The 115,343-nt window shown below is 42.7% G+C and carries 99 protein-coding genes (1 of these 99 running past the window's edge); 46 read left to right on the top strand and 53 right to left on the bottom strand.

What is annotated here, in order from left to right:
- Together kefB and kefG are read right to left on the bottom strand one after the other, a co-directional pair.
- A protein-coding gene (gene kefB, locus BCU68_RS02695; protein WP_102563267.1) for a glutathione-regulated potassium-efflux system protein KefB crosses the window boundary here: on the bottom strand, positions 1-1,541 show its 5' portion. Its footprint begins 256 nt before the window's first position; 1,541 of the gene's 1,797 nt are visible here — the first part of the coding sequence; its start codon is at positions 1,539-1,541; the stop codon falls past the left edge of the window.
- Between the two features lies 1 nt (position 1,542).
- Positions 1,543-2,100 carry a glutathione-regulated potassium-efflux system ancillary protein KefG gene (gene kefG, locus BCU68_RS02690; RefSeq protein ID WP_102563266.1) on the bottom strand — a complete coding sequence of 186 codons (558 nt, stop codon included), beginning with the start codon at positions 2,098-2,100 and terminating at the stop codon, positions 1,543-1,545.
- 209 nt (positions 2,101-2,309) lie between these two features.
- On the opposite strand from kefG, the gene BCU68_RS02685 reads away from it, so the two are divergent.
- From BCU68_RS02685 to crp, 6 genes are all read left to right on the top strand, one after another.
- A complete protein-coding gene (locus BCU68_RS02685; protein WP_102563265.1) occupies positions 2,310-4,229 on the top strand; it encodes an ABC transporter ATP-binding protein in 1,920 nt (639 codons plus the stop codon).
- A complete protein-coding gene (locus BCU68_RS02680; protein ID WP_102563264.1) occupies positions 4,229-4,717 on the top strand; it encodes a TIGR02444 family protein in 489 nt (162 codons plus the stop codon). Before BCU68_RS02685 ends, BCU68_RS02680 begins: the two co-directional genes overlap by 1 nt.
- A 35-nt stretch (positions 4,718-4,752) precedes the next feature.
- Positions 4,753-5,730 (top strand): hydrolase, encoded by a 978-nt coding sequence (locus BCU68_RS02675; protein WP_102563263.1) that lies wholly within the window; start codon positions 4,753-4,755, stop codon positions 5,728-5,730.
- A 45-nt stretch (positions 5,731-5,775) separates the two neighbouring features.
- Positions 5,776-5,988: a YheU family protein gene (locus BCU68_RS02670; RefSeq protein WP_102563262.1), complete on the top strand. Its 213-nt coding sequence runs from the start codon at positions 5,776-5,778 to the stop codon at positions 5,986-5,988.
- A gap of 90 nt (positions 5,989-6,078) precedes the next feature.
- Positions 6,079-6,948 carry a phosphoribulokinase gene (locus BCU68_RS02665; protein ID WP_102563261.1) on the top strand — a complete coding sequence of 290 codons (870 nt, stop codon included), beginning with the start codon at positions 6,079-6,081 and terminating at the stop codon, positions 6,946-6,948.
- 241 nt (positions 6,949-7,189) lie between these two features.
- Positions 7,190-7,822: a cAMP-activated global transcriptional regulator CRP gene (crp, locus tag BCU68_RS02660; RefSeq protein ID WP_017036097.1), complete on the top strand. Its 633-nt coding sequence runs from the start codon at positions 7,190-7,192 to the stop codon at positions 7,820-7,822.
- Positions 7,823-7,898: 76 nt separating this feature from the next.
- On the opposite strand, the gene BCU68_RS02655 is transcribed toward crp, so the two are convergent.
- From BCU68_RS02655 to pilM, 17 genes are all read right to left on the bottom strand, one after another.
- On the bottom strand, positions 7,899-8,696 hold the full coding sequence (locus BCU68_RS02655) for a DUF1338 domain-containing protein (protein ID WP_102563260.1): 798 nt from the start codon (positions 8,694-8,696) through the stop codon (positions 7,899-7,901).
- 36 nt (positions 8,697-8,732) lie between these two features.
- On the bottom strand, positions 8,733-10,190 hold the full coding sequence (astD, locus tag BCU68_RS02650; RefSeq protein ID WP_102563259.1) for a succinylglutamate-semialdehyde dehydrogenase: 1,458 nt from the start codon (positions 10,188-10,190) through the stop codon (positions 8,733-8,735).
- Between the two features lie 31 nt (positions 10,191-10,221).
- A complete protein-coding gene (gene astA, locus BCU68_RS02645; RefSeq protein ID WP_102563258.1) occupies positions 10,222-11,241 on the bottom strand; it encodes an arginine N-succinyltransferase in 1,020 nt (339 codons plus the stop codon).
- 88 nt (positions 11,242-11,329) lie between these two features.
- Positions 11,330-12,541 carry an aspartate aminotransferase family protein gene (locus tag BCU68_RS02640; RefSeq protein WP_102563257.1) on the bottom strand — a complete coding sequence of 404 codons (1,212 nt, stop codon included), beginning with the start codon at positions 12,539-12,541 and terminating at the stop codon, positions 11,330-11,332.
- A 410-nt stretch (positions 12,542-12,951) separates the two neighbouring features.
- A complete protein-coding gene (locus BCU68_RS02635) occupies positions 12,952-13,530 on the bottom strand; it encodes an aminodeoxychorismate/anthranilate synthase component II (RefSeq protein WP_102563256.1) in 579 nt (192 codons plus the stop codon).
- A 235-nt stretch (positions 13,531-13,765) separates the two neighbouring features.
- Positions 13,766-14,785, bottom strand: a complete 1,020-nt coding sequence (gene trpS / locus BCU68_RS02630) for a tryptophan--tRNA ligase (protein ID WP_102563255.1) — start codon at positions 14,783-14,785, stop codon at positions 13,766-13,768.
- A gap of 140 nt (positions 14,786-14,925) precedes the next feature.
- On the bottom strand, positions 14,926-15,606 hold the full coding sequence (locus tag BCU68_RS02625; RefSeq protein WP_102563254.1) for a phosphoglycolate phosphatase: 681 nt from the start codon (positions 15,604-15,606) through the stop codon (positions 14,926-14,928).
- A gap of 88 nt (positions 15,607-15,694) precedes the next feature.
- Positions 15,695-16,366, bottom strand: a complete 672-nt coding sequence (gene rpe, locus BCU68_RS02620) for a ribulose-phosphate 3-epimerase (protein WP_102563253.1) — start codon at positions 16,364-16,366, stop codon at positions 15,695-15,697.
- A 192-nt stretch (positions 16,367-16,558) separates the two neighbouring features.
- Positions 16,559-17,395 carry a Dam family site-specific DNA-(adenine-N6)-methyltransferase gene (locus tag BCU68_RS02615; protein ID WP_102563252.1) on the bottom strand — a complete coding sequence of 279 codons (837 nt, stop codon included), beginning with the start codon at positions 17,393-17,395 and terminating at the stop codon, positions 16,559-16,561.
- Between the two features lie 69 nt (positions 17,396-17,464).
- Positions 17,465-19,039 (bottom strand): AAA family ATPase, encoded by a 1,575-nt coding sequence (locus tag BCU68_RS02610; protein WP_102563251.1) that lies wholly within the window; start codon positions 19,037-19,039, stop codon positions 17,465-17,467.
- A 33-nt stretch (positions 19,040-19,072) separates the two neighbouring features.
- The gene (aroB, locus tag BCU68_RS02605; RefSeq protein WP_102563250.1) at positions 19,073-20,158 is read right to left on the bottom strand and encodes a 3-dehydroquinate synthase; all 1,086 of its coding nucleotides are present in this window, start codon (positions 20,156-20,158) and stop codon (positions 19,073-19,075) included.
- A gap of 24 nt (positions 20,159-20,182) precedes the next feature.
- Entirely contained in the window at positions 20,183-20,701 is a 519-nt protein-coding gene (aroK, locus tag BCU68_RS02600) for a shikimate kinase AroK (RefSeq protein ID WP_102563249.1), read from the bottom strand.
- A gap of 189 nt (positions 20,702-20,890) precedes the next feature.
- Positions 20,891-22,246, bottom strand: a complete 1,356-nt coding sequence (gene pilQ / locus BCU68_RS02595) for a type IV pilus secretin PilQ (RefSeq protein WP_102563248.1) — start codon at positions 22,244-22,246, stop codon at positions 20,891-20,893.
- Positions 22,247-22,277: 31 nt separating this feature from the next.
- Entirely contained in the window at positions 22,278-22,784 is a 507-nt protein-coding gene (locus tag BCU68_RS02590) for a pilus assembly protein PilP (RefSeq protein WP_102563247.1), read from the bottom strand.
- Positions 22,777-23,364 (bottom strand): type 4a pilus biogenesis protein PilO, encoded by a 588-nt coding sequence (gene pilO, locus BCU68_RS02585; protein ID WP_102563246.1) that lies wholly within the window; start codon positions 23,362-23,364, stop codon positions 22,777-22,779. Before pilO ends, BCU68_RS02590 begins: the two co-directional genes overlap by 8 nt.
- On the bottom strand, positions 23,357-24,019 hold the full coding sequence (locus BCU68_RS02580) for a PilN domain-containing protein (protein WP_102563245.1): 663 nt from the start codon (positions 24,017-24,019) through the stop codon (positions 23,357-23,359). Before BCU68_RS02580 ends, pilO begins: the two co-directional genes overlap by 8 nt.
- The gene (gene pilM / locus BCU68_RS02575; protein WP_102563244.1) at positions 24,012-24,980 is read right to left on the bottom strand and encodes a type IV pilus assembly protein PilM; all 969 of its coding nucleotides are present in this window, start codon (positions 24,978-24,980) and stop codon (positions 24,012-24,014) included. The genes BCU68_RS02580 and pilM overlap by 8 nt, the downstream gene beginning before the upstream one ends.
- Before the next feature lie 139 nt (positions 24,981-25,119).
- Here pilM and BCU68_RS02570 point away from each other — a divergent pair, with 139 nt between their 5' ends.
- Positions 25,120-27,645 carry a PBP1A family penicillin-binding protein gene (locus tag BCU68_RS02570; protein ID WP_102563243.1) on the top strand — a complete coding sequence of 842 codons (2,526 nt, stop codon included), beginning with the start codon at positions 25,120-25,122 and terminating at the stop codon, positions 27,643-27,645.
- A 143-nt stretch (positions 27,646-27,788) separates the two neighbouring features.
- On the opposite strand, the gene oxyR is transcribed toward BCU68_RS02570, so the two are convergent.
- Entirely contained in the window at positions 27,789-28,673 is an 885-nt protein-coding gene (gene oxyR, locus BCU68_RS02565) for a DNA-binding transcriptional regulator OxyR (RefSeq protein ID WP_102563242.1), read from the bottom strand.
- A gap of 189 nt (positions 28,674-28,862) precedes the next feature.
- Here oxyR and BCU68_RS02560 point away from each other — a divergent pair, with 189 nt between their 5' ends.
- The gene (locus BCU68_RS02560; protein WP_102563241.1) at positions 28,863-29,594 is read left to right on the top strand and encodes a glutathione peroxidase; all 732 of its coding nucleotides are present in this window, start codon (positions 28,863-28,865) and stop codon (positions 29,592-29,594) included.
- 514 nt (positions 29,595-30,108) lie between these two features.
- On the opposite strand, the gene argH is transcribed toward BCU68_RS02560, so the two are convergent.
- From argH to argC, 4 genes are all read right to left on the bottom strand, one after another.
- Complete coding sequence (gene argH / locus BCU68_RS02555; RefSeq protein WP_102563240.1) at positions 30,109-31,983, bottom strand: argininosuccinate lyase; 1,875 nt, start codon at positions 31,981-31,983, stop codon at positions 30,109-30,111.
- A gap of 314 nt (positions 31,984-32,297) precedes the next feature.
- A complete protein-coding gene (locus tag BCU68_RS02550; RefSeq protein ID WP_102563239.1) occupies positions 32,298-33,509 on the bottom strand; it encodes an argininosuccinate synthase in 1,212 nt (403 codons plus the stop codon).
- Positions 33,510-33,605: 96 nt separating this feature from the next.
- The gene (argB, locus tag BCU68_RS02545) at positions 33,606-34,397 is read right to left on the bottom strand and encodes an acetylglutamate kinase (protein WP_102563238.1); all 792 of its coding nucleotides are present in this window, start codon (positions 34,395-34,397) and stop codon (positions 33,606-33,608) included.
- A 9-nt stretch (positions 34,398-34,406) separates the two neighbouring features.
- Positions 34,407-35,411, bottom strand: coding sequence for an N-acetyl-gamma-glutamyl-phosphate reductase (gene argC, locus BCU68_RS02540; RefSeq protein WP_102563237.1), 1,005 nt, complete (start codon positions 35,409-35,411; stop codon positions 34,407-34,409).
- Positions 35,412-35,599: 188 nt separating this feature from the next.
- On the opposite strand from argC, the gene argE reads away from it, so the two are divergent.
- The 3 genes from argE to BCU68_RS02525 all read left to right on the top strand — a co-directional run bounded on the left by argE (position 35,600) and on the right by BCU68_RS02525 (position 40,569).
- Positions 35,600-36,736: an acetylornithine deacetylase gene (gene argE / locus BCU68_RS02535; protein ID WP_102563282.1), complete on the top strand. Its 1,137-nt coding sequence runs from the start codon at positions 35,600-35,602 to the stop codon at positions 36,734-36,736.
- Positions 36,737-37,033: 297 nt separating this feature from the next.
- On the top strand, positions 37,034-39,664 hold the full coding sequence (ppc, locus tag BCU68_RS02530) for a phosphoenolpyruvate carboxylase (protein WP_102563281.1): 2,631 nt from the start codon (positions 37,034-37,036) through the stop codon (positions 39,662-39,664).
- Between the two features lie 362 nt (positions 39,665-40,026).
- Positions 40,027-40,569 carry a PadR family transcriptional regulator gene (locus tag BCU68_RS02525; protein ID WP_102563236.1) on the top strand — a complete coding sequence of 181 codons (543 nt, stop codon included), beginning with the start codon at positions 40,027-40,029 and terminating at the stop codon, positions 40,567-40,569.
- 74 nt (positions 40,570-40,643) lie between these two features.
- Here the strand turns inward: BCU68_RS02525 and metF are convergent, their stop codons facing one another.
- From metF to BCU68_RS02510, 3 genes are all read right to left on the bottom strand, one after another.
- Positions 40,644-41,531, bottom strand: a complete 888-nt coding sequence (gene metF, locus BCU68_RS02520) for a methylenetetrahydrofolate reductase (RefSeq protein ID WP_102563235.1) — start codon at positions 41,529-41,531, stop codon at positions 40,644-40,646.
- Between the two features lie 237 nt (positions 41,532-41,768).
- Entirely contained in the window at positions 41,769-44,195 is a 2,427-nt protein-coding gene (locus tag BCU68_RS02515; protein ID WP_102563234.1) for a bifunctional aspartate kinase/homoserine dehydrogenase II, read from the bottom strand.
- On the bottom strand, positions 44,196-45,362 hold the full coding sequence (locus tag BCU68_RS02510; RefSeq protein WP_102563233.1) for an O-succinylhomoserine (thiol)-lyase: 1,167 nt from the start codon (positions 45,360-45,362) through the stop codon (positions 44,196-44,198).
- A 239-nt stretch (positions 45,363-45,601) separates the two neighbouring features.
- On the opposite strand from BCU68_RS02510, the gene metJ reads away from it, so the two are divergent.
- Positions 45,602-45,922 carry a met regulon transcriptional regulator MetJ gene (metJ, locus tag BCU68_RS02505; RefSeq protein WP_102563232.1) on the top strand — a complete coding sequence of 107 codons (321 nt, stop codon included), beginning with the start codon at positions 45,602-45,604 and terminating at the stop codon, positions 45,920-45,922.
- Between the two features lie 129 nt (positions 45,923-46,051).
- Here the strand turns inward: metJ and BCU68_RS02500 are convergent, their stop codons facing one another.
- The gene (locus BCU68_RS02500) at positions 46,052-47,350 is read right to left on the bottom strand and encodes a malic enzyme-like NAD(P)-binding protein (RefSeq protein WP_102563231.1); all 1,299 of its coding nucleotides are present in this window, start codon (positions 47,348-47,350) and stop codon (positions 46,052-46,054) included.
- Between the two features lie 186 nt (positions 47,351-47,536).
- Positions 47,537-47,752 carry a 50S ribosomal protein L31 gene (gene rpmE, locus BCU68_RS02495; RefSeq protein ID WP_102563230.1) on the bottom strand — a complete coding sequence of 72 codons (216 nt, stop codon included), beginning with the start codon at positions 47,750-47,752 and terminating at the stop codon, positions 47,537-47,539.
- Between the two features lie 296 nt (positions 47,753-48,048).
- Here rpmE and priA point away from each other — a divergent pair, with 296 nt between their 5' ends.
- The 7 genes from priA (at position 48,049) to rraA (ending at position 55,876) form a co-directional block, all read left to right on the top strand.
- Entirely contained in the window at positions 48,049-50,247 is a 2,199-nt protein-coding gene (priA, locus tag BCU68_RS02490; RefSeq protein WP_102563229.1) for a primosomal protein N', read from the top strand.
- Positions 50,248-50,458: 211 nt separating this feature from the next.
- Positions 50,459-51,466, top strand: a complete 1,008-nt coding sequence (gene cytR, locus BCU68_RS02485) for a DNA-binding transcriptional regulator CytR (RefSeq protein WP_102563228.1) — start codon at positions 50,459-50,461, stop codon at positions 51,464-51,466.
- A 55-nt stretch (positions 51,467-51,521) separates the two neighbouring features.
- Positions 51,522-52,067 carry an SPOR domain-containing protein gene (locus BCU68_RS02480; RefSeq protein WP_102563227.1) on the top strand — a complete coding sequence of 182 codons (546 nt, stop codon included), beginning with the start codon at positions 51,522-51,524 and terminating at the stop codon, positions 52,065-52,067.
- Positions 52,068-52,285: 218 nt separating this feature from the next.
- Positions 52,286-52,819, top strand: a complete 534-nt coding sequence (gene hslV, locus BCU68_RS02475) for an ATP-dependent protease subunit HslV (protein ID WP_102563226.1) — start codon at positions 52,286-52,288, stop codon at positions 52,817-52,819.
- Positions 52,820-52,902: 83 nt separating this feature from the next.
- On the top strand, positions 52,903-54,237 hold the full coding sequence (gene hslU / locus BCU68_RS02470) for an HslU--HslV peptidase ATPase subunit (protein ID WP_102563225.1): 1,335 nt from the start codon (positions 52,903-52,905) through the stop codon (positions 54,235-54,237).
- 122 nt (positions 54,238-54,359) lie between these two features.
- Positions 54,360-55,277 carry a 1,4-dihydroxy-2-naphthoate polyprenyltransferase gene (locus tag BCU68_RS02465; protein WP_102563224.1) on the top strand — a complete coding sequence of 306 codons (918 nt, stop codon included), beginning with the start codon at positions 54,360-54,362 and terminating at the stop codon, positions 55,275-55,277.
- 77 nt (positions 55,278-55,354) lie between these two features.
- On the top strand, positions 55,355-55,876 hold the full coding sequence (gene rraA / locus BCU68_RS02460) for a ribonuclease E activity regulator RraA (protein ID WP_102563223.1): 522 nt from the start codon (positions 55,355-55,357) through the stop codon (positions 55,874-55,876).
- 112 nt (positions 55,877-55,988) lie between these two features.
- Here the strand turns inward: rraA and zapB are convergent, their stop codons facing one another.
- On the bottom strand, positions 55,989-56,231 hold the full coding sequence (zapB, locus tag BCU68_RS02455; protein ID WP_102563222.1) for a cell division protein ZapB: 243 nt from the start codon (positions 56,229-56,231) through the stop codon (positions 55,989-55,991).
- 324 nt (positions 56,232-56,555) lie between these two features.
- Here zapB and glpX point away from each other — a divergent pair, with 324 nt between their 5' ends.
- From glpX to tpiA, 4 genes are all read left to right on the top strand, one after another.
- The gene (glpX, locus tag BCU68_RS02450; RefSeq protein ID WP_102563221.1) at positions 56,556-57,563 is read left to right on the top strand and encodes a class II fructose-bisphosphatase; all 1,008 of its coding nucleotides are present in this window, start codon (positions 56,556-56,558) and stop codon (positions 57,561-57,563) included.
- Between the two features lie 176 nt (positions 57,564-57,739).
- Positions 57,740-58,357, top strand: a complete 618-nt coding sequence (locus BCU68_RS02445) for a metalloregulator ArsR/SmtB family transcription factor (protein ID WP_102563220.1) — start codon at positions 57,740-57,742, stop codon at positions 58,355-58,357.
- A gap of 145 nt (positions 58,358-58,502) precedes the next feature.
- On the top strand, positions 58,503-58,838 hold the full coding sequence (locus BCU68_RS02440; RefSeq protein ID WP_102563219.1) for a DUF3135 domain-containing protein: 336 nt from the start codon (positions 58,503-58,505) through the stop codon (positions 58,836-58,838).
- A gap of 179 nt (positions 58,839-59,017) precedes the next feature.
- The gene (gene tpiA, locus BCU68_RS02435) at positions 59,018-59,788 is read left to right on the top strand and encodes a triose-phosphate isomerase (RefSeq protein ID WP_102563218.1); all 771 of its coding nucleotides are present in this window, start codon (positions 59,018-59,020) and stop codon (positions 59,786-59,788) included.
- Between the two features lie 176 nt (positions 59,789-59,964).
- Here tpiA and pfkA read toward each other — a convergent pair whose 3' ends face one another.
- From pfkA to BCU68_RS02420, 3 genes are all read right to left on the bottom strand, one after another.
- A complete protein-coding gene (gene pfkA, locus BCU68_RS02430; protein ID WP_102563217.1) occupies positions 59,965-60,927 on the bottom strand; it encodes a 6-phosphofructokinase in 963 nt (320 codons plus the stop codon).
- 278 nt (positions 60,928-61,205) lie between these two features.
- A complete protein-coding gene (gene fieF, locus BCU68_RS02425) occupies positions 61,206-62,114 on the bottom strand; it encodes a CDF family cation-efflux transporter FieF (protein WP_102563216.1) in 909 nt (302 codons plus the stop codon).
- Between the two features lie 113 nt (positions 62,115-62,227).
- A complete protein-coding gene (locus BCU68_RS02420; RefSeq protein ID WP_102563215.1) occupies positions 62,228-62,731 on the bottom strand; it encodes a CpxP family protein in 504 nt (167 codons plus the stop codon).
- 173 nt (positions 62,732-62,904) lie between these two features.
- Between BCU68_RS02420 and BCU68_RS02415 the strand changes: the two genes are divergently transcribed.
- The 3 genes from BCU68_RS02415 to trmL all read left to right on the top strand — a co-directional run bounded on the left by BCU68_RS02415 (position 62,905) and on the right by trmL (position 65,534).
- Positions 62,905-63,609 (top strand): response regulator, encoded by a 705-nt coding sequence (locus BCU68_RS02415; protein ID WP_102563214.1) that lies wholly within the window; start codon positions 62,905-62,907, stop codon positions 63,607-63,609.
- Positions 63,609-64,991 (top strand): envelope stress sensor histidine kinase CpxA, encoded by a 1,383-nt coding sequence (gene cpxA / locus BCU68_RS02410; RefSeq protein ID WP_102563213.1) that lies wholly within the window; start codon positions 63,609-63,611, stop codon positions 64,989-64,991. Before BCU68_RS02415 ends, cpxA begins: the two co-directional genes overlap by 1 nt.
- Positions 64,992-65,057: 66 nt before the next feature.
- Positions 65,058-65,534 carry a tRNA (uridine(34)/cytosine(34)/5-carboxymethylaminomethyluridine(34)-2'-O)-methyltransferase TrmL gene (trmL, locus tag BCU68_RS02405; RefSeq protein WP_102563212.1) on the top strand — a complete coding sequence of 159 codons (477 nt, stop codon included), beginning with the start codon at positions 65,058-65,060 and terminating at the stop codon, positions 65,532-65,534.
- A gap of 138 nt (positions 65,535-65,672) precedes the next feature.
- Here trmL and BCU68_RS02400 read toward each other — a convergent pair whose 3' ends face one another.
- A complete protein-coding gene (locus BCU68_RS02400; protein ID WP_102563211.1) occupies positions 65,673-66,164 on the bottom strand; it encodes an FxsA family protein in 492 nt (163 codons plus the stop codon).
- Between the two features lie 288 nt (positions 66,165-66,452).
- On the opposite strand from BCU68_RS02400, the gene aspA reads away from it, so the two are divergent.
- From aspA to BCU68_RS02370, 6 genes are all read left to right on the top strand, one after another.
- Positions 66,453-67,904, top strand: coding sequence for an aspartate ammonia-lyase (gene aspA, locus BCU68_RS02395; RefSeq protein WP_102563210.1), 1,452 nt, complete (start codon positions 66,453-66,455; stop codon positions 67,902-67,904).
- A gap of 146 nt (positions 67,905-68,050) precedes the next feature.
- Positions 68,051-69,358: an anaerobic C4-dicarboxylate transporter gene (locus tag BCU68_RS02390; RefSeq protein ID WP_102563209.1), complete on the top strand. Its 1,308-nt coding sequence runs from the start codon at positions 68,051-68,053 to the stop codon at positions 69,356-69,358.
- A 123-nt stretch (positions 69,359-69,481) separates the two neighbouring features.
- Entirely contained in the window at positions 69,482-71,290 is a 1,809-nt protein-coding gene (locus BCU68_RS02385) for a protein-disulfide reductase DsbD (protein WP_102563208.1), read from the top strand.
- A gap of 145 nt (positions 71,291-71,435) precedes the next feature.
- A complete protein-coding gene (locus tag BCU68_RS02380) occupies positions 71,436-72,071 on the top strand; it encodes a response regulator transcription factor (protein ID WP_102563207.1) in 636 nt (211 codons plus the stop codon).
- Between the two features lie 205 nt (positions 72,072-72,276).
- The gene (locus tag BCU68_RS02375; protein ID WP_102563206.1) at positions 72,277-72,543 is read left to right on the top strand and encodes a DUF4212 domain-containing protein; all 267 of its coding nucleotides are present in this window, start codon (positions 72,277-72,279) and stop codon (positions 72,541-72,543) included.
- Between the two features lie 11 nt (positions 72,544-72,554).
- The gene (locus BCU68_RS02370) at positions 72,555-74,258 is read left to right on the top strand and encodes a sodium:solute symporter family protein (RefSeq protein WP_102563205.1); all 1,704 of its coding nucleotides are present in this window, start codon (positions 72,555-72,557) and stop codon (positions 74,256-74,258) included.
- A 62-nt stretch (positions 74,259-74,320) separates the two neighbouring features.
- On the opposite strand, the gene BCU68_RS02365 is transcribed toward BCU68_RS02370, so the two are convergent.
- On the bottom strand, positions 74,321-77,761 hold the full coding sequence (locus tag BCU68_RS02365) for a NahK/ErcS family hybrid sensor histidine kinase/response regulator (protein WP_102563204.1): 3,441 nt from the start codon (positions 77,759-77,761) through the stop codon (positions 74,321-74,323).
- A 165-nt stretch (positions 77,762-77,926) separates the two neighbouring features.
- Positions 77,927-79,075: a 3-phenylpropionate MFS transporter gene (locus BCU68_RS02360; protein ID WP_102563203.1), complete on the bottom strand. Its 1,149-nt coding sequence runs from the start codon at positions 79,073-79,075 to the stop codon at positions 77,927-77,929.
- 203 nt (positions 79,076-79,278) lie between these two features.
- Between BCU68_RS02360 and BCU68_RS02355 the strand changes: the two genes are divergently transcribed.
- The 9 genes from BCU68_RS02355 to fis all read left to right on the top strand — a co-directional run bounded on the left by BCU68_RS02355 (position 79,279) and on the right by fis (position 89,271).
- Positions 79,279-81,105 (top strand): DUF294 nucleotidyltransferase-like domain-containing protein, encoded by a 1,827-nt coding sequence (locus BCU68_RS02355; protein WP_102563202.1) that lies wholly within the window; start codon positions 79,279-79,281, stop codon positions 81,103-81,105.
- A 2-nt stretch (positions 81,106-81,107) separates the two neighbouring features.
- Positions 81,108-81,764, top strand: coding sequence for a 3'-5' exonuclease (locus BCU68_RS02350; RefSeq protein ID WP_102563201.1), 657 nt, complete (start codon positions 81,108-81,110; stop codon positions 81,762-81,764).
- Positions 81,765-81,964: 200 nt separating this feature from the next.
- Positions 81,965-83,914 carry an acetate--CoA ligase gene (gene acs / locus BCU68_RS02345; RefSeq protein WP_102563200.1) on the top strand — a complete coding sequence of 650 codons (1,950 nt, stop codon included), beginning with the start codon at positions 81,965-81,967 and terminating at the stop codon, positions 83,912-83,914.
- Between the two features lie 563 nt (positions 83,915-84,477).
- Positions 84,478-84,927 (top strand): type II 3-dehydroquinate dehydratase, encoded by a 450-nt coding sequence (aroQ, locus tag BCU68_RS02340; protein ID WP_102563199.1) that lies wholly within the window; start codon positions 84,478-84,480, stop codon positions 84,925-84,927.
- 72 nt (positions 84,928-84,999) lie between these two features.
- A complete protein-coding gene (accB, locus tag BCU68_RS02335; RefSeq protein WP_102563198.1) occupies positions 85,000-85,467 on the top strand; it encodes an acetyl-CoA carboxylase biotin carboxyl carrier protein in 468 nt (155 codons plus the stop codon).
- Between the two features lie 13 nt (positions 85,468-85,480).
- A complete protein-coding gene (accC, locus tag BCU68_RS02330) occupies positions 85,481-86,824 on the top strand; it encodes an acetyl-CoA carboxylase biotin carboxylase subunit (RefSeq protein ID WP_102563197.1) in 1,344 nt (447 codons plus the stop codon).
- 131 nt (positions 86,825-86,955) lie between these two features.
- Positions 86,956-87,843, top strand: coding sequence for a 50S ribosomal protein L11 methyltransferase (gene prmA, locus BCU68_RS02325; RefSeq protein ID WP_102563196.1), 888 nt, complete (start codon positions 86,956-86,958; stop codon positions 87,841-87,843).
- A gap of 139 nt (positions 87,844-87,982) precedes the next feature.
- Positions 87,983-88,951 carry a tRNA dihydrouridine synthase DusB gene (gene dusB, locus BCU68_RS02320; protein WP_198591671.1) on the top strand — a complete coding sequence of 323 codons (969 nt, stop codon included), beginning with the start codon at positions 87,983-87,985 and terminating at the stop codon, positions 88,949-88,951.
- A gap of 23 nt (positions 88,952-88,974) precedes the next feature.
- A complete protein-coding gene (gene fis, locus BCU68_RS02315; RefSeq protein ID WP_004729744.1) occupies positions 88,975-89,271 on the top strand; it encodes a DNA-binding transcriptional regulator Fis in 297 nt (98 codons plus the stop codon).
- 84 nt (positions 89,272-89,355) lie between these two features.
- Here fis and BCU68_RS02310 read toward each other — a convergent pair whose 3' ends face one another.
- The 4 genes from BCU68_RS02310 to BCU68_RS02295 form a co-directional block, all read right to left on the bottom strand.
- Complete coding sequence (locus BCU68_RS02310) at positions 89,356-90,750, bottom strand: HAMP domain-containing sensor histidine kinase (RefSeq protein ID WP_102563194.1); 1,395 nt, start codon at positions 90,748-90,750, stop codon at positions 89,356-89,358.
- Positions 90,747-91,436, bottom strand: a complete 690-nt coding sequence (locus BCU68_RS02305; protein WP_102563193.1) for a response regulator transcription factor — start codon at positions 91,434-91,436, stop codon at positions 90,747-90,749. Before BCU68_RS02305 ends, BCU68_RS02310 begins: the two co-directional genes overlap by 4 nt.
- An 11-nt stretch (positions 91,437-91,447) precedes the next feature.
- Complete coding sequence (locus tag BCU68_RS02300) at positions 91,448-92,011, bottom strand: hypothetical protein (RefSeq protein WP_102563192.1); 564 nt, start codon at positions 92,009-92,011, stop codon at positions 91,448-91,450.
- A gap of 233 nt (positions 92,012-92,244) precedes the next feature.
- Positions 92,245-92,574 (bottom strand): DUF1840 domain-containing protein, encoded by a 330-nt coding sequence (locus BCU68_RS02295; protein ID WP_102563191.1) that lies wholly within the window; start codon positions 92,572-92,574, stop codon positions 92,245-92,247.
- Positions 92,575-93,029: 455 nt separating this feature from the next.
- Between BCU68_RS02295 and purH the strand changes: the two genes are divergently transcribed.
- Both purH and purD read left to right on the top strand, forming a co-directional pair.
- Complete coding sequence (gene purH, locus BCU68_RS02290; RefSeq protein ID WP_102563190.1) at positions 93,030-94,622, top strand: bifunctional phosphoribosylaminoimidazolecarboxamide formyltransferase/IMP cyclohydrolase; 1,593 nt, start codon at positions 93,030-93,032, stop codon at positions 94,620-94,622.
- Positions 94,623-94,708: 86 nt separating this feature from the next.
- Positions 94,709-95,995, top strand: coding sequence for a phosphoribosylamine--glycine ligase (gene purD / locus BCU68_RS02285; RefSeq protein WP_102563189.1), 1,287 nt, complete (start codon positions 94,709-94,711; stop codon positions 95,993-95,995).
- Positions 95,996-96,174: 179 nt separating this feature from the next.
- Here purD and BCU68_RS02275 read toward each other — a convergent pair whose 3' ends face one another.
- Both BCU68_RS02275 and hupA read right to left on the bottom strand, forming a co-directional pair.
- Positions 96,175-96,885, bottom strand: coding sequence for a DUF1481 domain-containing protein (locus tag BCU68_RS02275; protein ID WP_102563187.1), 711 nt, complete (start codon positions 96,883-96,885; stop codon positions 96,175-96,177).
- Between the two features lie 39 nt (positions 96,886-96,924).
- Positions 96,925-97,197 carry a nucleoid-associated protein HU-alpha gene (hupA, locus tag BCU68_RS02270; RefSeq protein WP_102563186.1) on the bottom strand — a complete coding sequence of 91 codons (273 nt, stop codon included), beginning with the start codon at positions 97,195-97,197 and terminating at the stop codon, positions 96,925-96,927.
- A 258-nt stretch (positions 97,198-97,455) separates the two neighbouring features.
- Here hupA and BCU68_RS02265 point away from each other — a divergent pair, with 258 nt between their 5' ends.
- Positions 97,456-98,526, top strand: a complete 1,071-nt coding sequence (locus BCU68_RS02265; protein ID WP_102563185.1) for a hemolysin family protein — start codon at positions 97,456-97,458, stop codon at positions 98,524-98,526.
- 92 nt (positions 98,527-98,618) lie between these two features.
- Here the strand turns inward: BCU68_RS02265 and BCU68_RS02260 are convergent, their stop codons facing one another.
- A complete protein-coding gene (locus BCU68_RS02260) occupies positions 98,619-99,209 on the bottom strand; it encodes a DUF416 family protein (RefSeq protein ID WP_102563184.1) in 591 nt (196 codons plus the stop codon).
- A gap of 71 nt (positions 99,210-99,280) precedes the next feature.
- Here BCU68_RS02260 and BCU68_RS02255 point away from each other — a divergent pair, with 71 nt between their 5' ends.
- A complete protein-coding gene (locus tag BCU68_RS02255; protein ID WP_102563183.1) occupies positions 99,281-100,207 on the top strand; it encodes a D-2-hydroxyacid dehydrogenase in 927 nt (308 codons plus the stop codon).
- A 58-nt stretch (positions 100,208-100,265) separates the two neighbouring features.
- On the opposite strand, the gene hemE is transcribed toward BCU68_RS02255, so the two are convergent.
- Together hemE and nudC are read right to left on the bottom strand one after the other, a co-directional pair.
- Positions 100,266-101,333: a uroporphyrinogen decarboxylase gene (hemE, locus tag BCU68_RS02250; RefSeq protein WP_102563182.1), complete on the bottom strand. Its 1,068-nt coding sequence runs from the start codon at positions 101,331-101,333 to the stop codon at positions 100,266-100,268.
- A gap of 283 nt (positions 101,334-101,616) precedes the next feature.
- A complete protein-coding gene (nudC, locus tag BCU68_RS02245) occupies positions 101,617-102,399 on the bottom strand; it encodes an NAD(+) diphosphatase (protein ID WP_102563181.1) in 783 nt (260 codons plus the stop codon).
- 180 nt (positions 102,400-102,579) lie between these two features.
- Between nudC and rsd the strand changes: the two genes are divergently transcribed.
- Positions 102,580-103,074, top strand: coding sequence for a sigma D regulator (rsd, locus tag BCU68_RS02240; protein WP_102563180.1), 495 nt, complete (start codon positions 102,580-102,582; stop codon positions 103,072-103,074).
- Positions 103,075-103,184: 110 nt separating this feature from the next.
- Here the strand turns inward: rsd and rpoC are convergent, their stop codons facing one another.
- The 8 genes from rpoC to secE all read right to left on the bottom strand — a co-directional run bounded on the left by rpoC (position 103,185) and on the right by secE (position 115,097).
- A complete protein-coding gene (rpoC, locus tag BCU68_RS02235) occupies positions 103,185-107,381 on the bottom strand; it encodes a DNA-directed RNA polymerase subunit beta' (RefSeq protein ID WP_102563280.1) in 4,197 nt (1,398 codons plus the stop codon).
- Positions 107,382-107,446: 65 nt separating this feature from the next.
- Positions 107,447-111,475, bottom strand: coding sequence for a DNA-directed RNA polymerase subunit beta (rpoB, locus tag BCU68_RS02230; RefSeq protein ID WP_102563179.1), 4,029 nt, complete (start codon positions 111,473-111,475; stop codon positions 107,447-107,449).
- 237 nt (positions 111,476-111,712) lie between these two features.
- The gene (gene rplL / locus BCU68_RS02225) at positions 111,713-112,078 is read right to left on the bottom strand and encodes a 50S ribosomal protein L7/L12 (RefSeq protein ID WP_102563178.1); all 366 of its coding nucleotides are present in this window, start codon (positions 112,076-112,078) and stop codon (positions 111,713-111,715) included.
- A 58-nt stretch (positions 112,079-112,136) separates the two neighbouring features.
- Complete coding sequence (gene rplJ, locus BCU68_RS02220; protein ID WP_102563177.1) at positions 112,137-112,631, bottom strand: 50S ribosomal protein L10; 495 nt, start codon at positions 112,629-112,631, stop codon at positions 112,137-112,139.
- A 272-nt stretch (positions 112,632-112,903) separates the two neighbouring features.
- The gene (gene rplA / locus BCU68_RS02215) at positions 112,904-113,608 is read right to left on the bottom strand and encodes a 50S ribosomal protein L1 (RefSeq protein WP_102563176.1); all 705 of its coding nucleotides are present in this window, start codon (positions 113,606-113,608) and stop codon (positions 112,904-112,906) included.
- 4 nt (positions 113,609-113,612) lie between these two features.
- Positions 113,613-114,041, bottom strand: a complete 429-nt coding sequence (gene rplK / locus BCU68_RS02210) for a 50S ribosomal protein L11 (RefSeq protein WP_102563175.1) — start codon at positions 114,039-114,041, stop codon at positions 113,613-113,615.
- 117 nt (positions 114,042-114,158) lie between these two features.
- Complete coding sequence (gene nusG / locus BCU68_RS02205) at positions 114,159-114,707, bottom strand: transcription termination/antitermination protein NusG (RefSeq protein WP_102563174.1); 549 nt, start codon at positions 114,705-114,707, stop codon at positions 114,159-114,161.
- A gap of 12 nt (positions 114,708-114,719) precedes the next feature.
- A complete protein-coding gene (gene secE / locus BCU68_RS02200; RefSeq protein ID WP_102563279.1) occupies positions 114,720-115,097 on the bottom strand; it encodes a preprotein translocase subunit SecE in 378 nt (125 codons plus the stop codon).
- Between the last annotated feature and the right edge of the window lie 246 nt (positions 115,098-115,343).

The following is a 115,343-nucleotide window of genomic DNA, read 5'->3' as shown; positions in this document are numbered from 1 at the left end:
GAATACTTATCAACACCATGGCTCATTAATTGATAAGCCTCTACACGACTACGAGCTCGCGCCAAAATTTTTAAACGAGGAAAGTGCTGCTTGCATAAATCAACGGTTTCCATAATTTCATCAGGGGAGTCCGTACAAAGGATAATTGCTTCGGCTTTATCAGCACCCGCTACACGCAATAAATCTAACTGAGTAGAGTCACCATAAAAAACCTTATAGCCATATTTACGTAAGATCTGTATTTGGCTGGCATCACTTTCTAGCACAGTAACGCGTATTTTATTGGCGTACATCAAGCGACCGACTATCTGACCAAAGCGACCAAAACCAGCGATAATTATTCTTGGGCTACGATCAATCACATCCGATGCCATTGCTTCACCATCTTGATTTAGAGAACGGGCAAACCACTTATCTTGCACAATCAACAATAGTGGCGTCGTCACCATAGATAAACTCACAACTACGAGTAAATAGGACGATTGCTCTAGAGTTAATAACTGCTCTGCACTTGCAGCGGTAAAAATAACAAAAGCAAACTCACCGCCCTGACTTAAAATAGCCGCCATACGACTACGTGCTTTTTCTCGAGTACCATACAAGCGAGCCAAGGTATAAAGCACGCCCCCTTTTAGCGCGACTAGACCCACCACACCAATAATGACCTCTACAGGCATGACAACAAATAAGCCTAAATTTACTGCCATACCAACAGCGATAAAAAAAAGTCCGAGCAGTAATCCCTTAAATGGCTCGATGGCGATTTCTAATTCATGCCGGTATTCACTTTCAGCAAGGAGTACCCCAGCTAAAAATGTCCCTAATGCCATCGACAAACCAAGACTTTGCATAATCACCGAAATGCCAAGAACAATGAGCAATGCAGTGACGGTAAATAGTTCTCTAACACCACTCATCACGACATAGCGAAACAGAGGTCGCAATAAGAAATGACCACCAACCAATAAGCCAGCAATCCCCCCTAATACCCCAACCGCATCGAGCCAACTTCCGCCAGTACTGCCCGCTAAAATAGGCAAGATAGCCAGCATAGGTATCACGGCAATATCTTGAAATAAGAGAATAGCAAACCCCGACTGCCCGGTTTCTGTGCCATGTAAGCCACGCTCTTCGAGTACACGCAACGCTATCGCTGTCGAAGATAATGCCAGTCCCATACCAATAACGAGACTGCTACTCCAATTGACTCCACATAAAAAAGCAATGCCGGTGATGGCGAGTGTGGTTAATATGACTTGAGCACCACCTAAACCAAGAATGGGTCCACGCATTTGCCACAGTTTTTTGGGGTTGAGTTCTAAACCGATTAAGAAAAGCAGCAACACCACCCCAAGTTCGGAGAAATGTAAGATAGCTTCAACATCACTAATTAAGCCTAACCCCCACGGACCGATAATCACACCCGCTAACAAGTAGCCTAATACTGACCCTAAACCAAAACGTTGTGCAATTGGCACAGCAATCACGGCTGCAGATAAGAAGATGACACCACTTTGTAAAAAATCACTGGTTAAAGCCATATCACACCTCCTGCTTAATGAGGGTGGGATTCTTTAACCACTGGCAATAAGCGTTGGCATGTTTATCCCTCTCACTATCATCCACATTACGTGCCCAATAAAGTACTAACGGCTCAACCCAATGCATTTTGCATAAAGCAGCGGTGAGCTCAAAAGGCTGTAAAATCTGCTCTAATGGGTACTTATTGTATCCGCTTTCACTAAAAGCATGCTCCTTACCACCGGTCGTGATGACGCTACGCCAGTATTTATCACTTAGTGCACATTGCTGACCAAAGGCAAAACCTTTATTGAGCACACGATCAAACCACTCTTTTAATAATGAAGGGCATGAGTACATATAAAGAGGGTGTTGAAAAATGATGACATCGTGGGAAAGTAATAATTGGTGCTCATAATCGACATCAATAAAAAACTCAGGATAGGCACCATACAGATCATGAATGGTCACATTAGGTAGTGACGCTGCCTTTGTGAGCATCACCTGATTAGCTATCGAACTGTGTGGCTCGGGGTGAGCATAAATCACTAAAACCTTAACTGCTGGCAAAGCGCTCATCTTATCTTCCTTGGCAAAAATCCTTGTTTGCTATATCAATAACTCATCATAAGTCCATGACTGAGCTACTCCTTATTTTCAAGGCAAAACGTTATCAATTTGTTACTACCTCTTTGTATCATAACTCAAATTGCATAATGATCGACTTTTATCTAGTTTCCGCCTACTATGCCCAGAGTTTAATCACCTCTAATTTCAATGCGATTCCTATGATTACTTTTTCCGACATTCAACTTCTTCGCGGTGGCAAACCTCTTCTAGAGCAAGCTTCTGCTACTATCCACCCCGGTGACAAGGTTGGCCTTGTTGGTAAAAATGGTTGTGGTAAATCAACATTATTTGCCTTACTAAAAAGTGAGCTGTCTATTGATGGCGGTAACTTCAGCCAACCATCACATTGGGAACTGGCTTGGGTTGCCCAAGAAACGCCTGCTCTAGAGCGCAGTGCTATCGAATATGTTATTGATGGTGACCGTGAATTTCGTGGTCTAGAAGCCGACTTAGCTCAAGCGGAGTTAGACGACAATGGTATTTTGGTTGCTGATATTCATGGCAAGATAGAAACTATTGGCGGCTATACCATTAATGCTCGCGCAGCAGAACTTCTTGATGGTTTAGGTTTTAGCCAAGAGCAAATGAGCTGGAACTTAACTCAGTTTTCTGGTGGTTGGCGCATGCGCTTGAACTTAGCTCAAGCTCTACTGTGTCGTTCTGATCTGTTATTACTGGATGAACCAACCAACCACTTAGATTTAGATGCTGTAATGTGGCTTGAACGCTGGCTACAAACCTACCCTGGCACTTTAATTCTTATCTCCCACGATAGAGACTTTTTAGATCCTATCGTCGGGCGTATTGTGCATGTTGAAAATCAGCAATTAAACGAATACACCGGTAACTACTCTTCTTTTGAAACCCAGCGTGCGCAGAAACTGGTTTTACAACAAGCGATGTACCAGAAGCAACAAAAGCAGATGTCTCACATGCAAAGCTATATTGATCGCTTCCGTTATAAAGCATCAAAAGCACGCCAAGCGCAGAGTCGAATCAAAGCACTAGAGCGTATGGAGCAAGTGTTACCAGCACAATTTGATAACCCATTTAGCTTTGAGTTTAGAGAGCCTGCAGCACTGCCAAACCCTATAATGATGATGGATGAGGTTTCTGCTGGTTATGACAACAATCTTATTTTAGAAAAGATTCGCCTCAATCTCGTGCCTGGTAGCCGTATTGGTTTACTCGGTCGTAATGGCGCTGGTAAGTCAACGTTAATAAAACTGCTATCAGGTGAGTTAAATCCACAAGGTGGTGAGTTAACCTACTCTCAGGGCGTCAAAATTGGTTACTTTGCCCAGCATCAACTTGAAACTTTGCATCCAGAAGAAACGCCTTTACAGCACATGATGCAAATCGCGCCAAATCATACCGAGCAACAGTTACGAGATTATCTAGGCAGCTTCGGGTTTATTGGCGATAAAGCGCTCGATAAAGTCGCTCCGTTTTCTGGTGGCGAAAAAGCGCGTCTTGTTTTAGCTCTGCTCGTTTGGCAAAAACCGAATCTATTATTACTCGATGAACCAACCAACCACCTTGATTTGGATATGCGCCAAGCGTTAACAATGGCACTACAAACATTTGAAGGGGCTATGGTTATCGTCAGTCACGATCGCTACTTACTGCGTGCGACTACCGATGATCTGTATCTTGTTCACGATCGTCAAGTCGCCCCCTTTGATGGCGACCTTACTGATTACTACAAATGGCTCACCGAGCAACAAAAGATAGAACGCAAAGAAGCACAAGCACTTGCGCCAGTAAAAGAAACGACCAACAGTGCTACTGCGAAAAAAGAGCAGAAGCGTAAAGAAGCCGAATTTAGAAAATTAACGGCACCAATTCGCAAGAAATTGACACAGCTTGAAAAGAAAATGGATAAATTAACTGAGTCTCTCAGTGTTGCAGAGCAGCAATTATCCGATACCTCACTGTACGAAGCTGAAAATAAAGCTAAACTAACAGAAGTACTTGCTCTACAAGCCAGCAGTAAATCAGCACTTGAAGATATAGAAATGGAATGGATGTCTGAGCAAGAAAATTTAGAATTGATGGAACAGGAACTCGATATTTAATGACGAATAAGCATGTGGAAAGCACTCTAACAACCGGTGAGTTATGGCAATTTAGTTTGCAGTACTACAACGTGAGCGAAGTGAAAGAAGCATGCCTAACTCTGCAAAATCACTATCGCGGAAATGTTAATCTACTGCTGCTTTTAAAATGGCTTGATGAGCAGCAGCTATCGTTTGGTGATGATGCTTGGGCACACTTGCACACCAGCTTACAACGTTCTGATGCGCTCTTGCATGACTATCGCTACTTGCGCCGTCAAATGAAGCATCATGTGATAAATTGCTTATATCGTGATGCCCTGCAATTTGAGTTAACCTTAGAAAAGCAGCAACAAGCCGATTTAGTGGCTGCACTACTACAAACCCCCTTACAGCGTACTGATCAATCGGCACTGGTTTATAACTATTGCCAGCGTCTCAGCTGCCCCAACCTGTATCGTATATTCTCCCAACCCTGCCACCGAGCGATCAAACAAAGTGAAGCGTAAATTCACATAGTATTTATCAATAACATGAGTTTTTTATGACTAAATTTATCGCAGCAAAGGGGCTCGCAAACCCTCATATTCAGACTTTGATTCCTCGCATTATACGTAAGAAACCATTATTTACGCCCACATGGCAGACCCTTGAAACGCCAGATGATGACTTTGTGGATCTTGCTTGGAGTGAAGACCCTGATACCGAATTAGCGAGAGATAAACCTATCTTTGTTTTATTTCACGGGCTTGAAGGAAGCTTTAACAGTCCATACGCGAATGGTTTAATGGCTGCTTTTGCTAAACACGGTTGGTTATCGGTCATGATGCATTTTCGCGGTTGCAGCGGTAAGCCAAATCGCCAGGCACGGGCTTACCACTCTGGTGAAATTGAAGATGCTCGCTTTTTTTTACAGCATATCCATCAACGATTCCCTAGCCAAACTAAAGTTGCGGTCGGTATTTCATTAGGCGGTAATATGCTGGCGAATTACCTTAGCCACTATAATAAAGATCCCTTACTTGATGCCGCCACGATCGTTTCTGCTCCTTTTGATCTTGCAGCCTGTTCACAAAGAATAGAACAAGGATTTTCTCGAGTCTATCGTAAGCATTTACTGACCTCATTGAAAACGAATGCCATTCAAAAACAAGCGTTAATGTCTCAAAAAATTAATATCAATGGCGTTAATATCAGTGCGATTAAAAAGCTAAGTGAGTTTGATGACTTAATCACTGCTCCACTGCATGGCTATCAAGATGCACAGGATTACTACCATCAGTGCTCTGGTCTACAACGCTTAAAAAGCATTACCTTACCCACTCAGATCATTCATGCTAAAGACGATCCCTTTATGACTGAAGATGTGATTCCGAAGTTTATTTTGCCAGATAACATCGACTATCGACTGTTTGCCCAAGGTGGTCATGTGGGGTTTGTCGGCGGCAGTATAATGAAACCGACCTTCTGGCTAGAAGAAGCTTTACCGGCTTACTATGAAAGTTTAAAAAAATCGGCATAATACCTCTTCATTTAAAGCTGCATCATAAAATGTTTAGAGGTATTTATGATTATTCCATGGCAAGACATTGATCCTGAAACCCTACAGAACTTAATCAAAGAGTTTGTATTGCGTGAAGGGACGGATTACGGTGATATCGATATAACCTTACAAGATAAGATCGACCAAGTTCTTTTTCAATTAAAAGCCAATGATGCCGTTATTGTTTTCTCAGAATTACACGAAACAGTCGATATTCAACTACATAAACACATTTAACAACATTCATATTCATGACATCCATAATTTACGTGTTATAGTAATCGGCGATAGCTAACAAGAAGTTACTAAAACAAGACAGGGTTTGTCATGTCCGCAAAGCATCCAATAATCTCAGTAACCGGATCATCCGGTGCCGGCACCACCACCACCTCTGAAGCTTTTCGCAAAATGTTCAATATGATGAATATAAAAGCAGCTTGGGTTGAAGGTGATAGTTTTCATCGCTTTACTCGTCCAGAAATGGATATTGAAATCCGTAAAGCGAGAGAGCAAGGCAAGCATATAAGTTATTTTGGCCCGCAGGCTAATGACTTTCCTGCTTTAGCTGAGTTTTTTCAAAAATATGGTCATGAAGGCACAGGGAAAGTTCGCCGTTACTTACACACTTTTGATGAAGCTGTACCTTATAATCAAATGCCAGGTACATTTACACCTTGGCAGGAGATCACTGCGGATTCTGACGTTCTATTTTATGAAGGGTTACATGGTGGTGTCATGGATGGTGATGTGAATGTAGCACAACACGTCGACCTCCTTATTGGCATGGTTCCTATTGTAAATTTAGAATGGATTCAAAAGTTTGTTCGTGACACTCGTGATAGAGGGCACTCCAGAGAGGCTGTAATGGATTCGATTGTCCGCTCCATGGATGATTACTTAAATTATATTACGCCACAATTCTCACGAACCCATATCAACTTTCAACGAGTTCCGACCGTCGATACATCAAATCCACTCAATGCAAAGGGAATACCTAGCCTTGATGAAAGTTTTGTTGTTATTCGTTTGCGTGGGATAAAAAATGTCGACTTCCCTTACCTATTAGCCATGATCGATGGCTCCTTTATGTCTCGTCATAATACCCTTGTTGTTCCCGGTGGAAAAATGAGTTTCGCCATGGAATTGATTGTTAGACCTATCTTACAACAATTGATCGAAACCGGAAAAATAGGCTAATTTTCACACAGTGAACTCGGTTACTTTTCATACCGTGATCATGTGCACATTTTTGCTTACGGAATCGTATCAATGACACGATTAAAATCAAGAAATGGATTAGGAAAACAGTTACTATTCCTAACCGAAACACTAGTTGGCTTGTAGTATTTATTAACGACTCTTACGGTTAAGATCTTTAGTGAAACAAGGCTTAATATAATAAAGCAACAAGCGTACTCTGCAGAGGAAGTGATATATTATGGTTCTAGGTAAACCTCAAACCGATCCAACATTAGAATGGTTTCTTTCACACTGTCACATTCATAAGTACCCATCAAAAAGCACGCTAATTCACGCTGGTGAAAAAGCGGAGACTTTGTACTACATCGTGAAAGGATCTGTTGCCGTACTGATTAAAGATGAAGAAGGTAAGGAGATGATTCTATCTTACCTTAACCAAGGTGATTTCATCGGTGAGTTAGGCTTATTTGAAGAAGATCAAGAGCGTACCGCATGGGTTCGCGCTAAATCTCCTTGTGAAGTTGCTGAGATTTCATTTAAGAAATTCCGTCAACTTATTCAAGTAAATCCAGACATCTTGATGCGTCTATCTTCACAGATGGCCAATCGTCTACAAGTTACAAGCCAAAAAGTGGGCGACTTAGCCTTCCTTGATGTAACTGGTCGTATTGCCCAAACGCTACTAAACCTAGCGAAACAACCTGATGCAATGACTCACCCAGACGGCATGCAAATTAAGATCACTCGTCAAGAGATTGGTCAAATTGTAGGTTGTTCGCGTGAGACTGTTGGCCGTATTTTAAAAATGTTAGAAGAACAAAATCTGATTTCGGCACACGGTAAAACAATCGTTGTTTACGGTACTCGCTAATAATTATTTAGCCTGAAGCGTTAATAACAGTTACATAAAACCACTCATATATTGTCTAAATAATGAGTGGTTTTTTTTATTTTGTTAAATGAGTACTTTCAAATATTTTATCTGCAGAAGCTGCGACAAAACCCTGATAGAGTTCACCATCATGATCAGGATAGCGCTTCGCAAACTCATAAAAACCACCGGGAATCATTGCCTCCCGATCGACAAACTTAACCTCAACACTATCTGCCATTGTCGATGATTGCTCAAGTAGCACTAGAGGCGATCCCTTTACCTCTCCACCCGATTCATTAATCGTAAACCCAACCTGCCGTAGATAATCATTCACCTCTTTAACTTGTTCAAAACTCATCAACTGATTAACATCAACAGTAAAATGGTTAGCCCCAAAGCCATGAGCGGCAAACCAAGCAGCGTACTCACTCTCTTTAGCCAATACTTGATACTGCTCAAACGATAAATCCCAATGGCGACCACTAAATAAAAATGACGTGCTGTTAAAGTGATCTCGCTGTACTTGCTGTACCAATTGCAAAGCAAGGCGCTGTAAATCTATCGAACATTTATCAACTTCTAGCTCACTAATAAAAACTTTGGGGAGCGTCGGATCGGGGTGCTGATAGTGCTTAGCGAGCAAATGCTTATTTTCAAAAACATAATCACCACAAGCTTGATAACCTAAAGCTAAAAAAGGCTGAGCCATCACTGATAAACCTATCGGTGGCAAATTAAAAGTTCGCAAAGCGATATGGTCATTTATCAATGGCCCTTTCGCTTTTAAAAGTTGATGTATACGCTGTGCTGATGGACATAAACGTAAAGTGTAATCTTGCCATAGGGATAGAAATAAATGTTCTAATGTCATATTACCTCCACTTAGAAATCCCTTTATATGAGTTCATTAAAAGGTAATTCCAGGGCTTAATGTACCTGGCAGTAAGGGGGACTCCCCTTCCATGGATGCCATCGGATAAGCACAATAATCGGCAGCATAAAATGCACTAGGGCGTAAATTTCCAGAAGCCCCTGGTCCACCAAACGGAGCATCGCCACTGGCCCCAGTTAAAGGTCGGTTACGATTTACAATACCCGCTCGAATATGCTCAATAAAGTAGTCCCACTCATGATCTTTAGTTGAAATAAGCCCAGCAGATAAACCAAAGCGAGTGTCATTGGATAGCCTTACCGCTTGGGATAGATCTTGATAACGCACGACTTGTAATAACGGTCCAAAGTATTCTTGATCGGGAAGATCTTTAATTACTGAAACATCAATAATACCGGGAGAAACAAACGCAACTTTAGGTATAGTCGCAGCAATAAGGCTACGTCCCCCTAATGCTTGAAGATGACTTTGTGCTTTAAGAATACGCTCTGCCGCGAGTTGAGATATTTGCGATCCCATAAAAGGTTCTGGATCAGCAAAAGGCTGATCAATGCGAAGCTTTTTTGTTACTTCTAGCAACTGAGTTAATAGCGCATCGCCTTGCTTGCCAACAGGGAGGTAAAGACGACGAGCACAAGTACAACGCTGTCCTGCGCTAAGAAAAGCCGATTGAATAATGGTATAAACCGCACTATTCAGATCACCATAGTGCTTAGAAACTACTAAAGGATTATTTCCTCCCATCTCCAATGCGAGCATTTTATTTGGCTGCCCAGCAAACTGGCGATGAAGAAGGTGTCCCGTATCGGCGCTTCCAGTAAATAAAAGACCATCAATAAACTTAGCTTGGGCTAGAGCGATACCAGTATCTTTCCCACCTTGGACTAAGTTAATGACGCCTGTAGGTAAACCCGCTTTCTGCCATAACTTCATCACAAACTCACCAGTCCATGGCGTTTGCTCTGATGGTTTAAACACGACCGTATTTCCTGCCAGTAGAGCCGGTACAATATGACCATTGGGTAAGTGACCAGGAAAGTTGTAAGGTCCAAAAACCGCCATAACACCTAATGGACGGTGACGTAGGGTAACAAGATTTCCATTCACTTCTCGCGCTGTTTCACCGGTTCTTTGCTGATAAGCACGGATAGAAATCGCAATCTTTCCTGCCATTGCTCCCGCTTCAGTGCGAGACTCCCAGAGTGGTTTACCCGTTTCCTTAGCGATAATGCGAGCAATCTCTTCACTATGCTCTCGAACTTGTTCAGCAAAAGCAGTGACCACCGCTTCACGCTGTGAAAAAGCGCACTTCTTCCAACTAAGAAAAGCATCTCGAGCAGATTCAACGGCAAGATCAACCTGACTTGCCGTGGCACTACTGCCCTGCCAAGCGACCTGATTATCATAGGGAGAGATTGAAACCATCGCTTCCCCATCCCCCGCTATCCACTCTCCATTGATCCACTGTGTCATTGTCTTCCCCTTAAGTGATCATCCTAACCCTTTACTGCGCCAACAAACGCACCATATCACCCTCATTCACGACCAAAGCTTCCGCTACCTTAGGGCAAAGCACCACATGTTGACTGACAGGATCATAGGCTGCTTGTCCAACGGTCGCTCTAAAATTCTCAAAGGAACTATTCGCGATAAGAAATTGCTGCATGCTGGCATGCTCACCAATCTGAACTTTGGCTTTGAAAGAGTGCTGAACTGATGTGATATTGCGTAAATCGCACTCAACTGTTGGTCCGCCATCAAAAATATCGACATAACCACGATTACAAAAGCCCTCTTGCTCCAAAAGCTTTAATGCTGGACGAGTATCGTCATGAACTTCGCCTATTACGGCTTGAGCTTCCTTACTTAACAAATTGATATAGATAGGAAGCTTTGGCATTAAGTCGGCGATGAATCCTTTTTTTCCTATTCCAGTCAAATAATCTGCAAGCTTAAAATCAATAGAGAAGAAATGTTCTTGTAACCACTGCCAAAAAGGAGAGTTACCATGCTGATCGGACACCCCTCTCATTTCAGCAAAAATGGTTTCAGAAAAACGTTCAGGGTACTCTGCCATTAATAAAAATCGGCATTTAGACATTAAGCGACCATTTAATCCACTACGATGATCGGGATGAAGAAAAAGAGTACAGATCTCAGTGCATCCTGTGTAGTTATTGCCAAAGGTAAGCAACTTAACCACGTTATTGACTTGCAGCTTATGTGAAGAGTGAACGACTTTCGAAATGTGATACGAGTAAAACGGCACATCCCAACCAATCGAGGCTTCTATTCCTGTTGTCCCGACCACTTGCCCTGTTTCACTTTCTACACCAACCATTAAATAGCCTTCATCCGTTGGGGTTGAGACATTGGTTTTAGTAAAACTGTATTCCGAGTGAGTAATTCGGTTAATGAGTAGTTCTTCATTGACAGGTAGTGAGGTAAAGCCATGACCAGACTCCACAGCACAGGCGTGTAAAGCATCATAATCTGAGCGTTTTATCGGACGAATAACCAGCATAAAATCCCCTTTTAAACAGTGACCAATGGCTATTACCTACTAGCAAGGTAGAAGCCCAAACAGATATTTGGGCCTTGAGCTATTTTAGCTAAACGAGGGAAGCGATAGCCTTATCTAATTTAAGCAGACCTTGCTCGATTTCTTGTGGTGAGATAACCAATGATGGCGTGAAACGTACAACATCCATACCAGCAATCAGGACAAACAACCCCTCTTGACCTGCGGCAACTAAAATATCACGCGCACGCCCTTTCCAATCTTCATTAAGCACAGCGCCTAAAAGTAGACCTTTACCACGAACTTCACTAAAGACATGGTACTTATCATTAATCGCTTCTAAGCCCGTACGAAATAATGCTTCCCTTTCCTTAACACCTGAAAGGATCTCTGGTTGGCTAACGAAATTCACAACCGCTTCTGCTACAGCACACGCGAGAGGGTTTCCGCCATAAGTTGAACCGTGCGTACCCACTTTCATATATTGAGCTAAAGCTGTTGTGGTTAGCATGGCACCAATTGGAAAACCACCACCCAGAGACTTCGCTGTACTTAATATATCAGGCGTAATGCCCAATCCTTGATAAGCGTAAAAGTCACCAGTACGACCATTACCCGTTTGAACTTCATCAAAAATGAGTAGCGCATTATGTTTATCACACAAATCACGCACTGCTTTTACGAAATCATCGCTTGGTAAAATAATTCCACCCTCACCTTGCAATGGCTCCATCATGATTGCGCATGTGTTATCGGATATATGCGCCTTTAATGCTTCAATATCATTATAAGCAAGATGAGTAATACCGCCGGGTTTAGGACCAAAGCCATCAGAATAAGCCTCTTGACCACCGACGGTTACGGTAAAGAAAGTACGCCCATGGAAGCCTTGTTTAAAAGCAATGATCTCTGACTTAGCACTGCCATGAACTTCAACAGCCCAACGACGCGCTAATTTGAGTGCCGCCTCATTAGCCTCTGCTCCTGAATTGGCAAAGAAAACTTTATCGGCAAAACTTAACTCGATCAGCTTTTGCGCTAAACGTAATGCTGGCTCATTGGTCATGACGTTACTAAGATGCCATAACTTATTGGCTTGTTCAGTAATCGCATCAACCATAATAGGGTGACAATGACCTAAACAACTCACCGCAATCCCACCAGCAAAATCGATATATTCATTCCCTTCCTGATCCCACACTAAGGCTCCTTCGCCTTTAACAGGGATCATTTCCATCGGGCTATAACAAGGAACCATCACTTCATCAAAAACATGACGCTCAATATTACTTTCCACTGTCATCACAAACTCCTTCTTTATCCCATGCCTAGCAGAACAATTGATAGCAAGTTAATGTCCAACAAATATATTATTTGGCATAAACAGCTTCTAGGCAATTTTATTTACATTTAATTAACCAATTCAATAGGGGTTTATACTTTATCGCTTAATTAAAAAGGTACTAACAGACACAACAATAACTACTTATGCACCAAAATAGAATAAAAATGTTCAATTGATTTGTTTTAGCTCATTTACCTTGCGATTAAAGCTTCTTTTACAAGGTGATAAAGAGATAGGCATAAAATGTTGCGCATAAGTTTGCAAATAACATTATCAGCAAACTTGAAGAGAATAATATCAAGAAAAGAGATCATAATCGGCTGACATCAGTAAGGGGTTGTATCCGCTCGTTTATGAATTAGGATGAGCTACCTAGCCAAAAAGTTAGCCAGTAGTTGATGCCCTTGTTCTGTTTTAATCGATTCAGGGTGAAATTGAACCGCATCAATAGCCAGTTCTTTGTGCTGATAACCCATGATTTCATCGATACTACCATCAGGCAGCTCTGTCCATGCAGTAAGTTCAAAGCACTCTGGAAACGTCTCTTTTTTTACAACGAGAGAATGGTAGCGCGTTACCGTTAGAGGATTATTCAGATCTTTAAAAACACTACGACCAGTGTGGCGTATTGGTGTGGTTTTACCATGCATCACCTGCCTAGCTCGAATAACATCACCACCAAAAGCTTGAGCAATCGCTTGATGCCCTAAACAGACGCCCATCAAAGGCAGTTTTCCCGCAAAGTGCTGAATAGCTTGCAAAGAGATGCCAGCTTCATTTGGCGTACAGGGACCGGGAGAGATGACGAGATGAGTAGGATTAAGCGCCTCTATACCGGCAATATCGATTTCATCATTACGGATAACGTTAACTTCAGCTCCTAACTCACAAAAATATTGGTATAAGTTGTAAGTAAACGAATCATAATTATCAATAATCAATAACATAGCGGAAGTAGTTAGCTCATCAGGTTAATAGTAAAAAGTGTCGAATTCATTTTTAAATCTAATCATCAATCGTAATAATTGGACAAAATAACGATAGATATAATGATAAACGATTAAAAAACTGAAACATAGCGATAATTTGGCACAAAAAAAGGTCAGTGAAAATACTGACCTTATTTATGCTATTCGTTATGTGAGTAAAATGAATGGTTAGCCTTCACTTTCTCTATCGGCATTACTGGCGAGAAACAAAACCAACCGCTTCATATGCACGCTTTAAAGTCACAGCAGCGCGCTCTGATGCTTTCTCTGCGCCCGCTTTCATTACTGAATCCATGTAAGCACGATCTTCACGAATACGTTTGTACTCAGATTGGATTGGCTCCAGCATAGTAACAATCGCTTCGCCCACGTCTTTCTTAAATGGACCATACATTTCAACGCCTTGGTATTGCGCTTCAATTTCTTCAAACGTTTTGCCCGTTGCCGCAGAGTACAGACCCATTAAGTTTGAAATGCCCGCTTTATTATCCCAATCATGAGCAATACGAGGTGGCATTTCAGCATCCGTTTGCGCCTTGTTTATCTTCTTCAAAATAGACTTTGGCTCTTCAAGCAAGGTAATTACGTTTTTACGGTTATCATCTGACTTAGACATTTTCTTCGTTGCGTCTTGCAGGCTCATTACACGTGCATTCACCGTTGGAATATACGGTTCTGGAACTTGGAAAATCGGTGCATCATCAGAGCTATAACGATTATTAAAGCGGTTCGCGATATCACGAGCTAATTCTAAGTGCTGCTTTTGGTCACTACCTACTGGTACTTGATGCGCTCCATATAAAAGAATATCTGCAGCCATCAATACTGGGTAGCCATAAAGACCAACGTTAACATCATTTGAGTGACGCGCTGACTTATCTTTAAACTGAGTCATGCGGTTCAGCTCACCCATCTGAGTGTAACAATTAAGAAGCCAACCAAGCTGAGCGTGCTCTGGTACGTGAGACTGAACAAATAGCGTGCTCTTCTTTGGATCAACACCGACAGCAAGACAAATAGCAAGTGCATCTAGTGTTGCTTCATGCAGGGCTTTTGGCTCTTGGCGTACAGTGATGGCATGCAAATCTACGACACAATATTGGCAGTCATAGTCATCTTGCATCTGTTGCCATTGACGTAGAGCACCTAAGTAGTTACCAATACTCAGTTCACCTGATGGTTGAACACCACTCAATACGATAGGCTTGCTCATGATTATGATTCCTTTGGCTTCTTAAATTTAATTTATAACAACGAAAATAAAAAAACCGCGCAGCCTAATAGCGACGCGGTTTATCCAGTGTACTCATTGGCAAGTATTTTACTAGTCACTTTTCATAACTTTTCGAGCCTTTACGCAGGAATAGTAATAACTTCAAGCAATTGAGCGATATCATCAGCGACATAATCAGGCTCTGACAGGGCAATAGGTTCACCGTGGTTGTAACCATACGTTAAACCAAAAGAGGCACAACCTGCATTTTTTGCCGCTAAAATATCATTTTTAGAATCACCCACCATGAGCATTTCACTGGCATGACATTGGTGTTTTTCCAGCAGCCAATTCAAAGCAATCGGATCGGGCTTGCGTACTGGGAAGGTATCGCCACCAATCACATCACTGAAGAAGGCGGTAATATCATGCTGAGCTAAAACATCAGGGACAAATTTAGACGGTTTATTGGTCACTAAAGCGAGAATATAACCTGCTTGATGTAAACGCGATAAGGTCTCTTTTACATGCGGATAAAGATGACTACTTTGGTGACCACTTTGCGCATAAAAATCATCAAAACGAATTCGCGCTTCTCTGCAAACTTCAGAGCTAAGTTCAGGGTTGATCGTAATATCGCGACTTAAAGCACGGGCAATTAAAATATCCGCACCATTGCCCACATAATCACGGACTTGCAACTCTGACACACTTGGGTAGCCTAGCGACTGGCAAGCTTGATCGGCGGCAATCGCTAGATCAGGCACACTATCAAGTAAGGTTCCATCAAGATCAAAAGCTATAATTTTTATTTGATGCACTGTCTAAATCCCTATATTTACAACGCCCTTAAACTCAGAGTGTAGCTCAATGCCACTCTCCTACTTTTAAGGGCGAACTCAATGCGTACTATTTTGCTTTTGCTAGCTCAGCACGCATCTCATCGATCACTTGTTGGTAATTCGGTTGGCTGAAGATAGCAGAACCAGCCACAAACATATCCGCGCCTGCTTCTGCAATTTCACGAATGTTATCAACCTTAACACCACCATCAATCTCAAGTCGAATGTCACGACCAGATTCATCGATCATTTTACGAACCGCTCGTAATTTATCTAGGGTATTAGGAATGAATGACTGACCACCAAAACCAGGGTTTACCGACATCAGTAAGATAAGATCAACTTTATCCATAATGTAATCTAGGCAAGAGAGTGGTGTCGCAGGGTTAAGTACCACACCCGCTTGGCAGCCATGTTCTTTGATAAGTTGTAGAGTGCGGTCAACATGCTCTGAAGCTTCAACGTGGAAGGTAATCATCGTTGCGCCCGCTTTAGCAAAATCAGGAATAATGCGATCAACAGGCTTAACCATTAGGTGGACATCAATAGGTGCAGTAATACCGTAATCACGTAATGCTTTACAGATTGGCGCACCAAAAGTTAAGTTCGGTACGTAATGATTATCCATAACATCAAAGTGAACGACATCAGCACCATCAGCGAGCACTTTCGCTACGTCTTCACCTAGGCGAGCAAAATCTGCAGAGAGAATAGATGGAGCAATGAGAAAATCTTTCATACCGGACCTCTTAGGGCAATTAAAGTAGACTCACTCTTAAGCACGAATAAAAGATTCATGCTTAAAAATGGGGATTGTGACCAATTTCGGGCGCAATTCTACCTAAGCAATCGTTTAGATCCTAGTCCTGAACAGTAATTGTTGAAAGATTGTTAGTTAAAGCGGTTTTGCTCGACTTAATACAAAGGCGAATTAAGCATGTGTTTTATCTTTATCGGCACGAAATAGCGCTAAAAGTTCATCGACTTTATTACGCCCGGCACCATTACGACTAATCGTACGCCTAACCTTAATCGCACTTAAATCAGCACCATGATAAAGACGACGCGTTAATGTCGTATCATGATTAGAAATAAGAACTGAAATACCCCGTTTGTTCGCGGCATTTTCGGCAATATCAGCCAGTGCAGCTTGGTCATCTAAAGAGAAACCATTACCGGCATACGACGTGAAATTTGCCGTCGTAGATAATGGCGCATAAGGTGGATCACAATAAACAACACACCCTTTGCGCGCACGACTGAAGGTTTCCGGATAACCTTCACAGACAAATGTCGCTTTCTTCGCTTTTTCAGCAAAAAAGATTAATTCAGCTTCTGGGAAATAAGGCTTTTTATAAGAACCAAAAGGAACGTTAAAGCCCCCCTTTTTGTTATAACGGCATAAACCATTAAACCCAAATCGATTCATGTATAAGAAAGCTAAAGAACGATAAAAAATATCATCGGTTTGATTAAACTGAGCTCGAATATCTAAGAAGACTTCTTTACGATTATTCTCAGCACAGAACCAACGCTTTGCTTCAACGATGTAAGTTTCTGGATCGGTTTTGAGCAAATTATAGAGATTAATCAAATCAGGATTGATATCAGCTAATAAATAGTCGTCATAATCCGTATTTAAAAATACAGAGCCGGCACCAACAAAAGGTTCGACTAATTTACGAGCAGGTGGCAGGTGACGCTGGATCTCTTCAACAAGACCATATTTACCACCAGCCCATTTAAGAAAGGCGCGCTGCTTTTTCATTTACTGCTCTATCTATCAACAAAAAAAATAGGGGGCGAAATGTAACACATTTTCAGCCTAAGCTCACCGCTAATTCGCATCTTCTATCTCTCGGTGAACCTGATTTATCGATTTAGCCCAAGGTCCTAGAGATTGAAGCCCCTCAGGTAGACGACTAATCTCATCTCTAGCCTGTTGAATACTACTAAAGTCCTGCAACGTGACGATAAACCACTCGCGACTATTGCGCAGGGTTCGATAAGTACGAGCTTGTGATTGCAGGGAGTATTTTTCTATAAAGCTTTCAACATCTGACATCGAGGTCAAAGCGGCAATTTGTAGTGTATAACGATTCGTATCCACAGCGAGCAAAGCTTCATGAGCGAGTTTGGGCTTGATTGATACTGCTTCACCACTTTGTACGACTTCATCTGCAGGCATGGATTCAACAATAGGTACAGACTCATCCATTCGCTCAACCACGGTATCGTCTTGAACTGGAGTTAAGCTCTCTACTGCCTGCTCAACGTCAATACCAACATCTGCACCTGCACCTGCACCTGCACCTGCACCTGCATCGATAATAACTTGCTCAACGGGAGTTTCATCAGAAGGATTAATTAAAGGCTCGCCTAAAAGCGCATCAACTTGATCGGAACTAATCACAACTCTTTCTGTACTTTGCTGCACGCTCTCTTTCACCGTCACCGTATCGGAAACAACACTCGGTGGCAGTGCGCTGGAATCATCCACTAGCACAGATGGATCCGTTTCTTGCTCTTGTTTTTGATCGGGGATAGCTAACGTTGGGATCACGGTCTGCTCTTGAGGGGCAAGTGTGATCTCGTCATAGATCGGAACGGGTGACGTGCGGCTAAATAACCACCAGTAACCTAAACCGATAATCAATAAAAGTAACACAGCTGATACGCCAATTTTCGCTGGCGAGCCAACAAAAGAGCGAATAATGATCCTTTTTTCCATTTTTAGATCCACCAATTCCATAAGCCTACCAGGCAAAGGCGGAGTCGATAGTAATGCTCTGCGAGTTTGAGCATCCATCTCGTCACTAATGTGCCTTGCCACCAAAGTATCAAAAAAATGCATCACTTCTCGATCGGATAAAGGAGTGATATCAAGTTCTATCGGTTGAGCGTCCTGCCCATGACTCAATTGCTTTAAAATATTATGCTGGTGTTGCTTATCTGGGCTATCGGTTTGATCAAATAAAATGACATTGATCACCCAATGAGGCTGCTGTTGTGCTTCTAATATTAGCATCCAAAGTTCAGCAATGAGTGCATCGCTTAAACAATGTCCATCATCAATAACAATAGCGATATCACACTCCTCTCTATCTAAAAAATAGAGAAAGCTATCTACTAAAGCATCAAAGGCGTTGGAGTCAGGAGAAGAGAAGATTTGGCTTAATAATGTCGAGCGATGCTGCTCTTCATTTTGATTTGGATGGCATAACAGGAGAGCTTGGTTTTTATCTTCAACCCACACTTCTAAATAACGCTGTGCAAGCCAAGATTTTCCAGCCCCCTGCTGACCATGGATCGTGATAAAGTTTGAATTAAATTGAGTTAAAAGCTGTAACCGCTCAAGTAACTCATTTTGTGTCCCGAGTTCTAACTCTCTTGGTCCGTAATTCAAACTCATGCAACACCCCTAAAAGGTCATCACTATTGCTAGTTAACGTCGACAAAAATCAATGGCTTGCTTAATGATAGCCTGCGGGACGTCCGCGACAACATCGGCACAACCAATATCCGTTGGTAACACTAACCTTAATTGCCCTGATAGTACTTTTTTATCACGCATCATATGGCGCATAAAATCATCAAAAGACATACTTTCAGGGGTATGTATTGGTAATTTTGCTTGCGTTAAAATTGCGATAATACGATCAAGTTGTTGCTGGGTAATTAACCCTTGTAGCTGCGCAGTTTTCGCTGCCATCACCGTTCCCGATGATACGGCTTCACCATGCAACCAGTTACCATACCCAAGCTCAGCTTCAATAGCGTGCCCATAGGTATGACCAAGGTTTAACCATGCTCTAATACCAGACTCTTTTTCATCTTGAGCAACAACTTCTGCCTTTATTTGGCAGCAGCGGGCAATTGCGTAGATTAAAGCGTCTTCATCTAAAGCATAAAGTTTATCGAGGTTTTCTTCTAGCCAAGCGAAAAAGTCTGCATCATAAATAATGCCGTACTTAATCACTTCCGCCATCCCAGCTGCAAATTCACGCTCAGGTAGCGTACGTAAACAGTTGATATCAATAATTACGGATTGTGGCTGATAAAATGCCCCAATCATATTTTTACCTAAAGGATGGTTTACTGCTGTTTTGCCACCGACTGAAGAATCGACTTGAGATAACAAAGTGGTTGGGATTTGAATAAAATCTACACCACGTTGATAGCAAGAAGCGGAAAAGCCGACCAAATCACCGATCACACCACCACCTAAAGCAATAATCACCACATCGCGGCTAAAATTGCCTTCAAGTAAATAGCTCATGACCGTTTCAAAGGTAGCTAAACTTTTATATTGCTCACCGTCAGGTAACTCTAAGACAGAGACCTGACAGTTTACTTGCTCAAGCATCGATACAATTTTATCGGCATAAAGCGGGGCGATCGTAGTATTACTGATCACAACAACTTTTTGCTTTGCTGATAAAAAAGAAAGGTACGCTGGGTCGTCAAATAACCCAGCACCGATAGAGATCGGGTAGCTACGCTCAGCTAGATTGACCGTAATCCGTTCCATGGTTTGCTCTCCAAAAAATTGAACTTAACGTTCTTCTAGCATTTTTACGATCTGATTGGCTACCACTTTTGCACTTTGATCATCAGTGCGAATAGTGTAATCCGCAACCTCAGCATAAAGTTTGTTACGCTCCACTGCGAGTTCTTCTAGAACATCACGTGGGTTGTCGGTTTGAAGTAAAGGGCGCTTCTTGTCGCGGTTTGTGCGAGCAAGTTGCTTTTCAATCGTTGTTTCTAAATAAACAACGATGCCACGTGCAGATAGACGATTGCGGTTTTCTTTGCTCAGCACTGAACCACCACCTGTCGCCAGAACAATACCTTGCTCTTCGGTCAGATCGTTGATCACAGTTTCTTCGCGCTTACGGAAACCATCCTCACCTTCAACATCAAATACCCAAGCGATATCAGCGCCAGTGCGCTCTTCGATTACGGTATCAGAGTCCAAAAACTCCATATGCAGTTGTTGAGCAAGGTGTCTACCTATTGTACTTTTGCCGGCGCCCATTGGGCCGACAAGAAAAATATTGCGTTTCTCAGCCATGTTTAGCAGTAACTTTACGACGTTAATTCAATGACATCGCCACAAGATAGGTCAGTATAAATACTGAAATAATTCACTCTGTGGCACCAATTCCTCACAGATATTTCGTGATAAGACCCGAAATTATCAAGGTATGGTGCCACTAATGCAAATTATATTTTCGATATGAGCAATTAATTACCTTTTTTCTTACATTATGACCTTCGGAGTCACAAATATTAGCAGTTCACTTTTGCCCATATTTTCATAATTTCGCCGAAAAAGTCCGCCGACAAATGGCAAATCGCTTAGCACAGGGACTTTATCAACACTCTTTATAATGCTGTGCTGGTAAATTCCGCCTAATACGATCGTTTCACCATCATCCACTAATACCTGAGTCCCGATCCTCTGCGTATCAATAGCCACCGCCTCACCCGTTCCTGTTTTCACTACAGTTCCTGGGCGATCCTGCGTTACATATAAATCCAGAACTAAGCGATTATCTGGCGTGATTTGTGGAGTGACCTCTAAGCTCAATACCGCTTTTTTAAAAGCAACCGATGTAGCACCACTGGAGGCTGATTCAACATAAGGGATTTCCGTTCCCTGCTCGATATAAGCGGGGTGTTTGTTGGTCGTAATTAAACGTGGGTTAGAGATAATTTCGGCTTTGGACTCTTGCTGTAATGCCGATAGCTCTAAATCTAACAAGGTTTCAGAGCCTAATTTCGCCACTTGAAATGCAATACTTGTCGCATTCGCCGAAGTGACGCCTAAATTCACATTAAGAAAGTCATCGATATTATGCTCACCGCCATTCACTGCTGCTAAGTTGCCCTCAAGCGAAGCGCCGACGGTCATATTCTTTTGCGTAGAGAGTAATCCCCAGCGAACGCCTAGCTCCTCTAAATTACCTTGATTCATGATGACAATACGCGCTTCTATTTCCACTTGCTTAACGGGAATATCTAACTGCTTAACGATCGCTTTTATCTTCGTTATATTTTCATCAACATCTCGAACTAACATCGCATTTGTTCGTTCATCTACGCTCATCGAGCCAAGCGGAGACAGCATACCAACGGAACTGCCACCATGAATAATGGCGGCGATATCACTGGCTTTAGCAAAATGGACACGAATCAGTTCTGATTGCAAAGCAGCGGGCTGTGTAATGGTCAATACTGGCGTTTCAGGGCGTGGTTTAATTTTGACTGACTGGGCAGCAGGAGCAATAAACATCACATTACCCTCGATACGCTTTTCTAATCGCTTAATTTTTAAGATGGTTTCTAAAGCCTGCTGCCATGACACATCCTTTAGCCTAACCGATACTTCCCCAACAACAGAGTCGGCAATAATTAAATTAAAATCGCTATATTCTGCGACTAACTGCAGCACTCGCCGTACCGCTATATTTTGAAAGTTCAATGTAATAAGTTGATCTACCTGCTCTCGACTTTCTGCCTCTGATAGCAAGTGAGTCGCTGAGTTCTCTTTTGCATTGATGGCGGCACTGAAAAAGATCATCAATACCAACAACAGGATCGTTTGCTTAATCATCTATATCCCTCCTTTATTCTCTTTGTGATCTTCAGCTCGATAAATGCAGCGTAGTACGCTGAGGTTGCTTGCAGCCATAAGCATCTAAAATCCACTCTTCTATCACTAAATAACTCGCGCTAACTTCAACCACGATGCCCTGATTATTTCCGACACTTTGCCCAGACTGCAAACGTATAAGTTCATTCTCAGGGGTGGTGATAATAGCGGTTACGACTGATTGACTGCCGATAACGCCTTTAAGTTGTAATTGATCGAGCTCGTAACCGCTTAACACAGCCTTCTCATCATGAGAGTACGTCTTTGACGGTGATGGACACTGCACAGAGGTAGTCGTCGACTTGGTGAGTACTTGAAATGGATCGCGCTGAAGCGATTGGCGATAATCAACCACTTCCCTTTGTGGCAGATACAAACTAGCTGCCGCTTCCTCCCCTATTTGCTTAACCATTAAATTTGATGAACTATTTGCCCAACCGCTTCGAGCACAGAGCAAGGTGTAAAAAGCAATGAGATATACCGCCTTATTTTTACTCATCACTACTCTCCACTTTTAATTGGTAAGTATTCGCTTGTATTTTCACGACTAAACGTGAGGAGTCGCTACTCATACGCTGCCAAGTCACACGGTCAAAACTAACAATTCTGGGTAACCGAGCTATCGCTGAAAAAAAGCTCCCAATATCATGAAAGTGCCCCTCTAATTCAATATTTAAAGGCAGAAGATAAAAGTGATGAGAAGAAGAGCGCTCCCCCCAATCCATACGGGAAAAGATTAATTGATTGGCTTGTCCTAATTCATTAATAGAAGACAACAGATCGGATAACTCTTGCTCAATGGGCAATGCTTTAAGTTGCTGCTGGTAGAAGTCGCTTAATATAGGAAAGGCGGTTAGCGATGACTGGAGATCCGTGTTCTTTTTAGACCATGCACTAATACTAACGGCAAGTTGCTGATCTTTCTTTTGTTGATCTTGCAGCTGTTCATACTTAGGCAATAGATAAAACCAAACACCAAGCAGTTGCAAGGCAGCACTTAATACCAAGATAAGCCCCCACTTACGATGCGGCGACCACTGGATTAGCTCATCAAGTTCAAACATATCTTGGCTAATCATCTGCCATCACCTCCTTTCGCTTATTGACTGGGTGATGCGCTGTGTTGATATCAAAAGCAATGCTAAATGTTTGATGAGAAGAACGAGAACGAGCATTACCATGGACCACCGAATAAAGATCTACATTATAAAAAAGGGGTGAGTTTTCAAGGTTATCAAGCAGTTGAACAATCGCCTGAGTATTTGCGCTTATACCTGACATATTGATCCTACCGAGTACCATCTTGATCTTACTAAGAGAAACAAGCGCAGGTATGACTTGAGGAAGTTGGTTCATGATATGAGTTGCTTGGTTACTATCATTTTGCAGTTGAGCAATAAGCGCTATCTGCTTTTCTAACTTATTATATTGTTGCTCTCGTACTTGTAAGTCGTGGTAATCATTTTCAAGCTTCTGAATATGCTTCTCTTTTTTAACTATCATTTTTTGTTGATTAGCAAACTCCAAAGAGAGAAACCAACCCGCACAGTATTGGCAAACCATGACCACTAAACCTGCAACCAACAAACGCGCTAATAGTTGATGACGTAACTGCTCTCTTTGCACCTCCCTCCAAGGTAGCAAGTTAACTTGAGAAGCAGTCATACTTTGTGCGCTAGGGTTAGGCGTATCGCTGATGGCGTTAGTGATGATATGCGTTATAGCATTAGTCATGATGATCACTCCCCAACCATTGCAAACCACTCATTGCTAACCCTGCAGCTAATGAAAAAGAAGGCGGAAGCAGGCTTAACTCGCTTTTATTCGCCAATCTGAAAAACGGCGACATATCGACAACATCACAGGCTAGTTTCAATGTTGAGCGAAAGGACGTAGCAAGATCTGCACTCGCCCCTTCACCCGATAACCAAATTCCGCTAACTTCACTTCCCGTAAGCCTTTGCATCATCTGTAACTGACTACTCACTCCTCCAATCAGTTGTTCAATGGCGGTTTGTCTATCCTGCGATGACGCTTTATTTAACCCGTAAGGAATCGATTTATAGAAAGGACTTAGATCTGAGTTTTGCGCACATAACGTGCTGTGCGTCACATCTATATCAACTAATAGCCAAGTCTCTGTACTTTTTTTGCTCAAGGTCGCTAAATACCAAATATGAAACAAGCTATGAGATTGAATATTAAGAATTATCGGTTTAAAACCAGCACCTTCAAACACATGCATGCGGTTGTGTATAATTTCTTTACGCGTAGCAAAGACTTGATAGTCAGTCATGCCGCTGAGTGATAATTCCTCCGCTTGGTTAAGCTGAGTAAAATCAAAACTTAGCTCTTCTATCGGTAGCGGAGTGAAGGTCGCAAAAGCATGATGGATAGCACACTCCCTCTCTTGCCCAGTAAGGCTTGACTCAATTTGTACTCTTTTACTGATTACCGCATTATCAGGAATAGAGATCGCGACTTGATTTTGTCGCCATGGTAATGTTTTTTTAAGATCTTGGAGTTTATTTACAATTTTCTGATACTCCACGGTATGATTATCAGAGAGAATATTGCCACTAATAGGCAGTGCTTTATAATTAATGAGTACATAACGCTCATCAACAAGTTTGAGAACAACGGCTTTGATACTGTGGTAGCCAATGTCGATGCCTGTAACCAATAATTTATTCATAAAGTTAAGCTTCCATGATGTAGGTTGTCTTGCATCTGTATTAAGTAACAAAACTCAAAATCAACAATTTCGTAACAAGGTGCTTACCTTAAATACAGACTTTGTTGTTTATTCGCCTTAAACAATCAGGAATTTTCTAGTGAAGTTCATAAAACGACTACTCATGTTGGCATTGATTTGCATAATAATGGGAGCTGGCACCATTTTTGGCTTCTACAAGTATGTTGAGTCAGAGCTACCCGACGTCGCAACATTGCGAGATGTTGAGTTACAAACGCCAATGCAGATCTATAGCCGCGATGGGAAACTCATTTCTCAGTTTGGTGAAAAAAAGCGTATACCGGTAAAACTAGAGGATATGCCGCAAGATCTACTTAATGCGATCATCGCGACCGAAGACAGCCGCTATTACCAACATTTTGGCTTTGATCCTATCGGCATTGCACGAGCAGCCGTTACTGTCGTAGCATCTGGAAGTGCTAAACAAGGCGCAAGTACCATTACTCAACAGCTAGCGCGTAATTTCTTTTTAACTAATGAAAAGAAAATCATGCGTAAGGTAAAAGAGATCTTTATTGCTGTTCATATCGAGAACTTGCTGACGAAAGATGAGATCCTTGAGCTGTATTTAAACAAAATCTACTTAGGTCATCGCTCATACGGTGTTGGTGCTGCTGCTCAAACCTATTTTGGTAAAGATTTAGCAGAGTTAGATCTTAGTGAACTTGCTCTTATTGCCGGCTTACCAAAAGCACCGTCAACCGTGAATCCAATTTACTCATTGCCACGAGCAACTCATCGCCGCAATGTGGTACTGATTCGTATGCTGGATGAAAACTACATCACTCAGCAGCAATATGACGAAGCTCGCGCACAGACACTTATTTCAAATTATCATGGGGCTGAAATTGAGTTAAGTGCACCTTATGTCGCTGAAGTGGCAAGAGCTTGGATGGTTGAGCGTTACGGTGATGATGCCTATACCTCAGGTATGAAGGTTTACACTAGTATTGATTCTCGCCTACAAAATGCCGCTAATGATGCCGCAATTAATAACTTACTCGCTTACGATGAACGTCATGGCTATCGCGGTGCTGAGAAAGTCGTATGGCAAGAGAATGCTCAACCTTTATCACAAGATGCAATGGTTCAGCACCTGAGAAGAGAGCCAATTTACGGCAAACTAAGCCCTGCGATTGTCACCAATGTTGACTCAACAAGTGCAACGGTATGGATTAAAAACCAAGGTGAGCATACGATTAACTGGGATGGCATTCGTTGGGCTCGCGAGTACCGTACTGATAAACGCCAAGGGTCAGTGCCAAAAGCGGCAACAGACGTACTTACTGCTGGTGAGCAAGTTTGGGTGAGACGTCAGGAGTCAACCACTGAACAAGAAGCAACATCAGACGAAGCGGAACACATTGCAACATGGCAACTTAGCCAAGTCCCTGCAGCTAATACGGCTTTTGTTGCCATGAATCCAGATGATGGTGCCGTTGTTTCTATGGTTGGTGGCTTTAACTTTGTACATAATAAGTTTAACCGAGCGACACAATCAGTTCGCCAGGTTGGCTCAAGTATTAAGCCATTTATTTACTCCGCTGCGATTGATAAAGGGTTAACCTTAGCCTCTTTAATCAATGACGCCCCAATCAACCAATGGGATAAAAGCCAAGGAACTGCGTGGAGACCAAAAAATTCACCACCAACATACACAGGTCCAACCCGCTTACGCATTGGTTTAGCTCAGTCAAAGAACGTTATGGCTGTTCGCGTATTACGCAGTGTCGGTTTAAATGATTCTCGTAACTTCTTAACACGTTTTGGCTTTGAAATTTCACAAGTACCACGCTCTGAAACCATTGCGCTTGGTGCTGGTAGCTTAACGCCAATCCAAATGGCACAAGGCTACTCGGTATTTGCTAATGGCGGCTATTTTGTCGAACCATACTTTATTGAGCACATCGAAACGCCATATGGTGAAATAGAATATCAAGCTCAACCAAGCTTAATCTGTAAAGGTGATTGTGAGCATGATGTGCTTGCCAATGAATTCCAAGAGCAAGATATCGGTGAAACGAGCCATCACTATGCACCACAAGTTATCTCTGCTGAAAATGCCTTCTTAGTACGTGAAATGATGTATAGCAACGTATGGGGCGGCGGTAACTGGGGTCAAGGTACAGGTTGGAACGGAACAGGTTGGCGAGCACAAAAACTCAATCGCCGTGATATTGGTGGAAAGACAGGAACAACCAATGACTCTAAAGATGCTTGGTATAATGGTTTTGCGCCTGGCTTAGTTGCCACATCATGGGTTGGTTTTGATAACCATAGTCGCACTCTAGGCTCAACGACAGCCAACAGTAACTTAGATAAAAACCCAATTACAGGTGGTGAATCCGGTGCTAAAACAGCATTACCTGCTTGGGTGAGTTTTATGGATGTCGCTTTGAATCAAACTCCTGCTCAAGCAAAGTCACTGCCAGAGAATATTGTCCGTGTGAGAATTGACCGTGAAACCGGGTTGCTCACCAACAAGTCAGATTCATCAACTATGTTTGAGTATTTTGAAAAAGGCACAGAGCCAACTCAATATCAGTCCGATGGATTAGGTGATAGTGTTTATTCATCATCAGACGATGGTGAAGAGCTGTTCTAATTCACTAAGTACTATGAACAATAACTAGCTGAAAAAATTAAGCCGATCTTTCTCTTATAGCATTTGAACTAAAAAGAGCAAGGTCGGCTTTTTTATAACTTTAATAACTCACACTTCTGCTTTATACCTCAGCCTTACTCCCCTTACTGAAGAATGGATGTGATGGCATCCGACAGTTGCTCGAAGCGTTTTTTCAACGGTGAGCCAGGTCGATAAGCTAATACTAACTTTCTCGATGGTGTTGGATTACGTGCTTGTAAATAACACACCCCATCCTTTTGTTTTTCTTGTGGTAAAGCCAATTGTGGTAATAACGTAATACCAGCACCTGCTGCGACCATATTCCTTAACGTCTCTAGGCTTGTTGCTTTAAAACGTTCATCATCTTTTGCTCCCGCGGCAAAACAAAAGCCGAGTGCATGATCGCGCAAACAGTGCCCATCACCTAGCGAGAGTACGGTCTTACCATTTAAGTCCAACATATCGACAGCTTCTAAGTTCGCCCACTCATGATCAAAGGGAACCGCAACACTCAAAGGTTCGTTATAAATTTCAATTTCTTTGAAGGGGCTCGTTTCCGGTACTGAAGCGAGCACTAAGCAATCTAACTTACCCTCTGCTAACTGCTTTACCAATTGATGGGTTTGAGCTTCATGTAAATACAACTCAAGATCAGGAAAGCGCTCTTTTAATTGGCGAATGATTTTAGGCAATAGGTACGGACCTACCGTTGGAATAAAACCAATGTTCATCGGACCCGACATTTCATCACCTTGACGAGAAGCTAACTCTTTAAAGGTCTTAACTTCTCTTAAAATCGTTTTTGCCTGTTCCACTAATTCAAAACCAGGTTCCGTGAACAAAACCTTCCTTGAGTTGCGCTCTATTAATTTAACTCCCACTTCTGATTCTAGTTTTTTTATTTGACCACTCAATGTTGGCTGGCTAACAAAACAAGACTCTGCAGCTTTACGAAAATGTTGGTGCTCAGCTAAAGCAACTAAATACTCAAAATCACGAATATTCATAAATAGATCCTAATAAAAACAATACCAATCAATAGGTGAAAACTATCGAAATGATAACACCAAACGATTATAACTATCGAAATAAATATTCAATAATGGCTTCAACGAAACAAAATAACACATTGCATTATGTTAATGTTATGTAAGTTTCAACCTAATTACTGAATTGAAAAATATAAGGACATCAATATGTTTACATCTAAAGAAGGTCAGGCAGTTCCACAAGTTACTTTTCCAACTCGCCAAGGTGATGCTTGGGTACCAGTAACAACCGATGAGCTATTTAAGGACAAAACGGTCATTGTATTTAGCTTACCTGGTGCTTTCACTCCAACGTGTTCATCAAGCCATCTGCCTCGTTACAATGAGCTGTTCTCAGTATTCCAAGAGCATGGTGTAGACGAAATTGTTTGTGTTTCTGTCAATGACACCTTTGTGATGAATGCTTGGAAAGCGGATCAAGAAGCGGATAATATTACTTTTATTCCTGATGGTAACGGCGACTTTACCGATGGCATGGGCTTTCTTGTTGATAAAAATGAAATTGGTTTTGGTAAGCGTTCATGGCGCTACAGCATGCTGGTTAAAAATGGCGTGGTAGAAAAAATGTTTATCGAGCCAAATGAACCAGGTGACCCGTTTAAAGTTTCTGATGCCGATACAATGCTTAATTACCTTGCACCAGACCATAAAGAGCAAGCTTCTATTACTGTATTTAGCAAACCAGGCTGCCCATTTTGTGCAAAAGCAAAACAGGCTCTAATTGACCAAGGTCTACAGTATGAAGAAGTTGTACTAGGTAAAGATGCTACAACCGTTAGCCTACGTGCAATCTCTGGAAAAACGACGGTTCCACAAATATTTATCGGCGGCAAGCACATTGGTGGTAGCGAAGAGTTAGATATCTATCTCGCGAAGTAATCAACCACTTGATTGTGGTCCTGGTTGCTAAGCTCACTACAAGCCAGTACTAAAAAAGAAACCGAAAAAGGAAAGCCTTAACCGCTTTCCTTTTTTAATGGAGTAAAAAGAACATCGTGATCTAATTGCTTATTTAGCTTTGAAATGAATTGGAACACCATAGGCTAAATACTCGCACCACCTCATACACAAAAAAGATTACTTTTACATTCAAACTCATGATATTTAATCACTTAATAGCAAATAGAACATAGTAGACCAAAAGGTAAAATTGACGAAAAAACGCATTGCTATACGAGTGATTACTGACTGATGATTGATATAAAGAAAGAAGAAAATAAGTCAATGACTTGAGTGATGTGCAGATAGAAAAAAGCCCCTAAACCAAATTTGGTCAGGGGCCTTCTTAGAATTTCTAAGAAAAAGCAGTGGTACTTATTATGACCTTGCTTTTCCTTACGAGTTCCAATTGATATGTACTTTTTATTAAATCTATTGACTCTTTAGCACTAGATTAAGCCACATTCATTTTCACAATAACTTGCTCAACCAGATTAACCTCTAATGCCACTTCATCACATGCATGTTGACGAGGACACTGTTCGCAATCTTTCAGTACTTTCTCTGGCAGTAATGTTTTTGATGTTGGTATAAAGTCATGCTTCATAAAGAATTCTGGCGTGCGAGTTAACACGAAGACTTTCTTAATTGCCATTTGGCGGGCTTTATCAACTAAGTGCTGAACAATTGCCTTACCTTGCCCTTGACCTTGCCAGCCTGCCTCTACCCCTAAAGAGCGAATTTCGGCTAAACCTGAGTCATAAACATAAAGGGAAGCACAACCCGTTACCTCTCCATGATGCTCTGCAACTGCAAACGAACCGATATCACGCACCAACTCATTACGAGAACGAGGTAGGTTTTCACCCATATTTGCCCAGTAAGCCACCATGCCTTCTAACGCTTCAATATCGGTTAAACGAGCCGGTCTCACTTTCACAGCTGAAGTATCTCTTTGTGCCAAACGCTTGCCGGCTTGATCAACAGCATAAGCCACTTGGCTTGGTGAAACGCCACCAAGTGCCGAACGTTTTTCTAAACACGACTCTATCGTTAGTATCTGATAAACATCGTCTTCAATAACTGGTGAGAATTCTTTTAACTCTGCAATGGTTAACTCTTCTAAAGCGCAACCTTTAGCAATAGCAGCCACAACAGCCACACCAACGATATGGTGAGCTTCACGGAATGGGATCCCTTTCGCAACTAAGTAGTCGGCTAATTCTGTTGAATTCGCATAACCTTGCTTCGCCGCTTCTAATGTACGCTCACCATTCACTTTGATGCCATCAAAACATAGTGCTGCCATTTCCATACAATCATTCCAAGTATCAAGCGCATCAAACAGCCCTTCCTTGTCTTCTTGCATATCTTTGTTGTAAGCCAGTGGCAAGGCTTTAACGGTCATCATCATGGCTGCTAATGAGCCATAAACACGCCCTGTTTTACCACGGATCAACTCCAATGCATCAGGGTTCTTTTTCTGTGGCATCAGAGATGAACCTGACGTGACTGTATCCGCTAATTCAATGAAGTTTGACTCACCTGAATTATAGAAAATCATATCTTCAGCGAGGCGAGATAGATGCAACATCGAGATAGATGCGATAGACATTAATTCCATCACATGATCACGATCAGAAACAGAATCTAGTGAGTTACGAGTCGCACGCTGAAAACCAAGGTTGTGTGCAAGTACTTCACGATCCATTGGGTAAGCGGTACCAGCTAATGCACCCGACCCTAAAGGACAAGTATCTAGACGATTGATCGCATCACTTAAACGTGAGTAGTCACGCTCAAGCATTTCCACATACGCAAGGCACCAGTGGGCAAAAGTAACAGGTTGCGCACGCTGCAGGTGAGTATAACCAGGTAAAACCGTACCTTGATGCTGAGAAGCGACATTAACCATCTGCGCTTGCAAACGATCTAGCGCGATAAGAAGCTGGTTACCTTGTTGACGACACCATAGCTTTAAATCCGTTGCTACTTGGTCGTTACGTGAACGACCAGTGTGTAATTTTTTACCTAAGTCGCCGACTTTACTAATTAATTGCTGTTCAACCCAGCTATGGATATCTTCTGCATCTGAACGTAGAATCTGTTCAGGGTCTTCCATAACCTCAAGCTTAAGTTCATTTAAAGCTAGCTCAAGTTTTTGCTGCTCTTCTTCAGTTAGCACGTTAACCGACATCAGTGCCTTTGACCATGCAATTGAGCCAACAATGTCCTGCTCAGCCAATCGGTAGTCAAAACGAAGTGAATCGTTAAAGTCTTTGAACCGCGTGTCTGCTGCTTGGGTAAATCTCCCGCCCCATAATGCCATTGTGTCTCTCCTAAATGCTCAGTACTAACTGTCTAATGCTACGCTTAATTTTGATTATAAATTCCATCTCTTTCTGATGACTAAAGTTACGGCAATTCCCAGCAAAAATAAAGTATTAATTCATTATTTTTACATATTTATTCATGGCTATTACTTAAAAAGCTAATTAATTCGATAAAAGAAAGTGCACAGAAAGACATAGATAGAGTAATAGGCATCAGATACAAAAAATCGAAGCCCATTTGCTAATAATAAAAGTAGCAAAATAGACTTCGATAATCATAAATTATTTTTTAAATAGAGATAAACAGCTGTTACTTCTGACTATTTAGAGCACGAATACGGCTTGAAAGTGAGTAAAGACGGATAAAGCCTTCTGCATGGCTTTGGTCATAAACTTCATCTTCACCAAACGTTGCAAACTCTTCAGAGTAAAGGCTGTTATCTGAACGCTTCTGCGTCACTGTGGCATGACCTTTGTAAAGTTTAATGACAACTTCACCGTTAACATCTTGAGCAAGCTCTTCTGTTGCGGCAAAAATTGACTTACAAAGCGGTGTGAACCAACGACCATCATAAACAAGGTGAGAGGCTTTTACACCCAGCTCTTCACGGAATTCAAATGCAGCTTTATCAAGAACCAGCTGCTCTACAGCGCGCAGAGCTTCCATCATGATCGTGCCACCTGGAGTTTCGTAGCAACCACGTGACTTCATACCAACAAGACGGTTCTCAACGATATCGATACGACCAACACCATGTTTCGCCCCTTTCTCATTTAAGTAAACAAGCGCGTTATAAGGAGTCATATTCTCACCATCAACAGCAACAATTTCACCTTTTTCAACTTTAATGCTTACTGTCTCAGATTCATTTGGTGCTTGCTCAGGATCAACGGTCCATGCCCAGCAATCTTCATTCGGTGCATTCCACGTCTCTTCTAAAACGCCACCTTCTGTTGAGATATGCCACGCATTAGCATCACGTGAATAAATTTTTGTTAATGAAGCAGTACATGGAATATTACGTTCTGCTAAGTAGTCTAAACACTCTTCACGGCTGACAATATCCCACTCACGCCAAGGTGCAATAACGTGCAAATCTGGAGCAAGTGCTGCAAATGCACCTTCAAAACGTACTTGGTCGTTACCTTTACCAGTACAACCATGACATAAAGCATCAGCACCAACTTTACGTGCCACTTCCACTTGCGCTTTAGCAATAATAGGACGTGCCATTGATGTGCCTAGTAGGTATTTACCTTCATAATACGCGCCGGTTTTAAGCGTTGGGTAAATATAATCCGCAACCATCTCTTCTTTTAAATCAGCAACGTAACACTCAGATGCACCCGATGCTTTTGCTTTTTCTTCAATGCCTTCAAGCTCTTCAGCGCCTTGACCAACATCGGCAACAAATGCAACGACTTCACAATTATAGTTTTCTTTTAGCCACGGAATAATTACCGATGTATCAAGACCGCCAGAATAAGCGACAACTACTTTTTTAACTTGAACTTTGCTCATTGTATTTCTCCTATAGCCCGGGCCTGCACTTGGCGGTCAGTTCCTCGGGTGTTTCCATGTTAACGTTAAAATATTGAATAAATCGAAAATCGAATTCTATTGCTGAGGAATAAATTGCGTACCAATACTCTGACCTGCAAAGAGTTGCGCTAATTTTTCAGGATAACGCCATGTTGCAACTTCAACGGTGCGACCTAAATCATTAGCGGCATCGAGTGCGGCCTGTACTTTTACAATCATTCCATCAGTAATCACTTGATGCTCTATGAGTTCATCGGCTTGCTGTTGAGTTAGGCTAGGAATTAAATGCCCTTTGCCATCAAGTACACCACTAACATCAGATAACAGAGTTAAGTCTGCATCGAGTGCACCAGCAACAGCAACAGCAGCTTGATCGGCATTAACATTCATCAACTGACCTTGAGCGGTTAGACCGATAGAGCTAATGATCGGTAATCCACCCGCGGCTAAAATCGCCTGCAGTACAGATGAATCACCAGGGGTCGCATGACCAACAGCGCCCAGTTCAGGATCTAACTCAGTGACATGACATAATCCACCATCAGCAAGGCTTAGCCCTACCGCATTCAAACCACTTTTAATCGCCTGCCCTTGCAATAACTTATTTGCAGTACCAGCCAGAGCACCTGCCATTAAAGGAATTTGATCATAAGGTGTCACACGTAGACCGGCTTTTTTTACCGTTGGCAGGTTGAGTTTTTCCATAAGATCATCAACTAGGTATCCACCACCATGAACAATGACAATTGAACGTTGTGCCTGCTCTTGATACGCCGATAATGTGCTAAAAAGTTGACCTAATGTCGCTGTACAAGATAAAGCTGCGCCACCTAGCTTAATAACTAACGGCTGTAAATTATCATTCATATCAAAACCTTAGACTAACGAAGTTAATGAAGAAAAGCCATAACGTAAATTTAAACACTGCATTGCCTGACTTGAGGCACCTTTTAGTAAATTATCAATCGCAGAAATGACAATGATATGACCCCCTTCAACCTTCCAGCCAAGATCGCAAAATGGTGTATTTTCTACATCTTGAATTCTTGGCAGTCTGTCGGCGAGAACTCTTACCGCAGGTTTATCGTGATAAGCTTGAGCAAACGCTTGAGCAACTTGATCAGCCGTAACACCAGGTGCTAATTTCATTGTGATGGTCGCTAAAATGCCGCGCTTAAAGTTACCTAAATGAGGGGTAAAAATAACATCGCAACCAAGATGAGAAGCAATTTCCGGTTGATGACGGTGATTGAAAACACCATAAGGCTGTAAGCTGACTTCACAGAAACTGTTAACCATTGAAGCTTTACGACCAGCACCGGTTACACCGCTGGTTGCATTAATGACTGGCCACTGATTTTCATCTAGCAAGCCGTTAACAACTAAAGGTTTAATCGCCAACTGAGATGCCGTTGGGTAGCAACCTGCAACGGCAACTAACTGCGCTGTTGAAATCGCTTGTTCATTCCATTCGGCTAATCCATAAGCCGCTGAATCTAGCCATTTAGGATGCTGATGCTCAAAACCATAAAAGTCTTGATAGAAATTCTCACCTTTTACTCGAAAAGCGCCGGATAAATCAAAAACCTGACATCCGTTTTCTAAGAATATTGGCGCAAGATCATGGCTAACTTCATGAGCCGTTGCTAAAAAAACCACATCGGACTGCTTAGCGACAGCAACAGGATCAATCAGTGGTTGAACTGCCATATCAACCAAACCACCTAATTTTCCGTGTAAGGTCGCCATTGCTTTACCAGCATCAATACTATTGGCGGAAACAAATAAACCTGCTAGCGTGAGCTCTGGGTGTTTGGTCACCATCAATGCGAGTTCTGCACCGGTATAACCACTTGCTCCAATAATCGTCGTTTTTAGCATCTCAATATATCCATGTTTGAGGTCAATAATGCATAAATACAGCAACAGCATTTAAGATAAAGCACAAAGTGAATTTGATTATTAATCTTTTAAAAAAGCCATTATTTGATTTTTTATTCATTAATAATGATTTAATATGTGTTTTACCGCCTTATGGTTTGTCTGTCAACAGTAGAAGTGAAGATAATATGAAATTACCAAGTTTTCTTGAGGTTTATGAAGGTTTGATTTCAACCTCATCAATCAGCTCAACCGATCCAAGCTGGGATCAAGGTAATGCTAAAGTGATCGAGAAAATGGCAACCTGGTTTAAAGATTTAGGCTTTGAGATTGAAGTCATTGAAGTTGAACCTGGTAAACATAACCTTATTGCCAAAAAAGGAACAGGGGAAGGCGGCCTCTTACTGGCTGGTCATAGTGATACTGTTCCTTTTGATCAAGGTCGTTGGAGCTACGATCCGCACAAACTCACCGAAGTGAACAATCGATTTTACGGTTTAGGCACAGCGGATATGAAAGGTTTCTTTGCCTTCATCTACGCTGCAGTTAAAAATGTAGACTGGAGCAAGCAAACTAAGCCACTTTATGTATTAGCAACCTGCGATGAAGAAACAACGATGCTCGGTGCACGTCACTTCACTGAAACCGCACCATTTAAACCAGATTATTGCATCATTGGTGAGCCAACTAGCCTAGTCCCCGTTCGAGGTCACAAAGGACACGTTGCTAATGCCGTACGCATTACAGGGAAATCGGGTCACTCATCCGATCCAGCATTAGGGGTTAATGCGATTGAAATTATGCATGAAGTGCTGTTTGCTTTGATGCAACTGCGCGATAAGTTAATTAAGCATTATCACAACCCTGGGTTTAATATCCCTAGCCCAACACTAAATTTAGGTCACATTCACGGTGGCGATAGCGCTAATCGCATCTGTGGTTGCTGTGAGTTGCACTATGATGTGAGACCTTTACCTGGCATTAGTTTAGATGGATTAGACAACATGCTAAAAGACGCACTGAAAGAAGTGGAAGCAAAATGGCCAGGTCGCATTAGTATCACCCCTTTGCATGAACCAATACCGGGCTATGAGTGCGAACAAGGGCATCCATTTATTGGTGGTGTGGAAAGTATTTGCGAAACTCCATCAGCAACCGTCAATTACTGTACTGAAGCGCCTTTTTTACAGCAACTATGCCCAACCTTAGTGTTAGGACCTGGCTCGATTGATCAAGCTCATCAGCCTGATGAGTTCCTATCTTTAGATTTTATCGATCCCACGATTAATATTTTAACAAAAACCATTTATAACTATTGCTTCTAGTTATGAACGAATAATTGTTAACTGTCGTCTAAGGCGTAACTTAGTGATAACTTTTTGAGCAATCTAAAGTAAAAAAACACGGCTAAAGACGACTTTTTGCTCTATTCTTTGATCTATTTCATTCTGTAATAAATTTTCAGAGTGTTTACTGTATAGAGTAAAATATAAGACAATCAGCTATTTCAAGAATATTACTTACAAAAGTAATCACTTTATTTGACTATATATGTCAAGTTTAGCTAAATTGTGTACTTACACAGAACAATGGATGTAATAAATTTACGAGGCAGGATGACCATGAACGAAAAATACGCCGCACTCAAAAGTAACGTGAGCATGCTAGGACGCTTGCTCGGTAACACCATTCAAGATTCACATGGTGACGTTATCTTAGAGAAAGTGGAAACGATACGTAAGCTGTCAAAATCCGCTCGAGCTGGTAACAGCGGGGATCGTGATAAATTAATCGAAGAGATTAAGAGCTTACCTAACGAACAATTGACTCCTGTTGCTCGTGCATTTAACCAGTTCCTGAATCTGACCAATATGGCAGAGCAGTACCATACGATCTCTCGCCACTGTGAAGAACACGTCTGTGAACCTGATTCAATCAGCGTTCTTTTCTCAAAGCTGAGTCAACATGAAATCAGTAAAGCAGAAGCAACTCAAGCGATTCGCGATTTAAATATTGAGCTGGTACTCACTGCGCACCCTACTGAGATTACCCGTCGTACTATGATCCATAAATTAGTACAGACTAATAAATGCCTATCAAAACTAGAGCTCAATGAAATATCACCAAAAGAGCGCCAAAAAACAGAACGCCGCCTAGAGCAGTTGATTGCACAAAGTTGGCACTCCGATGTCATCCGCCAGCAGCGCCCTACCCCGCTTGATGAAGCAAAATGGGGTTTTGCTGTCGTAGAAAACTCATTATGGGAAGCGGTGCCTGAGTTCTTGCGTGAATTTGATGAGCGCTTAAAAGGTTACCTAGGCGAAGGTTTACCTATCGATGCTCGTCCAGTGCACTTCTCATCATGGATGGGCGGTGATAGAGATGGTAACCCATTCGTTACTCACTCAATCACTGAAGAAGTTTTGCTCCTTTCTCGCTGGAAAGCCGCTGATCTTTTCCTTGGAGATATACGCGTTCTAGTTAGTGAACTATCGATGGTTAAGTGTAATGACCAAGTTCGAACGCTGGCTGGGGAAGAACACGAACCTTACCGCGCTATCGTAAAAACGCTACGTACATTGCTTACTGACACGATTGAAGTACTAGAAGCGCGCATTAATGGCACAGATGTGCCAAATAAAGCGATTTTACAACATGTTGATGAGCTATGGCAGCCACTGCACGCTTGTTACCTATCTCTGCACGAGTGTGGCATGGGTGTGATTGCTGATGGTTCATTACTGGATACACTACGTCGCATTAAAGCATTTGGTGTACACCTAGTTCGTTTGGATATTCGTCAAGAAAGCACTCGCCACAGCGATGTCCTATCTGAATTGACGCGCCACCTTGGTATGGGTGACTACGCGCAATGGAATGAGCAAGATAAAGTCGCTTTCCTTACCACTGAACTAAGTTCGAAAAGACCACTACTACCACGTAATTGGCAGCCATCACATGAAGTTCAAGAGGTGTTAGATACGTGTAAAGTGGTAGCAAACCAACCACGTGAAGCTTTCGGTGCCTATGTTATCTCAATGGCTCGTACTGCTTCTGATGTTCTTGCTGTGCACTTACTGCTACAAGAATCGGGCTGTCCATACCGCATGGACGTTTGTCCATTGTTTGAAACATTAGAAGATTTAAACAATGCTGAAGCGGCTGTTAAGCAATTAATGTCGATTGATCTATACCGTGGATTTATTCAAAACCATCAAATGGTAATGATTGGTTACTCCGACTCAGCAAAAGATGCTGGTGTTATGGCGGCAGGTTGGGCTCAATACCGAGCAATGGAAGCGCTTGTTGCTGTTGCTGAAGGTGAAGGCGTTGAATTGACCCTATTCCACGGTCGTGGGGGTACGGTTGGTCGTGGTGGTGCTCCAGCTCATGCTGCACTACTTTCTCAGCCACCAAAAAGTTTAAAAGGTGGTCTACGTGTAACAGAACAAGGTGAAATGATCCGCTTTAAGCTTGGCCTGCCTGACGTTGCGGTTAATAGCTTCAACCTCTATGCAAGTGCGATTCTAGAAGCGAACTTACTGCCACCACCAGAGCCAAAGCAAGACTGGCGTGATCAGATGGATATCTTATCTGACGTATCATGTGAGGCATACCGTCAAGTGGTACGCGGCGAAGAGGACTTTGTTCCTTACTTCCGTAGCGCAACACCTGAATTAGAATTAGGTAAACTACCACTGGGGTCTCGCCCAGCAAAACGTAATCCAAACGGCGGCGTAGAAAGTCTACGAGCAATTCCATGGATCTTCTCATGGAGTCAAAACCGACTGGTATTACCGGCATGGTTAGGTGCTGGAGAAGCCATTCAGCACTCGGTTGAGCAAGGGCATCAAGCGCTATTAGAAGATATGTGTCGTGAATGGCCGTTTTTCTCAACTCGCTTAGGCATGCTTGAGATGGTATTTACTAAATGTAATATCAATATTTCTCACTACTATGATCAACGCTTAGTTGACCCATCATTACAACACCTTGGTGAACGCTTACGTACTCAACTACAAAGCGATATCAAAGCGGTTTTGAATGTAGAGAACAACGAAAACTTAATGCAAAGTGACCCTTGGGGACACGAGTCGATTCGTTTGCGTAATATCTACGTTGAGCCATTGAACATGTTACAGGCTGAACTTCTGTACCGAACTCGTCAGACAGAAACACCACCAGCCGAGCTAGAAGAAGCATTAATGGTCACAATTGCAGGTATTGCTGCAGGTATGCGCAATACTGGCTAACAAAATCGCTAGTTATAAAAACCAAAAAGGTCGCCGTGTGCGACCTTTTATTTTGGTTATAGTTAATAATTCGGTATATTATCTTCTTTTTATCTTGCCACTCATCATTATTCTACCTAATGCTTATTATTTGGATATAATAACCAATCCCTGTAAGGAGCACTCGATAAATATAAAAACCGCCCCTACAGAGTAATATACCGTAAAGGTATCGATTTAGGTGATAAATGGCTTTTTAAGGTGACATTACTAGTTTCATATTCTGAGCTAGATTAACTTAGAACTCTTCAAAATAAGTGCTACTAAAAGCATAAATACAGTTCAAGTTTTTGTTAACAGTTTATAACCATTGGATTGAAGACATGTCATTACCACACGTAATCCTAACTGTTCTTAGCACCCGTAATGCTACTGGCTACGATATTACTAAAGAATTTTCAGCAAGCATTGGGTACTTTTGGAAAGCAAGCCACCAACAAGTATACCGTGAGCTAAATAAAATGGCTCTTAATGAGCTAGTTACTTGCACTTTAGAGCCACAAGAAGGCAAACCTGATCGTAAAGTTTATGCGATAACAGACGCTGGTCGTCAAGCATTAGGCGAATGGTTTGAGCAACCAACAGCCCATCCAACGGTCCGCGATGAGTTTTCAGCAAAACTGATGGCGTGTGCAGTACAACCATCAATCGCTTACCGTGAACAACTGGCAGAACTTGTTGAAGAGTCTCGCAAAATTGTTGGTCACTACAAAGAAATTGAAGCAACTTACTATGCAAATCCAACGACTTTGGATCGCCTTGCTCGTTTAGAGCGTCTAACATTACGTCGCAATCTATTGCTACGTCAGGCGTGGATTGAGTGGGCAGATGAAGTATTAGTAGAACTAAACTCTGAAGCTGAATAATACATAATTATAGCGGCTAAAAAGGCTTATCTCTATCAATGAGATAAGCTTTTTTTTGTTTATATTTCTGCAAATTACTCTGGACGAACACCCAGTGTATGACATAAAGCGTAAGTCATTTCTGCACGGTTTAAGGTGTAAAAATGGAAATCTTTAACCCCTTCACGGCTCAATGTTCTAACCATATCAATCGCTTGGCTTGCTCCAACCAATTGGCGTGTTGTTGGATCATCTTCTAACCCTTCAAACTGCTGAGCCATCCAACCAGGCACTTTTACATTATTCATTGCCGCAAAGCGCGATGCCTGCTTAAAGTTCGATACCGGTAAAATCCCAGGTACAATTTCCACATCAATACCAGCAGCAACAGTACGGTCACGAAAACGCAAGTAGCTTTCCACATCAAAGAAGAATTGGGTAATCGCTCTATTCGCACCAGCATCTATTTTTCGTTTTAAATTTAACAGATCGGACTGAGCACTTTTTGCTTCAGGATGCACTTCAGGAAATGCCGCTACCGAGATATCAAAATCATGGCGACCTTTAAGTAACTCAACTAAATCAGAAGCGTACATGTCAGGAGCACCGCCGCCTGGTGGAATATCGCCGCGTAGAGCAACAATACTTTTAATCCCATTAGCCCAGTAGTCATCGGCGATTTGAATCAGCTCATCTCGACTCGCATCAATACAAGTAAGGTGTGGGGCAGCAATAAGACCGGTTTGATCTTTAATTTCTTTAATGATCGAGTGAGTACGATCTCTTTCCCCTGAATTCGCACCATAAGTTACAGAGACAAACTTTGGTTGTAATGTTTTCAGGCGATGAACAGAATTCCATAGCGTCTCTTCCATCTTCTCACTGCTGGGTGGGAAGAACTCAAAAGAGACATTAATATCATCCGATAGCTCGGCAATATTTTGGTTTAAAGCATCAATATGACCTGCGTGTGTGTATCCCATCTTACTCTCCCTGTGGCAAGTCATGCCACCAACTAAATTCAATCCTTGGATGACGTTTAGACGTCTATATGTCCACAGGATGTAATGAATATGATTTAATGTCAACAAGTTGATTATGAATTTTTCTCATAATCAAGTTAAACAAAAATCAACTACCCGTTACAGCCAATGTCATTAACATAATGACGAAAAAAAAGGCTGAAAGACAGCCCTTTGTTTTTGTTTTATTTCAATGAATTAAAATAGAGAAGACATTCTATTTAAGTCCGACTGAATCGCCCCAGCAGTCACCTCTCGCCCTGCTCCTGGACCACGAATAACCAATGGATTATCTTTATACCATTTGCTTTCAATCGCAAAAATATTATCGCAAGGAAGCAAGTTTGCGAGTGCATGGCCTTCAGGTAGATCTTCAACACCAACGGTCGCAGTGCCATTTTTTTCAAGACGGGCAACATAGCGCAAAACTTTATGCTCTCGCTGTGCCTTCTCTAAGCGCTCAGCCAGCGCTTCACTCAATAGTGATGCATTATCAAAAAAGTCATCAAGAGAAAGCGCTTGTAGCTCTTTAGGCACTAATGACTCGACCTTTATCGACTCAGGTTCAATATCGACGCCAGATTCGCGCGCTAGGATAACCAATTTACGCATCACATCTGAGCCATCCAAATCAGCACGAGGATCCGGCTCTGTCAGCCCTTGTTGCCACGCTAAGTCGACGAGTTCTATAAAAGGCACGCTGCCATCAAACTGCTGAAAAAGCCAAGAGAGTGTGCCAGAGAAAATACCTGATAACGCTAAGATCTCATCACCACTTTCACGCAAATCACGCACGGTATGGTTAATAGGAAGACCTGCACCAACCGTTGCATTATAAAACCAATGACGACCTATCTTAGAGAACGCATCCTGCACTTGATGGTAATAATCACTTGAGGCAGAACCCGCGACTTTATTCGCTGAAATTAAGTGCATCCCTTGCTCTGCAATTTTAGGATATAGATCAGCAAGCGCTGCACTGGCGGTTACATCGAGCACGACCAGATCATCATAGCCTGTAATCGCGCCTAAACGCTCTAGCCATTGATCATTATGACTCGCAATCGCTTCATCATTAAAACGCGCTTCTACCTGCCGTGGATCAATACCTTGATCATCATACCAATAACGATCACTCGCCATCACTGCAACTAAATTAAATGTCATACCACGGCGCTTCTCAAACTCCGCTTTCTGCTCGGCAAACAACGTTAACCAACTTGAGCCTATATTGCCTTTACCACATAGAGCAATCGCCACTTTCTTCTGAGCTTGGAATAGTTGAGTGTGAATGCCTTTCACCAATACTGAAGTATCCGCTTTGCGTAATACCGCAACTAAGCTCAAAGAAGAAGTCGACTCGGAAATAAACTCGACTGGAGCATGTTTTAATTGCTGATAGAAGCCATAGCAGTGATTGGGGTTTTTGGTCACGCCAGCGCCAACGGCAGCCACTAATGAGTAGCCTTCTTTGAGCTTTATCTCTGCCTCAAAAGCCGCATCTTGCAGGTAGCTTAATGCGCCATTAGCAATTTCTGCTGTATACGCTAGACGGATGCAATATTGATCCGCTTGTATTTCATAAGCTAAAGGCTCTAACTGTGCGCGCTTTAGTCCTTCTAGAACCTCGGTTTGCAAATGAGGAAAATCATGTCCACGCCCGAAGGTTAATTGAATGATTAAAGCATCATCCAATGAAGTAATGATCTTCGCTCCTCGACCAGAAGCTAATACTCGTTCTATTCGTGTTGAGCCTGATTCTGGTTGGTAGCTACAACGCAAGCTTAAATCAATCGCACTTTGAGCAATAGGCTGTAGGGTACGGCTATGCAAAACTGGCGCAGCTAAACGCGCAAGTTCACTCGCCTCATCTAGACGTAATAATGGCAGTAAACACGCATCAGTCACCAATCTTGGATCAGCGCTGTATACACCGGCAACATCACTCCAAATCGTAACACAGCTAACCTGAGCTAATGCACCAATAGCTGTGGCTGAGTAGTCAGAGCCATTACGTCCAAGCAATACTGTTTCGCCGGCTTGGTTTTGAGCCATGAAGCCGGTAATGATAATGCGACGATGTGAATGCTGCGCTAATGTTGCTTTCATTAGAGGTAAAGAAGCAATGCGATCAACTTCTGGTTGAGTTGCGGCTTCTGCCCTTAAAAAAGATCGTGAATCTTGTGCTACCGCAGGAATATCTTGCTGGCATAGTAGCGCAGCCAGTAAGCGAGATGACCAAACCTCACCATGACCGAGTACAACTGCTCTTTGCGCAAGGTTTAATGCTCCGGATAACTCACCTAACCGACTTAGCTCTTGCTGCAGTTGCTCAAGTAACACATACCCGGCAGAGTGAATTTGTTGGTGCTCCACAAAAAGAGCTTTAATCAGATCGACTTGATACTGACGTACATTTTGCAGATATTCGTGAGCCACACGCCCATCTTTATCTAATGAGTCCACGAAATTAATCAACTGATTGGTTGTTTTCCCTGCAGCAGAAACAACAACCAAATCTTCATGTCCCGAGTATTTTTTTAATATATTCGCGACCCGTAAATAGCACTCTGGATCGGCTAAACTACTACCACCAAACTTATGTAACTGACGAGAAAGTGTCATTTAAAATGCCTCCTGAGCAAGAGCAAACGCCTGATTCAAATCATCAATCAAATCATTAACATCCTCAAGACCAACAGATAAACGCAGTAGTAATTGACTGACTCCCGCCTCTTGTAGTGCCACCTCTCCCATTGCTCGGTGAGTCATCGATGCTGGGTGGCAAATTAAGCTTTCTACACCACCAAGAGATTCTGCTAATGAGAATAACGTCAACTTATCAACAAAAAACTTCAACTGCTCAAAAGATCCCGCAAATTCAAAACTCAACATTGAGCCAAAACCGAGTTGCTGCTTTTTGGCAATCTCATGACCTGGGTGGGTCGGCAAACTCGGGTGATAAATCGTTGCTACTAAATCCTGATTTTCTAGGTTAGCCAGAATATCACGCGAACTTTCTTCATGAATTCTCATACGCGCCCCAAGCGTTCGTAGACCTCGAAGTGTCATGTAACTATCAAAAGGCGTTCCTGTTGAACCTAAACAATTTCCCCACCACGCAAGTTCTTGTGCATGCGCTTCTGTTTTGGTGATCACAACGCCACCAATCACATCTGAGTGACCATTTAAGTACTTCGTTGTTGAGTGAATAACAAAGTCTGCGCCAAGTTCTAAAGGCTTTTGGTACACAGGTGTCAAAAAGGTATTGTCCACCGCGACTAGAGCGCCAACCTGTTTCGCTTTTTCACATGTTAAAGCAATATCAACAACACGGACGAGAGGGTTAGAAGGCGTTTCAATTAAAATTAATTTTGGTTTTAAAGCTATCGCGGCATCTAAGGCTTGTTGATCCGACTGATCAACAAATAAAACCTTAAAGTCACCTTTTTGAGCGCGACTATTAAATAAACGGTAAGTCCCGCCATAACAATCGTGCGGTGCAATGACTAAGTCGCCGGCACTAAGGAAGGCTGAAGCCCATAAATTCAGCGCTGATGTACCGCAATTTGTCACAACAGCGCCAGATCCTGACTCTAATTCAAACAAAGCCGTTTCTAGCAGACCTCGGTTTGGGTTACCCGAACGAGTATAATCATACTGTGGCACTTCGCCGAAAGCAGGAAAACTATAATTGGTTGAGAGATAAATAGGAGGCACGACGGCATTGTGTTGGGTGTCTGATTCGATACCTGTGCGTACGGCAATAGTGGCTGGCTTCCGGCTGCTCATAAAATGTTTCCTTTCCAAATCAAAGACAAGTTGTGAATGCTTTATAAGAAAATACGCTAAACCGTGTCACTGATGACAAGATCTGGTATGTTATTCACTTAGCTGCCTAATACTTTACGTTCATAAAAATGAGACGTCAACACTTCTAGACGTCTATATGTCTTTGCTTATGGCAGTAAATCCCGCTAAAATCCCCCTACAAACTTAACTCACACATAATGACAAAACGAAGGTACGCAATGGCAGACTGGAATGGTGAATACATAAGCCCATACGCGGAGCACGGCAAGAAAAGCGAACAAGTAAAAAAAATTACCGTTTCGATTCCTCTGAAAGTGTTAAAAGTATTAACGGATGAGCGCACACGCCGCCAGATAAACAATCTACGCCATGCAACCAATAGCGAGTTGTTATGCGAAGCATTTCTGCATGCTTATACAGGGCAGCCGCTTCCGACTGATGAAGATCTGCGTAAAGATAGACCTGATGACATCCCTACAGAAGCAAAAGCTTTAATGACAAAGATGGGCATCGAATTCGAAGCATTTGATGATGAGTAATACTGATTCAATCGACAGCTAATGTCCTGGTATATCGCTCCATTATCTAATGGGTAATAAAAAAGGTTGGTCACTTAATCGTGCCAACCTTTTTTATATTTAAGTATTTTGTTCGCTGATAACGAATATCTACCGTTTATCTTCCATATACCCAGTTGGCATCTCAATACGGGCAACACCAGACTCAACAGCGGCGACGGCAACCGCTTTGGCAACTCTCGGCAACAAACGAGCATCCATCGGCTTAGGGATAATATAATCCACACCAAAAGTTAACGCTTCTACACCAGCAGCGCTTAATACCTCTGCAGGAACGGCTTCTTTTGCGAGTTGACGGATCGCCTCAACAGCAGCCAATTTCATTTCATCATTAATCACACTAGCGCGAACATCTAAAGCCCCACGGAAAATAAATGGGAAACACAAAACATTGTTCACTTGGTTAGGGTAATCGGAGCGGCCCGTCCCCATAATGAGGTCATTGCGTACTTGATGAGCAAGCTCTGGTTTAATTTCTGGATCAGGGTTTGAACAAGCAAAAACAACGGGTTTATCAGCCATTAGCTTGAGCGCCTCTGGTGGTAACAAGTTCGGTCCAGAAACCCCTAGGAACAAATCCGCACCATCAATAACATCTTCCAGCGTACGCTTATCGGTATTATTGGCAAACAACTGCTTATATTCGTTAAGATCATCACGACGCGTATGGATCACTCCCTTACGATCAAGCATATAAATCTTTTCTCGCTGAGCTCCACACTTGATCAACAGCTCCATACAAGCCACTGCTGCTGCCCCTGCACCTAAGCAGATAATCTTACAGCTCGCTAGCTCTTTGCCTTGCAATTCAATGGCATTGAGCATCCCCGCTGCCGTTACTATTGCCGTTCCGTGTTGATCATCATGAAAAACAGGCACATCACAACGCTCAATGAGGCGACGTTCAATCTCAAAACAATCAGGGGCTTTTATATCTTCAAGGTTAATACCACCAAAGGTATCCGCGATATTTGCTACGGTATCAATAAACTCATCAATCGTACGGTGCTTCACTTCAATATCGATAGAATCAAGACCGGCAAAACGCTTAAAGAGTAATGCTTTACCTTCCATGACTGGTTTTGACGCAATAGGTCCTAGGTTACCTAACCCAAGAATGGCAGTACCGTTAGAAATAACCGCAACCATATTGCCTTTTGCCGTGTACTTATAAACATTATCGACGTTTTGCGCTATCTCACGCACTGGCTCTGCAACACCAGGGCTGTAAGCTAAGGCGAGATCTTCGGCTGAGTTAGCTGGGGTTGTCAGCTCTAAGGCTATTTTCCCTGGCTTAGGGTAAGCATGATAATCAAGTGCTTGTTGACGAAACAATGCTTCTGGAGAGCTTTCACTGGAGGTGGTGCCTTGCTGGCTGTCTTCTGACATAACTGTTAATTCCCTGAAACAAGATAGAGGTATGTGAAATAAACCTTGAATTTAATTAATACAGGTCAAACTTCATAGATCACATTGTATACAGAAGAATATATTTTGGGAGAGTTTCGTTAAAAATAAGTAATAAAAAAGGACACCGTAGTGTCCTTTTTGCTCGGCTTTACTAACCAGTAATAATTACTTGCTAGAAAGAGAACCGAAACGCTTGTTGAAGCGATCAACACGGCCGCCTGTATCTACGATACGTTGCTTACCAGTGTAGAATGGGTGACATTTGTCACATACGTCTAGGTGAATAGACTCTTTACCTAGAGTAGAGTTGAATTCGAACGCGTTGCCGCAAGAACAAGTTGCTTTAACAGCTTTGTATTCTGGGTGGATACCAGTTTTCATGGGATAACCTCAATTAGGCCGTGTCGCCATCCGATTCTAAGCCGGACACCACACGTAGTGAATAAAAAAAATAGCCATACCGCTTTTACTTAAAACAAGCAAAGCCATACAGTCAAGGCGCAGTATAGTAATGAATACTAACCTCAGGATCAACAGATTTGGTAGTTTTTTCACCATTTAATTCGTTATTTGCCAAAAAGGAATCATCATTGACTGAGCATTGATAACTCGAATTTTCCAATTGATTAAATTAGACTGTTCTTTCTTGTTCTCCATCCCACTGAGTTACTAACAATATGCGTCCATCTATCGCTCGGGTTGCTCTGCCTGTTCCTCTTGACAAGCAGTTCGATTACCTTATCCCTAATCACTTATTTCCGATTATAGGCGGACGAGTTTCTGTACCTTTTGGACGTCAAACTCTGGTTGGTATTGTAACTGCATTAGTGCATGAATCTGACTTTCCTATTACACAGCTCAAACCGATCAAAGCCCTACTCGATCTTGAACCACTATGGTCCGATGCGGTTTATGGGTTACTGCAATGGTGTAGCCAATTTTACCAATACCCATTAGGTGAAACTTTCGCAAACGCCCTACCTAGCGCGTTAAGAAAAGGAAAAGCTGCCGACTTTGCCAGTATTGTTGAGTGGCAGTTAACGCCGATGGGACAAGATCAGCTCATGCAGGGGTTTGGTCGTGCTGTCAAACAAGCGAAGGTGATGCATTTATTAGAAGATGGTCCTCTACCTCATCAACGTTTCATTGATGAAGATCTCAGTAGTATCCTTAAAACGCTGCAAGAAAAAGGCTGGATTGAGTCACTAGAGAAAAAACCTCAGGCAGCATCTTGGAGTGCAGAAATAGAGAACATCGATGATAAGCCCAAGCTAAATACTGAACAAGTCATCGCGATTGCCACCGTCAATAGTCAAACCGACTTTGGTTGCTACCTACTTGAAGGGGTCACAGGATCGGGTAAAACAGAAGTCTACCTCAATATGATTAAGCCTTTATTAGACCAAGGAAAACAAGCCTTAGTTTTAGTACCCGAAATCGGCTTAACCCCACAAACCATTAATCGCTTTAAACGCCGCTTTAATGTCCCTGTCGAAGTCATCCACTCCGGACTTAATGAGACGGAGCGATTAAATGCTTGGTTATCCGCGCGCGATAATATTGCTGGAATCGTTATAGGGACACGATCAGCGCTATTTACGCCCTTTGCTAACTTAGGCATTATTATTGTCGATGAAGAGCATGACGCCTCATACAAGCAACAAGACAGCTTACGCTACCACGCGCGCGATGTTGCTATCATGCGCGCTCATCGCAGTAAAATCCCTATTGTTTTAGGCTCTGCAACGCCAGCATTTGAAACCTTACATAATGCATTAACCAATAAATATGGGCATTTAACGCTAACGGAAAGAGCCGGTAATGCAAGACCGACAACCAATAAGGTTTTGGATATAAAAGGTTTGTATCTGGAAAGTGGTTTATCAGCCCCTTTAATTGCAGAGATGCGTCGCCATTTAGGTGCAGGTAATCAGGTGATGCTGTTTCTAAATCGCCGTGGATTTTCGCCAGCTCTTATGTGTCATGAGTGTGGTTGGATTGCGGAATGTAAACGCTGTGATGCTTATTACACCTTCCATCAGCACAGTCGAGAGATCCGCTGTCATCACTGTGGCTCGCAACAGCCGGTTATTCATCAATGTCACGGCTGTGGTTCCACTAACCTTGTTTCTGTTGGCGTCGGTACAGAACAGCTAGAGCAACACCTAGAGAGTTTATTTCCAGAATACAAAACAATTCGAATTGATCGCGATAGCACCCGTCGCAAAGGCAGTCTAGAAAGTGCTTTAGAATCAATTAGAAATGGAGAGTTCCAGATACTTATTGGTACCCAAATGCTTGCGAAAGGTCACCACTTTCCAGACGTCACCTTAGTCGGGTTACTTGATGTTGATGGCTCACTTTATAGCAGTGATTTTCGTGCATCAGAACGCCTAGCTCAACTATTTATTCAAGTAGCAGGAAGGGCTGGAAGAGCGAGTAAGCCTGGCGAAGTGTTACTACAAACACACCACCCTGAACACGACCTTTTACAGGCTCTACTGCATAAGGATTATCGCCACTTTGCACAAATGGCACTCTCCGAAAGAAAGTTGGCACAACTACCACCTTACACCTTTCTCACTTTATTTAGAGCGGAAGCGGGTGATGCACAGCTAGTTGAGGATTTTTTGCGCCAAGTGAGACACACCTTAGAAGCACATCCATTATTTGATGAAGCATGTTCGGTATTAGGTCCTACACCAGCACCATTGGCTAAACGAGCTGGCAAATTTCGTTGGCAATTACTATTACAAACCAATGCTCGCTCTGTCATGCAAAAACTGTTAATGGGATCTAAGCCTGCGATCAATTTACTGCCTAATGCCAAGAAAGTACGTTGGTCTTTAGACATTGAGCCGCAAGATTTGAGTTAAATAAGTAACGAGATATAAATAGCAACATTTTTTGCGACTCACTTCACACTGATAATGGTAATTTTGTTAGTCTAGCCGTAGCTTTGATGAATAAGTCAAAGTCGATTGCCTGTTCTGCTATTAATTAAACAGTCAACCAATTAGCACAGCAATGAGTTGCATCAATTTCATTCACTACAATTATATAGCAAGTATTTTAAAGGGTTATCTTATGGCAACAATGAAGGATGTTGCTCTATTAGCGGGTGTCTCAACGGCAACGGTATCTAGAGCTCTGACCGCCCCAGAAAAGGTGTTACTATCAACAAGAACGAGAGTCGAAAATGCAGCGACAACCGTTGGATATAAAACGACGCTAGCTAGTAGAACGGCAAGAAAAAACGATTCTAAAACCATTATTGTAATAGTACCTGATATTACCGATCCCTATTTCTCTGAGATTATCAAAGGTATTGAAGACGTCGCTTTTAAACATAACTACTTGGTTCTAATCGGAGATAATCAGCAAAAAGAGAAACACGACCCTTCATTTATTAACTTAGCGCTCGCGAAACAAGCGGAAGGTATGATCTTATTAGGGGCTGATATTCCGTTTGGTATCAATAAATCGGATCAACATGATCTACCACCTATGGTCATGGCATGTGAATATGATCCTGACTTAAAACTACCAACCGTTCATATCGATAATTTAACGTCTACATACAAAGCAATAAACTTTCTCATTAAGCTTGGTCATTCGAAAATTGCACAAATTTCAGGTCCTCAAAATGCCTCTCTATCTAATTTTCGTCATCAAGGTTATTTACAAGGATTAAGACGAGCTAAAATTAATATAAAACCTGAATATACTTGCTATGGAGAATTTTCGTATGAATCTGGTGCGAAAGCGATCCGCAAACTATTTTCTTTAGCACAGCCACCGACCGCTATTTTTTGCCATAGTGATACGATGGCAATTGGTGCAATGAAGGAGATAAAACGATTGGGTTTTCGCATTCCTGAAGATGTATCCATTGTTGGCTTCGATGATATTCACTTTGCCAAGTACTGTGATCCACCACTCACGACGGTTGCTCAACCAAGTTACGAGATTGGATGTGAAGCTATGTTAATGATTTTGGAGCGCTTACAAGGTAATGAAGTTCATTCTGGATCACGTCTTTTAGATAGCACCCTAGTCATTCGTGGTAGTGCTGCATGCCTGACTTCCTTCTAAGTGCAATCTAGATTACCATTAGAGCAGTGTAACTAATTAACGACTGAATAATTCCGTGGCCAATAAAGATTATGTAAGAAGAGGTCGTACTACCAAGAAAACGACCAAGAAAAAGAAAAACGCTGTTCGCCGAAAACCTTGGCGTAGTGGTTTAGTTGCGATCCTGTTAGTCAGTTTATTTGTATGGTTATTATCAAGCTTAAGTAGCGACCCACAGCCCGAACCTATCGTACCTGTGGTGCAAGAGAAACCTAAGCCAAAACCGAAACCAAGTAAGCCTATTCCACCCCCTCCAGAGGAGAAGTGGGATTACGTTGAATCACTACCGAACCGCCAAGTTGAAGTGAAGGCAAAAGAGCAGGTCGTCTCTGAGATCCCTTACATAATGCAGTGCGGAGCCTACAAAGCATTACACCAAGCTGAAGCTCGAAAGCTTGATGTTGCTTTTCAAGGTATCAACAGCCAAATTCGCAAAACAGAAAACAGCAGTTGGTATCGTGTCGTGCTTGGTCCATATAAGTTCAAGCGTGATGCTGAGCGTGACCGTCACAAACTACAAAGAGCCAAAATTGAACCTTGTGCGATTTGGAAAGATAATTAATCTTCGACATGTCTCTTAAATCAAATGATTAAGGTGCTGATTCTCAATCAGCACCTTTTTTTATAAATAGAATTACCGCATCAAATCGTTCACTTCATCACCTGCCCCTTGAATTACTGTTTAATTATCCTCATATAGTTTTTATACGATAGCCAACTCTTCTCAAATTGGTTGCGCTATCCCCTAAGCAATAAAATTCATGCAAAGAGGACCAACTCGTGACTACCATAGTATCTGTACGTCGAAATAATAAAGTTGTCATCGCGGGTGATGGACAAGTTTCTCTAGGCAACACCGTTATGAAGGGCAACGCAAAAAAAGTACGCCGCCTTTATAACAATAAAGTACTCGCTGGGTTTGCTGGCGGTACTGCTGATGCTTTCACTCTCTTTGAAAAGTTCGAAAGCAAGCTACAAATGCACCAAGGTCACCTAACCAAAGCCGCAGTAGAGCTGGCGAAAGATTGGCGCAGTGATAAAGCATTACGCAAACTTGAAGCTCTACTGGCTGTAGCCGATGAAACCGCTTCATTGATCATTACTGGTAACGGTGATGTAGTGCAGCCTGAAAATGATCTAATCGCGATCGGTTCAGGTGGTAACTTTGCTCAAGCAGCAGCGACAGCGCTATTAGAAAATACCGACCTTGATGCACGCGATATTGCAGAAAAGGCACTAAACATTGCAGGTGATATTTGTGTATTCACCAACCATAGCCACACGATAGAAGAACTAGAAGCGCCAGAGAAATAGATCTCGGCCACCAATAATATCGAAAAAACTGGCGATAAAAATAGGTTGCGACCTGCATAATTTAAACACTTAAGGTAAACATTATGTCTGAAATGACTCCTCGTGAAATTGTTCATGAACTTAACCGCCATATCATTGGCCAAGAAAATGCCAAGCGATCAGTAGCCATCGCACTACGTAACCGCTGGCGCCGTATGCAGCTTGAAGAAGGTCTGCGCGCAGAAGTTACGCCAAAAAATATCCTCATGATTGGTCCAACCGGTGTCGGTAAAACAGAAATTGCCCGCCGCCTGGCAAAACTGGCTAATGCACCATTTATAAAAGTAGAAGCCACTAAATTTACAGAGGTTGGTTATGTTGGTAAGGAAGTGGAAACTATTATCCGCGATCTTATTGATGTTTCTATCAAGATGACACATCAGCAAGCGACACAAAAAGTAAAATTCCGCGCAGAAGAGCAAGCTGAAGATCGCATTCTTGATGCTCTACTGCCACCAGCACGTGATGCTTGGGGACAAAATGAGCAAGCCGATGAAAGTTCATCAAATACTCGCCAAATTTTCCGCAAAAAGTTACGCGAAGGAAAGCTAGACGATAAAGAGATCGAAATTGATATTGCCGCTCCACAAATGGGCGTTGAGATCATGGCTCCTCCTGGTATGGAAGAAATGACCAACCAACTGCAAGGTATGTTCCAAAATCTTGCTGGTGACACCAAGAAAAAGCGTAAGTTAAAAATCAAAGATGCTTTTAAGGCTTTAATTGAAGAAGAAGCCGCTAAGCTGGTCAACCAAGAAGAGCTAAAAGAGCAAGCCATTTTCAATGCAGAGAATAATGGTATTGTCTTTATTGATGAGATTGACAAAATTTGTAAGCGTGGTGATAGCTCTGGCCCTGACGTATCTCGTGAAGGGGTTCAACGAGACTTACTGCCGCTGATTGAAGGCAGCACGGTTTCAACAAAACACGGCATGGTAAAAACGGATCACATCTTATTTGTGACCTCTGGTGCTTTCCAAGTCGCTAAACCATCAGATCTTATTCCAGAGCTGCAAGGTCGTTTACCAATTCGTGTTGAGCTTGAAGCGCTATCGAGCCATGACTTCCAGCGCATCCTGACTGAGCCAAAAGCATCATTAACTGAACAGTACATTGCACTGATGAAAACAGAAGATGTTGATATCGATTTCACTGAAGATGGTATTACTCGTATTGCACAATCAGCATGGCAGGTAAACGAAACGACTGAAAATATTGGTGCTCGCCGTTTACATACTGTGATGGAGCGTTTAATGGATGAGATATCATTTAGTGCTACTGAGCAGCCAGGCAGTAAAATTACCATTGATGCTAACTACGTTAACGAGCGTCTAGGTAATTTAGTGGAAGATGAAGATTTGAGCCGTTTTATTCTTTAATTCTCATAAATTTCAGACCAAAATAACAAATAAACTATCAAGCCTGCCTTTCTCGCAGGCTTTTTTATATTCTTCGATAAAATTGCGTATACTAACCTTTTGCCTGACATTACGAATTTTGCATGAAACAGTCTTTACTTATTTGGCTTGATGCCGCACGCCCAAAAACACTCCCTCTTGCCTTTGCATCGATATTAACGGGGAGTTGTTTAGCCTTTTCTGCCGGCCATGTATCGCTGACGATCACCTTGCTCGCCTTTTTAACCGCGACGCTATTACAGATACTCTCTAACCTTGCTAATGATTATGGTGATACCGCCAAGGGAACCGATAATGATCAGCGTATTGGACCAACTAGAGCAATGCAGTCAGGGGTTGTCAGTCAAAAAACCATGAAACAAGCGATTGGTATCAATATTATTTTTACCATCATATCGGGATTAATTTTAGTTCTTTACGCCCTTAATAACTTACACAGCATTTTAATTTTCATTGCTCTTGGCGTATTAGCAATCATTGCCGCTATCGCCTACACCATGGGAAATAAACCTTATGGTTATGCAGGGTTAGGTGATATATCTGTTTTTTTATTCTTTGGTTTACTCGGCGTATTTGGCACTTACTTTTTACATACTGGCCTTCTTGAGTGGGCTCTTTTGTTGCCTGCTATCGGGTGTGGTTTGTTTGCGGTCGCTGTTCTTAACGTCAATAACATGCGTGATATTGATAATGACACAGAATGTGGCAAAAGAACGGTTGCTGTTCGCCTAGGTACTCACAAGGCGAAAGTTTACCATTGCACTATACTCACCCTTGCCCTTACTTCATTTGCAAGTTACCTACTGATACAGCACATGATCATCGGGGCGATAATCTTTCTTGCTCTTGCGAGCATCCCTGTACTATCACATAGCAAAGCTGTTTGGGGTGCCCAGTCCCCTCATGACATCGCACCTATGATGCCGATTGTGGTGAAATGTGCACTTATTAGTAATTTAGTCTTTGCCGGAGTCGTGATAGCTCAAACTCTGATAAGTTAATCGACTCTTGTCATTGCATTGAGATAAGTGCCCGATATACTGAAAGAAGGTAAAAAATACCAACAAGAAGGTACCCTATGGAATACAACACATCTGCACTGTGTGATGTCTACTTAGATCAAGTTGATGTTGTCGAACCAATGTTTAGTAATTTTGGCGGTCGTGCCTCTTTTGCTGGTCAAATCACAACGATAAAATGCTTTGAAGACAATGCAATGATCCGCTCAACATTAGAGCAAGATGGCAATGGACGAGTTTTATTGATTGATGGTGGTGGTTCATTACGCCGAGCACTCATTGATGCCGATATCGCAGCACTGGCCGAAGATAATGAATGGGAAGGCATTGTGGTTTATGGCAGCGTACGTGAAGTTGATGAACTTGAAGACATGAATATCGGTATTCAAGCATTAGCCTCTATTCCTGTTGGTGCTACACAGCAGAACATCGGTGAAATAGATGTTCCGGTTAATTTTGGCAGTGTTACCTTCTTACCTGAAGATTATATTTACGCGGATAATACCGGTATTATTCTTTCTCAAGAGCCACTCAATATTGAGTTTGATCTTGATGAAAATGGTGAGTTAGAAAGCGAATAAGCACTCACTGATGCGATAATATTTTACGATATTCAATAAAAAACGCCGACAAATCATGTCGGCGCTTTACTATTCGATAGTGATAGAGATCACATAAACATGGAGTAGTAAATTACTCTACTTCATCCATTTTGCCTAATAAGCCGCGGATGCGCTCTTGCCATGCTGCATGCTCTTGTTGCATGTTTTGGTTTGTGCGTTCTAGCGCTTCACGGCTTTGTTGTAGCTCATTAGCTTGAGAAGAAAGCTGTGCTTTCTCTTCTTTTAATTCGTCTACTTCCATCTGTAGCAGAGAAATTGTATCCACTGCAGTTTGAATTTTTGCTTCTAGTTTTTCTAAAATCTCAAAAGACATCTCAGCCTACCTATTTATTTTATCCATGAAGGTGAAGTTGATATCACCAATATTGTTTTATTCTACTCAGCACAGCGCAGATAGACACTCTCTATATTCGATATTGTGGATCATTCGCTCAAAAAGCAACCATTACACAGTATTTAATCATCAATTCGAAGAAAAAAAACAGTTCTTGCGCGTGCACACTAGCAGAAATGCCCTTAGCCTCTCTTCCTTTTATCGCGGATGAGTGAGAAAGGACAATAAAAAAGCAAACGTTTCCTTATGAGTATGGTAAAATCTCGCCGATTTTTTCTATTCCTCTCATTCTTTGGAGTCAGCATGAAACGCGATTTAGCAATGTCCTTTTCTCGAGTAACTGAAGGTGCTGCATTAGCAGGCTATAAATGGCTTGGTCGTGGTGATAAAATTGCCGCCGACGGTGCTGCGGTTACTGTAATGCGTAGCCTATTAAACAAAACCGAAATTAGCGGTGAGATCGTAATAGGTGAAGGTGAGATTGATGATGCACCTATGCTGTATATCGGAGAGAATGTCGGTGTGGGTGGTGATGCTGTAGATATCGCTGTCGACCCAATCGAAGGAACACGCATGACGGCAATGGGTCAATCTAATGCATTAGCTGTATTAGCCGCAGGCGAAAAAGGTAGCTTCTTAAAAGCACCTGATATGTATATGGAAAAACTAGTGGTAGGCCCTGGTGCGAAAGGCGCTATTGACCTAGCACTACCACTAGAAGATAACCTAAAAAATATCGCTCAAGCACTAGGGAAAAGCCTAGATACCTTAGTAGTGACGACACTGGCTAAACCTCGCCATGATGCTGTTATTGCCATGATGCAAACAATGGGTGTACGTGTATTTGCTGTGCCAGACGGTGATGTTGCGGCTTCTATCCTAACCTGCATGCCAGATAGTGAAGTTGATGTGATGTACTGTATTGGTGGCGCACCTGAGGGTGTGGTATCTGCTGCTGTTATTCGCGCTTTAGATGGTGACATGCAAGCGCGCTTATTAGCACGTCACGATGTAAAAGGTGATACAGAAGAAAACCGTGCACACAGCAAACTAGAACTTGAACGCTGTAAAGAGATGGGCGTTGAAACTAACGTTATCTTAAAAATGGATGACATGGCTCGCAGTGATAATGTTGTTTTTGCCGCAACGGGCATCACTAAAGGTGATCTTCTTGAAGGTATTACTCGCAACGGCAATATTGCTACCACCGAAACTCTACTCATCCGTGGTCGCTGCCGTACGATTCGTCGTATTAAATCGATTCACTACCTAGAGCGTAAAGATGATGAAGTTCGTGATTTAATTCTTTAAAGAAACAATAAACTGAACTGACTTTTTAAGGCTGGTATATTTACCAGCCTTTTTTATACCTGACATTAATATAAACAAAATTATAAGATAACTGTCCATTCGAAAAATTAGTAATGTATTTGCTTTATAAAAGAGTTGTTCCATAATAATAAACAATCAAAAAAAGCAGATCTCACATGAAAACGACCCAAAAGATAATTCAAATAATTAAACGTAATGGTGAAGTAACAGCCAGAGAGCTTGCCGAACAATTTGATATGACAACCATGGGTGCACGCCAACATCTACAGACTTTACAAGATGATGGCATTCTTGATTTTCATGATATCAAAGTAAAAGTAGGACGCCCCACTCGTCACTGGTGCTTAACCGAAAAAGGTCACCAACAATTTTCCGATCGCCATGGTGAACTTACCATACAAATAATGAGTGCTGTTGAAGAGTTATTTGGCTGTGAAGGAATGGAAAAAGTCGCAGCGGAAAGAGAAAGTAACACTCTTATCTCTTATCAAGCCACTCTCGAAAACTGCCATTCTCTTGAAGAAAAGTTGCATGCATTAACACAACTAAGGCGAGATGAAGGCTACATGGCTGAACTACAAGCAAATGCCAATGGCTATCTCTTTATCGAGAATCACTGCCCGATTTGTAAAGCAGCCACACACTGCCCAAGCCTATGCCAATCAGAGCTTTCTGTCTTTCAGCAGCTACTCGCAACATACGCTAACGTAGCACGAGAAGAGCATATCATCTTAGGGCAACGACGCTGTACTTATCGTATTACCCCTCTTTAATTTCGCAGGAGAAATGACTTAAACTATCTCATAAGTGAGAATATACGTTATTTTTTATTTGCTCTGCTGCCCAAACCCACAAAAGTGGACGATATTTAAACGATGGAAGTTAAATGTTGCCACTTAGACAGTGAGGTTAAGGAAGATGGAAGAACAAAAATACCAATTAGAACTCCCTCCATTTGATGAACTGGTTCAATTGGCTAAGGACAATCCTGATAAATTTATCCAATTAAAACAAAAGATGTGCAATGAAGTCATTGCCTCGGCCTCCGACTCAATGCAAGATCGCTTGAAAGCACAACAATCCCATTTAGACCTTGTGCTTAGTCGCTGTAAAAACCCAATCCATGCCAATATAGTATTAAGACGTGAACTTTACCTACAGTTAGCTAAGTTTAGCCAAGCACTGCTCTTAACATCACCACCTAACCCACCAACGGATGCGGCTGTAATTGATTTTCAATGTCGTAAAAAATAATCATAAAGCTTGATACACACTTGCTTTGAAAATTTAACTTGCAGTGAGCAAACCTCCAATCAACAAATATTCTCCATGGCATTTAGATGTGACGCATATCATGGTTTGTCAGCTTTAATCTGTTATATTCTTACGTAATTAAGTTTATTTTTTTATTTTTTATTTTTGGAGATATTCCTATGCGTCATCCTGTAGTTATGGGTAACTGGAAACTAAACGGCAGCAAAGAAATGGTTGTTGCTCTACTAAACGGTCTTAACGCTGAACTTGAAGGCGTAACAGGCGTAGACGTAGCAGTTGCTCCACCAGCACTTTTCGTTGATCTTGCAGAGCGTACGCTTACTGAAGCTGGCAGCGCGATCATCCTAGGTGCTCAAAACTCTGACCTAAACAACAGCGGTGCATTCACTGGCGACATGTCTCCAGCAATGCTTAAAGAGTTCGGCGCATCTCACATTATCATTGGTCACTCTGAGCGTCGTGAATACCACAACGAATCAGATGAATTTGTTGCTAAGAAATTCGCATTCCTAAAAGAGAATGGTCTAACGCCAGTTCTTTGTATCGGTGAATCTGAAGCACAAAACGAAGCAGGCGAAACTGTTGCTGTATGTGCACGTCAACTTGACGCTGTTATCAACACTCAAGGTGTTGAAGCTCTTGAAGGCGCTATCATCGCTTACGAACCAATCTGGGCTATCGGTACTGGTAAAGCAGCAACTGCTGAAGATGCACAACGCATCCACGCTCAAATCCGTGCACACATTGCAGAGAAATCTGAAGACGTTGCTAAGAAAGTAGTTATCCAATACGGCGGTTCTGTTAAACCAGAAAACGCAGCAGCTTACTTCGCACAACCAGACATCGACGGCGCTCTTGTTGGCGGTGCTGCTCTAGATGCGAAAAGCTTTGCAGCTATCGCTAAAGCAGCAGCTGTTGCTAAAGCGTAATCATTTAATATAAATAAGCTTTCTATTGAATAAAGGTCAGCAAATTCGCTGGCCTTTTTGCTGTCTGAACCACAGCTATACCAATCGTAGTCACGACCTGAAATTATATTTAGGCAATAAAAAACCGCTAACAATAGCGGCTTTAATTTTATAATACCTAAAGAGGATTATTCGATTTAGAACAACTCTTCTGCCACAGCGTAAAGATCTTTACGTACTGGACGCTTCATATTTTCAATCGCATCAATAATGTCGTGATGTACTAGCTCTTCTTTCTGAATGCCAACACAACGACCACCATGCCCTTCCATAAGAAGATGCACTGCAAAGTTACCCATACGCGATGCTAATACGCGGTCAAATGCCGTTGGACGACCACCACGCTGAATGTGACCCAGTACTGTCGCTCGAGTTTCACGACCAGTGCTCATTTCAATATCTTTCGCTAATTCATTGGCATCCATCATCAATTCAGTCAAAGCAATAATGGCATGCTTCTTACCTTTTTTGATGCCTTCTTCTAGACTGTCAATGAGTTGCTGTTTATTTAAACCTGTCTCAGGGGTGATAATGTATTCACAACCACCCGCTATTGCTGACATCAAGGTTAAATCACCACAGTGACGCCCCATGATTTCAACAATTGAAATACGCTGGTGAGAAGATGAAGTATCACGCAGGCGATCTATCGCATCAATAACTGTATTTAGTGCTGTTAAATAACCAATAGTGTAATCAGTGCCAGCAATATCGTTATCAATCGTGCCTGGCAAACCAATACATGGGTATCCCATTTCTGTTAGCTTCTTGGCGCCCATATAAGAACCATCACCACCGATAACCACTAAAGCTTCAATGCCATGCTTCTCTAGGTTTTCAATACCTTTTTGACGAACTTCAACATCTTTAAATTCAGGGAAACGTGCAGAACCTAGAAATGTACCACCGCGGTTGATTACGTCCGATACACTTGAACGATCAAGCTTTTCAATACGATCTTCAACAAGACCTAGGTAGCCATCATAGATACCGTAAACTTCGATACCTACTGATAACGCAGTGCGAACAACACCGCGAACTGCTGCGTTCATACCTGGTGCATCACCACCACTTGTTAAAACACCAATTTTCTTAATCATGCTCACCCTCGATTTCTATAAATCAGATACTAATCATCTAAAACAGGCCACTCAAAAATGTCAGCCTAAAATAATATTTATATTTTCCGTGGTACATTTAAAACAGGAGTACCACAAAACTTACATAACAACGTGTAAATTTTCTACTTGTGTAAGAGTATTACAGTTTTACCTGATCGCTTAGTTGATTCATATCAGAATCACTATATTTGCCTACTCACTTCTCAGTTTTTTTCTTTGATGAGCCTGAATGAGTCAACTTTCAAGCCAGCAAAGACTCACCACTCTCGCTGCTTTTGCTCTTTTTCTAAATCAAAAACAACTGAATAAGGATCTTGATGTATTAATATGTCGGCATGATGAAAGGTGGCAATTAAATCGGCTTCCACCTGATCCGAAATTTGGTGCGCTTCAATGAGGGGAATATGATCATCAAGTTCCAAGTGCAATTGAATAAATCGTGTTGCTCCTGCCATACGAGTTCTTAACTGATGCACACCTAACACCCCATCCACAGCAAGGGATATTTGGCGAATGATCTCAAGATCCTCTTCCGGAAGTTGTCGATCTAATAGCGCTTGAACCGCTTCTTGTGCCATATGATAAGCACTATATAAAATATAAAGCCCTATCCCGATAGCAAAAACGGCATCAGCCTGACCAACACCGATCCAACTTAAACCAAGCGCTAAAATAATGGCGGCATTCATATATAAATCACTTTTGTAATGTAATGAGTCCGCAGCGATCGCTTGGCTACCCGTTTTTTTAACGACATATTGCTGAAAACGAACCAATGCAAAAGTGACAAAAAGAGCAAATAAGCTGACATAAATGCCATATTCAGGAGAGGTCAGCTCACTAGGGCGAAAGAAGCGATCAACACCGTTTAAGATAAGAAAAAAAGCCGAACCGGAAATAAACATCGATTGAGCAAGAGCGGCGAGAGATTCCGCCTTACCATGACCAAAAGTGTGTTCCTTATCCGCTGGTTGTAAGGCGTAACGTACAACCATTAAATTAACCCCGGAAGCGGCAAGGTCGAGTAATGAGTCAACCAGAGAGGCCAATAAACTCACTGAACCGGTTATCCACCATGCCACGATTTTTACCATCAGCAAAATAATCGCGACCACAGTCGCCGCCCAAGCCGCCCTTGAAACTAAACGTGCATATTCTGTTTTCATAATCCATTAAAAACTAACCATCTTCATTTAAGTATAACCAAGTCACGCTATTGTGCTGATAAAACGACAAAAGCGACCCTAAGGCCGCTTTGGTATTAAAATAAGAGAGATAATTACTTATCTTGCATGCGCTTGTTCTTTTTTTCCATACACTTAGTCATGCGCTGTTCCGATAGCTCTTTGAATGCTTCTTTTTGCTCTGCAGTTAGTACACTCAATTTTTCATGTTGCTTTTTCAATGTCGCTACACGACGCTCAGATTGCTGTTCTACCATCTGTTGAGCTAACTGATTTGCTGCCGCTTCATCAAAGCTATCAGCTAAAACCAACTCTTGTGCTTGAAGGTGTTGAGCCTGCTTGCCTGCTTGCATTTGTGCTTTCTTTGCCGTGCGTTGTGCTTTCATTTCCTCACGGTCAGCTTTTTTCATCTCTTTAAGCTGTTCTTTTTGTGCGTCGGTTAAATCTAGCTTTTTCATAATGCCTTGATCAAAACCACCACATTTACCCTGAGGACCTTTATTTTGAGATTTACCACCATTGTTTGCAAATGCGCTTACTGAGCCTAAAGTAAGTGGTAAAACAACAGCTGCTAATACTAATTTTTTGAAGGTTTTCATAAGATGTTCCTTAATAGATTGGTTAATTAAGCGCTGTTCTTCAGCGGTTGAGTATAGAATAGAGGCTGGGCGGTAAAGTGGTGTATAGAGAGCGTAAAGAATCGTAAAGATAACAAAGTAGTGCTGATTTAAACGTAAACTCTATTATAGACAATAAAAATAAAGAGGCTGACATGGCAAATATTCTTATCATTGATGATGACACTGAACTGACAGGGTTACTTAAAGACATCCTAAGCTATGAAGGCTTTGAAGTATCCGAAGCAAATGATGGATTCTCTGGGTTAGAAGCGATTAATGACAGCATCGATCTCATTTTACTTGATGTCATGATGCCGAAACTCAATGGCATGGAAACGCTTAAACGCCTAAGAGAAGAATGGCAGACACCCGTTCTAATGCTCACCGCAAAAGGGGAAGAGATCGATAGAGTCATTGGCTTAGAGCTTGGCGCTGATGATTACCTACCAAAACCATTTAGCGATCGTGAACTGCTAGCGCGCATTAAAGCTATCTTGCGCCGTAGTGCTCTTAATGAAAAGAATAGTCAAAATCAAACGACTAAAGGCAGCGATGCTATTAGCTACCAAGGCATTACTATCTATCCAGGCAAGCAAGAAGCCTATCATGAAGAACAATTAATCGATTTAACGACCACGGAATTTTCACTGCTCAGCTTTTTTATTCAGCACCCAGGCGAAATCGTCACGAAAGAAACATTAAGCCTTGATGTACTCGGTAAGCGATTAACGGCTTTTGATCGTGCGATTGATATGCATGTCTCTAATCTACGAAAAAAACTGCCTATGCGAGCAGATGATAAACCGAGAATTAAAACACTACGTGGTCGTGGCTACTTATTGGTGGAGGAAGACTAATGCGGACGGCTTTTCCCTATATAAGAAGCTTGTATGGGCGCATTTTTGCCATTTTCTGGTTTACGATGCTATTGGTTCTGTTAGCGGTATTAACCTTACCTCACCTGGATCCACGCGAGGTAAGATCGATCTCACCTGGTTATCTAAATCAGTTGGATCAGCTTACCCAGCGCCTCGTTAAGCAATCGAATAAAGAAGACAACTTAGGTCGTCTTATTTTTAAACTTGATGATCAGTCTAATTCTCAAAAAGGTCGTCCCCAGTACTTTTTAACTGACTTAGAAGATAATATCTTAACTTCTCGCAAGGCAAATGACTCACGAATAAGAATCTTACAACACTTTATTTCAAGCTCAAATGGTCTATCGGAGCCAAAGCAAAAACTTTATGGTCGTCATATGCTTGCTGGCCCTTTACCTGTGACTCTAGCTGAGCAGAAGCTGAATCTTTATATCAGTACAAAATGGGATCGCCCTTCCCCTATTTTGTTACGTTTATTTGATAAACCTTTCCAGTTACTGCTTGTGGTTATGATTGTCAGTACACCATTGCTCTTATGGCTCGCTTGGGCATTAAGTCAACCAGCTCGCAAACTAGAGAAAGCCGCACAAAGAGTCGCAAAGGGTGAATTTATTGCGGATCCTGATCTTGAAAAAGGCACCAGTGAATTTAGACAAGCTGGAGCCAGCTTTAACCAAATGGTGCTTGCTGTAAATCAGATGATGTCCTCTCAACAGCGATTACTCTCTGATATTTCACATGAGTTGCGCTCACCATTAACTCGATTAAGAATGGCAAACGCCCTCGCAACACGTAAGCAAGGCGAAAGTAATGAACTGACGCGCATTGATACTGAAGCGCAGCGTTTAGAACAAATGATCGCAGAATTACTGACACTTTCTCATATGCAAGTTGATAGTCACCTCAGTCGAGAGAAGCAACCGCTATCAAGCTTATGGGAAGATATATTGCAAGATGCCGAGTTTGAAGCTGAGCAAATGAAAAAAGTGCTCACTTACTCAGCTATTCCAGAACAGTCTCTTTTTGGTAATCCTAAACTACTGATGAGTGCGCTAGAAAATATTATTCGTAATGCGATATCTTACGGTCATAGCACTATTCAAGTTCAATTCACGGTTAACCAGAAAATGTTAACAGTGACCGTTGAAGATGACGGTGATGGCGTACCCGAAAATGAACTTAACGACATTTTCCGTCCATTTTATCGAGTATCCACAGCGCGAGATCGCCACAGTGGAGGCACTGGGCTGGGTTTAGCGATTACAGAAAGTGCTATTCGTCAGCATAATGGCTCAATTGTCGCTTCACGCAGTGCTTTAGGCGGGCTAAAAATGACACTTTGCTTGCCACTCAGTGACTAATGACAAAGGGAGTAATATACTCCCTTTACTTCCTATATTTCGACTGCTTAAGAGACTACAAGCCCTATGTTTGATATTGCGTTGTTTGAACCAGAAATCGCCCCTAACACAGGGAATATTATCCGCCTCTGTGCAAACTGTGGTGCTAACCTACACTTGATTGAACCATTAGGCTTTGATTTAGAAGAAAAGAAAGTACGTAGAGCGGGATTAGACTACCATGATCTTGCCCGAGTTAAGCGCCATGCAAATCTAGAAGCCTTTATGGAATACCTAGAGCAGCGTGAAGGCGAATCGCGTATTTTTGCCTGCACCACAAAAACAACCGGTCATCATGTGGATGCTAAATTTCAAGACGGTGATGTATTGATGTTTGGACCTGAAACACGCGGTCTACCTGCTGAATTTATTGACAGCATGCCAATGGAGCAGCGTATTCGTATCCCAATGATGGCAGATAGCCGTAGCTTAAATCTATCGAACGCTGTCGCTATTATCGCTTTTGAAGCATGGCGTCAAATGGACTTTGATGGCGCAATCTAAGCCAAATTCTGTCAACTCATGTGTGCGAGTCACATAGGTATTTAGTATTACCTTGCGTTGAGGTAATAAAAAAAGCGTTTGAAATTCACCTTTAATAAGATGGCTTCAAACGCTTTTTCTTTGTTAGGCAGTTATTGATTAGCCGAGACGATTATTATCGTTGTCATCTTTACGCTGAAACTCACCTTCAAACGTATCGCCATTAGTTGAATCGTTTTGACCAAATGGGTTATGCCCCCCTTGATGAAAACCGTGCTGCTGAAAACCTGCGCCGCTAACGACCATTTTTTCCATCAGCTTTTTAGCAATCATGCCTCGAGTCGTTGGTAGTAAAACCAACATACCTAACGCATCGGTCATAAAGCCTGGAGTTAATAGTAAAACCCCAGCGATAGCGAGCATGACACCTTCAACGATTTGCTGCGCTGGCAACTCACCTTGTTGCAAACGAGTCTGCACTGACATCAGAGTTTGTAAACCTTGGCTACGAACTAAAGAAGCCCCAACAAAGGCTGTAATTAGCACTAGACTTATCGTAGGCCATAGCCCAAGAAAACCACCAAGCTGAATAAATAATCCAATTTCTATAATTGGTACAAAAATGAATAGGAGCAATAAAATAGGCAATATACGCCCTCCTTTTTTTTGTTTAGTGTATGCGGATGGCAGCTAAAGCTCAAATGAAACCTGTAAGAATCCATGTCCAGTATCAATCTCTATTTTAAGTACTTTTATATCAATAAGACAAAACTCAAAAAGGTGACCAAGCTACTATTTATATGAATCAAGACCCAGTATCATGTGCTACATAAGTCAGGACGGATTTTATAGTTACACGCTTTAATGAATGGATTCATTTGCCCCATAAACAATACAACTAATCCCAAATTAACAGCATGATTAACTAAGGGTTCGCCAATGATTACTAATAATGATTTTCAGACTCAACACAGCGCAGCCACTCGCATTGAAGAAGATTTACTTGGTCAACGTCATGTTCCGGCTGATGCCTATTACGGCATACATACGTTACGCGCTATCGAAAACTTCAACATTTCCAATGTCACCATCTCTGATGTACCCGAATTTGTTCGCGGTATGGTTATGACAAAAAAAGCGGCAACCCTTGCCAATAAAGAACTCGGCGTCCTGCCTAATGACATCTCTCAATACATTATTGATGCCTGCGATCTTATTTTAGATACCGGAAAGTGCATGGACCAATTTCCATCGGATGTTTTCCAGGGTGGTGCCGGTACTTCTGTCAACATGAATGCCAACGAGGTAATAGCCAACGTCGCACTAGAGTTGATGGGCAAAGAGAAGGGTCAATATGAGTTCATTAACCCCAACGATCATGTCAATAAAAGCCAATCGACCAACTGTGCTTATCCGACAGGGTTTCGTATCGCTGTTTATAATAGCTTGCAGAAACTCACCTCTTCAATTGAGTATCTAAAAGGTGGCTTTGAACTAAAGAGTCATGAATTTAGCCAAGTATTGAAAATGGGGCGCACTCAATTACAAGATGCCGTACCAATGACTGTCGGCCAAGAATTTCGTGCATGGGCTGTCACTTTAAATGAAGAAATTAAAAATATTGACTACACTTCAAAACTATTACTCGAAGTAAATATCGGTGCAACAGCCATTGGAACAGGTTTAAATGCCGCTGAGGGTTACCAAGCACTAGCAGTAAAACACCTTGCTCAAGTGACCAATTTAGACTGTACTCCGGCTGAGGATTTAATTGAAGCCACGTCAGACTGTGGCGCTTATGTAATGATTCACAGCGCACTAAAACGTCTAGCGGTAAAAATGTCTAAGATTTGCAATGACTTGCGCCTACTTTCTTCTGGCCCTAGAACGGGATTAAATGAACTAAACCTGCCAGAACTGCAAGCGGGATCATCCATTATGCCGGCAAAAGTCAACCCTGTGGTTCCTGAGGTGGTTAACCAAGTTTGCTTTAAAGTACTAGGCAACGACAATACCATTTCATTTGCTGCCGAGGGCGGGCAACTGCAACTGAACGTTATGGAACCTGTGATTGCGCAAAGTATGTTTGAATCACTAGATATTTTAACTAACGCATGTGTTAACTTACGCGACAAATGTATTGGTGGCATCACAGTCAATAAAGAAGTCTGTGAAGGACACGTGTTTAACTCTATCGGTATCGTCACTTATTTAAACCCATACATTGGTCACCATGAGGGTGATATTGTTGGTAAAATTTGTGCAGAGACAGGAAAAAGCGTCCGCGAGGTTGTCTTAGAGCGAGGTTTACTCACTGAAGATGAACTCGATGATATTTTCTCGGTAGAGAACTTAATGAACCCCCAATACAAAGGGAAGCGTTACCAATAAAATCATAAAGGGTCCCATTTGGGACCTTTTTTGACAAAAAATACACCCACTATAAAGGACTAGGTGGTTATTTAATTTTCAATAACCATACATTACTGAACGACTATTTAAGGATGTGACCAGTAATAAAATAAATGAGGTTTCACATGATCGCGGTTGAACTATTTGTTGTACTGCTGTTTATTTACTTAGGGGCAAGGATCGGAGGCATCGGTATCGGTTTTGCTGGTGGTGCTGGTGTTATTGTTCTGTCTCTTCTACTTGGTGTACCAACAAGCCAAAGTTTTATCCCTGTTGATGTTATATTAATTATTATGTCCGTTATCACCGCGATTGCTGCTATGCAAATTGCTGGCGGTATGGATTGGTTAGTACAAATTGCTGAAAACTTTTTGCGCAAACACCCGGAACGCATCACCTTCTATGCGCCTATCGTTACCTACGTTATGACGTTAATGGCAGGAACTGGACATACGGCCTTTTCAACGCTACCGGTTATTGCTGAAGTTGCTAAAGGACAAGGCGTGCGTCCATCACGACCTTTATCTATCGCTGTGATTGCTTCTCAAATCGCTATCACTGCATCTCCTATCTCCGCAGCCGTTGTTGCTTTTGCTGCTATGTTGACTCCTTTTGGCGTTGATTACCTCACTTTACTAGCAGTCTGTATTCCGACAACCTTTATCGCTTGTATGGCAGGGGCATTTGTCGCTAACTTTATGGGTTGTGAGCTAAAAGACGATCCTGTTTACCAAGAGCGTTTAGAAAAAGGACTGGTTAAGCAAACGACTGAAGCACAACAGACTATTCCCGCCAGCGCTAAGAAGGCAACCTACATCTTCTTAACTGCGATAATTTTTGTCGTTTGTTACGCTGCGGCTATTTCAGATTCTATTGGCTTAATTGACAACCCAACACTGGGCAGAAATGAAGCGATCATGTCGGTGATGCTCACCGCCGCTGCTGCGATTGTTTTCTTCACTAAAATTGACGCCTCTAAGATTGCTTCAGCGCCAACTTTCCGCTCTGGTATGACAGCATGTATCTGTGTTCTTGGTGTCGCCTGGTTAGGCTCTACTTTTGTGAATGCTCACGTTGATGGTATTAAAGAGGTCGCTTCTGCTTTATTGGCAGATTACCCGTGGATGCTTGCTCTGATCCTCTTCTTTGCTTCAATGCTATTGTATTCACAAGGTGCAACAACGGTTGCGCTAATGCCAGCTGCACTAGCTATTGGGGTTGCTCCACTTACAGCGGTTGCTTCTTTTGCTGCAGTTAGTGCTCTATTTGTATTGCCAACTTACCCAACTCTACTTGCTGCGGTTGAAATGGATGATACGGGCTCAACACGCATTGGTAGCTACGTATTTAACCACCCATTCTTTATTCCTGGTGTGGTGACTATCTCTACCTCCGTTACGCTAGCTTTTGTTTTTGGCGGGTTACTTATCTAGTTTCCCTACCAACAGAAAAAGGAAGCGAACGCTTCCTTTTTTTATCAATTTGAAACTTATCTCCCAATCAACGGGTCTGATTGAGTTAAGATGTACTTAATCCAATATTGACGAACTTTATCTATGCGCACTTTTTTCTATCTACTTCTGCTTGGACTCTTTTCTGTCTCCTCGCCAGCTCTAGCTCTGTTTAGTAATAGCAGTCAAAATGTTACGCTTGGCAGTAATAACCACGCTTTTGTCACTGTTGATAAAGCTTTCCCACTCCAGCACTATCAAGACAGCCATCAAGTGCTACTCGACTGGCAGATAAAAGAGGGGTACTACCTTTATCAAGATAGGATGAGTTTTACTGCAGAAAATGTTCAGATTGATGCGATAGATATGCCTGATGGGCAACCTTACCATGATGAGTTCTTTGGTGATGTACATATCTATACTCAACCTCTTCTCGCTGAAATATCCCTGCGCGACTTCCAAGATGGGGCCAAATTAATTGTTCAATATCAAGGCTGTGCTAAGTCTGGCTTTTGTTACCCACCAGAAACGCGCATCATTGATGTTCACTCTTTTCATTCTGTTGACCCATCGGCAGCAAATAGCCAAGCCAAAATATCCAAGCCGGCACCAGCTAGTATTGAAAAACAACCAGCCACACCAGAGCCATCAGCATCCAGTGACGTCACTCTTGCCGATAAAATTGATCAACACTGGTGGACACCGCTGCTCTTTTTAGCTTTAGGTATTGGGCTTGCTTTTACGCCTTGCGTACTACCTATGTACCCAATCTTAACCGGTATCGTGCTCGGTAGTGGTAAACTGAGTCCGCGTCGAGCATTTACCTTAGCGATGATTTACGTACAAGGCATGGCGCTAACGTACACTTTACTAGGGTTAGTGGTTGCTTCTGCTGGTATGCAATTTCAAGCTGCGATGCAACATCCGTATATTTTAGCGGGCCTAAGTGTGCTATTTGTTGTCTTAGCCATGTCGATGTTTGGCGTCTATAACTTACAACTTCCTAGCCAATTACAAACACGCTTAAACCAATGGAGCAATCAACAAAAGGGCGGCAATACTCTAGGCGTCTTTATTATGGGGGCAATTTCAGGGCTTGTATGCTCTCCTTGCACGACGGCACCTCTATCTGGCGCTCTGCTGTATGTCGCTCAAAGTGGGGATGTCTTCACGGGCGCAATTACACTTTATGCGCTGGCTATTGGTATGGGTATTCCACTGATTTTGGTCGCCGTTTTTGGCAATAAACTGCTGCCAAAAGCCGGCGGATGGATGGAGAAAGTAAAGATTGTCTTTGGCTTTATCCTCCTTGCTGCCCCTATTTTTCTTCTCGAGAGATTGTTACCACCTATCTGGATAACCGGGTTATGGGCAGCACTGGGCGTGGTTGCTTTTGGGTGGTTATATCATGCAAAAAATGCCCTCCAATTTGGTGGTTGGAAACAAAGTGTCGTTGGTATTATTGCTATTTTAGGGCTATTTGCTTCAATGCAACCGCTGCTCACATTATGGTTAAACCCAACCGAGCACAGTGTGAATTCATCGATTGAGGTCGACTTTATTCAGATAAAAACCGTTGAAGATTTACAACAGCAACTGCAACTTGCACAAGAGAGCAATCAGCCTGTTATGCTCGATTTCTATGCCGACTGGTGCGTGGCGTGCAAAGAGTTTGAAAAGTACACTTTCCATCACCCGGACGTCGCAAAGCAATTATCTGGATTTGTGTTACTACAGGCGGATGTCACCAAAAACCTACCACAAGATATTCGTTTATTAGAGCATCTGCGTGTTCTTGGGTTACCAACTATTGAGTTTTGGTCTGCCACCGGTGAGCATTTACCAAACGCTAGAATTGCTGGTTTTATGCAAGCTGAACCCTTTCTAAATCACCTCAATAATCACTACGAGTAATCGCGCCCCCTCAACCGACTAAGACGAATAGACTCAGTCGGTTGAGGAAACACGATACGCTTCCAATTTTTCACCTATAAATATTGTCCTTCTTGATAATTACACAGATAATAAATGAAACTAAATTGTTAAAAGTGTAAAGACTATGGACTCAACCTATCGCATTATCATTGCTGACGATCACCCTTTATTTCGCAATGCCTTATTTCAGTCCGTACACATGGCAATCAGTGGGGCGACCCTTTTAGAGGCTGACTCCTTAACGAACCTTTTAACTCTTTTGCAGCACGAACACGAAGATCCGGATCTTCTACTGCTCGATTTAAAGATGCCCGGCTCCAATGGCATGTCAGGTTTGCTCCAATTACGCAAAAGTTACCCCAACTTACCGATCGTCGTCATTTCAGCCAGTGAAGAACCCAGCGTTGTCACTCAGGTAAAAAGTCATGGTGCATTTGGCTTTATCCCAAAGTCGAGTGATATGCGCGAACTGATTGCCGCATTAAATCAAGTATTGGCGGGTGATCCTTACTTCCCTAAAGAGTTATTGATCACCAATAGTGACTATCAAAATGTGGCTGAAAAAATTACGACTCTCACTCCACAGCAACACAAAGTACTCAATATGCTGTCAGACGGGTTACTCAATAAGCAAATTGCCTATGAGCTCAATGTCTCTGAGGCAACGATTAAAGCGCACATGACCGCAATTTTCCGTAAATTAGGCGTCAGTAATCGAACTCAAGCCGTGATCCTTTTACAACAGCTAAGTCCAGAGTAGCACTTAAGATCACCTTAGACCTTTGGCTAAAAGATACGCCTTCCAATCACACCACCGCGTATACCAATAAGGTAAGCACCTAATTTATAGGTACTTACCTTTTTATTTGTCCCGACTAAAGTTGCACAGAGTTATTTGGGCACTCTTGCTAACCTTTCCTTTGTAACACTTTTCTAACATTAAGTATTTATACAAGGAGAAGGCTATGTCGTTCGAATCAACAGAACATGCTCAAGCCTACTGGAAAGAGAATTTGAAAATAATGGGTGGCCTACTCGCGACCTGGTTTGTCGTGTCATACGGTGCTGGCATTTTATTTGTCGATGCCTTAAATGCCATTCAGTTTGGTGGCTTTAAACTCGGATTTTGGTTCGCACAACAAGGGGCAATTTATACCTTTGTCGTTCTCATTTTTGTCTATGTCGTGCGTATGAATGCACTTGATAAAAAATACAACGTACAAGAAGACTAGAGGATTAGATAATGGATATTCAAACTTGGACGTTTATTCTCGTCGGGATAACATTCGCTTTATATATCGGCATCGCTATTTGGGCGAGAGCAGGATCAACCAGTGAATTCTATGTTGCAGGAGGCGGTGTTCACCCTGTCGCAAATGGTATGGCAACGGCGGCCGACTGGATGTCTGCGGCATCGTTTATTTCAATGGCTGGGATAATCTCGTTTGTCGGTTATGATGGCGCGGTTTATCTGATGGGTTGGACTGGGGGTTATGTACTACTTGCACTCTGCCTTGCTCCTTACCTTCGTAAGTTTGGTCAATTCACAGTACCTGACTTTATCGGTGAACGTTATTACTCAAAAACAGCACGTATGGTTGCGGTTTTTTGTGCCATTTTCGTTTCCTTTACCTATGTTGCCGGTCAAATGCGAGGCGTTGGGGTGGTATTCTCTCGCTTCTTAGAAGTTGATATCAATCTCGGGATTATTATCGGGATGGGCATCGTATTCTTCTACGCGGTGCTCGGTGGTATGAAAGGTATCACTTACACACAAGTGGCTCAATTCTGCGTACTCATTTTTGCCTTCTTAGTGCCTGCTATTTTTACCTCGATTATGATGACAGGGAACCCTTTCCCTCAAATTGGTATGGGTTCGACAATCACCGGATCCGATGTCTACTTATTAGATAAACTCGATGGACTTACCGAAGAGCTTGGCTTTACCGCTTATACAGAAGGTAATAAGAGCATGGTTGATGTCTTCTTTATTTGTGCGGCTTTAATGGTTGGTACTGCTGGTTTACCACATGTAATTATTCGTTTTTTCACCGTACCTCGCGTGCGTGATGCACGAATTTCAGCAGGCTGGGCTCTTCTCTTTATTTCACTACTTTATACCACAGCCCCTGGTGTTGCGGCCTTTGCTCGCGTCAACATGATTGAAACGATTAATGGTCCTGACATGCAAGGTGTCGTCGGCACAGAAGCACCAAGTTGGTATAAAAACTGGGAAAGTACAGGCCTCGTAGCTTGGGATGATAAGAACGCAGATGGTAAAATGTTCTATTCAGGCGATGAACGTAATGAAATGACCATCAACCGAGATATCATTGTCCTTGCCTCGCCTGAGCTAGCCAAACTGCCAAACTGGGTAGTGGGCCTATTGGCTGCAGGTGGCCTTGCAGCTGCACTATCAACGGCTGCTGGATTATTGCTGGTTATCTCAACTTCAATCTCGCACGATTTACTGAAAAAAGGCTTAAAACCGAATATGACCGATAAACAAGAACTGCTCGCAGCGCGACTTGCTGCCATAGTAGCGATTGTTGGTGCGGGTTACTTAGGCATCAATCCACCAGGCTTTGTTGCACAGGTGGTCGCCTTCGCCTTTGGTCTTGCTGCTGCCTCCTTCTTCCCAGCCATTATTTTGGGTATTTTCTATAAAAAGATGAATAAAGAAGGGGCGATTTCGGGCATGGTGGCAGGTATTGCCTTTACTGCCAGTTATATTATTTACTTCAAGTTCATTAACCCTGCGGCAAACACACCGGATAACTGGTTCTTTGGTATCAGCCCAGAAGGGATCGGAACGCTAGGTATGTGCTTAAACTTTATTGTCTCTATCGTGGTTAATAAGTTTACTGCTGAAGTTCCTAGTAATGTGCAAGAAATGGTGGAATCCATTCGCTATCCAAAAGGAGCGGGTGAAGCTCACGATCATTAAGCGAATTTTGATTAATACATCAAAGCAAAAAATGGGTTCATCTCTTGAATCCATTTTCCTTTTTATCGCGACTCAACACGATGTAAAATTGCTCTTAATTTAAGCGGCTTCACTGGCTTGGCAATAAAACTAAAGCCATTGCCCTTGATCGCACGCATCATTTCTTCAGTACGATCGGCACTAATAATCACCCCTTCAAACCCATCTCCTAAACGTAATCGACATTGCTGAAGAACTTCTAACCCCGTACGTCCATGATCTAAACGGTAATCCGAAAAAACCACATCTGGCTGCCACTTTCCTTCTTCTAGCGCCTGCAAGCTTTGTACAATATCCAACGCTGTTTTCACTTCGCATCCCCAGCGATTTAATAACGCTTCCATCGCGATTAAAATATCCGGCTCGTTATCCACACATAACACTCGTACTTGATGAACGGTTGTTTTGACCGGCTCATCAGGGCTCACCGTGGCAGAAGAGACTAAGGTGGATATCGGTAAATGCACCGAAAATACACTGCCTTTGCCAGGCCAAGAACGCAGAGAGATCGAGTGGTCTAACACATGAGCAAGCCCTTTAGAAATGGCAAGCCCTAACCCTAAACCCTGCTCAACTCGTGTTGGATCGACACGAGTAAACTCATCAAAAATTACCTGCTGCTTATCAAACTCTATGCCGACCCCGTTGTCCCACACATCGATTCGAATTTTACCGCCAACTCGCCTCGCCCCTAAAACGACCTTGCCTTTGGGGTTGTATCGAAAGGCATTGGTTAAAAAGTTTTGTAGGATCCGACGCAATAATTTAGGGTCAGAAGCCACACAAACCTGTGAGGCAATAACCGAGAACTCAATACCCTGCTGCTTGGCTAAGGCATTAAATTCAGCATCGAGATTACTAAACACATCATTGAGTGAAAAAGCGTGGATATTAGCCTGTAATTTCCCAGACTCTAAACGTGAAATATCCAATAAATCACTAATTAAGTCCTCTGTTGCTTCCAGCGCACTTTCAATATGCCTGGCTAGTTTACGCTCTTCATCACCTTGGCTAATTTCAGATAAGGAAGAGGCAAATAGACGCGCGGCATTCAACGGTTGCATCAAATCGTGACTCACTGCGGCTAAAAAGCGCGTTTTCGATTGAGACTCCAAATCTGAACGTTGAGTTGCTAACACTAAACGCTGGTTAAGATTTTCTAGCTCTTGAGTACGAGTTTTAACCCGAGCCTCGAGTGACTCATTTGCTTCTTTTAATGATTGTTCAGCCTGCCTAAATACCGTGATATCGGTGAAGCTCATGACAAACCCACCGCCAGGCATTGGGTTACCTTGAACTTCAATCACCCGCCCATCTTGCCGAACTCGAGATGAGGTATGCGGGGAGCCTTGCTCTAAATAATCCAATCGGCGACGAACATGCTCTTCCGGATCGCCCGGTCCACACAAACCTAAACGGGCGTTGTGACGGATCACATCAGCTATCGGCCTTCCTATCTGAATAAGTCCTGCTGGAAACTCAAAAAGCTCTAAATAACGCTGATTCCATGCCACTAGTCTTTGCTGCTTATCAATAACGGCAATGCCCTGACCAATATGTTCAATCGCCCCTTGTAGTAAACCACGACTAAAGTCATACAGCTCTGAAGCTTCATCAACAATGGTCGCAACTTCCTCAAGCTGCATATTTTTACCCTGCAAAGCCGAAGTGAGTACTAACTTTGCCGAAGAAGCACCAAATACACCAGCTAACACTCGTTCCGTATGACGAATAAGCGCTGATGAAGCCTGCTGATGAGGCGATAACTTCACTTTTTGAGCTTGAAAAAATTGCTCAAACGCCACTTTTGCTCGTTTCGGACCAACAAATCGAGAAGCTAACATTTCTAACTCTTCAACGCTAACTCGGCTTTGATATAAGTTTAAATTTTCATTTTCAGGCATAGGAGAGCCAATAAATGATGCTGATTGTAAGCGCTCACTTACACTTGGTCTAGTTAGCAATGAAATCGCAATATAGAGCGACGTATTGACGATTAAACTGAGCAAAATCCCCCACTCTGAAACAGGAAGATTCAGTGCTGTTAACCAGGTTGGCGGATGAATGACCCATAATAAAACGTTACTCTCAACATCACCGGCAAACATCGCCATTTGACTCATTAAAGTGATCAACCAGATTAAAAATCCAAATAACAGCCCTGCATATACCCCTTTACGGTTGCCCTCCCGCCAATACAAGCCACCGATTAACGCTGGAGCAAATTGCGCGACCGCAGCAAAAGAGAGAAAACCAATGGCAGATAAAGAGTGCAAATTATCGAGTGCTTGATAAAACAACCATGCGCCTAACAAGATCAATACAATCAGTATGCGGCGAATGATCAGCAGCAAATCCGAAAAATGGCGATGAGTTCGATGAGCAAGACGCATTCGACGTAACAATAATGGCATTACCAAATCATTGGAAACCATAATCGCCAATGCAATCGTCGAGACAATCACCATACCACTCGCCGCCGATGTACCACCAAGGAAAGCTAACAAGGCCATATTATTTGCATCAACGGCCATAGGTACACTGATCACATAGGTGTCAGCAGACGTGCCATGCAGCAAGCTTTGTCCAACCCAAGCGATAGGTAAAACAAACAAGGCCATCAGTAATAGATAGAGAGGGAATAACCAGCGCGCAGTGCGTAAATCTTGCGCGTGTTCGTTTTCAACCACCATGGTGTGAAATTGACGAGGAAGGCAAATAAACGCCATCGCTGTCAGCAAGGTATGGATAATAAAAGTGGGCCAATTGATCGCCTGGTAGGTTTGAGTCGCAATGATGGGCAGTGAAATATCATCACGTAGTAAAGCTAAATAAAGGATAAAACTGCCTACGCACAAAAAAGCCACCAGCTTAATAATCGACTCAAAAGCCACCGCCATCATCATGCCACGGTGATGCTCTGTACTATCAATGTGGCGAGTACCAAACAGCATAGTAAACAGAGCAAGTGCTGCCACGACAAACCAAGAGACATGATAGTTTTGATAACCAAGCTGATCCGATAACTGTGGCGCTATAATCTCTAACCCCATCGTAATGCCACGTAATTGCAAAGCGATATAGGGCAAAATCCCCACCACAGCAATCAAGGTAACAACCCCTGCTAAACTTTGCGATTTGCCATAACGCGCAGCGATAAAATCCGCTATCGAAGTAATATGTTCTCGTTTAGCAATTAAAATTAAACGAGCTAAAATTCGCCAACCAAAGGTAAAAACAAGAATAGGTGCAAGATAGATAGGAATGAAAGACCATGGGTTTGTGCTCGCCTGCCCCACCGTTCCATAAAATGTCCATGAGGTACAATAAACAGCAATCGACAGGCTATAAATCCAAGGTCGCCAACCGGATAACCAACGAGTTTGTCGATCGCCATACCAAGCGATAAGAAATAAAATTCCTAGGTAAGCTAGTGAAACGGGAACAACGACCCAATCTTGCATGCGTCAATATCCTTTTGAACGGCGAATGTAAAAAGACCAGAGCAATACTCTGGTCTTCTATTTAACTCGGGATATTTTAGCAACTCAATGTCAGCGGACTCATTTTGTGCAATCGGTGAGCATTTAGTGTCATTTAAGTTGGTTAACTCATAGCTAGAATTGCAATTACACCCTTACCTCAGCACCTTGCGGTTTAATAAAGAGGGCCACTGCCCCCATTGCAGCCATAAGCCAAAAAACATTGCCGCCCCATTGACCATAACCCCAACCACTCACTGCCATCATCAAGGCCATACAAGCGCCAAGTGGAATCGCATTATAAAGAGACTGCAAGGCCACCATTTTATTGTCACCTTGCTGCTGAATGTATTTAATCGTCGCAAAGTGAGCTAAAGCAAAGGTAACACCATGCAATAACTGCACGATGACCAAGGCAAAAATGGCGGTCGTGGAAGCCGTGATCCCCCAGCGCAACATTACCGCTGCTGCTGCAATCAAAAATAGGCTACGTAACGTCCAACCACCAAATAAACGGCGAGTAAACGCAAAGACACCAACTTCAGCAATAACCCCTAAGCTCCATAAATAACCAATAATATCTTCCGAGTAACCCGCTTCTTTCCAATAAATGGTACTAAACCCATAATAGGCAGCATGACTACTTTGGATCAGTGTAATGAGCACTAAAAAGCGCACAACGCTAGGATCTTTGAGCAGTTGCAATAATTTAGGACGTTCTTGAGCGCTTGAGGTATCAGAAACCAGTGCAACAGACGGGCTACGCAAAGCCAAAACATGAGCGGCTAACATGCCTGCCATCGCCGTATAAATAATCATGTTTAAACCATAGTGCGCGATCAAAAAACCCACGACAGTTGAGCCAGCAATGAAGGCTATCGACCCCCACAATCGCGTGCGCCCATAATCGAGCAGTTGTAGGCGATTATAATAATTAGCCACGGAATCAGAGAGCGGCATAATAGGTCCGCAGCTAAGATTAAATAAAATAGTCGCAACCGCCATGAGCCACACATTATGGCTAGTGAAGAAATGAAAACCAATAAATACCAAAGCGGCCAAACTCAACCAACGCAGTGCTGGCATCAAGTACTCAACTTTATGAATTCTTGGGGTTATCAGCATATTGGCAACGCAACGAGTGGCGAAACCAATCCCCATTAAAAAACCAATATTCGTAGCTGATACCCCTTGCCCTTCGAACCACAGAGCCCAAAAAGGTAAATAAACGCCATAAGAAAAAAAGAAACCAAAAAAATACTGGGATATCCAGCGAGAGGGAGAAGGGTTGAGCATATATGCATCCAAAATGATGAAGGAGAATGAGTCGCTATTATGCCTATTGCTGCACAACTAAAAAAGGGAATTAACTCTCATGATTCACGACCCCTTTTTATCTAATCACTGATTTTTTGTTAATTAGACCAAAGTCGTCTGGAGAATTACCACAACTTTGCCACACTAAAAGTACGTCTTTTCTTTTTGAGATAGAGAACTTTATGCCTGACAAGTTCAAAATGGATTCTCCCCCATTCGATTGCCTCACTCCCACTCAACAAACGAGCTTACGAGCAGCTTTGGATGTGGCTTACTATCGTGGAAATGACGTTATTATTCCGGCAGATGGTAATAGCCACCATTTGTACATAATTATTAAAGGGGTTGTTGAGGAACGCTCAGCCGACAATAAAGAGGTTTTTGCGCATTACGCCCATGATGATCTTTTTGATGTTCGCGCCTTACTTTCTGGCACGACTAAGCACCAGTATTGCGCCCTTGAAGATACGTTAGTTTATCTATTACCCAAGGACAGTTTTGTTGGTTTTTATCATGAAAATGGTCAGTTTGCGGCTTACTTTGACAATAATCTAGCTAAACGCCAAGCATTGATAGAATCTGCCCAGCAACAACAAAACCTTGCCGAATTTATCTTAACCAAGGTGACGCCAGATATTTATCAGCCACCTATAATCGTTTCCCCCGCAGAACCGATTAACCAAGTCACGGCCCAATTAAAAGCGCAAGATATCGATAGTGCATTAGTCGCTCTTAGCCCCGATGACCCTAGATTAGCGATAGATCATTACCAACTTCCTTACGGTATCGTCACTCGAACCAATCTGCTGCATGCTGTCATGCTTGATAACGCCCCTTTAGACACTCCTGTGGGTGATATTGCCACTTTCCCTGTCAGCTCAGTCGATAAAGGGGACTACTTATTTAACGCTATGATCACCATGACCCGCAACCGTATGAAACGCCTGATGGTTTGCGAGGGTAATCATGCCGTTGGTATGCTCGATATGATTCAAATATTGAGCGTTTTCTCCACTCACTCACATGTGCTAAGCCTCACTATAGCAAGAGCGATCAGCATTGAAGAGTTAGCGATGGCTTCAAACAAGCAGCGCCAATTGGTAGAAAGTTTATTAAAAAATGGCATCCGCACTCGATTTATCATGCAACTCATCTCCGCCATCAATGAGCAAATTATTGAAAAAGCATTTGAGTTAATCGTACCACCAGCACTACACGACCATTGTTGCCTCATCGTACTCGGCTCGGAAGGCAGAGGAGAACAAATATTAAAAACCGACCAAGATAATGCGCTTATTATTCGCGATGGGTTAGAGTGGAACCAATGCGCAGAGGTAATGGAAACCTTTACCCACACTTTACAACAACTTGGCTATCCATTATGCCCTGGTAACGTAATGGTCAATAACCCGCACTGGGTCAAAACACAATCAAAGTGGCAGCAAACCCTTTCTCACTGGATAGATCATGCCCATAGTGAAAAAGTGATGGATTTGGCGATCATCACCGACGCCCATGCGGTAGCCGGTAATATCACGTTACTAGAACCCGTTAAACAGCACTTACACCAAAGCCTAATAAATAAAGCGGGGATTTTGACCGAGTTTATTCGTCCGGCATTAAGCTTTTCTGTGCCTTTGACACTGTTTGGACAAGTAAAAAACAGCAAAGAAGGCATCGATATCAAGCAAGGAGGGATCTTTCCTATCGTTCATGGAATAAGAGCCTTATGTTTAGAAAACAATGTTACTAAAAACAACACGTTCGATCGCATTGAACAGTTGATTAACCAACAAGTATTAGAGCAAGAAACCGGCGATAACCTCAGTGAAGCCCTCAAACAGTTTTTCAAATTTCGCTTAGCCCAGCAACTAGATAAGCACCACAGCAGCAATCACCTTGATCTTCAGGAGCTCGACAGAACGGAGCGCGATTTACTCCGTCACAGCTTACATGTCGTTAAAAAATTCAAGCAATGGCTAGGCTATCACTACCAAGTAAGGGATTAATGATGAATATCTTGCAGCGTTATTGGTGGTATCACAAATTAAAGGGGACGAGTTATCAAGCGATCTTCGCACCCTACTCTTTTCACGATAAAATGACCAATGAATATGTCTCACTTGACTGTGAAACCACCAGCCTTGACCCTAATCGAGCTGAAATCGTTACAATCGCAGCAACAAAGATCGTTGGTAATCGTATCTTAATCAGCCAATCTTTTGAGGTGAAGCTCCGAGCGCCTCACTCATTGGATGCAGGATCCATTAAGATCCATAAGATCCGTCACAATGACCTAATCGATGGCATTGGAGAGCAAGAAGCAATACTTCAACTTATTGATTTTATAGGGAACAGACCGCTTGTCGGTTATCATATTCGCTATGATAAAAAAATCCTCGATATCGCCTGTAAACGCCACTTTGGCTTTCCATTACCCAATAAGTTGATTGAAGTCAGCCAGATATATCACGACCAACTAGAACGTCGCCTACCTAACGCTTACTTTGATTTAAGCCTAGAAGCGATCTGCCATCAGTTGAATCTTCCCTTACAAAACAAACATGACGCCCTACAAGATGCCATTACCGCTGCACTTGTGTTTGTCAGGCTAACTCATGGTGATCTCCCTGAGTTTCACCTCAACCCTCAATCTCAAGCCATTTGAGCTTGCACCTGAGTACTTTGACCTTGCATCTAGGTACATAACGCCAGAGTAACGTTGCTTTTCTGCTCCTAAAGTCTAATTGTGAAAAGTCATTATGTGGCTGAAAGTAATAAGCAGAACACCACTTCTATCCTATGCTTGATCCTAATGATTACGCACAACATGAAGTATGTTTATCTGAATTCACAAGGAGAAACGCAATGAGTGAAGCCCATATCTATCCAGTCAAAGATAACATCAAGCAAACCACTTATGCCGATAATCAAACTTACCTATCTATGTATCAACAATCTGTCACCGAACCGGAAAAGTTTTGGGCAGAACACGGCAAGATCGTTGATTGGATAACCCCATTCACTCAAGTAAAAAACACCTCTTTTGATTCTGGTCATATTGATATTCGTTGGTTTGAAGATGGCACACTGAATGTTTCTGCCAACTGTATAGATCGCCATTTAGCAACACGGGGCGATGAAGTCGCTATTATTTGGGAAGGTGATGATCCTAATGATGATAAAACCTTAACGTTCAATGAGCTACATAAAGAGGTTTGTCGTTTCTCTAATGTACTAAAGCAGCAAGGTATTCAAAAGGGCGATGTGGTTTGCCTGTATATGCCGATGGTTCCGGAAGCGGCAGTAGCCATGCTGGCGTGTACTCGTATCGGCGCAGTTCATACCGTGGTGTTTGGTGGTTTTTCTCCTGAAGCGCTGTCTGGGCGAATTATTGACTCCGATGCCAAACTTGTCGTCACCGCTGATGAGGGCGTTCGTGGCGGACGTAGCGTACCACTGAAAAAAAATGTCGATGAGGCCCTAACTAACCCAGCGGTCAAAAACATCGATAGTGTGGTTGTTTTCAAGCGTACTGGCGCAGATATCGACTGGCACTCGCATCGTGATGTTTGGTGGCACGAGGCAACGGCAAAAGTTTCTGATGATTGCCCTCCTGAAGCGATGAATGCCGAAGATCCACTCTTTATTCTCTACACCTCAGGATCAACTGGAAAACCAAAGGGCGTCTTGCACACCACTGGTGGCTACCTTGTCTATGCAACGATGACATTTAAGTATGTTTTCGATTATCAAGAGGGCGAAACCTTCTGGTGTACTGCCGATGTCGGTTGGATAACCGGTCATAGCTATCTGGTTTATGGACCTTTAGCGAATGGCGCAAAAACCATTTTATTTGAAGGTGTGCCTAACTACCCTAGCACCAGTCGCATGAGTGAAGTGGTCGATAAGCATCAAGTCAATATTCTTTATACCGCTCCGACAGCTATTCGGGCATTAATGGCAAAAGGCACAGAGGCGATCAAAGGGACCTCTCGTGACAGCCTAAGAATTATGGGCTCGGTGGGTGAGCCGATTAACCCTGAAGCTTGGGAGTGGTATTACAAAACCATAGGTAATGAGCAATCACCCATTGTGGATACATGGTGGCAGACAGAAACTGGTGGCATCTTAATTGCTCCGCTGCCAGGGGCGACAGATTTAAAACCTGGCTCTGCAACTCGCCCATTCTTTAGCGTTCAACCTGCTCTTGTCGATAACATGGGTAATATCATTGAAGGCGCTTGCGAAGGTAACTTAGTCATTCTCGATTCATGGCCAGGTCAAATGCGCACAGTCTATGGTGATCATGAACGTTTTGAGCAAACTTACTTCTCCACTTTTAAAGGCACTTATTTCACCAGTGACGGTGCTCGTCGTGATGAGGATGGGTATTACTGGATAACAGGGCGTGTTGATGATGTGCTCAATGTATCAGGGCATAGAATGGGAACCGCAGAGGTTGAATCGGCTTTAGTTGCCTTTGATAAGATTGCCGAAGCGGCTATTGTCGGTGTTCCGCATGATATTAAAGGCCAAGCTATTTATGCTTACATTACCCTTAACGATGGTGAGTACCCAAGCGCTGAACTACACAAAGAAGTAAAAGATTGGGTACGCAAAGAAATTGGGCCAATTGCCACACCTGACGTACTGCATTGGACCGATTCACTACCTAAAACACGCTCAGGAAAAATCATGCGCCGCATCCTACGAAAAATCGCTACCGGTGATACCAGCAATCTTGGTGACACGTCAACGCTTGCCGACCCTAGCGTGGTTGATAAGCTGATTGAAGAGAAAGTATCCATGGGTTAACAATTAATTAAAGTTGCTTAATATCAATGCATTAAACAAAACAAAAGGCATTTAGTCTACTATGATCTAAATGCCTTTTTATCTTTTGGAACATAGTGAACCGAAAGCTAACTAACCTTTGGGTTCACCATGATACAAAAGCTAAACCCATAAGGTTCACCACAGGACAAATACTCCTAATTACCTGCTTAAATCCTATCTATATTGAGTATTTAGAACATGGTAAACCTTATGCTAAATGAGCAATTAGAACATAGTGAACCTAATGCTATTTTTGCTCTTCTTGCCATGATCTCCTGCAGGGTAAAACACCTTCCATCGTTGCTTTTTAGCCAATTGCAAAAATATAGCCCGACTAACACAGGTGATAGTGATTAATTAAATGCGATGGAGGTCATGTTTTGGTCATTAGACCAGTAATTTGCTGCGATTTGCGCTGAATTAGCTATAATCAGGGTCTATTTTTTTAACAACTCGATTTTTGCTATAGAAAAATCGAGTTGTTTTGTAAATAATATGGATGTGTGTATATTAATTTCACGATAAAGGAAGATAACTTCAAGATGTCAGCAAAGTTACGAATTCTATTACTAAACGGGCCAAATCTTAATCTATTAGGTTTGCGTGAACCCGCACACTACGGATCACAGTCACTGCCTCAGATTGTTGAAATGTTATCTCAGCAAGCTCAAGAAGCGGGTGCAGAACTTACGCACCTGCAATCGAATCGTGAATATGAACTCATTGAAGCTATCCATGATGCTTACCAAAGTGTGGATTACATCATTATCAACCCTGCCGCTTTTACTCATACCAGTGTCGCACTGCGAGATGCATTATTAGGGGTTGCTATTCCGTTTATTGAAGTACACTTATCTAATGTTCATGCTCGTGAGCCCTTCCGCCACCACTCTTATCTTTCAGATAAAGCCGATGGTGTTATTTGCGGGCTAGGCGCTCAGGGCTACCAATTTGCTTTAACGGCCGCTTTAAATAAGCTACAAGACCGTTAGAGTCATAACATAACGACTACTTACTGGCTGCCTGTGGGCGACCAGTCAATCAACAGATAAAGAGAAAGAAAGATGGATATTCGTAAAATCAAGAAACTTATCGAGCTAGTAGAAGAGTCTGGTATTGCTGAACTTGAAATCGCAGAAGGTGAAGAATCAGTACGCATCAGTCGTTACGGTTCAGCACCTGTTGCAGCACCTGCACCTGTACATTACGCACAAGCGCCAGTTGCTCCAGCGCCAGTTGCAGCAGCACCAACGGTAGCCGCTCAACCTGAAGCAATCGAAGAAGCGCCAATTACGACTGGTCACCAAGTTCTTTCTCCAATGGTTGGTACTTTCTATGGCGCTGCAAGCCCAGATGCGAAGCCATTTGTTAAAGTCGGTCAGCAAGTGAATGCTGGTGATACTCTATGTATCGTTGAAGCAATGAAAATGATGAACCAAATTGAAGCAGATAAAGCTGGCACAATCACGGCTATCTTGCTTGAAGATGGTCAATCAGTAGAATTTGATCAACCGCTAGTTGTGATCGGATAAGAGGTCGCTAAATATGTTAGATAAACTAGTGATCGCAAACCGTGGTGAAATTGCACTACGTATCTTGCGCGCATGTAAAGAATTAGGCATCAAGACCGTTGCCGTCCACTCAACAGCTGATCGTGATCTTAAACATGTCCTTTTAGCTGATGAAACGATCTGTATTGGTCCTGCTCGCAGCATTGATAGCTACCTAAATATCCCACGCATTATTAGCGCGGCTGAAGTGACTGGCGCTGTCGCTATTCACCCAGGCTACGGCTTCTTATCAGAAAATGCTGATTTTGCAGAACAAGTAGAAAACTCAGGCTTTGTCTTTGTTGGTCCTAAAGCTGAAACCATCCGGATTATGGGTGATAAAGTTTCTGCTATCACAGCGATGAAAAAAGCGGGTGTACCATGTGTACCTGGCTCTGATGGTCCACTTGATGATGACGAAGCAAAGAATAAAGCCTTTGCTAAACGTATTGGCTACCCAGTCATCATCAAAGCCTCTGGTGGCGGTGGTGGTCGTGGTATGCGTGTCGTTCGTGGTGAAAAAGAGCTGGTTGAAGCAATCGCAATGACACGAGCAGAAGCAAAAGCTTGTTTCAATAATGACATGGTTTACATGGAGAAATTCCTAGAAAACCCTCGTCACATTGAAGTTCAAGTTATCGCAGATGGTCAAGGTGGAGCTATCCATTTAGGCGAACGTGATTGCTCTATGCAACGTCGTCACCAAAAAGTCGTTGAAGAAGCACCAGCACCTGGTATTACCGCTGAAATGCGTAAATACATCGGTGAGCGTTGTACTCGTGCTTGTTTAGAGATCAACTACCGTGGCGCGGGTACGTTTGAATTCCTATATGAAAATGGCGAATTCTACTTCATTGAAATGAATACACGTATTCAAGTTGAACATCCAGTGACAGAAATGGTTACGGGTGTTGACTTGATCAAAGAACAACTACGTGTTGCAGCTGGTCAGCCATTATCATTTACTCAAGATGATATTAAGATCAGTGGTCATGCGATTGAATGTCGTATCAATGCTGAAGATCCTGAGCGATTCCTACCTTCACCAGGTAAGATCGAACGCTTCCACGCACCAGGCGGCATGGGCGTTCGTTGGGAATCTCATATTTACACTGGCTACACGGTTCCACCGCATTATGATTCAATGATCGGTAAATTGATCACTTACGGCGAAAACCGTGATGTGGCGATCGCACGCATGAAAAATGCATTAAGCGAAATGATCGTAGAAGGTATTAAAGTTAACGTTCCTCTACAAGAATCGATTATGAATGATGAAAACTTCCAACACGGTGGTGCAAACATTCATTATCTAGAAAAAAAACTTGGCCTTCAGTAATAACTAAAGTTGCCTAGCTACACTAGATTCAAATGCCCGCCTTGAGTGGGCATTTTTTATTCTTAATGTATTGGTTAAAGATCTGCTAAACTCTGCCACCAATTACTCATTCCTAAAGAAAGAGCACTATCATGCCTTGGATTCAAATCAAACTGAACGCAACCAACGAGAACGCTGAACAGATCGGCGACATGCTAATGGAAGAGACAGGTGCACTATCTGTTACCTTCTTAGACGCTCATGATACCCCTGTATTTGAACCACTGCCGGGTGAGACGCGTCTTTGGGGTGATACGGATATCCTTGCCCTTTATGATGCCGAAGCTGACTCTGCGTGGATCATCAGCCAAATTACAGCAAGTGGCTTATTAGCCGACAATTTTGCTCATAAAGTTGAACAGCTAGAAGACAAAGATTGGGAACGTGAATGGATGGATAACTTCCACCCAATGAAGTTCGGTGAGCGCCTATGGATTTGCCCAAGCTGGCGCGATGTTCCAGAGCCTGACGCGATTAACGTTATGCTTGATCCTGGCCTAGCATTTGGTACAGGCACACACCCAACGACATCACTTTGTCTTGAGTGGCTAGAAGGTCTAGACCTAACGGGTAAAACGGTTATCGATTTTGGTTGTGGTTCTGGCATCTTAGCTATCGCAGCAATCAAACTAGGCGCAGCAAAAGTGGTTGGTATTGATATCGATCCACAAGCACTACTAGCTTCGAAAGATAACGCTGGCCGTAATGGCGTTGCAGACCAACTAGAAGTTTACCTACCGCAAGATCAACCTGAAGGGTTAATTGCCGATGTTGTCGTTGCTAACATCCTTGCAGGTCCATTACGCGAACTTTCTGGCGTGATTAAAGGCCTGATGAAATCTGATGGTCAACTGGCAATGTCTGGCGTATTAGATACTCAAGCTGAAGATGTGGCGACCTATTACCGTGACGAGCTTCACATTGATCCGATTATCGAGCAGCAAGAATGGTGCCGAATCTCTGGTCGTAAACAAGGTTAAATAAGTATTTTTTTTATAATTGATTGATATTTAAACGATTTATAAAAACATTTTGTAAATGCTCAAATATTAGTCTTTTCTTGAGGCGAAAAAATGCGTAAAATGCGCGCCCTTGCTGGTACAGAACTGTGATGATGTTTTGAAAATCGGAAATTATAAACTTAAGAACAATCTGATCGTGGCCCCAATGGCCGGAGTCACTGATAGGCCGTTCAGAGAGTTGTGTCTTCGCTACGGTGCGGGGATGGCGGTCAGTGAAATGATGTCCTCCAACCCTAAAGTGTGGAAAACATCTAAGTCGCAACAACGCATGGTACATGAGGGTGAATCGGGCATTCGCTCTGTACAGATTGCAGGCGCAGATCCACAGCTTATGGCCGAGGCAGCTCAATTCAATGTTGAAAACGGTGCACAGATCATCGATATCAACATGGGGTGCCCAGCCAAAAAGGTGAATAAAAAACTGGCCGGGTCAGCCTTACTTCAGCACCCAGAAGTCATTAAAGACATTCTAACTGCTGTTGTCGATGCTGTTGACGTCCCTGTGACACTTAAAACCCGAACTGGTTGGGACACGAGCCATCGTAACTGTGTCCATATCGCTAAGATAGCCGAGGACTGCGGCATTCAAGCCTTCGCTCTACATGGGCGCACTAGAGCTTGTATGTACAAAGGCGAGGCAGAATACGACAACATTAAAGCGGTTAAACAAGCTATTTCAATACCGGTTATCGCTAATGGTGATATCGATAGCCCAGAAAAAGCGAAGTTTGTACTCGATTATACCGGTGCAGACGCTTTAATGATCGGGAGGCCTGCCCAAGGTCGCCCATGGATTTTTCAAGAAATCCTACACTATTTGGAAAACGGTACCACAATGCCTGAGCTTCCTTACGAGGAAGTAAAAAGCATTATGCTTGGTCATGTTCACGCACTTCACCAGTTTTATGGGGAGTTCTTAGGCCCTCGCATTGCACGTAAGCATGTGGGTTGGTATTTGAAAGAACATGAACAAGCCAGTGAGTTTCGCCGGACTTTCAATGCTCTAGAAGCAGCACCGCTGCAATTGGAAGCATTAGAAAGTTATTTTGATAACGTTGCATCATAATTACGAGAAGAGCTAGACCGAATATGTTCGAACAAAATCTGACTTCAGAAGCACTAACAGTAACGACAGTTACATCACAAGATCAAATCACACAGAAACCACTACGTGACTCTGTAAAAGCATCGTTGAAAAACTACCTTGCTCAACTAAATGGTCAAGAAGTCAGCGAATTATATGAGTTGGTTTTAGCAGAAGTTGAACAACCTCTACTAGACACCATCATGCAATACACTCGCGGCAACCAAACTCGTGCGGCAACTATGATGGGTATCAACCGTGGTACTCTTCGTAAGAAGCTAAAAAAATACGGCATGAACTAATTAGACTTAGTTCTTAATGCTTTAAAATTAGAGGCTTATCATTTATTTGATAAGCCTTTTTTGTAGGTAAAATTCACATAATTTTTAATGTGGAGGAAATACAATCGTCGTCTTTAAACCACTTTTCTTTTCAAGATTGCTATATGCCATGCCAATCTCACCGCCATGTAATTTTGCCACGACAGCGACCAGTGGTAAGCCTAAACCATGTCCAGGGGTATGACGGCTAGCATCAAGACGAAAAAGGCGCTGATAGACCTTACAGTGCAGCTCTGGAGCTATGCCAGGTCCACTGTCTTCAACCACAATCCTATCATCCCGAATTCGAACCACCACTTGCGCACCTGCCGGTGAGTACTTATGAGCATTATCAACTAAGTTATACACCATGCGAAACAGCAGTGAGCGCTCGCCCTGAATGACACAAGGTTGAGCATCTAAAGTGATCTGCTGCTGTTTATCTTCTAACATTGGCTCAATCAACTCGATGACATCAGTGCTGATATCAACCAAGTTAACGTGAGAAAAAGCCGACCTATCTTGCTGAGCTTCCAGTTTACTCAACTCTAGCATGGCATTGAAAGTCATTAAAATCGCATCAAACTCACTGTGCAATTGCATAATATGTTGCTGGACTTGAGGGATGTCTTGCTCGCTTTCAAGTAGTGATAAACGATTCTTAATGCGGGTTAATGGCGTGCGTAAGTCATGAGCTATAGCATCGGTTACGCCTTGAATTTGATGGATTGAAGCTTCGACCTCATCGAGCATATAGTTAATAAACTGACCTATCCTCTCCCACTCATCTCTTTCATTTTCACTAAGCGCGGGATTAGATGGAAGACGCTGATTAAAGTAGCCTTGCTCAATATCATGCACAACTAGATCGATCGCTTTAAGCTGCTGAGAAATTTTACGGCGCACAATCCAACCTGGGATCAAAGCAATAAAAAAACACAAGATCATGATCACTAAAGCGGCATTAATAAAGTTTTCTTGGATCTGGCGAATATACTCATAATTCGTCGCCACCAGCACTTGATAATCACTGACCATAAAAGTGCAACCCTCAAGTATTGAAACACTACTTTTTTCAATACGAAAGATTGGAAATGGCGCTAAAGATGGGCATGTAGGTAACGCACTCGGTATATGACTAAGCGAGCCTAATACATCGCCACTTGGTGTTTTAATGACGGTGATAATACTGTCATTTTCATACAGCGTATCGCTAAGCCATCGTTCAATCTTCCCACCGCTATTAAGCTCTTGGACGGTCTGTAACTGTTCGATATGTTGGGCGATAAGTTGATGCTTAGATTGCACCAGAGGTTGGATACTAAATTGATAGACGGCAAGAAGGGCAAGTGCAACGGTGAACCACAACATCAGCGCGATAGATAATGATAAACGCCATAGTGAGTGACGCCTCCATTGCCGCTTTAATTCTTGAGACCAATTAACGGTGCCTTTCATCATTGACGAGCTTTTATCATTCGATAACCCGAACCACGTACCGTCTCGATTAAATTAGGGTAATTTGGCAAGTCGAGTTTTTTACGTAGGCGAGCAATATGAACATCAATAACATTGGTTTGTGGGTCGAAGTTATAATCCCATACCGCCTCAAACAATAGTGAACGTGTGACCACATGATCAATATGCTCGAGTAAATATTTCAGCAACTTAAATTCCTTAGCTTGCAGTTCTATTTTATTCCCAGCCAGCAAGGCATGGTGCCCTAAGAGATCGAGTTCTAAATGACCATTAATAAGCTTTGTGCTGGTATTTGTCACATGGTTCACACCACCACGAGTGCTTAGAATTTCAATACGAGCAATCAATTCAGAAAGTGCAAATGGCTTAGTCAAATAGTCATCTCCCCCCTGCTTTAGCCCTTTGACTCGTTCATCCACACTATCAAGAGCACTCAGAATTAAAACTCGCGCACTGACATTCGCCGCACGCAGTGTAGAAAGTACTGTCAAACCGTCAATACTTGGCAACATGCGATCAAGAACAATGACATCGTACTGCCCTTCAAGCCCCAAAAACAGACCATCTTGACCGTTATCTGCGCTATCAACGCTCCAACCTTGCTGTTTTAGTGACTGACATAAATATTGATTGGTCTCTTTATCATCTTCAATGACGAGTACTTTCATTGCACTACCTATTATTTATGACGTTTTAATACTGGGATTTCTTCGCCGCCATCAACATTGATAAGAATTTTTTGCTTACCTTGCTGTGCCGATGCCAGTTTAATTTCATAGAAAACAATACCACTTTTTTCTTCTAATTCTGCTTCAATTAGCTTAGCGGAGTATTTTTGCTCAAGTTGCGGGATTACCTCTAGAATATCAAAGCCAGATTGACGTACACGTTCGATAGCAAAGCGATCTTCTTTATCTAAATCACTAAAGCCAAACGTCGTTAATGATTCGCTTTTATCTTCAACCAAACTTTGATCAGCAACGGCATAACTCAATTCACGCTCAGTATCCGCTTCAAGATCGACCAATTTAAATTCATAGACCACCTGCTTGTTACGATGATCATCCAGTTCAATCTCGGTGACAACCCCAGAATCGGTTTGACGAACCACAGGCGCTAATGCCTCAACACTGGTATTACTCGCATTCAATGCCAGTAAGTTAATGGTCATATCATCACTCGCCATCGCTAAAGTTGACACTGAAAGCGCTGCCGTAAGTAGCCCTAGTTTAATTAATTTCATAACGTATTCTCATCGTAGGAAAATTAGCACAGAGTAATTGCGATTAAATTAATCACAGTAAACAATGACACAAAGCTGCCGCCACAAATTGTCATGGCTCTTTTTTGTCGAATGTTCATTTCTTACTCCCTGTGCTGATTTGATGAGTCCACTTTACGGTATGTACATAAACTGAGAATGGCACGAAGATTAAATAAAGTTAATGTTGCCTCTACTCTATTTGTGACCCCTTTTTATTCCAACGATTCCCACATCACGTCATTATTTTCTTGAACGGCTTTTTTGAGTAAAGCTAATAGTGGAAAAGCGCGCTGATTTAAACCGACGGATGGCTGAATACACTCTTCCTCTTCGCCATCATCATTCTGCGTCTCTTCTGCTTGCTGACAACGCACCTCTTGCTCAATAGCAGCTTGTAGTTGAGCGAGTGCCGCAGGAACATCAGCAGCGATAATCGCTCCAGGGACGGTTTTACTATGCCCCATCATCTTTAACATCAATAAACCCACATCACCAAACATCATGACATTACCACACGATTTGGCTTTAAAAGTAATCAGCATAGTCAGAACTCCTCATATAAATGCATCATTAAAATATCGGACACCCTTTTGCATTATGGAGTAATTAGAATATGGTGATCCAAATACTTCCTAAGCTCATTTTTAGCAAATAAAGTAATTAGATCATCATGTGCCAAATACTCGTTAAACCTTAATATCTATGCCGTGACACTTGATAATCAAGATGGATAAAAACCTCATGAACAATAACAAAACCTCAACAAAAGACGCGATATTACAATTATTTTTGCGAAGCCAAACGATTGCGCGAGCTTTTTAAAGATAAATTCGTTAGACTAATCGCGTTCAAATTTGGAGCTTTCATTACATTTATGTGTGATTAAAGGTCTTTACCAAAAGTGGCCAATCGTTTGTAAGCGAGCAGACACAAGTTCATTTTTGGCAAATATCTTTACATTATCTCTAAACTCCATGAATTTGAGGAATACAGAAGCATGAATATCGCTCGTCCTGTTCGTCGCGCTCTAATTAGCGTATCTGACAAAACTGGTATTGTTGAATTTGCACAAGCTCTTACTAACCGTGGTGTAGATATCTTATCTACTGGTGGTACCGCTCGCCTGCTTGCTGAAAAAGGCATTTCTGTTACTGAAGTTTCTGATTACACCGGCTTTCCTGAAATGATGGATGGTCGCGTTAAAACTTTACACCCTAAAGTTCATGGTGGCGTTCTTGGTCGTCGCGGTCAAGATGATGACGTTATGGAAAAACACGGCATTAACCCTATCGATATGGTTGTTGTTAACCTTTACCCATTTGCTGCAACGGTTGCTAATGAAGGTTGTACTCTGGCTGATGCTGTAGAGAACATCGACATTGGCGGTCCAACGATGGTTCGCTCTGCGGCTAAAAACCACAAAGACGTCACTATTGTTGTTAACGCACACGACTACGATCGCGTGATTGCCGAAATGGATGCTAACGAGAAATCTCTAACGCTAGAAACTCGTTTCGACCTAGCTATCGCAGCATTCGAGCACACGGCGGCTTACGACGGTATGATCGCAAACTACTTCGGTACTATGGTTCCATCTTACGGTGAGAACAAAGAAGGTGACGAAGAGAGCAAATTCCCTCGCACGTTCAACCAACAGTTCGAGAAAAAACAAGACATGCGCTACGGTGAGAACAGTCACCAAGCAGCCGCTTTCTATGTAGAAGCAAACCCTGAAGAAGCATCCGTTTCTACTGCTCGCCAAATTCAAGGTAAAGCCCTTTCTTACAACAACATCGCTGACACTGACGCAGCACTTGAGTGTGTGAAAGAGTTCGACCAGCCAGCATGTGTGATCGTTAAGCACGCTAACCCATGTGGTGTTGCGCTAGGTGAAGACATCCTAGAAGCTTACGACCGTGCATTCAAAACAGACCCAACATCTGCATTTGGCGGCATCATCGCTTTCAACCGTGAGCTAGACGCTGCAACAGCAACAGCTATCACTGAGCGTCAATTCGTTGAAGTTATCATCGCACCATCAGTTTCTGCTCAAGCAGTAGAAATCGTCGCGGCTAAGAAAAACCTTCGCCTACTTGAGTGTGGTGAGTGGACAACGAAGACAACTGGCTTTGACGTGAAACGCGTTAACGGTGGCTTGCTCGTTCAAGATCGCGACCAAGGCATGGTTTCTGAAGATGAGCTGAAAGTGGTTTCTAAGCGCCAACCTACAGCTGAAGAGCTAAAAGACGCGCTATTCTGTTGGAAAGTAGCGAAATACGTGAAATCTAACGCGATCGTTTACTCGAAAGGCGACATGACTATCGGTGTCGGCGCAGGTCAAATGAGCCGCGTTTACTCTGCGAAGATCGCGGGCATTAAAGCGGCAGACGAAGGTTTAGTTGTTGAAGGCTGTGCAATGGCATCGGATGCATTCTTCCCATTCCGTGATGGTATTGACGCTGCTGCAGAAGCAGGGATAAAGTGTGTTATCCAGCCTGGTGGTTCTATGCGTGATGATGAAGTTATCGCTGCAGCAGACGAACACGGCATGGCGATGATCTTTACTGGCATGCGTCACTTTAATCATTAAAAATTACTTGGTTTCTAAACCCTAGAAACAGTTCAAAGCCTCGAGTTACTTTCGAGGCTTAAGCAATTTAAGTTAAGGATTTTACAATGCGAGTTCTTATTATTGGTGCTGGCGGTCGTGAGCACGCACTAGGCTGGAAAGCCGCTCAAAACCCAAATGTTGAAACGGTATTTATTGCTCCAGGTAACGCAGGTACAGCACTTGAGCCTAAACTTGAGAACGTAAACATCGGCGTTGAAGATATCGCTGGTTTAGTCGCGTTTGCTCAAGAGAAAAAAATCGAATTGACTATCGTGGGTCCTGAAGCACCATTGGTTATTGGTGTCGTTGATGCATTCCGCGAAGTTGGCTTACCTATCTTTGGTCCCACAAAAGCGGCAGCTCAACTAGAAGGCTCTAAAGCGTTCACTAAAGACTTCCTCGCTCGCCATGATATTCCTACTGGCTACTATGCTAACTTCACCGAGATTGAGCCTGCTCTCGCTTACGTTCGCGAACAAGGCGCTCCAATCGTAGTAAAAGCTGACGGTCTAGCGGCTGGTAAAGGCGTTATCGTTGCGATGACTCTTGAAGAAGCTGAAGGTGCGATTAAAGATATGCTTGCTGGTAATACCTTTGGCGAAGCAGGTAGTCGTGTTGTTATTGAAGAATTTTTAGAGGGCGAAGAAGCGAGCTTTATCGTTATGGTTGATGGCGCTAGCGTTCTACCTATGGCCACCAGCCAAGATCACAAACGCGTTGGCGATAAGGACACTGGACCAAATACAGGTGGTATGGGTGCTTACTCTCCAGCTCCTGTTGTGACTCCAGAAATCCACAACCGTATCCTTGAAGAAGTTATCTATCCAACGGTACGTGGTATGGATGCAGAAGGCGCACCATACACAGGCTTTCTTTACGCTGGCTTGATGATCGATGCTGACGGTACGCCAAAAGTGATTGAATACAACTGTCGCTTTGGTGATCCTGAAACACAACCTATCATGATGCGTATGGAATCGGATCTTGTTGAGCTGTGCTTAATGGCTGTAGACGAGAAATTGGATCAAGCAGAATCCAAATGGGATCCTCGCGCAGCAATCGGTGTGGTATTAGCAGCCGGCGGTTATCCTGCTGATTATGCAAAAGGTGATGTGATCACACTACCTAGCACTGACAGCAGCAGCCAGAAGGTTTTCCACGCAGGCACGAAACACAACGAAGCGGGTGAAGTCACCACGAATGGCGGTCGTGTATTGTGTGCAACAGCACTAGGTAATACGGTTTCTGAAGCGCAGCAAAAAGCATACGAGCTCACTAAGCAAGTAAGCTGGGATGGTATGTTCCATCGTAATGATATTGGCTATCGCGCTATTGCTCGCGAGCAAGAATAACGATTAAGATAACCATCATGTCAATCGACTCATTTATGGCATAGCAAAAGGGCGCTGAATTATCAGCGCCCTTTTTAAATTTTACGAATGTCTTATCAAGCTTATCTTTATCAAACGATGAATTAGTATCAATTAAAGCAATACCAATCAAAATCATACCAATAAAAGTAAGTGAGTGATCACTCTTCTAAAAACTGAGGCTTTTCAACACAAGCGTGCTCAAGAGAGTCTGACAATATCAGTTTTTCAACGGCAATTCTTTTCCCTTTCTCTGCTCCCGAAAAAGCCACAAAGCTAGGTTGAGCTAATGCCGCTCTAATTGCATCATTAGGTAGAGGCGGGGTAAAGCTAAGTTCAGCATATGGGTTATGTTGGCAGTCTTTCAAATCAGACCCATCCCAGTAGCCCTGAATTAACGTGTAACCTTCTTTGTGCGATGCTTTAACCCTGGATGAGAGTAATGCGGCATCTTCTTTGTAAGCGGCCATTTGGCTGCTATTTAGTGGGTATACCTTGCCATCAATACGGTATTGTTGATAAACCGCTTCACCCGCTTGATTAAAACGCACATGAACACGGTAAGGAACCCGCTTATTTCTACTCGCTCGGGAAGAACCTTTACGTTGCTCACCTTCTCGAATAAGCTCGCTAAGACCATTGTCATTCCAACGATAATCGGTTTTATACCAACCAGAACTACCTTCGACAACATAGTCTGCACCAGAAAGTGGTTTGAGTAATTTCTCGCTATACCAATAAAAACTGGCGGTATCAGCCACAGTATAGGCAGAGGAAAATGACATAACTTGATCAAGGTGAGAGCGAGGTGCCGTAGAAGAGCAAGCCGCTAGAAGGGTACTCAGTAATGCAGTAACTAAAATTTTCTTCATAATGAATACGCCGAGATAAATACCTCGGCGTAGTGTAAATTATTTTACAGCATCTTTCAGCGCTTTCCCTGAAACAAACGCAGGAACGTTTGCTGCAGCGATTTGGATTTCATCGCCTGTTTTTGGGTTACGACCAGTGCGAGCTGCACGGTGATTTACTTTGAATGTACCAAAACCAATTAGTTGCACTTGATCGCCATCTTTTAGCGACTCAGTTACGCCATTTAGTGTCGCTTCTAGTGCTGCTTTAGCTTGAGCTTTAGAAAGATCCGCTTTTTCAGCAATAAAGTCGATTAATTGGGTCTTGTTCATTAGGTTTCCCTTCTCGTAAGTTATCGAATTCGACTCACTCTAAAACATAAATGCCCCATCTGGCAAAGGTTTGTCGCTAATCTTTAGCCCCTATGCCTGACTTTTAGCCATAATATGAGTAATGACTCACAATTTATAACTTATCGATAATAAATAAGACTTGTTTTCTTGATGACCTATGCCAATTTAGACCATCTACCCAGTGGGATTTTTTGATTATAAATCCAACACTTCACTTAATTTAGACCAAGAGGTCATATGTTACTTCTGACGTTTTACATCTTTATTGCGGTTGGTATTTCATTTATATGCTCTGTTTTAGAGGCTGTTTTACTCAGTCTTAGCCCTAGTTATTTAGCACAATTACGCCAACAAAATCACCCCTCGGCTAAGCAGCTTAGTCACTTAAAAGCTGATATTGACCGCCCGCTCGCTTCCATACTTACCCTCAATACCATTGCACATACGATCGGAGCGGCAACAGCAGGTGCTCAAGCCACAGTTGTATTTGGTAGTAAATGGCTCGGGTTATTTTCTGCTATTCTCACGCTGCTGATTTTAATTTTTTCAGAGATCGTGCCAAAAACAATCGGTGCTACCTACTGGCGTCAACTCGCACCATTATCGGCTGTGACTTTACGTTGGATGGTTTGGGCGCTAACACCTTTTGTGTGGTTTTCAAAACAAATAACCAAACGCCTATCTCATGGCCACCAGCCGCCGAAAATGCGCGATGAATTATCCGCAATGGCGATGCTTGCAAAAGAGAGCGGAGAATTTGCGGAAGGTGAATCAAAAATATTAAGCAATCTTCTCAATATTAGAGGCGTACCTGTCACCCAAATAATGACGCCTCGACCCGTTGTATTCCGCGTGGAAGCAACAATGAGCATCGATACCTTTTTAGACCTACACCAAGAAACCCCTTTTTCCCGACCACTCATTTACAGTGAGCAAAAAGATAATATTGTTGGCTTTGTTCACCGCTTGGAGCTTTTTAAACTGCAGCAATCTGGGTTCGGTGATAAACAACTCGGTGCCGTCATGCGCCCTATCCACGTCCTATTAAATAACTTACCGCTCACCAAAGCTTTTGATCAGATGCTCGCACACCGCTTACAACTATCGATTGTGGTTGATGAATATGGAATGATTCAAGGTATCGTGACGTTAGAGGATATGTTTGAGTATCTACTTGGTGAAGAGATTGTCGATGAAGCCGATAAAACGACAGATATGCAGGCATTAGCTTTTCAGCGCTGGGAGCACTGGAAAAATAAACATGGGGTAATTGAAAATACTCGTAAAGATGATTTATTGGATGACTAGTTGATACTGGCTGACTGCTGAAATAATCGAGATACAAAAAAGGCTCATCGTTATTATGAGCCTTTCATTATTTATCGTGTTCAAACTTGGTTCTATTCGATACCAATACCGATATTACTCATCGGTTCATCACGAAGCTCTTGGCGTAGATCTTTGATCAGTTCAATATCACGTGATTCTGCTTCACGTAACGGGCGGAAAATAGCCCATTGAACATCCCACTCTTCACAAACGGCTTCATTCTCTTTTTGGTTATCGTTTGTGATCTCATCAGAACCCTGCGCTTGCTCAAGATGTGCTACGGTCATCACTGACTGTTGGCTAACTTTGATCATGCACTCGAATAACTGATCGCGATCCAATAAACCATGCAGTAATGTCGACAAGCCTTGGCAAGCATCCATTGCAGGGTAAACGGCATAAAGATCAAAATCTTCAGCACTTGGAAACAGCTCTTCTAATTTCTCTAATTGACGCTCAAAATTTACTTTTGCTGTTTTAACCGTCAAAATTTCCCATACACTATCAAGCACATCACGATAGATACGTGCTTCGGCAAATTCTGTATTATCACAGAACATGGCATAGTTAGGGTACATACGCTCGCACAGACAAGCCATAAAGGTAATTTGTTGCCAAGGTTCTAGTCTCTCAAGACGAACCTGAAGTGGGTTCTGTAGCATAGTTACTCGATAATTGCAGAAAAAGACCGCAGAAGTGTACTCGATTAATTACAGGGAAAAAAGACAAGCTTATGAACAATTTCACCCATAAAGTTTATATTCTTACTGAACATGATCAAGTGTATAAGCAATTGCTAGAAGAGCAAGCTTTACCGAATTTAGAGATCACGGAAGATCGCACTCAAGCGACTATTTTACTTGCTTCTCCTCCTCTCGCGGCTAAAACTCTTGATGACTTTACTCACCTCGAGTGGTTACAGTCCGTTTATGCAGGCGTCGATGCACTGATTAAGCCTGAACTGGCAAAAAACTATACGCTAACCAATGTAAAGGGCATCTTTGGCCAGCAAATATCTGAATATGTACTTGGGTATAGTATTGCTCACTACCGTCAGTTTCATTTATACCAACAACAACAGCAGCAACAGGTATGGCAAGCGCACTCTTACCCTTCATTAAGCGAAAAAACGATGCTTATCCTCGGCACAGGTTCCATCGCAAGCCATTTAGCGACGACAGCAAAAGCCTTTGGAATACGCGTACTCGGGATCAACCGCACTGGAATTCCACCAAAACACTCTCCGTTTGATGCAACCTATCATGTCAATGAACTGAATTCGGTTTTACGTGATTGTGATATTGTCGTGAACACGCTACCTAAAACCGACGATACTATCAATTTATTGGATGAGAGCGCACTGAACGCCTGCCAAGGAAGCATCTTGTTCAACGTGGGACGAGGAGACACAGTGAATAGCCAAGCTCTGCTCGACGCGCTTGAGAGCGACTGTATCAATCATGCTTTTTTAGATGTTTTTATTAATGAGCCAATTTCACAAACGTGTCCATATTGGCAGCACCCAAAAGTCACGGTTACCCCACACATTGCAGCGCTCAGTTTCCCTGCTCAGGTCGTCGAACTTTTCTCAGCAAATTACCACGCTTGGCATGACGGCTTTTCTCTCAATCACCAAGTTGAATTTGAAAGAGGTTATTAATAAAAAAACCGCTCAAATCACTTGAGCGGTTTCGTTTTAAATCAACAATTCAATCGACTTACTTATGGTATGGCTTAGATAGTTCATGGACTGCGTCGACAAATACACCCGCATTTTCAGGCGGAACATCAAGGTGAATACCGTGACCTAGGTTGAAGACGTGACCTGTGCCATCATGACCAAAGCCTTCTAAAATAGTACCAACCTCTTCACGAATACGCTCTGGCTGAGCATAAAGCATTGATGGGTCCATATTACCTTGCAGAGCGACTTTATCGCCAATACGTGCTTTTGCATCTGCAATATTAATGGTCCAGTCAAGACCAACGGCATCACAGCCTGTTGCAGCGATCTGCTCTAACCACATACCACCATTTTTAGTAAATAAGGTAACGGGTACTCGGCGACCTTCATTTTCACGAATTAAGCCATCAACGATTTTGTGCATGTATTGCAACGAGAAGAGATTGTAATCACGAGGAGTTAGTACACCACCCCATGTATCAAAAACCATCACAGATTGTGCGCCCGCTTTAATTTGCGCATTAAGGTAATCGATCACACTATCGGCCAACTTATCTAACAACATATGCAGCGTTGCAGGCTCGGCATACATCATTTTTTTGATTTTAGTGAAAGCTTTTGAGCTACCACCTTCAACCATATAAGTTGCTAATGTCCACGGACTACCAGAGAAACCAATAAGAGGCACCTCACCTTGCAGATCTTTACGAATTTGACGAACCGCATTCATCACATACTGTAATTCGCCCTCTGGATCTGGCATGCCTATTTTTTCAACATCGGCTTTACATGTGATTGGGCGCTTAAACTTTGGACCTTCACCGGTCTCAAAATACAGACCTAACCCCATAGCATCAGGAATGGTTAAAATATCAGAGAATAAAATCGCGGCATCAAGAGGAAAGCGACGTAAAGGCTGAAGAGTAACTTCCGATGCTAATTCTGCGTTTTTACATAAAGACATAAAATCACCAGCAACGCCGCGAGTTGCTCGATACTCAGGCAGATAACGGCCCGCTTGGCGCATCATCCAAACCGGAGTGTAATCCACAGGCTCTTTCATTAAAGCTCGTAGGTAGCGATCATTTTTTAATTCTTTCATGCATCTCTTCCAATTGATTCTAACTTATATTGTAATCATTAATATTCTACACGTATTGTGCTTAAAATGCTGCGCAGTTTGTAATCTGGATCATATTATTAACAATTAACAACAAATTGGTTTGCAACCTTAATTAAGGGCTGCCACAATCACCTGGCTAGCGAAATTTATTATAATAATCTGGGGACTAACCTCAGTATCTCATAACGACATCTTACTTACCCCCTCCTTTACCGGAGGGTTTTTTTTATCTAAATAGACATTAATTACCACTAAATAAAACCTATGCTGACTCAACTTCCTTACGCACCTGTTCTATTAATGCCCTAGCAATCGTACCGACAGGTGCCACATCAGGTAAATTATCAACAGGGAACCATTGAGCCTCAGTTAACTCATATTCATCAGGCTTTAATGTGCCACCAGCATAGTCCGCCATAAACCCAACCATCAGACTGCTAGGAAATGCCCACGGCTGACTGCCAAAGTAACGAATATTATCGATATCAATGCCTGTTTCCTCTTTCACTTCTCGCTTAGCACACGCTTCTAAGGTTTCTCCGACCTCAACAAAGCCTGCTATAACAGTATACATGCCTGTTTTATGTCGTGCGTGTTGAGCGAGCAAAATCTGCTGTTCTTTTCGTACTGCAATGATGATACATGGAAAGATGCGAGGGTAATGTAAGGTGCGGCACTCCCCACATTGCATGGCGATTTGATTGTGATTTAAATGATTTCTTGCGCCGCATTGAGGACAGAAGCGCATTGATTGCAACATATGGCCATATTGAATAGCCTTACTAACCAGTAGGAATAGAGGCTCTGGCCAGGTAATTAGTGCCTTTAATGAGGTGAGAGGCAGAGATTGGTCTAATTGCTCCTCATTGAGCCAGCGAACGGGATAACCTAAATGCTCGCCGATAATGAGAGAACTCTCAATGCTTAGCCCTACATCACTTGCCTCTCCAAAGGGTAAGTTATCATCTATCAGCCAAACTGCACTTCCAGAAACAACACACCAATAAGCCAGTTCCTTGTGGCTTTTGTCACTTTTTTTTAACATTTAAGACCCTCATTACTTGCAGTTCATCCATTTTACTGGCAATCTAATTTCATACTAGAATGAAGCTTTATGCACTTTTAAGCTATGTATTTTTAGTGAAATTCGATATTTACATCTCACACGGATCCTTTGCCTAGCAAAGAAAGATGATCACCTGTATTGGGGTCAGATCATGAGGACATGGTCATGCTAAATAAATTTAATCAAGTACAAGAACAATGGGGTGGCTCCAATGAGGTTATTGATCATTGGTTAGAGACTCGCCAAGACTTAATTGTGGAGTTTTGCCAACTTGCAGCTCTACAGCCTAGCTCTGCAAAAAGCGCGGTGACTGAGTTACCCTCCCCAAAAGAGCTACAATCTTTCTGCCAGCATCTCATTGATTACATTTCTGAAGGACACTTTAAAATTTATGATATGGTCATGGATAGATGGCGTTCTACTGGTTTTAAAGCGACAGATGAGATCAGCAGCACTTACGCTAAAATAGTGTTAACGACTGAACCGTTACTCAATTTTAATGACAAGTATGCGCAAGTAGTAAAAGACGATGAATTGAGCGACTTTGAGCAGGATTTATCGAAGATGGGCGAATTGATTGAGCTACGTTTTGAAGTTGAAGACCATTTAATTCAACTCATTGCAGACAGTTTAACGATACCACCAGGGGCGTAATTCATATTAAATAATCTTAATATGAATAGCTGTCACTTGATAATACGTAAATGACAAATACAAAAAAGGCACCTTTCGGTGCCTTTTTTCTTATCGGTTCAACTCAAGACTTATTCGCCTGAAAAACCTGCATTTAATAGTGCCGCTAGGTTATCTGTTGCTTGTTCAGCAGATGGACCTTCTTGCTCTAAACGCTGCTTTTGACGATCTTGGTGATACGCGAAACCAGTACCAGCTGGGATCAAGCGACCAACAATAACGTTCTCTTTCAGACCACGAAGATCATCACGCTTACCAGAAACCGCAGCTTCTGTTAGTACGCGAGTCGTTTCTTGGAATGATGCTGCTGAGATAAATGACTCAGTTGCAAGAGATGCTTTAGTAATACCTAGTAGATCACGTTCGAAACCTACTAGTTCTTTACCTTCAGCTTCTAGCTTACGGTTAGCAATCTTAACGTTATGGTACTCAACCTGTTCGCCAGGTAGGAACTCAGAGTCGCCAGAATGAGTAATAGTACACTTACGAAGCATTTGACGAACGATAGTCTCAATGTGCTTATCGTTAATCTTAACGCCTTGTAGACGGTATACTTCTTGTACTTCATTTGCGATGTACTGAGTTACTGCACGGATACCACGTAAACGTAGGATATCATGTGGAGTCTCTGGACCATCAGAAATAACGTCACCACGTTCGATCTTCTCACCTTCAAATACGTTCAATTGACGGTGTTTAGGAATCATCTCTTCGTATGTATCACCACCCTCACGAGTGATAATTAAGCGACGCTTACCTTTTGTTTCTTTACCGAACGACACAGTACCTGAGTGTTCAGCAAGAATTGCAGGCTCTTTTGGTTTACGAGCTTCAAATAAGTCTGCTACGCGTGGTAGACCACCGGTGATATCTTTGTTTCCGCCAGATTTCTGAGGGATACGAGATAACGTGTCACCAATGCCAACTTCAGCGCCATCTTCGATGTTAACAATCGCCTTACCAGGTAGGAAGTAGTGAGCTGGCATATCAGTACCAGGGATCATTACGTCGTTACCTTGTGCATCAACAAGTTTGATAGCTGGACGCATATCTTTACCTGCTGCTGGACGAGCTGCTGGATCAGTTACTTCACTTGAAGATAGACCTGTTAGATCATCTGTTTGGCGAGCAACTGTTACACCGTCGATCATATCAACGAATTGAATGCGACCTGCCACTTCAGTGATGATTGGCATGGTGTGCGCTTCCCAGTTAGCTACAACTTCACCAGCTTCCACTGAATCGTTGTCTGCTTTGCTCAGAATCGAACCGTAAGGAAGTTTATGCTTCTCTTTAGTACGACCGAACTCATCAATAATCGTCATCTCAGATGCACGAGAAGTGATAACCAGTTTCTTATCGTTGTTAATTACAAACTTAGCATTGTGAAGCTTCACAGTACCCGTTGTCTTAGCTTGGATGTTGTTCTCTGCCGCAGCAGTAGATGCAGCACCACCGATGTGGAACGTACGCATCGTTAGCTGTGTACCAGGTTCACCGATAGATTGTGCAGCGATAACACCAACTGCTTCACCTTGGTTCACTAGGTGACCACGTGCTAGGTCACGACCGTAACACTGTGCACAACAACCGAAGTCAGCATCACAGGTAACTACTGAGCGCACTTTCATGCTATCTACAGAGTTCTCTTCCATGATTTGACACCACTTCTCATCAATTAGAGTATTACGTGGAATCAGTACTTCTTCAGTACCAGGCTTGATAACATCTTCTGCTACTACACGACCAAGAGCTAGCTCAGAAAGTGCAACTTTAACGTCACCACCTTCGATGTGAGGCATCATGTCGATACCTTCGTGAGTGCCACAGTCATGTTCGTGAACAACAACGTCTTGAGCAACGTCTACTAGACGACGAGTTAGGTAACCCGAGTTAGCTGTTTTCAGTGCTGTATCCGCAAGACCCTTACGAGCACCGTGCGTTGAGATAAAGTACTGAAGGACGTTTAGACCTTCTTTAAAGTTCGCAGTGATTGGCGTTTCGATGATTGAACCATCTGGACGCGCCATCAGACCACGCATACCCGCTAGCTGACGAATCTGTGCAGCAGAACCACGAGCGCCCGAGTCAGCCATCATGTAGATGCTGTTAAACGACTCTTGTTGCTCTTCTTCACCGTCACGGTTGATTACTGTTTCAGAAGATAGGTTATCCATCATAGCTTTTGCTACGCGGTCGTTGGTAGACGCCCAGATATCGATAACTTTGTTGTAACGCTCACCCGCAGTAACAAGACCAGATTGGAATTGCTCTTGGATTTCACGAACTTCTTCTTCAGCAGCTTCAATTTCGTCGTATTTCGCTTGTGGTACAACCATATCGTCGATACCAACAGAAACACCAGACAGTGCAGCGTATGCAAAACCTGCGTACATAATTTGGTCAGCAAATACTACTGTATCTTTAAGACCAAGCTTACGGTAACACTCGTTTAGTAGGTTAGAAATTTGCTTCTTACCTAGCTTTTGGTTAACGATGCTGTACGGAAGACCTGATGGTACGATTTGCCATAACATTGCACGACCAACGGTAGTATCAACTAGACCGGTGTTCGTTGTGCTATTGCCATCTTCATCAACTACAGTTTCAGTGATACGTACTTTAACGCGAGCGTGTAGCTCAGCATTCTTAGTACGGTATGCTTTTTCAGCCTCTTCAGGGCCGGCAAAGTACATACCTTCACCTTTCACGTTGATTTTATCACGTGTCATGTAGTAAAGACCCAAGACAACGTCCTGAGAAGGTACGATGATCGGATCACCTGATGCTGGCGACAGAATGTTATTCGTCGACATCATTAGGGTACGAGCTTCTAGCTGAGCTTCCAAAGTTAGAGGTACGTGTACCGCCATTTGGTCACCATCGAAGTCGGCGTTATATGCCGCACACACTAGTGGGTGAAGCTGAATCGCTTTACCTTCGATTAGTACTGGTTCGAACGCTTGAATACCAAGACGGTGAAGTGTTGGTGCACGGTTCAATAGTACTGGGTGTTCGCGAATTACTTCGTCTAGGATATCCCATACGATAGCTTCTTCACGCTCAACCATTTTCTTAGCTGCTTTGATTGTCGTAGCCATGCCGCGACTTTCTAGCTTGCTGTAGATAAATGGCTTGAATAGCTCAAGTGCCATCTTCTTAGGAAGACCACACTGATGTAGACGTAGGTATGGACCAACTGTGATAACAGAACGGCCAGAGTAGTCTACACGTTTACCTAGAAGGTTTTGACGGAAACGACCTTGTTTACCCTTGATCATATCAGCAAGAGATTTCAGAGGACGCTTGTTCGAACCTGTGATTGCACGACCACGACGACCGTTATCAAGTAGCGCATCAACAGACTCTTGCAGCATACGCTTTTCGTTACGTACGATGATGTCCGGAGCAGCTAGCTCTAGAAGACGCTTCAAACGGTTGTTACGGTTAATCACACGACGGTAAAGGTCGTTCAGATCAGAAGTCGCAAAACGACCGCCATCTAGTGGTACTAGAGGACGAAGATCTGGCGGAAGTACCGGAAGCACAGTAAGAATCATCCATTGTGGGTCATTGCCCGACATAATGAACGCTTCAACAAGCTTCAGACGCTTCGTGATTTTTTTACGCTTAGTTTCAGAGTTTGTTGTTTCTAACTCTTCGCGCATTTGTTCTGCTTCAGCGTGCATGTCCATAGTAGACAGCAGATCTTTGATCGCTTCTGCACCCATTTTAGCCGTGAACTCATCACCCCACTCTTCTAGGCGATCCAGATACTCTTCTTCAGTAAGCATCTGAGATTTTTCTAGATCAGTCATACCAGGTTCTGTTACTACGTACATTTCAAAGTAAAGTACGCGTTCGATATCACGCAGTGGGATATCCATTAACAAACCGATACGAGACGGTAGTGATTTTAAGAACCAGATGTGAGCAACTGGTGAGGCTAGCTCGATGTGGCCCATACGGTCACGACGAACTTTAGTCTGTGTAACTTCTACGCCACACTTCTCACAGATAACACCACGGTGTTTCAGACGCTTATATTTGCCACAAAGACATTCGTAGTCTTTTACTGGACCAAAAATACGCGCACAGAATAGACCATCGCGCTCAGGCTTGAACGTACGATAGTTAATTGTCTCTGGTTTTTTAACTTCACCAAATGACCATGAACGAATCATGTCAGGTGAAGAAAGACCGATTTTGATTGCATCAAATTCTTCGGTCTTATGCTGTGCTTTTAGAAAGTTTAATAAGTCTTTCACGATCAGCCCCTGTAAGGAGTGAAAAGGCGCTCGGCGAGCGCCTTCTAACAAATAACCCCGAAGGATTACTCTTTATCTTCTAGCTCGATGTTGATACCTAGCGAGCGAATCTCTTTCAACAATACGTTGAATGATTCTGGCATACCAGGTTCCATGCTGTGATCGCCATCTACGATGTTCTTATACATCTTAGTACGGCCATTCACGTCATCTGACTTAACAGTCAACATTTCTTGTAGAGTATATGCAGCACCGTATGCTTCTAGTGCCCACACTTCCATCTCACCAAAACGTTGTCCACCGAACTGAGCTTTACCACCAAGTGGTTGCTGAGTTACTAGGCTGTAAGAGCCAGTTGAACGAGCGTGCATCTTGTCATCAACAAGGTGGTTTAGTTTCAGCATGTACATGTAACCAACGGTTACAGGACGCTCAAACTGATCACCTGTGCGGCCATCAAACAATTTAAGTTGACCAGATTCTGGTAGGTCACCTAACTTCAATAGCTCTTTGATTAACTCTTCAGAGGCACCATCGAACACAGGCGTAGCAATCGGTAGACCGCCACGTAGGTTCTTAATCAAGGTACGAACTTGATCATCAGAAAGTTCTGCAATATCAACTTTTTGACGAGTATCGCCTAGATCATAAACCTTCTGTAAGAAGCTACGGAACTTATGCAGTTCTTGTTGCTCTTTCAGCATTTGGTTGATCTTATCACCGATACCTTTAGCAGCCAGACCTAAGTGTACTTCTAGGATCTGACCGATGTTCATACGCGATGGTACACCCAGTGGGTTAAGTACGATGTCTACAGGCTGACCTTTTTCATCGTATGGCATGTCTTCAACAGGGTTAATCTTAGAGATTACACCTTTGTTACCGTGACGACCGGCCATTTTATCACCAGGCTGAATACGACGTTTAACCGCTAGGTAAACTTTAACGATTTTCAGTACGCCAGGCGCTAGATCATCACCTTGAGTGATTTTACGACGTTTAGTCTCAAACTTCGTATCGAAGTCAGACTTAAGCTCGTCCCACTGCTCAGCAAGTTGCTCAAGCTGTGTTTGAAGTGCGTCGTCGTCTAGCGTTAGTTCTAGCCATCTCTTACGATCGATAGTATCCAGTTTCTCTTCCGAGTAACCACCATTGATAAGTACAGCGCGAACACGTGCAAGTAGACCACCTTCAAGAATTTGGAACTCTTCAGTTAAGTCTTTCTTCGCATCTTTCAGCTGCATTTGTTCAATTTCAAGCGCACGCTTGTCTTTCTCTACGCCATCGCGAGTGAAAACTTGAACATCAATGATCGTACCTGAAATCGAGTTAGGTACACGTAGTGATGTATCTTTAACATCTGATGCTTTTTCACCGAAGATAGCACGTAGTAGCTTCTCTTCAGGAGTTAGTTGAGTTTCACCTTTAGGGGTTACTTTACCAACTAGGATGTCGCCACCCTTAACTTCAGCACCAATGTAAACGATACCTGACTCATCTAGTTTAGATAGAGCAGATTCACCTACGTTTGGAATATCAGCAGTGATCTCTTCAGAACCCAGCTTAGTATCACGAGCCACACAAGATAGTTCTTGGATGTGGATAGTCGTGAAACGGTCTTCTTGAACTACGCGCTCAGATACTAAGATCGAGTCTTCGAAGTTATAACCATTCCAAGGCATAAATGCGATACGCATGTTTTGACCAAGCGCTAGCTCACCAAGGTCTGTTGAAGGACCATCAGCAATAACATCACCACGTGATACTGGTTCACCAGGTAGCACGGTTGGGCGTTGGTTGATACATGTATTTTGGTTCGAACGTGTGTACTTAGTTAGGTTGTAAATGTCGATACCAGCTTCGCCAGGTACCAATTCATTTTCATTAACCTTAACTACGATACGAGACGCGTCAACTGACTGAATCATACCACCACGTTTAGCAACTGCAGTTACACCTGAGTCAACCGCTACGTTACGTTCGATACCAGTACCTACTAACGGCTTATCAGCACGTAGAGTTGGTACCGCTTGACGTTGCATGTTCGCACCCATCAATGCACGGTTCGCATCATCGTGTTCTAGGAACGGGATAAGCGAAGCAGCGATAGATACTACTTGGTTTGTTGCAACGTCCATGTAGTTAACATGGTCGCGTGGGTGAAGACCAGATTCACCTTTCTGACGAGCAGTGATCAGCTCATCAGTAAACGTACCATCTTCAGCAAGAACAGCATTCGCCTGAGCGATAACAAACTGACCTTCTTGGATAGCAGATAGGTAATCAACTTCATCCGTTACTACACCATCAACAACACGACGATATGGGGTTTCAAGGAAACCGAAATCATTACAACGTGCAAATGCAGATAGTGAGTTAATTAGACCGATGTTTGGACCTTCCGGCGTTTCGATCGGACATAGACGACCGTAGTGAGTTACGTGTACATCACGTACCTCAAAGCCAGCACGTTCACGAGTTAGACCACCAGGACCTAAAGCAGAAATACGACGCTTATGCGTTACTTCTGACAATGGGTTGTTCTGATCCATAAACTGTGAAAGCTGTGAAGAACCAAAGAATTCTTTAACGGCTGCTGAAATAGGCTTAGCATTGATTAGGTCTTGAGGCATGATAGCATCAAGATCACCAAGGCTTAGGCGCTCTTTCACTGCACGTTCAACACGAACTAGACCAACACGGAATTGGTTTTCTGCCATTTCACCAACAGAACGGATACGACGGTTGCCAAGGTGGTCGATATCGTCCACTTCGCCTTTACCGTTACGGATGCCGATCAGTTTCTTCATCACTTCGATGATGTCGGTTTCGTCTAGTGTGCCTTGTTCACCAGCATCTTCACGTTCGATAGAGCTGTTAAACTTCATACGACCAACAGTCGATAGGTCGTAACGCTCTTCTGCGAAGAATAGGCTTTCAAACAATGACTCAGCAGCTTCTTTCGTAGGTGGCTCACCAGGGCGCATCATACGATAGATTTCTACAAGTGCTGAAATACGGTCAACAGTGCTGTCAACGCGTAGTGTATCGGAAATAAATGAACCATTATCTAGGTCATTTGTGAACAATACTTGTAAGCTCTTGTAACCTGCTTGAGAAAGATTCGCTAAAGCTTCAAGGCTGATTTCGTGGTTTGCACCAACAATGATCTCGCCTGTTGCTTCATTGATGTAATCTTTCGATGCAACTTTACCCACGATGTACTCAACTGGTACTTCGATGTACTCAACGCCATCTTTTTCAAGCTGACGGATGTGACGGGCAGTTACACGACGACCAGTTTCAACGTAAGTCTTACCATTTGCTTCAATGTCAAATGATGCAGTTTCACCACGTAGACGATCAGGAACAAGCTCCATTAATAGAGTTTGGTCTTTCACTTCGAAGTTAACAGTCTCGAAGAAGGTCTCTAGGATCTCTTCTGTCGTCTTGCCAAGTGCACGAAGGATGATCGACGCAGGTAACTTACGACGACGGTCAATACGTACGTACAAGTTATCCTTAGGATCGAACTCAAAGTCTAACCATGAGCCGCGGTAAGGAATAACACGTGCGTTATAAAGAACTTTACCAGATGAGTGGGTCTTACCCTTATCGCTGTCGAAGAATACGCCTGGACTTCTATGCAGCTGGGATACGATAACCCTCTCAGTACCATTAATAACAAAGGTACCGTTGTCTGTCATAAGCGGAATTTCGCCCATGTAGACTTCTTGTTCTTTAATGTCTTTTACAGTACCTGCCGGTGCATCTCGGTCAAAAATAACTAGGCGTAGTTTAACGCGTAGAGGTTTTGAATAAGTTACACCACGGATTTGACATTCTTTAACATCAAAAACTGGCTCACCAAGACGATAGCTAACGTATTGCAGCTCGGAATTGCCGTTGTAGCTCTGAATAGGAAATACAGAACGAAAAGCAGCCTCAAGACCGTATTGTCCTTCAGGATCCTGTTCGATAAATTTATCGAATGAATCAAGCTGGATCGATAGCAGGTATGGAATGTCCAATACTTGTGGACGAGTACCAAAGTCCTTACGGATGCGCTTTTTCTCGGTATAAGAGTAAACCATGGGGTTCCTCAGCTCGCTGATAAGTGACCCAAACTGTCCAAAACATTCTCAAAAGAAAGGGACAGAGACTAACAACTGTTTCTATGGTAGTAATATTTCACTGAGTTACCGTGAAATATATTTTGCTCAAGTAGTGGTGTAAACAGCGGAAAATTCACCAATACCCTACAGCGCAAAAAGGCCGGTGGTTAATAAACCACCAGCCATTAGCCGTTAGGCTAAGAAGTCAAATAATAATTATTTGATTTCAACAGAAGCGCCTGCTTCTTCAAGCTGAGCTTTAAGACCTTCAGCTTCAGCTTTTTCAACGCCTTCTTTAAGAGGTGCTGGAGCTGAGTCTACAAGACCTTTAGCTTCTTTAAGACCTAGGCCAGTTGCGCCACGTACTGCTTTGATAACAGCAACTTTGTTTGGACCAACAGCTGTAAGTACAACGTCGAATTCAGTTTGCTCTTCAGCTGCTTCTGCAGCTGCGCCGCCTGCAACTACTGCAGCAGCAGCAGTTACACCGAATTTCTCTTCCATAGCTTCGATAAGCTCAACAACTTGCATTACAGACATTTCTGCAACTGCGTCTAGGATTTGCTCGTTAGTAATAGACATAACAATTCTCTTTTAAGTCAACAATAAGTATAAATAGTAATCAATGAATAGCTAGGGCTTATGCCGCAACTTCTTCTTTTTGATCACGAACAGCAGCGATAGTACGTACCAGTTTACCAGCAGAAGCTTCTTTCATGCACATCATTAGGCGTGCGATTGCTTCGTCGTAAGTTGGTAGTGTCGCTAGTACATCAGCATCAGTAACTACGCCTTCAAAAGCAGCAGCTTTGATCTCAAATGCTTTGTTCTCTTTAGCGAAGTCTTTGAAAAGACGCGCTGCAGCACCTGGGTGCTCGTTAGAGAACGCTAGTAGGCTAGGACCAGTAAATGTGTCTTGTAGACACTCGTACTGAGTACCTTCTACTGCACGGCGTGCTAGAGTGTTACGAACAACTCGCATGTAAACACCAGCTTCACGAGCTTGTTTACGTAGAGAAGTCATAGCACCAACAGGAACGCCACGAGAGTCAGCTACAACTGCAGAAAGTGCACCACTGGCTGCTTCGTTGACTTCAGCAACAATTGCTTTTTTGTCTTGAAGATTTAAAGCCATTTGGATTAACCTCTGGGTTGTGATTACACCACTCACTACAAATACTGTAATGAGAGTTATACGGTGCATTCCCTCCAAATATTATTTTAAAATAACATTCTTAGTTCGGGCACCGTCTACGCAGGTTTTATTAAGCTCAAATTTGTCATCCGAAGATAGTCAATTTAAGCGCCTACGGTCTTGGACGGAGATGGTTAAAAAACGAATTTAACAACCATCCCAACCACAATAATTAGGCGCGAGATTATACACTAATTTCGCACCAAATCAAATTAGTTTGCTTGAGTGTTCAGGCTACCCTGTTCAACAGCAACACCAGCACCCATAGTAGTAGAGATGCTTACTTTCTTCAGGAAAACGCCTTTCGCTGAAGACGGTTTAGCTTTCTTAAGAGCAACTAGAAGAGCTTCTAGGTTCTCTTGAAGCTGGTTAGCTTCGAAAGATGCTTTACCGATAGTAGTGTGGATGATGCCGTTTTTGTCGTTACGGTAACGAACCTGACCAGCTTTAGCATTTTTAACTGCTTGAGCAACGTTAGGAGTTACAGTACCAACTTTAGGGTTTGGCATTAGACCGCGTGGACCTAGGATTGTACCTAGTTGACCAACAACGCGCATTGCATCTGGAGAAGCAACAACAACGTCAAAGTCCATTACGCCTTTCTTAACTTGCTCAGCAAGATCTTCCATACCAACGATATCTGCGCCAGCCGCTTTAGCAGCTTCTGCGTTTGCACCTTGAGTGAAAACAGCAACGCGGATTTCACGGCCAGTACCGTGAGGTAGCACAGTTGCGCCACGAACGTTTTGGTCAGATTTACGAGCATCAATGCCAAGATTGATAGCTACGTCAACGCTTTCTACGAATTTAGCAGTTGCAAGTTCTTTAAGAAGAGCTACAGCTTCATTGATTTCGTATTCTTTAGTTGCGTCAACTTTGTCGCGGATTACGCGCATACGCTTAGTAAGTTTAGCCATTATATTAACCCTCTACCACTAGGCCCATTGAACGAGCAGTACCCGCGATAGAACGCTTCATCGCTTCGATGTCTGCGCCAGTCATATCTGCAGCTTTAGTTTCAGCAATCTCTTGCACTTGAGCGTCAGTAACAGTACCAACTTTCTCAGTGTTTGGACGGCCAGAACCAGACTTAACGCCAGCAGCTTTCTTAAGAAGAACAGCAGCAGGTGGAGTCTTAGTTACAAACGTGAAAGAACGGTCACTGTATACAGTAATAACTACTGGAGTAGGTAGACCTTTCTCAACAGATTCTGTACGTGCGTTAAACGCTTTACAGAATTCCATGATGTTTACACCGTGTTGACCTAGAGCAGGACCAACCGGTGGACTTGGGTTTGCCATACCAGCTGCAACTTGCAGTTTGATATAAGCTTCAACTTTCTTAGCCATGATATTTCCTAAAATTTGGGTTCAAACGCCAACCTAACTAGGTAAGCTCCCCGTTAACAAAAAGGCGCGAAATTATAATCACATTTCGCACCTTTAACAAGTCTAAAAGGCGACTTTTTAATCAAGTTTTTCAACTTGACCGAATTCAAGCTCAACAGGTGTTGCTCGACCGAAGATCGAAACAGACACTTTAATGCGGCTTTTCTCGTAATCCACTTCTTCAACAGTACCGTTAAAGTCAGCGAATGGACCATCGTTCACACGAACAATTTCACCAGCTTCAAACATCGTCTTAGGACGTGGAGCTTCGCTCGCTTTCTCTAAACGATTTAAGATAGCGTCAGCTTCTTTATCTGTGATCGGAGCAGGACGGTCAGAGGTACCACCAATGAAGCCCATTACACGAGGAATACTACGTACTAAGTGCCATGATTCATCATTCATGATCATTTGCACTAACACATAGCCAGGAAAGAACTTACGTTCACTTTTGCGACGTTGGCCAGCACGCATTTCAACTACTTCTTCAGTAGGAACGAGTACGTCACCAAATAATTCTTCCATGTTGTGCATCTTGATGTGTTCGCGTAGCGATTGAGATACACGACCTTCATAGCCAGAAAATGCCTGAACTACATACCAACGTTTTTTCGGAGCTTCACTCATGAATTAGAACCCTCAAATCCCAGTAGCTAATGCAACAAGACGAACCATAATTCCGTCAATGCCCCATAGCACTAAAGACATTACAATACATACAGCTAATACAATCAAAGACGTTTGCATCGTCTCTTGACGTGTCGGCCAAACCACTTTACGAACTTCTACTCGAGACTCTTGAGCAAAAGCGATAGCAGCTTTACCTTTTGTTGTTGTTGCGGCAACTCCAAGAGCACCAGCAATAAGAACGACAACACCTGCAGCGCGAATTACAACAGACAATTCACCATACAGGTAATTACCCACAACAGCGGCGGCTAACAGAGCAAAAGCGACTACCCACTTCAATGTATCTGCTGCACTTGAGCTATCAGGAGTTTCAGCGTTTGCTTTCATAAAACCAACCTGTGATAAGTCTTTATTATAGACGACAATAACCCCGCTGTTGCAGGGCACATTCCTTTGCGTTGTAATACAACACATTTAACGACTAAGAATAACATCTAAGTCGTAGAATTCTTTGCTAATACTCATTTCATTTGTCAAAAATAAAATGAACTTTTATTTAGCGCAGAAAAAGGGCATCAAATGATGCCCTTTTTTATAGGTATTAGTCAAATCTTAAGCGAAGATTTTAGCTAC

The organism is Vibrio sp. 10N.286.49.B3 (assembly GCF_002873395.1).
Lineage (GTDB): Bacteria > Pseudomonadota > Gammaproteobacteria > Enterobacterales > Vibrionaceae > Vibrio.
The sequence above is the reverse complement of the archived record's forward strand: the minus strand, read 5'-3'. Positions and strand labels throughout refer to the sequence as shown.

What these genes read in the sequence shown, in the direction of transcription:
- BCU68_RS02635 (WP_102563256.1), bottom strand. Translation starts at nt 13,530, where the DNA reads ATGTTATTGATTATTGATAATTATGATTCGTTTACTTACAACTTATAC.
- purD (WP_102563189.1), top strand. Translation starts at nt 94,709, where the DNA reads ATGCGAGTTCTTATTATTGGTGCTGGCGGTCGTGAGCACGCACTAGGC.
- argE (WP_102563282.1), top strand. Translation starts at nt 35,600, where the DNA reads ATGAAATTACCAAGTTTTCTTGAGGTTTATGAAGGTTTGATTTCAACC.
- ppc (WP_102563281.1), top strand. Translation starts at nt 37,034, where the DNA reads ATGAACGAAAAATACGCCGCACTCAAAAGTAACGTGAGCATGCTAGGA.
- aspA (WP_102563210.1), top strand. Translation starts at nt 66,453, where the DNA reads ATGATTACTAATAATGATTTTCAGACTCAACACAGCGCAGCCACTCGC.
- BCU68_RS02355 (WP_102563202.1), top strand. Translation starts at nt 79,279, where the DNA reads ATGCCTGACAAGTTCAAAATGGATTCTCCCCCATTCGATTGCCTCACT.
- nusG (WP_102563174.1), bottom strand. Translation starts at nt 114,707, where the DNA reads ATGAGTGAAGCTCCGAAAAAACGTTGGTATGTAGTTCAGGCATTTTCT.
- rpoB (WP_102563179.1), bottom strand. Translation starts at nt 111,475, where the DNA reads ATGGTTTACTCTTATACCGAGAAAAAGCGCATCCGTAAGGACTTTGGT.
- kefG (WP_102563266.1), bottom strand. Translation starts at nt 2,100, where the DNA reads ATGAGCGCTTTGCCAGCAGTTAAGGTTTTAGTGATTTATGCTCACCCC.
- BCU68_RS02300 (WP_102563192.1), bottom strand. Translation starts at nt 92,011, where the DNA reads ATGAAATTAATTAAACTAGGGCTACTTACGGCAGCGCTTTCAGTGTCA.
- cpxA (WP_102563213.1), top strand. Translation starts at nt 63,609, where the DNA reads ATGCGGACGGCTTTTCCCTATATAAGAAGCTTGTATGGGCGCATTTTT.
- cytR (WP_102563228.1), top strand. Translation starts at nt 50,459, where the DNA reads ATGGCAACAATGAAGGATGTTGCTCTATTAGCGGGTGTCTCAACGGCA.
- BCU68_RS02350 (WP_102563201.1), top strand. Translation starts at nt 81,108, where the DNA reads ATGAATATCTTGCAGCGTTATTGGTGGTATCACAAATTAAAGGGGACG.
- rsd (WP_102563180.1), top strand. Translation starts at nt 102,580, where the DNA reads ATGGTCATGCTAAATAAATTTAATCAAGTACAAGAACAATGGGGTGGC.
- BCU68_RS02265 (WP_102563185.1), top strand. Translation starts at nt 97,456, where the DNA reads ATGTTACTTCTGACGTTTTACATCTTTATTGCGGTTGGTATTTCATTT.
- BCU68_RS02590 (WP_102563247.1), bottom strand. Translation starts at nt 22,784, where the DNA reads ATGAGTAAAAATAAGGCGGTATATCTCATTGCTTTTTACACCTTGCTC.
- pilM (WP_102563244.1), bottom strand. Translation starts at nt 24,980, where the DNA reads ATGAATAAATTATTGGTTACAGGCATCGACATTGGCTACCACAGTATC.
- BCU68_RS02465 (WP_102563224.1), top strand. Translation starts at nt 54,360, where the DNA reads ATGAAACAGTCTTTACTTATTTGGCTTGATGCCGCACGCCCAAAAACA.
- metF (WP_102563235.1), bottom strand. Translation starts at nt 41,531, where the DNA reads ATGGGATACACACACGCAGGTCATATTGATGCTTTAAACCAAAATATT.
- rraA (WP_102563223.1), top strand. Translation starts at nt 55,355, where the DNA reads ATGGAATACAACACATCTGCACTGTGTGATGTCTACTTAGATCAAGTT.
- BCU68_RS02360 (WP_102563203.1), bottom strand. Translation starts at nt 79,075, where the DNA reads ATGCTCAACCCTTCTCCCTCTCGCTGGATATCCCAGTATTTTTTTGGT.
- aroK (WP_102563249.1), bottom strand. Translation starts at nt 20,701, where the DNA reads ATGGCTGAGAAACGCAATATTTTTCTTGTCGGCCCAATGGGCGCCGGC.
- BCU68_RS02525 (WP_102563236.1), top strand. Translation starts at nt 40,027, where the DNA reads ATGTCATTACCACACGTAATCCTAACTGTTCTTAGCACCCGTAATGCT.
- BCU68_RS02420 (WP_102563215.1), bottom strand. Translation starts at nt 62,731, where the DNA reads ATGAAAACCTTCAAAAAATTAGTATTAGCAGCTGTTGTTTTACCACTT.
- BCU68_RS02440 (WP_102563219.1), top strand. Translation starts at nt 58,503, where the DNA reads ATGGAAGAACAAAAATACCAATTAGAACTCCCTCCATTTGATGAACTG.
- BCU68_RS02550 (WP_102563239.1), bottom strand. Translation starts at nt 33,509, where the DNA reads ATGAGCAAAGTTCAAGTTAAAAAAGTAGTTGTCGCTTATTCTGGCGGT.
- BCU68_RS02665 (WP_102563261.1), top strand. Translation starts at nt 6,079, where the DNA reads ATGTCCGCAAAGCATCCAATAATCTCAGTAACCGGATCATCCGGTGCC.
- BCU68_RS02640 (WP_102563257.1), bottom strand. Translation starts at nt 12,541, where the DNA reads ATGACAGTGGAAAGTAATATTGAGCGTCATGTTTTTGATGAAGTGATG.
- BCU68_RS02560 (WP_102563241.1), top strand. Translation starts at nt 28,863, where the DNA reads ATGTTTACATCTAAAGAAGGTCAGGCAGTTCCACAAGTTACTTTTCCA.
- BCU68_RS02510 (WP_102563233.1), bottom strand. Translation starts at nt 45,362, where the DNA reads ATGAGCAGCCGGAAGCCAGCCACTATTGCCGTACGCACAGGTATCGAA.
- accC (WP_102563197.1), top strand. Translation starts at nt 85,481, where the DNA reads ATGTTAGATAAACTAGTGATCGCAAACCGTGGTGAAATTGCACTACGT.
- BCU68_RS02610 (WP_102563251.1), bottom strand. Translation starts at nt 19,039, where the DNA reads ATGAGTTTGAATTACGGACCAAGAGAGTTAGAACTCGGGACACAAAAT.
- BCU68_RS02380 (WP_102563207.1), top strand. Translation starts at nt 71,436, where the DNA reads ATGGACTCAACCTATCGCATTATCATTGCTGACGATCACCCTTTATTT.
- argC (WP_102563237.1), bottom strand. Translation starts at nt 35,411, where the DNA reads ATGCTAAAAACGACGATTATTGGAGCAAGTGGTTATACCGGTGCAGAA.
- BCU68_RS02445 (WP_102563220.1), top strand. Translation starts at nt 57,740, where the DNA reads ATGAAAACGACCCAAAAGATAATTCAAATAATTAAACGTAATGGTGAA.
- BCU68_RS02365 (WP_102563204.1), bottom strand. Translation starts at nt 77,761, where the DNA reads ATGCAAGATTGGGTCGTTGTTCCCGTTTCACTAGCTTACCTAGGAATT.
- nudC (WP_102563181.1), bottom strand. Translation starts at nt 102,399, where the DNA reads ATGTTAAAAAAAAGTGACAAAAGCCACAAGGAACTGGCTTATTGGTGT.
- BCU68_RS02305 (WP_102563193.1), bottom strand. Translation starts at nt 91,436, where the DNA reads ATGAAAGTACTCGTCATTGAAGATGATAAAGAGACCAATCAATATTTA.
- BCU68_RS02260 (WP_102563184.1), bottom strand. Translation starts at nt 99,209, where the DNA reads ATGCTACAGAACCCACTTCAGGTTCGTCTTGAGAGACTAGAACCTTGG.
- BCU68_RS02275 (WP_102563187.1), bottom strand. Translation starts at nt 96,885, where the DNA reads ATGAAGAAAATTTTAGTTACTGCATTACTGAGTACCCTTCTAGCGGCT.
- rpe (WP_102563253.1), bottom strand. Translation starts at nt 16,366, where the DNA reads ATGAAAGATTTTCTCATTGCTCCATCTATTCTCTCTGCAGATTTTGCT.
- fis (WP_004729744.1), top strand. Translation starts at nt 88,975, where the DNA reads ATGTTCGAACAAAATCTGACTTCAGAAGCACTAACAGTAACGACAGTT.
- crp (WP_017036097.1), top strand. Translation starts at nt 7,190, where the DNA reads ATGGTTCTAGGTAAACCTCAAACCGATCCAACATTAGAATGGTTTCTT.
- hemE (WP_102563182.1), bottom strand. Translation starts at nt 101,333, where the DNA reads ATGAAAGAATTAAAAAATGATCGCTACCTACGAGCTTTAATGAAAGAG.
- secE (WP_102563279.1), bottom strand. Translation starts at nt 115,097, where the DNA reads ATGAAAGCAAACGCTGAAACTCCTGATAGCTCAAGTGCAGCAGATACA.
- BCU68_RS02255 (WP_102563183.1), top strand. Translation starts at nt 99,281, where the DNA reads ATGAACAATTTCACCCATAAAGTTTATATTCTTACTGAACATGATCAA.
- prmA (WP_102563196.1), top strand. Translation starts at nt 86,956, where the DNA reads ATGCCTTGGATTCAAATCAAACTGAACGCAACCAACGAGAACGCTGAA.
- BCU68_RS02385 (WP_102563208.1), top strand. Translation starts at nt 69,482, where the DNA reads ATGCGCACTTTTTTCTATCTACTTCTGCTTGGACTCTTTTCTGTCTCC.
- astD (WP_102563259.1), bottom strand. Translation starts at nt 10,190, where the DNA reads ATGACACAGTGGATCAATGGAGAGTGGATAGCGGGGGATGGGGAAGCG.
- rpmE (WP_102563230.1), bottom strand. Translation starts at nt 47,752, where the DNA reads ATGAAAACTGGTATCCACCCAGAATACAAAGCTGTTAAAGCAACTTGT.
- zapB (WP_102563222.1), bottom strand. Translation starts at nt 56,231, where the DNA reads ATGTCTTTTGAGATTTTAGAAAAACTAGAAGCAAAAATTCAAACTGCA.
- purH (WP_102563190.1), top strand. Translation starts at nt 93,030, where the DNA reads ATGAATATCGCTCGTCCTGTTCGTCGCGCTCTAATTAGCGTATCTGAC.
- BCU68_RS02580 (WP_102563245.1), bottom strand. Translation starts at nt 24,019, where the DNA reads ATGACTAATGCTATAACGCATATCATCACTAACGCCATCAGCGATACG.
- oxyR (WP_102563242.1), bottom strand. Translation starts at nt 28,673, where the DNA reads ATGAATATTCGTGATTTTGAGTATTTAGTTGCTTTAGCTGAGCACCAA.
- fieF (WP_102563216.1), bottom strand. Translation starts at nt 62,114, where the DNA reads ATGAAAACAGAATATGCACGTTTAGTTTCAAGGGCGGCTTGGGCGGCG.
- BCU68_RS02415 (WP_102563214.1), top strand. Translation starts at nt 62,905, where the DNA reads ATGGCAAATATTCTTATCATTGATGATGACACTGAACTGACAGGGTTA.
- metJ (WP_102563232.1), top strand. Translation starts at nt 45,602, where the DNA reads ATGGCAGACTGGAATGGTGAATACATAAGCCCATACGCGGAGCACGGC.
- BCU68_RS02515 (WP_102563234.1), bottom strand. Translation starts at nt 44,195, where the DNA reads ATGACACTTTCTCGTCAGTTACATAAGTTTGGTGGTAGTAGTTTAGCC.
- BCU68_RS02310 (WP_102563194.1), bottom strand. Translation starts at nt 90,750, where the DNA reads ATGATGAAAGGCACCGTTAATTGGTCTCAAGAATTAAAGCGGCAATGG.
- priA (WP_102563229.1), top strand. Translation starts at nt 48,049, where the DNA reads ATGCGTCCATCTATCGCTCGGGTTGCTCTGCCTGTTCCTCTTGACAAG.
- rplL (WP_102563178.1), bottom strand. Translation starts at nt 112,078, where the DNA reads ATGTCTATTACTAACGAGCAAATCCTAGACGCAGTTGCAGAAATGTCT.
- BCU68_RS02370 (WP_102563205.1), top strand. Translation starts at nt 72,555, where the DNA reads ATGGATATTCAAACTTGGACGTTTATTCTCGTCGGGATAACATTCGCT.
- BCU68_RS02295 (WP_102563191.1), bottom strand. Translation starts at nt 92,574, where the DNA reads ATGCTGATTACTTTTAAAGCCAAATCGTGTGGTAATGTCATGATGTTT.
- glpX (WP_102563221.1), top strand. Translation starts at nt 56,556, where the DNA reads ATGAAACGCGATTTAGCAATGTCCTTTTCTCGAGTAACTGAAGGTGCT.
- tpiA (WP_102563218.1), top strand. Translation starts at nt 59,018, where the DNA reads ATGCGTCATCCTGTAGTTATGGGTAACTGGAAACTAAACGGCAGCAAA.
- argB (WP_102563238.1), bottom strand. Translation starts at nt 34,397, where the DNA reads ATGAATGATAATTTACAGCCGTTAGTTATTAAGCTAGGTGGCGCAGCT.
- pfkA (WP_102563217.1), bottom strand. Translation starts at nt 60,927, where the DNA reads ATGATTAAGAAAATTGGTGTTTTAACAAGTGGTGGTGATGCACCAGGT.
- trpS (WP_102563255.1), bottom strand. Translation starts at nt 14,785, where the DNA reads ATGAGCAAGCCTATCGTATTGAGTGGTGTTCAACCATCAGGTGAACTG.
- BCU68_RS02615 (WP_102563252.1), bottom strand. Translation starts at nt 17,395, where the DNA reads ATGAAAAAGCAGCGCGCCTTTCTTAAATGGGCTGGTGGTAAATATGGT.
- BCU68_RS02500 (WP_102563231.1), bottom strand. Translation starts at nt 47,350, where the DNA reads ATGTCAGAAGACAGCCAGCAAGGCACCACCTCCAGTGAAAGCTCTCCA.
- BCU68_RS02685 (WP_102563265.1), top strand. Translation starts at nt 2,310, where the DNA reads ATGATTACTTTTTCCGACATTCAACTTCTTCGCGGTGGCAAACCTCTT.
- rplA (WP_102563176.1), bottom strand. Translation starts at nt 113,608, where the DNA reads ATGGCTAAACTTACTAAGCGTATGCGCGTAATCCGCGACAAAGTTGAC.
- BCU68_RS02675 (WP_102563263.1), top strand. Translation starts at nt 4,753, where the DNA reads ATGACTAAATTTATCGCAGCAAAGGGGCTCGCAAACCCTCATATTCAG.
- astA (WP_102563258.1), bottom strand. Translation starts at nt 11,241, where the DNA reads ATGCTGGTTATTCGTCCGATAAAACGCTCAGATTATGATGCTTTACAC.
- BCU68_RS02680 (WP_102563264.1), top strand. Translation starts at nt 4,229, where the DNA reads ATGACGAATAAGCATGTGGAAAGCACTCTAACAACCGGTGAGTTATGG.
- BCU68_RS02655 (WP_102563260.1), bottom strand. Translation starts at nt 8,696, where the DNA reads ATGACATTAGAACATTTATTTCTATCCCTATGGCAAGATTACACTTTA.
- hslU (WP_102563225.1), top strand. Translation starts at nt 52,903, where the DNA reads ATGTCTGAAATGACTCCTCGTGAAATTGTTCATGAACTTAACCGCCAT.
- accB (WP_102563198.1), top strand. Translation starts at nt 85,000, where the DNA reads ATGGATATTCGTAAAATCAAGAAACTTATCGAGCTAGTAGAAGAGTCT.
- hupA (WP_102563186.1), bottom strand. Translation starts at nt 97,197, where the DNA reads ATGAACAAGACCCAATTAATCGACTTTATTGCTGAAAAAGCGGATCTT.
- pilO (WP_102563246.1), bottom strand. Translation starts at nt 23,364, where the DNA reads ATGATTAGCCAAGATATGTTTGAACTTGATGAGCTAATCCAGTGGTCG.
- pilQ (WP_102563248.1), bottom strand. Translation starts at nt 22,246, where the DNA reads ATGATTAAGCAAACGATCCTGTTGTTGGTATTGATGATCTTTTTCAGT.
- trmL (WP_102563212.1), top strand. Translation starts at nt 65,058, where the DNA reads ATGTTTGATATTGCGTTGTTTGAACCAGAAATCGCCCCTAACACAGGG.
- aroB (WP_102563250.1), bottom strand. Translation starts at nt 20,158, where the DNA reads ATGGAACGGATTACGGTCAATCTAGCTGAGCGTAGCTACCCGATCTCT.
- acs (WP_102563200.1), top strand. Translation starts at nt 81,965, where the DNA reads ATGAGTGAAGCCCATATCTATCCAGTCAAAGATAACATCAAGCAAACC.
- aroQ (WP_102563199.1), top strand. Translation starts at nt 84,478, where the DNA reads ATGTCAGCAAAGTTACGAATTCTATTACTAAACGGGCCAAATCTTAAT.
- argH (WP_102563240.1), bottom strand. Translation starts at nt 31,983, where the DNA reads ATGGCATTATGGGGCGGGAGATTTACCCAAGCAGCAGACACGCGGTTC.
- BCU68_RS02390 (WP_102563209.1), top strand. Translation starts at nt 68,051, where the DNA reads ATGATCGCGGTTGAACTATTTGTTGTACTGCTGTTTATTTACTTAGGG.
- rplK (WP_102563175.1), bottom strand. Translation starts at nt 114,041, where the DNA reads ATGGCTAAGAAAGTTGAAGCTTATATCAAACTGCAAGTTGCAGCTGGT.
- BCU68_RS02375 (WP_102563206.1), top strand. Translation starts at nt 72,277, where the DNA reads ATGTCGTTCGAATCAACAGAACATGCTCAAGCCTACTGGAAAGAGAAT.
- rplJ (WP_102563177.1), bottom strand. Translation starts at nt 112,631, where the DNA reads ATGGCTTTAAATCTTCAAGACAAAAAAGCAATTGTTGCTGAAGTCAAC.
- BCU68_RS02670 (WP_102563262.1), top strand. Translation starts at nt 5,776, where the DNA reads ATGATTATTCCATGGCAAGACATTGATCCTGAAACCCTACAGAACTTA.